General features: G+C 65.6%; 100 protein-coding genes (1 of these 100 running past the window's edge). 25 read left to right on the forward strand and 75 right to left on the reverse strand.

Going from position 1 to position 115343, the window contains the following annotated elements:
* Window positions 1–91 precede the first annotated feature (91 nt).
* Window positions 92–862, reverse strand: coding sequence for a GntR family transcriptional regulator (locus tag Q9R30_RS11080; protein ID WP_104997999.1), 771 nt, complete (start codon window positions 860–862; stop codon window positions 92–94).
* A 164-nt stretch (window positions 863–1026) separates the two neighbouring features.
* Here Q9R30_RS11080 and Q9R30_RS11085 point away from each other — a divergent pair, with 164 nt between their 5' ends.
* Window positions 1027–1320, forward strand: coding sequence for an HPr family phosphocarrier protein (locus Q9R30_RS11085; RefSeq protein ID WP_104998000.1), 294 nt, complete (start codon window positions 1027–1029; stop codon window positions 1318–1320).
* A gap of 77 nt (window positions 1321–1397) precedes the next feature.
* On the opposite strand, the gene Q9R30_RS11090 is transcribed toward Q9R30_RS11085, so the two are convergent.
* The 5 genes from Q9R30_RS11090 to Q9R30_RS11110 form a co-directional block, all read right to left on the reverse strand.
* A complete protein-coding gene (locus Q9R30_RS11090) occupies window positions 1398–1799 on the reverse strand; it encodes a cytochrome c oxidase subunit 4 (RefSeq protein ID WP_013601026.1) in 402 nt (133 codons plus the stop codon).
* Between the two features lie 2 nt (window positions 1800–1801).
* On the reverse strand, window positions 1802–3523 hold the full coding sequence (gene ctaD, locus Q9R30_RS11095) for a cytochrome c oxidase subunit I (RefSeq protein WP_311217616.1): 1722 nt from the start codon (window positions 3521–3523) through the stop codon (window positions 1802–1804).
* Between the two features lie 10 nt (window positions 3524–3533).
* A complete protein-coding gene (gene coxB, locus Q9R30_RS11100) occupies window positions 3534–4406 on the reverse strand; it encodes a cytochrome c oxidase subunit II (protein WP_311217617.1) in 873 nt (290 codons plus the stop codon).
* Between the two features lie 186 nt (window positions 4407–4592).
* Window positions 4593–4982, reverse strand: a complete 390-nt coding sequence (locus Q9R30_RS11105) for an iron-sulfur cluster assembly accessory protein (RefSeq protein WP_066275924.1) — start codon at window positions 4980–4982, stop codon at window positions 4593–4595.
* 174 nt (window positions 4983–5156) lie between these two features.
* Window positions 5157–6629, reverse strand: a complete 1473-nt coding sequence (locus Q9R30_RS11110) for a dipeptidase (RefSeq protein ID WP_311217618.1) — start codon at window positions 6627–6629, stop codon at window positions 5157–5159.
* Between the two features lie 91 nt (window positions 6630–6720).
* Here Q9R30_RS11110 and Q9R30_RS11115 point away from each other — a divergent pair, with 91 nt between their 5' ends.
* A complete protein-coding gene (locus tag Q9R30_RS11115; RefSeq protein ID WP_104998004.1) occupies window positions 6721–7320 on the forward strand; it encodes a DUF3043 domain-containing protein in 600 nt (199 codons plus the stop codon).
* A 76-nt stretch (window positions 7321–7396) separates the two neighbouring features.
* Here Q9R30_RS11115 and Q9R30_RS11120 read toward each other — a convergent pair whose 3' ends face one another.
* Window positions 7397–8467: a quinone-dependent dihydroorotate dehydrogenase gene (locus Q9R30_RS11120; protein WP_311217619.1), complete on the reverse strand. Its 1071-nt coding sequence runs from the start codon at window positions 8465–8467 to the stop codon at window positions 7397–7399.
* Between the two features lie 74 nt (window positions 8468–8541).
* Here Q9R30_RS11120 and Q9R30_RS11125 point away from each other — a divergent pair, with 74 nt between their 5' ends.
* The gene (locus Q9R30_RS11125; protein WP_311217620.1) at window positions 8542–9543 is read left to right on the forward strand and encodes an alpha/beta hydrolase; all 1002 of its coding nucleotides are present in this window, start codon (window positions 8542–8544) and stop codon (window positions 9541–9543) included.
* 85 nt (window positions 9544–9628) lie between these two features.
* Here Q9R30_RS11125 and Q9R30_RS11130 read toward each other — a convergent pair whose 3' ends face one another.
* From Q9R30_RS11130 to leuA, 3 genes are all read right to left on the reverse strand, one after another.
* The gene (locus Q9R30_RS11130; RefSeq protein WP_311217621.1) at window positions 9629–10456 is read right to left on the reverse strand and encodes an isoprenyl transferase; all 828 of its coding nucleotides are present in this window, start codon (window positions 10454–10456) and stop codon (window positions 9629–9631) included.
* A 2-nt stretch (window positions 10457–10458) separates the two neighbouring features.
* Entirely contained in the window at window positions 10459–11211 is a 753-nt protein-coding gene (gene recO / locus Q9R30_RS11135) for a DNA repair protein RecO (protein ID WP_104998008.1), read from the reverse strand.
* A 101-nt stretch (window positions 11212–11312) separates the two neighbouring features.
* The gene (gene leuA / locus Q9R30_RS11140) at window positions 11313–13052 is read right to left on the reverse strand and encodes a 2-isopropylmalate synthase (protein ID WP_311217622.1); all 1740 of its coding nucleotides are present in this window, start codon (window positions 13050–13052) and stop codon (window positions 11313–11315) included.
* Window positions 13053–13304: 252 nt separating this feature from the next.
* On the opposite strand from leuA, the gene Q9R30_RS11145 reads away from it, so the two are divergent.
* Entirely contained in the window at window positions 13305–15257 is a 1953-nt protein-coding gene (locus Q9R30_RS11145; RefSeq protein WP_311217623.1) for a M13-type metalloendopeptidase, read from the forward strand.
* Between the two features lie 87 nt (window positions 15258–15344).
* Here Q9R30_RS11145 and Q9R30_RS11150 read toward each other — a convergent pair whose 3' ends face one another.
* The 5 genes from Q9R30_RS11150 to Q9R30_RS11170 form a co-directional block, all read right to left on the reverse strand.
* Entirely contained in the window at window positions 15345–16793 is a 1449-nt protein-coding gene (locus Q9R30_RS11150; protein ID WP_311217624.1) for an LCP family protein, read from the reverse strand.
* Between the two features lie 218 nt (window positions 16794–17011).
* On the reverse strand, window positions 17012–17971 hold the full coding sequence (gene era / locus Q9R30_RS11155; protein WP_311217625.1) for a GTPase Era: 960 nt from the start codon (window positions 17969–17971) through the stop codon (window positions 17012–17014).
* Window positions 17955–19286 carry a hemolysin family protein gene (locus tag Q9R30_RS11160; protein WP_104998013.1) on the reverse strand — a complete coding sequence of 444 codons (1332 nt, stop codon included), beginning with the start codon at window positions 19284–19286 and terminating at the stop codon, window positions 17955–17957. Before Q9R30_RS11160 ends, era begins: the two co-directional genes overlap by 17 nt.
* A complete protein-coding gene (gene ybeY / locus Q9R30_RS11165; protein WP_104998014.1) occupies window positions 19283–19756 on the reverse strand; it encodes an rRNA maturation RNase YbeY in 474 nt (157 codons plus the stop codon). Before ybeY ends, Q9R30_RS11160 begins: the two co-directional genes overlap by 4 nt.
* Window positions 19753–20841, reverse strand: a complete 1089-nt coding sequence (locus Q9R30_RS11170) for a PhoH family protein (protein ID WP_104999743.1) — start codon at window positions 20839–20841, stop codon at window positions 19753–19755. Before Q9R30_RS11170 ends, ybeY begins: the two co-directional genes overlap by 4 nt.
* A 357-nt stretch (window positions 20842–21198) precedes the next feature.
* Here Q9R30_RS11170 and Q9R30_RS11175 point away from each other — a divergent pair, with 357 nt between their 5' ends.
* A complete protein-coding gene (locus Q9R30_RS11175) occupies window positions 21199–22146 on the forward strand; it encodes a GerMN domain-containing protein (RefSeq protein WP_104999744.1) in 948 nt (315 codons plus the stop codon).
* A 28-nt stretch (window positions 22147–22174) separates the two neighbouring features.
* Here Q9R30_RS11175 and Q9R30_RS11180 read toward each other — a convergent pair whose 3' ends face one another.
* The 3 genes from Q9R30_RS11180 to hrcA form a co-directional block, all read right to left on the reverse strand.
* Window positions 22175–22969, reverse strand: coding sequence for a 16S rRNA (uracil(1498)-N(3))-methyltransferase (locus Q9R30_RS11180; protein WP_104998015.1), 795 nt, complete (start codon window positions 22967–22969; stop codon window positions 22175–22177).
* 2 nt (window positions 22970–22971) lie between these two features.
* Entirely contained in the window at window positions 22972–24099 is a 1128-nt protein-coding gene (gene dnaJ, locus Q9R30_RS11185) for a molecular chaperone DnaJ (protein WP_104998016.1), read from the reverse strand.
* Window positions 24100–24177: 78 nt separating this feature from the next.
* Window positions 24178–25191 carry a heat-inducible transcriptional repressor HrcA gene (hrcA, locus tag Q9R30_RS11190; RefSeq protein WP_311217626.1) on the reverse strand — a complete coding sequence of 338 codons (1014 nt, stop codon included), beginning with the start codon at window positions 25189–25191 and terminating at the stop codon, window positions 24178–24180.
* 176 nt (window positions 25192–25367) lie between these two features.
* Between hrcA and Q9R30_RS11195 the strand changes: the two genes are divergently transcribed.
* The gene (locus Q9R30_RS11195; protein ID WP_311217627.1) at window positions 25368–26222 is read left to right on the forward strand and encodes a DUF3097 domain-containing protein; all 855 of its coding nucleotides are present in this window, start codon (window positions 25368–25370) and stop codon (window positions 26220–26222) included.
* Between the two features lie 149 nt (window positions 26223–26371).
* Window positions 26372–26794: a DUF4870 domain-containing protein gene (locus Q9R30_RS11200; RefSeq protein ID WP_104998019.1), complete on the forward strand. Its 423-nt coding sequence runs from the start codon at window positions 26372–26374 to the stop codon at window positions 26792–26794.
* Window positions 26795–26877: 83 nt separating this feature from the next.
* Here the strand turns inward: Q9R30_RS11200 and hemW are convergent, their stop codons facing one another.
* Both hemW and lepA read right to left on the reverse strand, forming a co-directional pair.
* Window positions 26878–28107 (reverse strand): radical SAM family heme chaperone HemW, encoded by a 1230-nt coding sequence (gene hemW, locus Q9R30_RS11205; RefSeq protein ID WP_311217628.1) that lies wholly within the window; start codon window positions 28105–28107, stop codon window positions 26878–26880.
* A 36-nt stretch (window positions 28108–28143) separates the two neighbouring features.
* The gene (lepA, locus tag Q9R30_RS11210; protein ID WP_311217629.1) at window positions 28144–29997 is read right to left on the reverse strand and encodes a translation elongation factor 4; all 1854 of its coding nucleotides are present in this window, start codon (window positions 29995–29997) and stop codon (window positions 28144–28146) included.
* A 187-nt stretch (window positions 29998–30184) separates the two neighbouring features.
* Here lepA and Q9R30_RS11215 point away from each other — a divergent pair, with 187 nt between their 5' ends.
* Together Q9R30_RS11215 and rpsT are read left to right on the forward strand one after the other, a co-directional pair.
* Window positions 30185–30715: a type II toxin-antitoxin system PemK/MazF family toxin gene (locus Q9R30_RS11215; RefSeq protein ID WP_311217630.1), complete on the forward strand. Its 531-nt coding sequence runs from the start codon at window positions 30185–30187 to the stop codon at window positions 30713–30715.
* A 169-nt stretch (window positions 30716–30884) separates the two neighbouring features.
* Window positions 30885–31145, forward strand: a complete 261-nt coding sequence (rpsT, locus tag Q9R30_RS11220; protein ID WP_056739236.1) for a 30S ribosomal protein S20 — start codon at window positions 30885–30887, stop codon at window positions 31143–31145.
* A gap of 124 nt (window positions 31146–31269) precedes the next feature.
* Here the strand turns inward: rpsT and holA are convergent, their stop codons facing one another.
* The 5 genes from holA to leuS form a co-directional block, all read right to left on the reverse strand.
* Window positions 31270–32286 carry a DNA polymerase III subunit delta gene (gene holA, locus Q9R30_RS11225; RefSeq protein ID WP_311217631.1) on the reverse strand — a complete coding sequence of 339 codons (1017 nt, stop codon included), beginning with the start codon at window positions 32284–32286 and terminating at the stop codon, window positions 31270–31272.
* On the reverse strand, window positions 32220–34127 hold the full coding sequence (locus Q9R30_RS11230; protein WP_311217632.1) for a ComEC/Rec2 family competence protein: 1908 nt from the start codon (window positions 34125–34127) through the stop codon (window positions 32220–32222). The genes holA and Q9R30_RS11230 overlap by 67 nt, the downstream gene beginning before the upstream one ends.
* A 218-nt stretch (window positions 34128–34345) precedes the next feature.
* Window positions 34346–35245 (reverse strand): helix-hairpin-helix domain-containing protein, encoded by a 900-nt coding sequence (locus tag Q9R30_RS11235; RefSeq protein ID WP_311217633.1) that lies wholly within the window; start codon window positions 35243–35245, stop codon window positions 34346–34348.
* 49 nt (window positions 35246–35294) lie between these two features.
* A complete protein-coding gene (locus Q9R30_RS11240) occupies window positions 35295–36293 on the reverse strand; it encodes a DegV family protein (RefSeq protein WP_104998026.1) in 999 nt (332 codons plus the stop codon).
* A gap of 57 nt (window positions 36294–36350) precedes the next feature.
* Window positions 36351–38885 carry a leucine--tRNA ligase gene (leuS, locus tag Q9R30_RS11245; protein WP_311217634.1) on the reverse strand — a complete coding sequence of 845 codons (2535 nt, stop codon included), beginning with the start codon at window positions 38883–38885 and terminating at the stop codon, window positions 36351–36353.
* 567 nt (window positions 38886–39452) lie between these two features.
* Between leuS and Q9R30_RS11250 the strand changes: the two genes are divergently transcribed.
* From Q9R30_RS11250 to Q9R30_RS11265, 4 genes are read left to right on the forward strand one after another with little or no spacing between them, the layout of a single operon-like run.
* Window positions 39453–42596, forward strand: coding sequence for an efflux RND transporter permease subunit (locus tag Q9R30_RS11250; RefSeq protein WP_311217635.1), 3144 nt, complete (start codon window positions 39453–39455; stop codon window positions 42594–42596).
* A complete protein-coding gene (locus Q9R30_RS11255) occupies window positions 42593–43048 on the forward strand; it encodes a hypothetical protein (RefSeq protein ID WP_311217636.1) in 456 nt (151 codons plus the stop codon). The genes Q9R30_RS11250 and Q9R30_RS11255 overlap by 4 nt, the downstream gene beginning before the upstream one ends.
* Window position 43049: 1 nt before the next feature.
* Window positions 43050–46190: an efflux RND transporter permease subunit gene (locus Q9R30_RS11260; RefSeq protein WP_311217637.1), complete on the forward strand. Its 3141-nt coding sequence runs from the start codon at window positions 43050–43052 to the stop codon at window positions 46188–46190.
* A 31-nt stretch (window positions 46191–46221) separates the two neighbouring features.
* Entirely contained in the window at window positions 46222–47118 is an 897-nt protein-coding gene (locus Q9R30_RS11265) for a hypothetical protein (protein WP_104998031.1), read from the forward strand.
* A 103-nt stretch (window positions 47119–47221) separates the two neighbouring features.
* On the opposite strand, the gene glpK is transcribed toward Q9R30_RS11265, so the two are convergent.
* The 3 genes from glpK to Q9R30_RS11280 all read right to left on the reverse strand — a co-directional run bounded on the left by glpK (window position 47222) and on the right by Q9R30_RS11280 (window position 51491).
* Window positions 47222–48736 (reverse strand): glycerol kinase GlpK, encoded by a 1515-nt coding sequence (gene glpK, locus Q9R30_RS11270; RefSeq protein WP_311217638.1) that lies wholly within the window; start codon window positions 48734–48736, stop codon window positions 47222–47224.
* 49 nt (window positions 48737–48785) lie between these two features.
* Window positions 48786–49535, reverse strand: a complete 750-nt coding sequence (locus Q9R30_RS11275; RefSeq protein WP_104998033.1) for an MIP/aquaporin family protein — start codon at window positions 49533–49535, stop codon at window positions 48786–48788.
* Between the two features lie 90 nt (window positions 49536–49625).
* On the reverse strand, window positions 49626–51491 hold the full coding sequence (locus Q9R30_RS11280; protein WP_311217639.1) for a glycerol-3-phosphate dehydrogenase/oxidase: 1866 nt from the start codon (window positions 51489–51491) through the stop codon (window positions 49626–49628).
* An 86-nt stretch (window positions 51492–51577) separates the two neighbouring features.
* Between Q9R30_RS11280 and Q9R30_RS11285 the strand changes: the two genes are divergently transcribed.
* From Q9R30_RS11285 to Q9R30_RS11300, 4 genes are read left to right on the forward strand one after another with little or no spacing between them, the layout of a single operon-like run.
* Window positions 51578–52552, forward strand: a complete 975-nt coding sequence (locus tag Q9R30_RS11285) for a sugar-binding domain-containing protein (RefSeq protein ID WP_234005377.1) — start codon at window positions 51578–51580, stop codon at window positions 52550–52552.
* Between the two features lie 10 nt (window positions 52553–52562).
* Window positions 52563–53432: an aldo/keto reductase gene (locus Q9R30_RS11290; protein ID WP_311217640.1), complete on the forward strand. Its 870-nt coding sequence runs from the start codon at window positions 52563–52565 to the stop codon at window positions 53430–53432.
* A 10-nt stretch (window positions 53433–53442) separates the two neighbouring features.
* Entirely contained in the window at window positions 53443–54369 is a 927-nt protein-coding gene (locus Q9R30_RS11295) for an alpha/beta hydrolase (protein WP_311217641.1), read from the forward strand.
* Entirely contained in the window at window positions 54366–55448 is a 1083-nt protein-coding gene (locus Q9R30_RS11300; RefSeq protein ID WP_104998037.1) for a glycosyltransferase family 1 protein, read from the forward strand. The genes Q9R30_RS11295 and Q9R30_RS11300 overlap by 4 nt, the downstream gene beginning before the upstream one ends.
* 11 nt (window positions 55449–55459) lie before the next feature.
* Here Q9R30_RS11300 and Q9R30_RS11305 read toward each other — a convergent pair whose 3' ends face one another.
* The 13 genes from Q9R30_RS11305 to pyrR form a co-directional block, all read right to left on the reverse strand.
* The gene (locus Q9R30_RS11305; RefSeq protein ID WP_311217670.1) at window positions 55460–57523 is read right to left on the reverse strand and encodes a primosomal protein N'; all 2064 of its coding nucleotides are present in this window, start codon (window positions 57521–57523) and stop codon (window positions 55460–55462) included.
* A gap of 230 nt (window positions 57524–57753) precedes the next feature.
* A complete protein-coding gene (gene metK / locus Q9R30_RS11310) occupies window positions 57754–58989 on the reverse strand; it encodes a methionine adenosyltransferase (protein ID WP_104998039.1) in 1236 nt (411 codons plus the stop codon).
* An 86-nt stretch (window positions 58990–59075) separates the two neighbouring features.
* On the reverse strand, window positions 59076–60317 hold the full coding sequence (coaBC, locus tag Q9R30_RS11315; protein WP_104998040.1) for a bifunctional phosphopantothenoylcysteine decarboxylase/phosphopantothenate--cysteine ligase CoaBC: 1242 nt from the start codon (window positions 60315–60317) through the stop codon (window positions 59076–59078).
* Window positions 60318–60351: 34 nt separating this feature from the next.
* The gene (gene rpoZ / locus Q9R30_RS11320; protein WP_104998041.1) at window positions 60352–60612 is read right to left on the reverse strand and encodes a DNA-directed RNA polymerase subunit omega; all 261 of its coding nucleotides are present in this window, start codon (window positions 60610–60612) and stop codon (window positions 60352–60354) included.
* Window positions 60613–60627: 15 nt separating this feature from the next.
* Window positions 60628–61224: a guanylate kinase gene (gmk, locus tag Q9R30_RS11325; RefSeq protein WP_311217642.1), complete on the reverse strand. Its 597-nt coding sequence runs from the start codon at window positions 61222–61224 to the stop codon at window positions 60628–60630.
* 46 nt (window positions 61225–61270) lie between these two features.
* Window positions 61271–61588 (reverse strand): integration host factor, actinobacterial type, encoded by a 318-nt coding sequence (gene mihF / locus Q9R30_RS11330; protein ID WP_104998043.1) that lies wholly within the window; start codon window positions 61586–61588, stop codon window positions 61271–61273.
* Between the two features lie 111 nt (window positions 61589–61699).
* Window positions 61700–62572 (reverse strand): orotidine-5'-phosphate decarboxylase, encoded by an 873-nt coding sequence (pyrF, locus tag Q9R30_RS11335; protein ID WP_311217643.1) that lies wholly within the window; start codon window positions 62570–62572, stop codon window positions 61700–61702.
* Entirely contained in the window at window positions 62565–65879 is a 3315-nt protein-coding gene (gene carB / locus Q9R30_RS11340) for a carbamoyl-phosphate synthase large subunit (RefSeq protein WP_311217644.1), read from the reverse strand. Before carB ends, pyrF begins: the two co-directional genes overlap by 8 nt.
* Entirely contained in the window at window positions 65879–67186 is a 1308-nt protein-coding gene (carA, locus tag Q9R30_RS11345) for a glutamine-hydrolyzing carbamoyl-phosphate synthase small subunit (protein ID WP_311217645.1), read from the reverse strand. Before carA ends, carB begins: the two co-directional genes overlap by 1 nt.
* The gene (locus Q9R30_RS11350; protein WP_104998047.1) at window positions 67167–67688 is read right to left on the reverse strand and encodes a hypothetical protein; all 522 of its coding nucleotides are present in this window, start codon (window positions 67686–67688) and stop codon (window positions 67167–67169) included. Before Q9R30_RS11350 ends, carA begins: the two co-directional genes overlap by 20 nt.
* A complete protein-coding gene (locus Q9R30_RS11355) occupies window positions 67688–69040 on the reverse strand; it encodes a dihydroorotase (protein ID WP_311217646.1) in 1353 nt (450 codons plus the stop codon). The genes Q9R30_RS11350 and Q9R30_RS11355 overlap by 1 nt, the downstream gene beginning before the upstream one ends.
* Window positions 69040–70065, reverse strand: a complete 1026-nt coding sequence (locus Q9R30_RS11360) for an aspartate carbamoyltransferase catalytic subunit (RefSeq protein ID WP_104998049.1) — start codon at window positions 70063–70065, stop codon at window positions 69040–69042. Before Q9R30_RS11360 ends, Q9R30_RS11355 begins: the two co-directional genes overlap by 1 nt.
* A complete protein-coding gene (pyrR, locus tag Q9R30_RS11365; protein WP_104998050.1) occupies window positions 70062–70649 on the reverse strand; it encodes a bifunctional pyr operon transcriptional regulator/uracil phosphoribosyltransferase PyrR in 588 nt (195 codons plus the stop codon). The genes Q9R30_RS11360 and pyrR overlap by 4 nt, the downstream gene beginning before the upstream one ends.
* Window positions 70650–70838: 189 nt before the next feature.
* On the opposite strand from pyrR, the gene Q9R30_RS11370 reads away from it, so the two are divergent.
* Window positions 70839–72116 carry a PrsW family intramembrane metalloprotease gene (locus Q9R30_RS11370; protein ID WP_104998051.1) on the forward strand — a complete coding sequence of 426 codons (1278 nt, stop codon included), beginning with the start codon at window positions 70839–70841 and terminating at the stop codon, window positions 72114–72116.
* A 12-nt stretch (window positions 72117–72128) separates the two neighbouring features.
* Here the strand turns inward: Q9R30_RS11370 and Q9R30_RS11375 are convergent, their stop codons facing one another.
* From Q9R30_RS11375 to Q9R30_RS11480, 22 genes are all read right to left on the reverse strand, one after another.
* Window positions 72129–72965 carry a triose-phosphate isomerase family protein gene (locus Q9R30_RS11375; RefSeq protein ID WP_104998052.1) on the reverse strand — a complete coding sequence of 279 codons (837 nt, stop codon included), beginning with the start codon at window positions 72963–72965 and terminating at the stop codon, window positions 72129–72131.
* Between the two features lie 9 nt (window positions 72966–72974).
* Entirely contained in the window at window positions 72975–74327 is a 1353-nt protein-coding gene (locus Q9R30_RS11380; RefSeq protein ID WP_104998053.1) for an MFS transporter, read from the reverse strand.
* 155 nt (window positions 74328–74482) lie between these two features.
* Window positions 74483–75250: an SDR family oxidoreductase gene (locus Q9R30_RS11385; RefSeq protein WP_311217647.1), complete on the reverse strand. Its 768-nt coding sequence runs from the start codon at window positions 75248–75250 to the stop codon at window positions 74483–74485.
* Window positions 75251–75278: 28 nt separating this feature from the next.
* Window positions 75279–76271, reverse strand: coding sequence for a 3-hydroxyacyl-CoA dehydrogenase family protein (locus Q9R30_RS11390; protein ID WP_311217648.1), 993 nt, complete (start codon window positions 76269–76271; stop codon window positions 75279–75281).
* A 2-nt stretch (window positions 76272–76273) separates the two neighbouring features.
* The gene (locus tag Q9R30_RS11395; protein ID WP_104998056.1) at window positions 76274–76792 is read right to left on the reverse strand and encodes a ribose-5-phosphate isomerase; all 519 of its coding nucleotides are present in this window, start codon (window positions 76790–76792) and stop codon (window positions 76274–76276) included.
* Window positions 76789–78564 (reverse strand): dihydroxyacetone kinase subunit DhaL, encoded by a 1776-nt coding sequence (dhaL, locus tag Q9R30_RS11400; protein ID WP_311217649.1) that lies wholly within the window; start codon window positions 78562–78564, stop codon window positions 76789–76791. Before dhaL ends, Q9R30_RS11395 begins: the two co-directional genes overlap by 4 nt.
* Window positions 78565–78622: 58 nt before the next feature.
* Window positions 78623–79627: a sugar phosphate isomerase/epimerase family protein gene (locus tag Q9R30_RS11405; protein WP_311217650.1), complete on the reverse strand. Its 1005-nt coding sequence runs from the start codon at window positions 79625–79627 to the stop codon at window positions 78623–78625.
* 163 nt (window positions 79628–79790) lie between these two features.
* Window positions 79791–80519 (reverse strand): GntR family transcriptional regulator, encoded by a 729-nt coding sequence (locus Q9R30_RS11410; protein WP_311217651.1) that lies wholly within the window; start codon window positions 80517–80519, stop codon window positions 79791–79793.
* 116 nt (window positions 80520–80635) lie between these two features.
* Window positions 80636–81046, reverse strand: a complete 411-nt coding sequence (nusB, locus tag Q9R30_RS11415; protein WP_311217652.1) for a transcription antitermination factor NusB — start codon at window positions 81044–81046, stop codon at window positions 80636–80638.
* Complete coding sequence (gene efp / locus Q9R30_RS11420) at window positions 81043–81606, reverse strand: elongation factor P (RefSeq protein ID WP_050054941.1); 564 nt, start codon at window positions 81604–81606, stop codon at window positions 81043–81045. Before efp ends, nusB begins: the two co-directional genes overlap by 4 nt.
* A 203-nt stretch (window positions 81607–81809) precedes the next feature.
* Window positions 81810–82328, reverse strand: a complete 519-nt coding sequence (locus Q9R30_RS11425) for a tetratricopeptide repeat protein (RefSeq protein ID WP_311217653.1) — start codon at window positions 82326–82328, stop codon at window positions 81810–81812.
* Window positions 82328–83419: a 3-dehydroquinate synthase gene (gene aroB / locus Q9R30_RS11430; protein WP_311217654.1), complete on the reverse strand. Its 1092-nt coding sequence runs from the start codon at window positions 83417–83419 to the stop codon at window positions 82328–82330. The genes Q9R30_RS11425 and aroB overlap by 1 nt, the downstream gene beginning before the upstream one ends.
* A complete protein-coding gene (locus Q9R30_RS11435; RefSeq protein ID WP_311217655.1) occupies window positions 83416–83982 on the reverse strand; it encodes a shikimate kinase in 567 nt (188 codons plus the stop codon). The genes aroB and Q9R30_RS11435 overlap by 4 nt, the downstream gene beginning before the upstream one ends.
* The gene (aroC, locus tag Q9R30_RS11440) at window positions 83983–85182 is read right to left on the reverse strand and encodes a chorismate synthase (RefSeq protein WP_311217656.1); all 1200 of its coding nucleotides are present in this window, start codon (window positions 85180–85182) and stop codon (window positions 83983–83985) included.
* A gap of 26 nt (window positions 85183–85208) precedes the next feature.
* Window positions 85209–86069, reverse strand: a complete 861-nt coding sequence (locus Q9R30_RS11445) for a shikimate dehydrogenase (protein ID WP_311217657.1) — start codon at window positions 86067–86069, stop codon at window positions 85209–85211.
* On the reverse strand, window positions 86066–87784 hold the full coding sequence (gene mltG / locus Q9R30_RS11450) for an endolytic transglycosylase MltG (protein ID WP_311217658.1): 1719 nt from the start codon (window positions 87782–87784) through the stop codon (window positions 86066–86068). The genes Q9R30_RS11445 and mltG overlap by 4 nt, the downstream gene beginning before the upstream one ends.
* The gene (gene ruvX / locus Q9R30_RS11455) at window positions 87781–88380 is read right to left on the reverse strand and encodes a Holliday junction resolvase RuvX (protein WP_311217659.1); all 600 of its coding nucleotides are present in this window, start codon (window positions 88378–88380) and stop codon (window positions 87781–87783) included. Before ruvX ends, mltG begins: the two co-directional genes overlap by 4 nt.
* A 7-nt stretch (window positions 88381–88387) precedes the next feature.
* Window positions 88388–91066, reverse strand: coding sequence for an alanine--tRNA ligase (alaS, locus tag Q9R30_RS11460; protein ID WP_104998066.1), 2679 nt, complete (start codon window positions 91064–91066; stop codon window positions 88388–88390).
* A 170-nt stretch (window positions 91067–91236) separates the two neighbouring features.
* Window positions 91237–91479 carry a hypothetical protein gene (locus tag Q9R30_RS11465; RefSeq protein WP_199775235.1) on the reverse strand — a complete coding sequence of 81 codons (243 nt, stop codon included), beginning with the start codon at window positions 91477–91479 and terminating at the stop codon, window positions 91237–91239.
* Between the two features lie 17 nt (window positions 91480–91496).
* Window positions 91497–91871, reverse strand: coding sequence for a DUF948 domain-containing protein (locus Q9R30_RS11470; protein WP_104998067.1), 375 nt, complete (start codon window positions 91869–91871; stop codon window positions 91497–91499).
* Window positions 91872–92018: 147 nt separating this feature from the next.
* Window positions 92019–92645: a 30S ribosomal protein S4 gene (rpsD, locus tag Q9R30_RS11475; protein ID WP_104185938.1), complete on the reverse strand. Its 627-nt coding sequence runs from the start codon at window positions 92643–92645 to the stop codon at window positions 92019–92021.
* Between the two features lie 170 nt (window positions 92646–92815).
* Window positions 92816–94237, reverse strand: a complete 1422-nt coding sequence (locus tag Q9R30_RS11480; protein ID WP_311217660.1) for a replication-associated recombination protein A — start codon at window positions 94235–94237, stop codon at window positions 92816–92818.
* Between the two features lie 69 nt (window positions 94238–94306).
* Between Q9R30_RS11480 and Q9R30_RS11485 the strand changes: the two genes are divergently transcribed.
* Window positions 94307–94975: an acVLRF1 family peptidyl-tRNA hydrolase gene (locus tag Q9R30_RS11485; RefSeq protein WP_311217661.1), complete on the forward strand. Its 669-nt coding sequence runs from the start codon at window positions 94307–94309 to the stop codon at window positions 94973–94975.
* 1 nt (window position 94976) lies between these two features.
* On the opposite strand, the gene Q9R30_RS11490 is transcribed toward Q9R30_RS11485, so the two are convergent.
* Window positions 94977–95717, reverse strand: a complete 741-nt coding sequence (locus Q9R30_RS11490; protein WP_311217671.1) for a GNAT family N-acetyltransferase — start codon at window positions 95715–95717, stop codon at window positions 94977–94979.
* A 115-nt stretch (window positions 95718–95832) separates the two neighbouring features.
* A complete protein-coding gene (gene aspS, locus Q9R30_RS11495) occupies window positions 95833–97611 on the reverse strand; it encodes an aspartate--tRNA ligase (protein WP_104998070.1) in 1779 nt (592 codons plus the stop codon).
* 109 nt (window positions 97612–97720) lie between these two features.
* On the opposite strand from aspS, the gene Q9R30_RS11500 reads away from it, so the two are divergent.
* Window positions 97721–98965, forward strand: a complete 1245-nt coding sequence (locus Q9R30_RS11500) for an APC family permease (protein ID WP_104998071.1) — start codon at window positions 97721–97723, stop codon at window positions 98963–98965.
* Here Q9R30_RS11500 and hisS read toward each other — a convergent pair.
* On the reverse strand, window positions 98962–100332 hold the full coding sequence (gene hisS, locus Q9R30_RS11505) for a histidine--tRNA ligase (protein WP_104998072.1): 1371 nt from the start codon (window positions 100330–100332) through the stop codon (window positions 98962–98964). The genes Q9R30_RS11500 and hisS overlap by 4 nt on opposite strands.
* A gap of 233 nt (window positions 100333–100565) precedes the next feature.
* Between hisS and Q9R30_RS11510 the strand changes: the two genes are divergently transcribed.
* The 3 genes from Q9R30_RS11510 (at window position 100566) to Q9R30_RS11520 (ending at window position 103811) form a co-directional block, all read left to right on the forward strand.
* Window positions 100566–101372, forward strand: coding sequence for a peptidylprolyl isomerase (locus tag Q9R30_RS11510; protein WP_311217662.1), 807 nt, complete (start codon window positions 100566–100568; stop codon window positions 101370–101372).
* A gap of 67 nt (window positions 101373–101439) precedes the next feature.
* On the forward strand, window positions 101440–102987 hold the full coding sequence (locus Q9R30_RS11515; RefSeq protein ID WP_104998074.1) for a DUF349 domain-containing protein: 1548 nt from the start codon (window positions 101440–101442) through the stop codon (window positions 102985–102987).
* A gap of 95 nt (window positions 102988–103082) precedes the next feature.
* Entirely contained in the window at window positions 103083–103811 is a 729-nt protein-coding gene (locus Q9R30_RS11520) for a type IV toxin-antitoxin system AbiEi family antitoxin (RefSeq protein ID WP_311217663.1), read from the forward strand.
* Here the strand turns inward: Q9R30_RS11520 and Q9R30_RS11525 are convergent.
* From Q9R30_RS11525 to pdxT, 9 genes are all read right to left on the reverse strand, one after another.
* Window positions 103692–106085 (reverse strand): bifunctional (p)ppGpp synthetase/guanosine-3',5'-bis(diphosphate) 3'-pyrophosphohydrolase, encoded by a 2394-nt coding sequence (locus tag Q9R30_RS11525; RefSeq protein WP_104998075.1) that lies wholly within the window; start codon window positions 106083–106085, stop codon window positions 103692–103694. The genes Q9R30_RS11520 and Q9R30_RS11525 overlap by 120 nt on opposite strands.
* Before the next feature lie 133 nt (window positions 106086–106218).
* The gene (gene secF, locus Q9R30_RS11530) at window positions 106219–107232 is read right to left on the reverse strand and encodes a protein translocase subunit SecF (protein ID WP_104998076.1); all 1014 of its coding nucleotides are present in this window, start codon (window positions 107230–107232) and stop codon (window positions 106219–106221) included.
* A complete protein-coding gene (gene secD / locus Q9R30_RS11535) occupies window positions 107232–108989 on the reverse strand; it encodes a protein translocase subunit SecD (protein WP_311217664.1) in 1758 nt (585 codons plus the stop codon). Before secD ends, secF begins: the two co-directional genes overlap by 1 nt.
* Window positions 108990–109088: 99 nt before the next feature.
* The gene (yajC, locus tag Q9R30_RS11540) at window positions 109089–109490 is read right to left on the reverse strand and encodes a preprotein translocase subunit YajC (RefSeq protein WP_104998078.1); all 402 of its coding nucleotides are present in this window, start codon (window positions 109488–109490) and stop codon (window positions 109089–109091) included.
* A 214-nt stretch (window positions 109491–109704) separates the two neighbouring features.
* Window positions 109705–110787, reverse strand: a complete 1083-nt coding sequence (ruvB, locus tag Q9R30_RS11545; RefSeq protein WP_104998079.1) for a Holliday junction branch migration DNA helicase RuvB — start codon at window positions 110785–110787, stop codon at window positions 109705–109707.
* The gene (gene ruvA / locus Q9R30_RS11550) at window positions 110780–111424 is read right to left on the reverse strand and encodes a Holliday junction branch migration protein RuvA (protein WP_104998080.1); all 645 of its coding nucleotides are present in this window, start codon (window positions 111422–111424) and stop codon (window positions 110780–110782) included. The genes ruvB and ruvA overlap by 8 nt, the downstream gene beginning before the upstream one ends.
* 90 nt (window positions 111425–111514) lie before the next feature.
* A complete protein-coding gene (ruvC, locus tag Q9R30_RS11555; protein WP_104998081.1) occupies window positions 111515–112093 on the reverse strand; it encodes a crossover junction endodeoxyribonuclease RuvC in 579 nt (192 codons plus the stop codon).
* Window positions 112094–112124: 31 nt separating this feature from the next.
* A complete protein-coding gene (locus tag Q9R30_RS11560; RefSeq protein ID WP_311217665.1) occupies window positions 112125–112880 on the reverse strand; it encodes a YebC/PmpR family DNA-binding transcriptional regulator in 756 nt (251 codons plus the stop codon).
* 3 nt (window positions 112881–112883) lie between these two features.
* On the reverse strand, window positions 112884–113594 hold the full coding sequence (gene pdxT, locus Q9R30_RS11565) for a pyridoxal 5'-phosphate synthase glutaminase subunit PdxT (RefSeq protein ID WP_311217666.1): 711 nt from the start codon (window positions 113592–113594) through the stop codon (window positions 112884–112886).
* Window positions 113595–113683: 89 nt separating this feature from the next.
* On the opposite strand from pdxT, the gene Q9R30_RS11570 reads away from it, so the two are divergent.
* A complete protein-coding gene (locus tag Q9R30_RS11570; RefSeq protein WP_311217667.1) occupies window positions 113684–114976 on the forward strand; it encodes a MurT ligase domain-containing protein in 1293 nt (430 codons plus the stop codon).
* Window positions 114973–115343 carry the start of a glutamine amidotransferase gene (locus Q9R30_RS11575; protein ID WP_311217668.1) on the forward strand. The gene runs 391 nt beyond the window's last position, so the window shows 371 of its 762 coding nt (coding positions 1–371); it begins with the start codon at window positions 114973–114975; its stop codon lies off the right edge, out of view. Before Q9R30_RS11570 ends, Q9R30_RS11575 begins: the two co-directional genes overlap by 4 nt.

Here is a 115343-nt window from a genome sequence, read left to right on the forward strand (position 1 = left end):
ATTTGGACCGGGCCTTCCTGTTTGCCTTTCCGTATGTCCGCAGCACACGGTCTGCACTCCGTGTGCTGCGGACAGCCCGCCAACGGGCGGCTCAGTGGTTGCGTGCCCGGCGTGCCCCCGGGCGCTGCAGCGGCACCCACAGCTTGTACCTGTCTGCGCGGTAGTAGGAGACGGAATAGTCCACCATAGCCCTGGCTACGAAGGCGTGCCGCTGGATTTTCAGGAGCGGCGCTCCCACCTCCACGTTCAGCAACCGGGCGGTGGACGGCGAAGCCGCGGTGGCCTCGATCATGTCCTCGCCCCATTCCATCACCAGCCCAAATTGCTCACTGAGGACGTTGTACAGCGACGTGGGCGGTTCCCCGTCCAGCAGTCCCGGCACCCGGTGCGCAGGAATGAAGTTCTCGTCAACGCTCATGGGTTCACCGTCAGCCAGGAGCAGGCGCCGGAAACGGACCAACGGCGTTCCCTCATCCAACTGCAGTTCACGCGCAAGGAACGCACTGGCGGCAATCTGCTCAAAGCTCAGGACCTTCGCCGCAGGGACCATCCCCCGTCGCTGCATCTCCTCGCTGTAGGACGTCAGCTTGACTTGGAGATCGACCTTTGGCCGGCGGACGAACGTCCCCAGGCCCACCACTCTTTCGATGACTTCTTCGCCTACCAACGCATCAATCGCCTGGCGGACCGTCATGCGGGCAAGGCCGAACCGTTCGGCGAGATCCCGTTCGGAGGGCAGGGCCGATCCGGGCGGGCAGGAGTCCGCAATGTAGGTACGCAGGATCTCGCGCAGCTGTACGTAGATGGCTGTGCCACTGGACCGGTCGATTTTGCCGGTGATGGCTGCCGCACTAGCCGGCATGGGTTGCTTCCCCTGCGTTAAAGTTCACCCTCCAATTTTAGGTCAGGTCTAGACCAGCTTCGTCCACCTTGTCCCGCCGTTTAGCGGCGCAACCTGACAGGCCCTATATTTGTCATGAAAACGCGATTTCGACGGAGGGGGGCCGTCATTATGAAGGAGTCCCTTTGCCAACACATAACGCCGTGGTCAAAGCCTCGGTGGGGCTGCACGCCCGGGCTGCCGCCGTCTTCGTACGGGCCGCTACGCAGACCGGCCTGCCGGTGACCATCTCGAAGGAGGGCAGCTCGAGCGTTGATGCGCGCTCTTTGCTGCAGGTGATGGCGGCGGATTTCCACCAGGGATGCATGGTGGAGCTGGGTATCAGCGACGCGGCCCTCAGCGGCCCGTTGGGGCGCCAGGAGGCCGAAGACGCGTTGCGGGCGCTGGGTGAACTGCTGGAGTCGCAGGGCGCCGCCTAGGACGTGCCGCGAGCAATACGAACGACGTCGGGCCCCACCAAATGGTGGGGCCCGACGTCGTAGTTGGTGAAGAAGCGCTAGTGCGCGTGGTCTCCGCGGCTGTATTCGTACACCCAGCCGATGAGTGCCACGACTGCCAGGCCGGCCGCGATGAACACAATCCAGAAACCGACCGCAAGGCCCAGGAAACCTGTTGCGCACGCGATGCCCAGGACCAGCGGCCACCAGCTCCAAGGGCTGAAGTGTCCCTGCTCGCCCGCGCCTTCGTGGATCTCAGCATCGCTGCGGTCCTCGGGGCGCATGCCGACGCGCTTGCCGGTGAATCCAAGGTAGCCGCCGATCATGCCGGCGAGGCCGCCCACCAGCAGGATGCCAAGGATGCCCACCCACTCGCCCCAGTTGGTCAGGAAGCCGTATACCAGGGACACCGGAACGAAGAAGAAGACTCCGGCACCAAAAATCCAAGATTCAATTTTCATTGTCAGTTGTCCCTCTGGTCGGCATTTCCGAGTACCTGGGCGGCCGGCGCCGGCGACTCAACGGTGTGGACCTGGCGGAGTTCCGGGTGGTGCAGGTCCAGGGCGGGCCGCTCGGAACGGATCCGGGGCAGCGAAGTGAAGTTGTGCCGCGGCGGCGGGCAGGACGTGGCCCATTCCAGTGAGGCGCCGAAGCCCCAGGGATCGTCCACCTGGACCTTTTCACCGCTGCGCCACGTGATGTAGACGTTCCAGAAGAACGGAATCAGGGAGGCGCCCAGCACGAACGAAGCCACGGTGGAGAACTGGTTCATCCAGGTGAAGTTGTCCTCCACCAGGTAGTCCGCGTAACGGCGGGGCATGCCTTCAACGCCCAGCCAGTGCTGGATGAGGAACGTGCCATGGAAGCCCAGGAACAGCAGCCAGAAGTGGATCTTGCCCAGGCGCTCGTTCAGCATCTTCCCGGTGAACTTGGGCCACCAGAAGTAGAACCCGGCGAACATCGCGAACACCACGGTGCCGAACACCACGTAGTGGAAGTGCGCCACCACGAAGTAGGAGTCCGAGACGTGGAAGTCCAGCGGCGGGGACGCCAGGATGATGCCGGTCAGGCCACCGAACAGGAAGGTGACCAGGAAGCCGATGCTCCAGAGCATCGGGGTTTCGAACGTCAGCGAACCGCGCCACATGGTGCCGATCCAGTTGAAGAACTTCACGCCGGTGGGGACCGCGATCAGCATGGTCATGAAGGCGAAGAACGGCAGCAGCACGGATCCGGTGACGTACATGTGGTGTGCCCACACAGTTACGGACAGGGCGGCGATGGCAATGGTGGCGTAGACCAGGCCCTTGTAGCCGAAGATCGGTTTGCGGCTGAAGACCGGGAAGATCTCCGAGACGATGCCGAAGAACGGCAGCGCGATGATGTACACCTCGGGGTGGCCGAAGAACCAGAACAGGTGCTGCCAGAGGACGGCACCGCCGTTTTCGGGATCGAAGATGTGGGCTCCGAAGCGGCGGTCCGCGCCGAGGGCGAAGAGTGCTGCTGCCAGCGGCGGGAACGCCATCAGGACCAGGATGGCCGTCACCAGGGTGTTCCAGGTGAAGATCGGCATCCGCCACATCGTCATGCCGGGGGCGCGCATGCAGATGATGGTGGTGATGAAGTTGACCGCACCCAGGATGGTGCCGAAGCCGGACAGCGCCAGGCCGAACACCCACAGGTCACCGCCGACGCCCGGACTGAAGGTGGTGTTGGACAGCGGCGCGTAGGCGAACCAGCCGAACGACGCCGCGCCCTGCGGGGTGATGAAGCCGGACACCGCAATGGTGGAACCGAAGAGGAAGAACCAGAAGGCCAGCGCGTTCAGCCGCGGGAACGCGACGTCCGGCGCGCCGATCTGCAGCGGCATGATCACGTTCGCGAACCCCGCGAAGAGCGGCGTTGCGAACATCAGCAGCATCACGGTGCCGTGCATGGTGAACAGCTGGTTGTACTGTTCCTTGGTCTGCAGGATCTGCATGCCGGGCTCGAACAGTTCGGCGCGGATCAGCAGCGCCATCACGCCGCCCAGGCAGAAGAATACGAAGGACGCAATCAGGTACATGTACCCGATGGTCTTGTGGTCGGTGGAGGTGATCCAGTTGACGACGATGCGTCCCTTGGACTTCGGAACCACGGGAGCTGCAAGGACTCCGGTGGGTGCGGATTGAGTGTACGTAGCCACGTCGCTCCCCTTACTTAATTTCGTTCACGTTCGGGTTGCGGTCGTACTCGACGCCGAGGAGACCCGTGTTGCCTGCTTCACGCAGCTCGTTCATGTGGGCCTGGAATTCGGATTCCGACACCACCTTGACGCGGAACAGCATTTCGGAGTGGTACTCGCCGCAAAGTTCGGCACACTTGCCGTCGTAGGTGCCCTCTTTGGTGGGGGTGAACCTGATGTAGTTGGTCTTGCCCGGGATCATGTCGCGCTTCTGGAGGAAGGCGGGTACCCAGAAGGAGTGGATGACGTCGCGTGCGTTGAGCTCAAGGTCAACAGACTTGTTGACCGGCAGGTACAGCGTGGGCAGCTTTTCCTTATCGATGGTGTTGCCCGTAAGGTGCGCCTGCACCCCGGCCTCGTGGACATCCTCCTGGATGACGTCGCCGGCCTTGTAGTTGAAGTCCCATGCCCACTGCTTGCCACGGACGTCAACAACGACGTCGGCAGGCCGGGAGCGGTTGTCAATCGCCTGCTGGTCGCGGTCGGTGAAGTAGAAGAACACCACAACCATGAACAGGGGGATGGTCAGGTAAAAGACTTCGAGGGGCAGGTTGAAGCTGGTCTGTCGCGGAAACCCCACCGTGCCCTTGCGGCGGCGGTAAGCAACAAGGCACCAGACGATCAGGCCCCAGGTAATGATGCCCACAACCAGGGCGGCAATCCATGAGTTGACCCAGAGGTCCATGATGCGGTCGGTGTTGCTGGTGGTGCCACGTTCAGTGGGCAGCCACCCTTTCTCTACCTCTGGCGAACATCCGGTCAAAACCAACGCGCCGGCAATTGCCAAGCTTGTGATCGTTGTGATCGTTTTGCGTCGGCTGCCGGTTCGGTTCTGCGAACTCACAGACGGCCCTTCCTACTTGTTGCTGTTGACCGGGCAGCCTTGGCCGCCCCGGGCACACTAAAAGTTTTACTACTCGGTGTAGAGCTTACCGCTCCCCCGGGCGTTTCGCCCACATGTCGGCGCCGTGCCCCCATACCGATATTTTCGGCAGGAGACCCGGCGCCGGCATCGGGCGAAACAACCGGCTTAGTGGAACGAATCCCCACATGCGCAAGAGCCGCCCGCGTTCGGGTTGTCGATGGTGAAGCCCTGCTTGGAGATGGTGTCCTCGAAGTCGATGCTGGCACCGCTGAGGTACGGAACGCTCATCTTGTCCACGACAACCTCGACGCCGTCATAGTCCCGGACTGCGTCACCGTCCAGGAGCCGCTCATCGAAGTAGAGCTGGTAAATCAGTCCGGAGCAGCCGCCGGGCTGCACTGCAACCCGGAGGCGCAGATCCGTACGGCCTTCCTGCTCGAGAAGACTGCGTACCTTGCCCGCTGCGACGTCGGTCAGCTTGACCTCGTGGACGGGCAGTTCGTCACTGGCCGTGCTGGTGGTACCTGTGCTGTTCTCATTGGTTGCGGTGCTCATTTGGCCTACCTTCTTAGGACGGTCTGGCGGCGCCGCACTGGCGGTGCCTGCCCCTACGGTTTCGGTATGGGCTATAGCTACATGCTACGCGGGGCGGAGGTGTAGCTCTAACTCCTGAACGTAACCATGGAAGGCACCCCGTTGTTCCCGGGAACGGCCTGTACGGTGTTCCGATCAGGCCCTGGGGCCGCCATGGGAGCGGTCCTGCAGTCCCTGGTCATTAATCCGGGCCAGGAGCAGGGCCTCGGCGAGGATGGCCTTGCGGAAGTCGCCAAGGTGCAGGGATTCGTTCGCACTGTGCGCCCGGGAGTCCGGATCCTCCACACCGGTCACCAGGATCTGCACGTCCGGATACAGTTCCGTGAGGTCGGCAATAAAGGGAATGGATCCGCCGATCCCTGTTTCCACGGCTTTGACCCCCCAGGCCTCTCCCAGCGCCCACATGGCCAGTGATGCCGCCGGCGACGACGTGTCAGTCAGGAAGGGGTTGCCGCTTTCCCCAGGCGTGAAGGTCACCTTCGCGCCGAAAGGCGCGTTGGCCTCGACATGCCGGCGCACAGCCTCCATGGCTTCGTCCGGGACCTGGCCGGGGGCAAGGCGCAGGCTGAACTTCGCCCGGGCGCGGGGCAACAGGGTGTTCGATGCCGCGTCCACTGAGGGGGCGTCGAATCCGATGATGGACAGGGCCGGTTTGGTCCACAACCGCGAGGCGATGCTGCCCGACCCTGCCAGCCGTACGCCGTCGAGCACTGAAGCATCTGCCCGGTAGTCTTCCTCGGAAAGGTCAACTGTGGCTGTATCCCTTGCCACCAGTCCCTCGATGGCGACATTTCCTTCCTCGTCATGCAGGGTGGCGATGAGGCGCGACAGGAGGGTGGGCGCATCCAGCACCGGTCCCCCGTACATGCCGGAGTGCACAGCGTGGTCGAGGACCTGGACTTCAATGGTTCCGTCCACCAGTCCCCGCAGGCTGGTGGTCAGCGCCGGGACCCCCACCTTCCAGTTGCTGGAATCAGCGACGACGATGACGTCGGCCCGGAGCAGTTCCCGGTTTGCCTCCAGGAATGAGCGGAACGTGGGCGAGCCGGCTTCTTCCTCGCCCTCGAAGAAGAACGTGACGCCGAGCCCCAGCGAGTTCCCGAGCACCTTGCTAACTGCCGCGTATGCAGCCAGGTGCGCCATGATGCCGGCTTTATCGTCCGCGGCGCCCCGGCCGTACAGGCGTCCGTCCTTCTCGACGGCGGTGAACGGTTCAGTGTTCCACAGGCTTTGATCACCCGCGGGCTGGACATCGTGGTGGGCATAGAGGAGGATCGTCGGCTTGCCGTCGGCGGCAGGCCGTTGGGCGACGACGGCGGGCCCTCCCGGGGTGCCGTCAGGCTTGTCGCAGCCAAGGATCTGGACGTTTCCGAGTCCCACGCCGCGGAGCAGTTCCGCTACAGCTTCGGCGCTGCGTTCCAGCGGGGCCCGGTCAAAGCTTGGCCAGGCGATGCCGGGGATGGCGACCAGCTCCTTGAGCCGGGCCAAGGTCTGGTTGAAGGACTGGTCAATGGACGAACGAAGGTCTTCCGTCCAGCTGTTTCGGTCAAGGCCCGGGGATGGAAGGCCATTGTGGTTTTGCGGCGTGCCCGTCGGCGATGAAGTCATGGCAAAACATTACCCGCGTCATATTGACTGCTTGGGGCCACGGTTGGCTTCGGCATGACTTCAGTTTCCCGCCGCAAGGTATTCTGTTCTGGTGTTCGGACGTAAAAAGGAAGCGCCCTCGGCGCAGCAAACAGTAGACCAACAGGCTGCAGAGCCGGGGCGGCCAGAGGGATTGGGCGGCAAGGGGGCCCCAACTCCCACGCGTAAGGCACAGGAGGCGGCCCGCCGGCGGCCACTGGTCCCGGAGGACCGTAAAGCCTCCAAGGCTGCCGAGCGTCAGGCAATCCAGGACCAGCGGCTTAAGATGCGCCAGGCCCTGGACACCGGTGACGAAAGGTTCCTGCCGCTGCGTGACAAGGGTCCCCAGAAACGGTTTGCCCGCGATTATGTTGACGCGCGTTTCAGCCTCGGTGAGTACTTGATGTTCGGCGCCCTCGTGTTCGTCCTGGTGTCGCTGGTGGTTCCGGCGTCCAGTGACTTGATGATCTACGTCCTTGGCGGTTTCTGGGTGATGTTCCTGGCCGTCTTCGTGGACGTGTTCATCCTGTCCCGCCAGCTTCGCAAGCGGCTGACCGCGAAGTTCGGCGAGGTGGAGCGCGGAACCGTGTGGTACGGCTCCATGCGTTCCCTGCAGTTCCGCAAGCTCCGTCTCCCCAAGCCCCAGGTCAAGCGCGGCCAGTACCCGGCCTGACCCCGCGGCTCCCTTCAACAATCAACAAAACCCCGGCGGATTTTCCGCCGGGGTTTTGTGTTGCACCGTTCGCGGCCTAGGTCCGGCGGCTCTTCGCCAGTTCGCGGTTGATCCGGGCAGCCCAGAACGGTCCTTCATAGAGGAAGGCCGTATAGCCCTGGACCAGGGTAGCCCCGGCGTCGAGCCTGTCCTGGACGTCCTGTGCCGTTTCAACGCCGCCCACGGCCACCAAGGTGAGGGCGTCACCGGTGACCTGCTTCAGCCGGCGAAGTACGTCGAGGGAGCGCTGCTTCAGCGGCGCGCCCGAGAGCCCTCCGGCGCCGCATCTTTCCACCTCTTCCGCTGGTGTGGACAGGCCGTCCCTGGCGATGGTGGTGTTGGTGGCGATAATGCCGTCCAGCTTGAGGTCCAGGGCCAGGCGCGCGACGTCGTCGATATCCTCGTCGCTGAGGTCCGGGGCGATCTTCACAAGCAGGGGGACGTGGCGGCCTGCCGACCTGTCCGCTTCCTGGCCCACAGCCGTCAGCAGCGGCCGGAGCGACTCCACGTCCTGCAGCAGCCGCAGGCCGGGAGTATTGGGCGAGCTTACGTTAACCACCAGGTAGTCCGCAGCAGGTGCAAGGCTGCGGGCACTGACGAGGTAATCCTCCACGGCATCGGTAAGCTCCACTGTTTTGGTCTTGCCGATATTGACGCCGATAACGGGGCGAACGCCCCGGTGCCGGCGCTGTAGGGCGGCTCGCGCGGCCTTGAGCCGCGGGGCCACGGCGGTTGCGCCGTCGTTATTGAATCCCATGCGGTTGATGACCGCCCGGTCCTCCACCAGGCGGAAGAGCCGCGGTTTCTCGTTGCCCGGCTGGGCCTGCCCGGTGATGGTACCCACCTCCACGTGGCCGAAGCCAAGCTCCGTCAGGGCCTCGATCCCATGGCCTTCCTTGTCGAAGCCGGCGGCAAGCCCGAAGGGCGACGGAAAGGTTGTTCCAAAAGCCGTGGTCTGGAGTGACGGTGCGGGAGCCGTCAGCTTCGCCAGCAGCTTCCCGGCACCGGAGCGATGCGCCAGCCTGATGCCCTTGAATCCGATCTTGTGGGCGCGCTCCGCGTCCATCCATGAAAAGGCCAGCCTGAAGAATGTGGGATAAACGCGCATGCCTCTAGTTTTCCGTCTATGAGGGCCCAGACCAAAATGAGCGGGGCAAACCTGCACCGGATTAGCATAAGCGCATGGAATGGCAGCAGGACATCCTGGGCGCTGACTTTGAGTCTCATGCCTTCCGCGCCACGGGGCCGGACGGGGTGGAGCGCGCGGCCACCCTGGTCCGGTTCCGCCCCGCACTGGAGAAGTTGCCTCCATTCCCGGGCCGGCGCAGGGCCATCCTGTTCCTGCATGGCTGGAGCGACTATTTCTTCAACGCGGACCTTGCCCGCTTCTGGTCCACGGCGGGTTACGACTTTTACGCACTGGACATGCACAACCACGGCCGGAGCCTGCGTCCGGATCTCCCGGGCGGATACGTCGCCGACCTCATGGATTACGATGCCGAAATAGAAGCTGCGTTCCAGCTGATCTGCCAGGACGGCGCGGACCCCTTGCTCACCCTTATGGGCCATTCGACTGGAGGGCTGGTGGCGGCGCTGTGGGCCAGCCGGCATCCCGGCAGGGTCTCCCGGCTTGTCCTGAACAGCCCGTGGCTGGAAATGCACGGCAGCTCACTGGTGCGGCGTGCGGCGTCCAGGATGGTGGCACCTGTTGCGCGGTTCCGGCCCGAAGCCGTTCTCCGGCTTCCGGAGCGCGGGTTCTACTGGCGGACCATCAGCAGCTCGGCCGAAGGTGAGTGGACCCTGGATGACCGGTACCGTCCCCCGATGGCATTTCCCGTGCGGGCCGGCTGGCTCAATGCCGTGCTGTCCGGGCACTCCAAGGTGGCGCGGGGCCTCAACATACACGTTCCCATCCTTGTCCTGTTGTCCGGCGGCAGCGCCAACGGCCTCTTCTGGTCTGAGGAGATGCGGCGGACGGATGCCGTACTTGACGTCAACATCATTGCCGCGCGTGCCCTGACGCTTGGCCGCACGGTGACGGTGGAACGGATAGACGGCGCCCTTCATGACGTGTTCCTCTCCCCTGCTGCAGTGCGGGCCGACGCCTACGCCCGGTTGGCACGCTGGCTCAGGGCATACGGGGACGATGACCCGGAGCCATCCGAGAGTTCGAAGAGCGGATGAGCGAAGGACACACGGGCTCAGGGGCTACCCCGCCTGAAGGCCGCCGCCTGCCGGACCCGGGTGCGCCGCCGGCCGGGCGTGGACCCTAGGAGCCCGCGGGTGTTGCGGCATCCACCGCCCCGCCGTACCGACGGTCCCGCTGGGCGTACTCCTCCACTGCCGTCCACAGCGTCCGGCGGTCGACGTCGGGCCACAGCGTGTCCATGAAAACGAACTCGGCATAGGCCGACTGCCAAAGCATGAAATTGGACAGCCGCTGCTCGCCCGAACTGCGGAGGAACAGGTCAACGTCCGGCAGGTCCGGCTCGTCGAGGTACTTCTGGATTGTCCGCTCGGTGATGGCACCGGGTTTCAACCTGCCTGCGGCAACCTCGGCGGCGATGGCCGAGACAGCGTCGGTAATTTCAGCCCGGCCGCCGTAATTAACACACATGGTCAACGTGCAGGTGGTGTTGCCTTCCGTGAACTCCTCGGCCTCTTCCAGCTCCCGGATGACCGAGCCCCACAGCCGCGGCCGGCGTCCGGACCAGCGGACGCGCACGCCCCATTCATCGAGCTGGTTTCTTTGCCGGCGCAGCACATCCTTGTTAAATCCCATCAGGAAGCGCACTTCCTCCGGAGACCGGCGCCAGTTTTCCGTGGAAAAGGCGTACACGCTGACATACTCGATGCCGAGTTCTATCGCCCCCGCCATGACGTCCAGCAGCGCCGGCTCCCCTGCCTTGTGCCCTTCTATCCGCGGCAGTCCGCGCTGGTTGGCCCAGCGCCCGTTCCCGTCCATCACGATCGCCACATGGCGTGGAATGAACTCTGCGGGGATGGAGGGCGCCACGGCTCCGGAAGGATGCGGGTACGGGGCAACCACCGGGTGGGTGCGCTTTCTGGACGAGGGGTTCTTTTTGCCGAGGGCCACTGTCAGCTTCGCTCCACATGTTTGAGGGACTTCAGGACTCGTTCAAGATGCCATTGCAGGTACGCCGCCACCAGGCCCGCGGCCTCTTTCCGGTGTGGCGGGAGGGAGCCGTCCGCCGTGGTCCAGTCGCCGGTCAGCAGTGCCGCCAGGAGGACCACGGTTTCCGGCGCCGGCGCCGGCGATCCTGGGGGCCTGCATCCGCTGCAGACCATACCTCCCAGTGGCGCCGAGAAAGCGTTATGGGGGCCGGGGACCCCGCAGCGGGCGCAGTCCGTAAAGCTTGGGGCCCAGCCGCCGGTGGCCAACGCCCGCAGCAGATAGGAGTCGAGGATCAGGCCGGCGGCGTGTTCATCCCTGCTCAGGGCGCCCAGCGCACCCACAAGCAGGTTGTACTGGGCAGTTCCTGCCTCCCCGTCGACGTCGGTCAGTTTCTCCGCCGTCTCGGTCATCGCCGCCGCCACCGTGTACCGGCCGTAATCGGCGGCAATGCTGCCGCCGTAAGCGCCCTTGGCCACCGCCTGGGTGACGATGTCCAGCGTCTTGCCGGAAACAAGCTGCAGGTCCGCCACCATAAAGGGCTCAAGGCGGGCTCCGAACCGGCTGCTGGTGCGCCGGACCCCCTTGGCAACAGCCCGCACCTGGCCGTGGTGCTTGGTCAGGAGGGTGATGATCCGGTCCGCCTCGCCCAGCTTATGGGTGCGCAGTACGACGGCGTCGTCCCGGTATGCGCGGGAGGCGAAAGAGTGTTGGGCCACGCCTCTATCTTCCCATCCTTTGCAGGCACCATTCCGCCGGCCGTCACCGGGCGGGGCTCCGTTGTGCGGCCGGCGGCACCCGGCGGCACAACGGTGCGGTTTCAGGCCTTGGCGTCCCGGATGGCGCGGTTCACGGCAGAAATGACGGCCTTCAGCGACGACATGCTGGTGTTGGCGTCAATGCCCACGCCCCACAGGACCCGTTCCCCCACGGCGCATTCGACGTAGGCGGCAGCCATGGCATTGCCGCCCTCGGAAAGGGCGTGTTCGCTGTAGTCGAGGACCCGGACATCCACGCCGTCTTCGCGCAGGATGCTCAGCAGGGCCGCAATGGGCCCGTTGCCGGTCCCGGTTCGCTGGACCTGCACGCCGTCCACGGTGAGGGAGGCGTGAAGCGTCATGCCGCCGTCGTCATCCGTTTCTGTCTTGACTGCACCCAGGGAGTAGCGTCCCCACTGACCGTCTGCCTTCCCGGAGGGCAGGTACTCATCCTGGAAGACCTGCCACAGCTGGGCGCCGCTTACTTCCCCGCCAACGGTGTCCGTGCGCTTTTGGATCACGCCGGAGAACTCGATCTGGGCGCGGCGCGGCAGGTCCAGGCTGTGCTCGTTCTTGAGCAGGTAGGCCACACCGCCCTTGCCGGACTGCGAGTTGACCCTGATAACGGCCTCGTAGCTGCGGCCCAGGTCCTTGGGGTCCACGGGCAGGTACGGCACCTGCCACGTGAAGTCTTCCACTGCCTTGCCGGCGGCCGCGGCGTCCCGTTCCAACGCCTCGAATCCCTTCTTGATGGCGTCCTGGTGGGAGCCGGAGAACGCCGTAAAAACAAGGTCGCCGCCATAGGGTGAGCGCTCGGGGACGGGGAGCTGGTTGCAGTACTCCACGGTCCGGCGGACGTCGTCGATGTTGGAGAAGTCGATCATGGGGTCGATGCCCTGGACAAACAGGTTCAGTCCGAGGGTCACCAGGTCAACGTTGCCGGTCCGTTCGCCGTTGCCGAAAAGGCAGCCCTCGATCCGGTCGGCGCCAGCCATGTAACCCAGTTCCGCGGCCGCTACGCCGGTGCCGCGGTCGTTGTGGGGGTGCAGGGAGAGGATGATGCCTTCGCGGGGATGCAGGTGGCGGCTCATCCACTCGATGGAGTCGGCGTAAACGTTGGGGGTGGCCATTTCCACAGTGGCGGGCAGGTTGATGATGACCTGGCGGTCCGCGGAGGCTTCGAAAACATCGGCGACGGCGTTGCAGACCCGCACAGCGTATTCCAGTTCCGTGCCGGTAAAGGACTCCGGGGAGTACTCGTAGGTCACGTGCGTGTCCGCGAGGGTTTCCTCGTACTTCTTGCAGAGGCGGGCGCCCTGGAGTGCGATGTCCAGGATGCCGTCCTCATCCTGGTTGAAGACCACCCGGCGCTGCAGGACCGAGGTGGAGTTGTATAGATGGACGATGGCCTGCTTGGCGCCCACCAGGGATTCGTAGGTCCGCTCGATCAGGTGCTCGCGGGCCTGGGTGAGGACCTGGATGGTGACGTCGTCCGGGATGTGGTTGCCTTCAATGAGCTGGCGGACAAAGTCGAAATCCGTCTGGGAAGCAGAGGGGAAACCTACCTCGATCTCCTTGTAGCCCATCCGCACCAGCAGATCGAACATCTTCATTTTGCGGGCAGGGCTCATCGGATCAATCAGGGCCTGGTTGCCGTCACGCAGGTCCACCGCACACCAGCGGGGAGCTTTGGTGATGATCTTGTCCGGCCACGTGCGGTCCGGCAGCTCCACCTTGATCTGGTCCTGGAACGGCGTGTAGCGGTGGGCGGGCATTCCTGAGGGCTTCTGTGCGTTTCGCATTACTATCGGGGCCTTTTCTGTGGTTCTTCGTTGAAAGGGTGGCCGGGCAACACAAACTCCGCAGCGAGGGTGGGCCTTGCGCTAGATCGCGTCTGAGGCCTCGCCGCGGCAGCTAAGAAGAAGGAGCTCTGCACGCACCTTTTGAGGGTAACACGCGTGCGTAAGATGAAAGGGCACTACCGTCCGTAAAGTCCACCATGCAGACGCCGCCGGGTTATCGACCGGGCGCGGCCCTTCATCAAAGGAGTTTCAGTGCCCATATCGGGGATCGACCTGTCCACCATCGACCACACCGTCCGGCCGCAGGATGACCTGTACCAGCACGTCAACGGTGCCTGGCTGAAGGCCGCGGAAATCCCTGACGACCGTCCGCTTGAGGGAGCCTTCACGGCGCTCCGGGACGGTTCAGAGATCGCTGTCCGGGACATCATTGAAGAGGCAGCGGCCAAGGGTGCAGCCGCCAACGGAATCGAGCGGAAGATCGGGGACCTCTACAACAGCTTCATGGACGAGGCCGTTGTTGAAGCGAAGGGCATCGAACCTATCCGGCAGAGGTTGGCGGCCGTGTTCGCCACAACCTCCGTGGCTGAGCTCGTGTCCCTGGCGGGGCGGCTCTTCCGGGCCGACGTTGGCGGGCTCTTCTATATCTACCCGGCCCCTGACGCGGGCAACCCCGACCGGATTCTGCTGTACACCGGGCAGGGCGGACTCGGCCTCCCCGACGAGTCGTACTACCGGGAAGAAAAGTTCGCACCGATGGTTACGGCGTACACAGCCCATGTGAAGACCATGCTTGAGCTGGCCGGGGTTGCGGACGCCGGTGCCGCCGCCGGGCGGGTGGTGGAGCTGGAGACCAAGCTCGCGTCCCACCACTGGGACAATGTCACGCTGAGGGACCCGCAAAAGACATACAACCTGAAGACCGCGGATGAAGCGTCCGCGCTGTTCCCGCTGCTCACCACATGGTTTGAAGCCGCCGGCATCGACGAGGCCAAACGCCAGGAAGTTGTGATGAGCACCCCGCCGTTCTTCGATGGCGCCGCGGCGCTCCTCGAGTCCGAGCCGCTGGCCCACTGGCAGGAATGGCTCGCCCTGCGGGTGGTAAGTGCCGCGGCCCCCTACCTTTCGTCGTCGTTCGTCGATGCCAATTTCGCCTTCTACGGAACCACGCTCAGCGGCACCCCGCGGAACAAGGACCGCTGGAAGCGCGGTGTCGCCGTCGTCGAAGCGGCGCTTGGCGAAGCTGTGGGACAGATCTACGTGGCCCGGCACTTCCCGGAGACCCACAAGGCCCGCATGCAGGCGCTCGTTGCCAACCTGATTGAGGCCTACCGGCAGAGCATCACGGCCGTGGGCTGGATGGGAGAGGCCACGAAGGCGGAAGCGCTGCGGAAACTGGAGGGGTTCCGGGCGAAAATCGGCTACCCGGAGGAATGGATTGATTACTCCGCCGTGGAGATCGACCCGGCTGACCTGCTGGGCAATGTGGAACGTGCACATAATGCCGACGTTGACCGGCACCTTGATGAGGTGGGCAAGCCGGTGGACCGCAACAAGTGGCTCATGACCCCGCAAACGGTCAACGCGTACTACCACCCGATGATGAACGAAATAGTGTTTCCGGCAGCGATCCTGCAGCCCCCGTTCTTCACAGCCGATGCTGACGACGCGGTGAACTACGGCGGCATCGGGGCTGTCATCGGGCACGAGATCGGCCATGGTTTTGATGACCAGGGGTCCCAGTTCGACGGCGGCGGGGCGCTGCGGAACTGGTGGACGGACGAGGACCGGCAGGCTTTCGAAAAGCTCACCGCCAAACTCGTGGCCCAATTCGATGCCCTGTCACCCTCCGCGGCGCCAGGACACAACGTCAACGGCCGGCTCACGCTTGGCGAAAACATTGGCGACCTGGCAGGACTGGCGATCGCCTACAAGGCCTACCGGATCAGCCTTGACGGCAAGGAACCGGATGTCCTTGACGGCCTGACCGGGGAGCAGCGCTTCTTCGCCTCGTGGGCCGCCGGCTGGCGGCAGGTCATTCGGCAGGAGGAGGCCATCCGCCGCCTCGCGACGGACCCGCACTCCCCCAACGAGTTCCGCACCAATGCCATTGCCAGGAACCTCGACGCTTTCCACGAGTCATTCGAGGTTTCCGAACAGGACGGCATGTGGATGCCTCCCGCGGAACGCGTCAGTATCTGGTAATGGAGAGGGAACAGCGGGGCACGCCTTCCGGCAGGCCCCGCTGTTCCTTGTCAGTGACTGGTCCGCTGCACCGGCTGGTCGGGTCGGCTAGCGCTCGACGATGAGCATCGGATTGGCCTGCTGGCAGGATGCATCCTTGGCCGTCTGATTAACGATGTCTTCGGGCAATACCGCAGCCCCGTAGGTGGTGCCGGAGGTGAAGTCGGTACCGAGGTACACCTGGATCCCTGCGATGTTCGGGGCAGGGATCATTTGTTCGGCGGGAATACCCAGCATTGCTGCAACGTCCGCTGCCACATCCGCGAAGTCCAGGCCGTAGTAGACCACTGACTGCGCCACCGCCGTCGCCTCGAACTGACCGGCCTGCGCGAATCCGCCGGAAACCAGGGCCTGCACTATTTCCTGGGCACGGCCCGGGACGCCGCTGCCGTTGGCCACCGTGACAGGCTGCAGGGCTTTGTCGTAGGGCGGGAGCGCAGGTGCGGTTTCCGTGGGGGCCGGGGACGGGGGTGCTGACGTCTCCGTTGGCGCGGGCGACGGAGCGGTTGGATCGGTAAGGTCGACGTCCTGCCGCATTGCGGAGAAGAGCTGGGAACCAGCAGGCTCGGCAATCTGGAGCCTGTTCGGATCCAGCACCGCGGGAGCGGTGGGCACAGCCACGAACGCCACCTTGCTGACATCGATGTCCTTGAGCCGGGACCCTATGGTGAGCAGGCTGGGCACCGAGGCCAGTCCTTCATCGACGGTCAGGTTCTGGGTTACCACGTCGGCGATCTTCAGCATCTTCCCGGGATCCGCGAGCGTACCATCGTCCTTGATCTTGCGGGTCAGGGACGACAGGAACCCTTGCTGGGCCTTGATCCGGCCGAGGTCGCCGCCGTCGGCAAAGGCATGCCGGGTGCGCAAGAACGCGAGGGCCATTTCACCCTGGACAGCCGAGGTGCCGGCCGGCAGCCGCAGGCGTGAGTCAGGATCGTATACGGCGTCGCTGATGCACACCTCCACGCCCCCAACCGCATTCGACAGTTCCTTCACCGCATTGAAGTCAGCCATCATGAAGTGGTCCACCTCGAGGCCAGTGAGCTTGTTGACCGTGTCCACGGCGCAGCCAATGCCTGCTTCGGCCATGGCTTCATTGATCATCACACCGCTGCGGGCCGGATAGACCTTGTTGGTTTTCGGGTCCTTGCACTCCGGGATGTCAACCAGCAGGTCCCGCGGGAAGCTGATGACGCTGACGCGCTTGTTGTCCTCGGAGATGTCCATCAGCATCATGACATCCGACTTGCCGTATCCGTTGGAGTCATCGGCGGTGCCGTACTCGGAGTTCTTACCGTCACGGGTGTCCGAACCGAGAATGAGTATCTGCATTCGTCCGGTGGCATCGCTCACGGATTCGGTGCTGCCGCCGCCTGCATTCAAGGGCGCCTTGGAAATATTGCCCTGCAGGCGCAGGAACCAGAAACCGGCGAAGGCGAGTCCGCCCACAATAGCCACTGACAGGAGGGCCGTGACCACCTTCAGCCAGACAGGCATCCCGCTTGTCGGCCCCAGATGGCGGGCTGCGCCGACGATACCGTCGTCCGCATGGCGGGATACGGGTACAGTCCCGGCGGGACCGTCAAATCCATTGTCGCGTCTGTCGCGGCCTAGCCCCACGTGGTGAACCTTCCTCTAAAAACCAAATCCGGTCCATTTTAGTGGCCAAGACTGGGAAAACGCCCGGCGGCCTCCGCCGGCGCAGCTGAAGCGGCTCAGAAGCCCAGCTTCACCAGCTGTTTCGGGTCCCGCTGCCAGTCCTTCGCCACCTTCACGTGAAGGTCGAGATAGACCCGCGTGCCCAGGAGCGCCTCGATGCCCTTGCGGGCATTAGTGCCCACTTCACGCAGCCGGCTGCCGCCCTTGCCGATGATGATCGCCTTCTGCGAGGGACGCTCAACGTACAGATTGACCCGCACGTCCAGCAGCGGGCTGTCTTCGGGCCGGTCTTCGCGGGGCACGATTTCCTCCACCACCACAGCGAGCGAGTGGGGCAGTTCATCACGGACACCTTCCAGCGCCGCCTCCCGGATCAGTTCCGCGACCATGACCGCCTCGGGCTCGTCCGTCAGTTCACCGTCAGGGTAAAGCGGGGGCGATGGCGGCATGTGGCTGATCAGGACGTCAGCCACGGTGCCCACCTGGAAGCCGTCGGTGGCAGATACGGGAACGATGTCCTTCCAGCCATCCTCCCCCATCACTTCCCTGCCAAGGGCTGCGACAGCCAGGAGCTGTTCCGTCAGGGCCTGGCGGTCCACGAGGTCGGCTTTGGTAACGATGGCGATCACGGGCTTGCGGCCAACCGCGGCGAGCTGGGCGGCAATGAACTTGTCCCCGGGACCGATCTTTTCGTTGGCGGGCAGGCAGAACCCAATCGCATCAACTTCGGCGAGGGTGTCCGCCACGAGATCGTTGAGGCGCTTGCCAAGGAGCGTGCGGGGTCGGTGGAGTCCTGGCGTATCCACGAGGATGAGTTGGGCATCCTCGCGGTGAACGATGCCGCGGATGGTGTGGCGGGTAGTCTGCGGTTTGGCGGACGTAATGGCCACTTTCTTGCCCACCAGCGCGTTCGTCAACGTGGACTTGCCTGCGTTGGGCCGCCCCACCAGGATCGAAAATCCTGCGCGGAAACCGCCGAAATCGTCCTGGCCTTCGGCCTTATTTTTCTTGCTCACGTGAAACTCCCTGCTGGGTTGCTTCCGCCTCGTCGAAGAGATCTTCAAGGTCAGTGTCTTCTTTTGCCAACGGTGCCGCAATAATGTGGCTGACGCGGTTTCGGCGGCCTTCAAGCCGGTCGGCCCGCAGGGACACCCCGTGTACTTTCACGGAGCTCCCCACAATGGGAACGCGGCCCAGGGCCTTGGCGAGCAGGCCGCCGACGGTGTCCACTTCGTCATCGTCAAGCTCAATGCCGAAGAGCTCGCCAAGGTCGTCGATGCCCATGCGCGCGCTGACCCGGTATGAACCGTCACCCAGCTCCACGGCCTCCGCGCTTTCGGTGTCGTACTCGTCCACGATTTCGCCCACGATTTCCTCGATAAGGTCCTCGAGGGTGACCAGGCCTGCCGTTCCGCCGTATTCGTCGATCACGATGGCCACGTGCGTGGACTCTTTCTGCAGCTCACGGAGCAGGTCGCTGACGGGTTTCGACTCCGGTACGTACCGAACGTCGCGGGCGAGCGACTCCACCAGCGGCGGTTCCTCATTGGGCGCCAGCTCATGGATGACGGCGGCGACATCCTTTAGGTAGATGATGCCCAGGATTTGGTCGGTACTGTCGCCGATGACCGGAATCCTGGAATAGCCGGAGCGAAGGAAAAGGGACATGGCCTGGCGCAGGCTCGACCCCGCCTCGATGGTGAGGATGTCGGTCCGGGGCACCATGACGGCGCGGACAAGGGTGTCACCGAAGTCGAAGACGGACTGGATCATCTCAGCCTCCGTGTCCTCGATCATGTCCGATTCGCTGGCGCGCTCCACGAGCTCACGGAATTCCTGCTCGCTGAAGAACGCCTCGTCACCACCTGGGGCTCCGGGCGCCGCCGTGCTTCCAAGCCTCACCAGCCAGCCAGGGATGGGCCCCAGCACCCAGGTGAGGAAACGGATCATTGGCGCGGTGAAGCGGACAACAGCGGCTGCGTGGAGCCGGCCGAGCTGCCGCGGGGAGACACCAACAATGACGAAGCCCAGCAGCGCCATAATCCCGGTGGCCGCGACGCCCGCAAGCCAAACGTTGCTGAGCAGGCTGTAGAGCAGGACGGACACGGCGACGGCGGATGCCATTTCGAACCAGATGCGCCAGAACCGCAGGGCGCGGATGTGCGCCACCGGCTGGCCGAGGATGCGCCGCAGGGCGGTGCCGCGGCTCTTGACCAGGGCTTCTTCGGCGTCATGGCGCGGGATGAAGTTGAACGCGGCCTCCGCCGCGGTCAGCACCGCCGCAACAGCCAGGAAAACCAGGGCCATTGCCGCGAGGAGCAGGGGCGTCACTGGGTGGTCTCGGCAGGCGCTTCTTTGCCCGTGAAGCCGGACAGCAGCTCACGCTGGAGCCCGAACATCTCGGCTTTTTCCTCGGGTTCGGCGTGGTCGTATCCCAGCAGATGCAGGATGCCGTGGGTGGTCAGCAGCAACATCTCGTCCTGGAGGGGGTGGCCGGCGTTTTTGGCCTGCACCCGGGCCACCTGCGGGCAGATGGCAATGTCGCCCAGCATTCCCTGGGGCGTGGGCCGGCCGGGCGTACCCGGGGTCAGCTCGTCCATGGGCACGGACAAAACATCCGTGGAACCTGGCTCGTCCATCAGCTCAATGTGAAGCTTCTCCATAGCCGGCTCGTCCACCAGGAGGATGGACAGTTCAGCCTGCGGATGGATGTAGAGCTGTTCGAAGATATATCGGGACAACGCCACGAGTTCAGCTTCGTCCACCTGGACACCGGACTCGTTGTTGACCTCGATGCTCATGAGCGTTCCCCCCGCTTGCCGGCGCCGGCCGAATGCTTCACCCGGCTGCGCTGCGCCTCATCCCAGATGCTGTAGGCATTGACAATATCCCCCACCAGGCGGTGCCGCACGACGTCCGCGGCGTCCAGCACCGAGAAGCTGACGCCTTCGATGCCTTGCAGGATCTCCTCGACGATGCGGAGCCCGGAGCGGGTGCCGAAGGGCAGGTCAACCTGGGTGACGTCGCCGGTGACAACCATCTTGGAGCCGAAGCCCAGCCGGGTCAGGAACATCTTCATCTGCTCGGGCGTGGTGTTCTGCGCCTCGTCAAGGATGATGAAGGCGTCATTGAGCGTGCGTCCGCGCATGTAGGCCAGCGGAGCCACTTCGATGGTGCCCGCTGCCATCAGCCGGGGGATGGACTCCGGGTCCATCATGTCGTGCAGGGCGTCGTAGAGCGGGCGCAGGTAGGGATCGATCTTGTCGCTCAGGGTTCCAGGCAGGAATCCCAGCCGCTCCCCTGCTTCAACTGCAGGGCGCGTCAGGATGATCCGGCTGACCTCTTTCTGCTGAAGCGCCTGCACTGCCTTTGCCATGGCCAGGTAAGTTTTCCCTGTTCCGGCCGGACCGATGCCGAAGATCACGGTGTTGTCGTCAATGGCGTCGACGTAGGTCTTCTGGTTCAGCGTCTTGGGGCGGATTGTCCTCCCCCGGCTGGAAAGGATGTCGTGGGTCAGAACATCCACGGGGTTCTGCAGTGACTGGGTCCGCAGGAGCGCCACGAGCTGCTGAAGGACAGCCGGACTGATGACCGTGCCGCGGGCCACCAGGCCGCGGACCTCGTCGAGGAGCCGCATGATGCGGGGCACGTCGCTGGCAGGACCAGTGATGGAGAGTTCATTTCCGCGGACATGGAAATTGACGTGCGGGAACTGTTCCTCGATGAAGCGCAGCGCCTCATCGTGGCTGCCCAGGGACTGGACCATTTGGTCGGAGTTGTCGAAAAGGACAACCTCGGTACGGCTGCCGGGCAGGGAATGGGGAAATTCCCCCGCAGCGCCTTCGCCTGTGTTGAGCCGGCGCTTTCCATTCGCTGATTCAGTCATGGTGACGGCCCGCAGGCCCGTGTTCCCCTCAAAGTCCGAAATAATGTCCACCGCAGGGCCGGCCACCGCATCCGGCGCGCCTTGCCCAAGCGGTCCCTCCATCTTACGCCAGTACGGCGGCAACACCGGATGGGGCAAGCAGCCACGGACCGGCCCAAGGTGATCCTTTGGCGCGGGAGGGTGCGTCATTAGGTATCAACTTCATATCGGCCTCATATCGTTCCCGTTGCAGTTGGCCCCGGGGACCACGGCAGGGCCGTTCTGCCCCGCGCCCTGTGCCATGCTGGAAATCAAGCTTCATTGCTGGAATACCGCCGCCCGGAAGCGGCCCATTCGCGAAAGGACAGGCAACCGAACGTGCCGGAATCTGCTGCGCCCCTGAGGGCAGGACGACGCCGGGGCCGTGCGCGCCCTGCGGTCCTCGCGGTGGTCCTGGCAGTGGGCCCGCTCCTGGCTGGGTGCCTGGCCGAGCCGAATCCTGCACCCACCGGCCTCCTGAACTCCGGACCTGCCGCCACCGGCACCGCGCCATCCACCAGCGCCCCGCTTGAAACCACGCAGTCCTCCAACAAGGCGCCGGTGTACTGGATTGGCCGCACCGGCAGCAACGTATTCCTCTACCGGGAGTTCCGGGACGTGCCGGAGCAGGAAAACCCCGTGACGCGTGCCCTCCGGGCGATGATGAAGGATAAGCCGCTTGACCCGGACTTCTTCACCCCCTGGCAGAATCCCAGCAAGCTGGCCACCTCGATTTCCGGCAAAGACGTTATTACGGTGGACGTGTCCGAGGACGCGTTCAACAGCAACCTCGACGCCGACATGGCGGCCCGTGCCGTCCAGCAGCTTGTCTATACGGCCACGGCCGCTGCGGCCAGCTCCGGACTCATCGATTCCGGGCAGCAGATCCGGGTGCGGATCCTGGTGGATGGGCACACGGACTACGTTGCTTTCGACCACGTCCAGCTGGGTGACCTTATGACGAGGGGCGCGGGCATGGTGGCGCCCGTCTGGATCATCGATCCGCAGGAAAATGTGGAAATTGCCGACGGAAGCGTGAAGATCACTGGCCGCAGCACCCTGGCCGGCAGCAAGCTGCGCTGGCAGATCCAGCGGGCGGAGCAGGATGGCAGCAAGGCACCGTTCCTCACCGGTGAAACAACAGCGTCCGCCCAGCCCGGTCAGGGAGGGGTCTTTACGCTGGCCCTCACGCTGCCTGCCGGCGACTACGAGTTGCGCGTGGCCCAGGCCGGCGCGGACGGGCAGCCGGACCAGAACGAGGACTCGCGGGCTTTCAAAGTCCGCTAGCCTGCACCCTGCAGCGTTAGCGCCCTGCTCAACCCGCAGGTTCGGCACTATGCGCCGCCCAGCGGCCCAGGACGTCGCTGGCAAGCACGACGGCGGCGGGGCCGGCGGTGGATGAGCGCAGCACATGGTGCCCCAGCAGGGCCGTGACGGCACCTTTGCCGCACAGCCGGGTTACTTCCCGAGGACTGATTCCGCCTTCCGGCCCAACGATCAGGAGGACTTCGCGGGGCTCCGTTGAGGTTCCGCCGCGCTGCCATGCTTCCAGCACGGTCCGCAAGGGGCGAACCGCGTCTTCATGCAGGATCACGGCAAGCCCTGCAGCCTCCACGAGGGCGGCCAGCGCGGCGGTGTCGACGGCGGGCCGCACCTCGGGAACCCACGCGCGGCGCGCCTGCTTCGCTGCTGCCGTGACCACGGACTGCCATTTGGCGTGGGCTTTCGCGGCCCGGTCGCCTTTCCACCGGACGATGGACCGTTCGGACTGCCAGGGTATGACGGCGTCGATCCCGAGTTCAGTTGCCGTCTCGATGGCAAGTTCGTCGCGGTCGCCCTTCGCCAGTGCCTGTACCAGCACCAGCCTGGTCCCCGGTTGCGGCTCAACAGCAAGGGAAGCACACTCAACACCCAGCCCGGAGGAGGAGGCCGCAACCACCTTTCCGCTCATACGGGTCCCGGCGCCGTCCACGATGTCAACGGACTCGCCGGGGGCAAGCCGCTTCACTGTGACGGCGTGCCGCGCCTCCGGCCCATCCAGGACAAAGACGTCTCCCGCCACCAGTTGGTCAAGGGAACCGGGAGGGGTGAAAAAGACCGGATTGCTCACCGCTACAGGTTACCGAGCCGGTCCCGGAGCTTGGCGAACATGCCCCCGCTGGCTGCAAGCTTGCCCTCGGTGATCTGCTCGCCGCGCATCTTGGCAAGCTGACGCAGGAGGTCCTCCTGCGCGGCGTCGAGTTTGGCTGGAGTCTCGACTTGGAGGTGCACTTTCAGGTCGCCGCGCCCGTACCCGCGAAGGTGGGTCACGCCAAGTCCGCGAAGTGTGATGATCTCGCCGGACTGGGTGCCGGGCTTGACGTCGATTTCCTGCGGTCCGTCGAACGTTTCCAGGCTCACCTCGGTGCCCAGTGCGGCAGCGGTCATGGGAATGTGCAGGGTTGCGTGGAGGTCGTCGTTATCACGGACATAGGTGGCGTCGTTGTTCACGCGGATCTCGACGTAGAGGTCGCCGGCGGGGCCGCCGGCCGGACCTGCTTCGCCCTGGCCGGAGAGCTGGATGCGGGTTCCGGTGGCTACGCCGGCCGGAACCTTGATGGTCAGCGAACGGCGGCTGCGGACGCGTCCCTGGCCGCTGCATTCATTGCAGGGGTCCTTGATGACGGTGCCGAAGCCCTCGCAGGTACCGCACGGGGCGGCGGTCATGACCTGTCCCAGGATGGAGCGCACGGCCCGCTGGACCTGGCCGCTGCCGCCGCAGATGTCGCAGCGTTCCGGATGGGTTCCCGGCCGGCAGCAGGAACCTTCGCAGGTGGGGCACGTGACGGCCGTGTCCACTTCGAGTTTCTTGTTGACGCCGAAGACAGCGTCGCGGAGTTCGATGCGGACACTGATGAGCGCGTCCTGGCCGCGCCTGACGCGGGAAGCCGGGCCGGTTGTTCCGCCGGCGCCGAAGAACGTGTCGAAAATGTCCTGGAACGCGAATCCCTGGCCGGCGTAGCCGCCTCCGCCGAAGCCGTTGTCCGTGCCGTTCTCGTTGCCGGTGGTGTCGTAGACACGGCGCTTCTGCGGGTCCGACAGAACCTCGTAGGCGTGGGTCACGGCCTTGAAGCGGTCCGACGCGTCTTCACCGGGGTTGACGTCCGGGTGAAGGGTGCGCGCCAGTTTGCGGTAGGCCTTCTTGATCTCTTCTCCCGTGGCCTCCGGTGAGACTCCAAGGACGTCGTAGTGGCTGCTCAAAGTTTGTATCTCTTCCTTGTTGTACTGCCTGCAGTTGGACTGCGGAAAATGCTCTGCATGCCCGGGGACGGGAAAACGTCAGGGTCCCAGGATCCGCGAAAGGTAGCGGGCAACGGCCCTGACTGCGGCCATGGTGGTGGGATAATCCATCCTGGTTGGTCCCAGGACACCAATTTTCGCAACGTGGTCCGGTCCGTACCCTGTGGCAACGACGGAGGCCTCGGCCAGGCCGTCGTAGGGATTCTCGCGGCCGATGCTGACGGCCACCCCGCGATGGTCCTGCGCCATTTCGCTTAGCAGGCGCAGCATGACCACCTGTTCCTCAAGCGCTTCCAGGACCGGTCCGATGCTGAGCGGAAAGTCCACGTTGGACCGCGCAAGGTTGGCGGTGCCCGCCATGACCATGCGGTCCTCCCGGCTGCTCTGGGCCAGGCCCTCGAGGCCGACGGCGAGGGCCTGGGCCGCCTGCCTTTGCCCCGGGCCGGCGGTGGCCACCACTGCCGGCAGGGACTGCGCGAGCTGGCTCAGCGGAGTGCCGGCAAGGGAGCCAAGGAACCGTGCCCTCAGGGTGGCGAGGGCGTCGTCCCCCAGGTCCTGGCCGACGTCGATAACGCGCTGTTCCACTTTGCCGCTGTTCGCGATCAGCACCACCAGCACCTTACGCGGTGCGAGGAGGACGAACTCGATATGGCGGACCAGTGCCCGGCTGAGGTGCGGATACTGGACCACGGCAACCTGGTTGGTCAGCTGCGACAACAGGCGGACCGTGCGGTCAAGAACGTCGTCCAGGTCGTCAGACCCTTCCAGCAGCGACTGGATGGCCCTGCGCTCAGCCTGGGACAGGGGTTTGACGGCCGAGATCTGGTCCACGAAGAGCCGGTAACCCTTGTCAGTGGGGATACGCCCGGCGCTGGTGTGCGGAGCGGTGATCAGGCCCTCTTCCTCCAGGGCGGCCATATCGTTCCTGATCGTTGCGCTGGACACACCGAGATGGTGCCGCTCCACCAGGGCCTTGGAACCCACGGGTTCCCGGGAATGGACGTAGTCCTCCACGATTGCACGCAGCACTTCAAGTTTGCGTGGCTCGCTCATACTCCACCTCCATCCAGGGTTCGGGCGGACGCGCCGCCCGCGCTGTGCCACCTCAAGGGTTAGCACTCGACATGCCTCAGTGCTAACAGTCTATTATGACTCCCGCCGTTGCTAGCATTGGTACCGCTCCGGGCGAAAATCCGGACCTGTGACCGAACGCTAGGCGGAGTGAAACCATGCAGTACCAGAACTGGGGCCCACGCGACTTGTCCGCTCCCGCAAAAACTGAACTGCCCGAGGTTCCCGTTGAACGGGGAATGGTGCTTGAGGATGTCCAGTCCGGCTGGGTGGGCGCCGTGACCCGGGTGGAAAAATCCGGCGGCATGCACGTGGTCGCCCTGGAGGACAGGCGCGGAAAATCCCGGTCCTTCCGGCTTGGTTTCGGGTTCCTCCTCGAAGGCCAGGCCATTAAGCTCCTGCCCCCGGCCCCGCGGCAGGCCGCCGGTGCCGTTGCCGGACCCGGCCGGACCGCCTCCGGGTCCGTCCGGGTGGCCGGCCACCGGGCACAGGTGGCCAAGGCCAGCCGCATCTGGGTGGAAGGAAAGCACGACGCCGAACTGGTGGAAAAGGTCTGGGGAGACGACCTGCGCGTGGAAGGCATCGTCGTCGAACCCCTGCACGGCATTGATGACCTGGCGGCGGCAGTTGCAGAGTTCAGGCCGGGACCGGGCAGGCGCCTGGGCGTCCTGGTGGACCACCTGGTGCCGGATTCCAAGGAATCCCGCGTTGCGGACGCCGTCATGGCCTCGCCGGGTGCTGCGGGGAACGTCCTGATTGTGGGCCACCCTTACGTGGACGTGTGGCAGGCCATCCGGCCCGCCGTCCTGGGCATTGAGCAGTGGCCGGTAGTGCCCCGCGGGCAGGACTGGAAGACCGGGATCCTCGCAGCGTTCGGCTGGCCCCATGCCACAAAGGAAGACATCGGGCTTGGCTGGCAGAAACTGCTCGGCGCCGTCCGCTCGTACGCGGACCTGGAAGCTTCCCTGCTGGGCAGGGTCGAGGAAGTCATCGACTTCCTCACCGTGCCCTGAAGGACGGCTCTGCCCGGCGTAAGCATTCCGGGCCGGATATGGGGCCGGTACCAAGTATTCTTGGTATTGCGGATCCTGCAACATTGCAGGCCCGGCACACCCAATAAGCTTTCTTAGCCGGCACCATTGCACTTCAGAAGGAACAGACTGTGGCAGAAAACGCACGCGATCACAGGGACAGCCCGGGCGGCCAGGGCCGTTCGGAGTACCACGGCGTTCCCGCGAATGCGCTGCCCCTGACGGCCAGCGAAGACCGGCAATGGGCCACCATGGCGCACTTCGGGGGCATCCTGGGCTGCGTTCCGTCGCTGCTGATCTACCTGATCTTCCGGGACCGCGGCCCCTTCACGGCGCAGGAATCCAAGGAAGCCCTGAACTTCAGCCTCCCGCCCACCATTGCTGCCCTGGTGGCGAACATCCTGGTGGTCTTCGTCCCCGTGATCGGCAACGTCTTCGCCGTTATTGCCACCCTCATCTGGATTGCGCTCACCTGCTTTTCGGTGGCGGCCGGCATCCATGTCAACCGTGGCCAGCCGCACCGCTATCAGTACAACCTGCGCTGGATCAAGTAACCGTCACGAACAACACGGGGTCACTTCCGTCCCAATCCGGCAAGGATATCGGGCGGGAAGTGGCCCCGCGTTGCTTGGTGCGGTCAGGCCGGCAGGACCCGGCGGACCACCGCGTCTGCCAGCAGCCTGCCTTTGAGGGTGAGGACCAGCCTGCCCCTGAAAGCGGCAGCAGGATCCACCAGGCCGTCCGCGATCAGCCCGGCAACCTCATGCCGTCCTTCCGGGCCCAGCGACGACACTTCGAGGCCGGACTGGAGGCGGGCCTCGAGCATCACACGCTCGACGCCCCGGGTCTCCTGGTCCAGGGTTTCCCTGCCGGCCGCCGGTGACACACCCTGCGCGAGGCGTCCGGCGTAGGCCGTGGGGTGTTTGACGTTCCACCACCGCACGCCGCCCACATGCGAGTGGGCGCCGGGCCCGATCCCCCACCAGTCGTCACCGCGCCAGTAAGCGAGGTTGTGGCGGCACGCCTGCTCCGGCGTGCGGGCCCAGTTGCTGACCTCGTACCAGCCCAGGCCTGCTTTGGTGATGAGGTCGTCGGCGAGCTCGTACTTGTCGGCGTGGTCGTCGTCGTCGATCCCTGGAACTTCGCCACGGCGGATCTGGGCGGCGAGCTTGGTGCCCTCCTCGATGATCAGCGCGTAGGCGCTGATGTGGTCCGGCTGATACGACAGCGCCGTCTCCAGGGAGTACCGCCAGTCGTCCAGGGACTCCCCCGGCGTGCCGTAGATGAGGTCCAGGCTCACAGCCAGTCCGGCGTCCCGGGCCCACTGCACAACCTGCGGGACACGGCTGGGGGTGTGGGTCCGGTCAAGCACTTTGAGGACGTGCGGCACTGCAGACTGCATGCCGAAGGAGACTCGGGTGAAGCCGGCTTCCTTCAGGATGGCAAGTGATTCAGGGGTGACGGAGTCCGGGTTCGCCTCCGTGGTGACCTCGGCGCCGTCCTCGATTCCCCACTCTCCTATGGCGCGCCGCAGGATCAGGGCGAGGTCCCCGGCGGGAAGCAGGGTTGGTGTGCCGCCGCCAAAAAACACCGTGCTGAGCGGGCGCGCAGGAAGCCCTGATTCCGCCAGAACCTTGGCTGCCAGGGACACTTCGGAGGCGGCGGTTGCGGCATAGGCGTCCTGCGAGGCGCCGCCGCCGAGCTCCGTGGCGGTATAGGTGTTGAAGTCGCAGTAGCCGCAGCGGACGGCGCAGAACGGAATGTGGACGTAAAGTCCGAACGCCCGGCCCGCAGCACCGTCGGCTGCCTGCGAAGGCAGGAGACCGTCCGACGGCACCGGGTCGCCGAGGGGAAGAGTGCTAGGCATTGCAGGGGCCTCCGGTGGCGCCGGCCGCTGTGACCACTACTTCTTGGCCTTGTCCTTGGACTCATCCGTGGTGAGCGCGGCGATAAAGGCTTCCTGGGGGACCTCAACGCGTCCCACCATCTTCATGCGCTTCTTGCCTTCCTTCTGCTTCTCGAGCAGTTTGCGCTTACGGGAGATGTCACCGCCGTAGCACTTGGCCAGGACGTCCTTGCGGATGGCGCGGATGCTTTCCCGGGCGATGATCCTGGAGCCGATGGCCGCCTGGATGGGCACCTCGAACTGCTGGCGCGGAATGAGTTCGCGCAGCTTGGTGGTCATCATCACGCCGTAGGCGTAGGCCTTGTCGCGGTGCGTGATGGCGGAGAAGGCATCCACCTGTTCGCCCTGGAGCATGATGTCCACCTTGACGAGGTCCGCCACCTGGTCGCCGTCTGCCTTCCAGTCGAGCGAGCCGTAGCCGCGGGTCTTGGACTTGAGGATGTCGAAGAAGTCGAACACAATCTCGGCGAGCGGCAGGCGGTACCGGATTTCCACCCTGTCCTCGGACAGGTAATCCATTCCTCCCATGACGCCGCGGCGGCTCTGGCACAGCTCCATGATGGCACCGACGAATTCGTTCGGCGCCAGGATGGTGGCCGCCACCATCGGCTCGCGGACCTCGGAGATCTTGCCGGACGGGTATTCGCTGGGGTTGGTCACGTGGACCACCTTCTTGTCCTCCAGCGTCACCTCGTATTCCACATTGGGGGCCGTGGAAATCAGGTCCAGGTTGTATTCGCGTTCGAGCCGCTCGCGGGTGATTTCCAGGTGGAGCAGGCCCAGGAAGCCCACCCGGAACCCGAAACCCAGCGCAGCGGAGGTCTCCGGCTCGTAAACCAGGGCGGCATCGTTGAGCATCAGCTTTTCCAGTGCATCGCGCAGCACCGGGTAGTCCGTCCCGTCCAGCGGGTACAGGCCGGAGAAGACCATCGGCTTGGCATCGGCGTAGCCGGGCAGGGATTCAGCAGCCGGCTTGGCGAGGTTGGTGACGGTATCGCCGACCTTGGACAGCCGGACATCCTTTACCCCGGTGATGAGATATCCCACCTCGCCGACGCCGAGGCCCTCCGAGGGCGTCGGCTCCGGGGAGCTCACGCCAATCTCAAGGAGTTCGTGCGTGGCACGCGTTGACATCATCTGGATGCGTTCGCGGGGGTGCAGCATGCCATCCACCACGCGGACATACGTGACCACGCCGCGGTAGGTGTCGTAGACGGAGTCGAAAATCATTGCGCGGGCCGGGGCATTGGCATCACCTTGGGGAGCCGGCAGGTCGCGGACGATTTTGTCCAGCAGCGCTTCCACGCCCATGCCGGTTTTTCCCGATACCCGCAGCACGTCCTCCGGTTCGCCGCCGATCAGGCTGGCAAGTTCAGCCGCGTACTTCTCAGGCTGCGCCGCCGGAAGGTCGATCTTGTTCAGGACCGGGATGATGGTCAGGTTGTTTTCCATCGCCAGGTAAAGGTTGGCAAGGGTCTGCGCCTCAATGCCCTGTGCCGCATCCACCAGGAGGATTGCTCCCTCGCAGGCCGCCAGGGAACGGGAGACCTCGTAGGTGAAGTCAACGTGTCCGGGGGTGTCGATCATGTTCAGCGCGTAGCTGACGCCATCCAGCTCCCAGGGCATGCGGACGGCCTGGGACTTGATGGTGATGCCACGCTCGCGTTCGATGTCCATCCGGTCCAGGTACTGGGCCTTCATGTCGCGGGACTGGACCACTCCGGTGAACTGCAGCATCCGGTCGGCCAGGGTGGATTTACCGTGGTCAATGTGCGCGATGATGCAGAAATTCCGAATAATGGCCGGATCTGTCGCGGCGGGCACCGGGGCGGTGCGGGCCATGGGAGACACGCAGGGTCCTTACTGTTGGCATTCACTGACGGCTTTGCGCAACCAGGCAGGGCGCGCCGAGGGCACGCTGCGGCCCGACCGCACATTTTCAACCTCCAGTGTCCCACGTCAGGGACCGCGCCGCCGCATCCTGAGCGGAGCTCCTGCCTTCACCCTCCTGCGCCGGGCGCGGCTATAGGCTTGCTGAATGGTTCTCAATCTCCGCTCACTGCAGGATGCCGTCAGGACAGGCCTCCGGGCACTGCGTGACGCCGCCAGGACTTCCGCTGCGCCTGGCCCCGGCTCCTCCCACGGCCGCGCGGCGCCCGCGGCTGGCGACGTCTATCCAGGGGACTTCCAGGGCCGGTTCAGCGTCCGCTACGCACCGAGGCCCGATGGTGAACCGGATCCGGGTGAGGTGGTATGGGCGTGGGTGCCCTACGAAGAGGACCACAGCCAGGGCAAAGACCGCCCAGTGCTTCTAGTTGGACGCAGCGGCAGCTACCTGCTGGGGGTAATGCTCACCAGCAGGGACCGCGTCCCCGAAGCTGCCACCTCACAGGACTATGTCGACCTGGGCGCCGGCGCCTGGGACCGGCAGGGCAGGGCCAGCGAAGCCCGGCTGGACCGGATCGTGCAGCTTCGGCCGGACGGCATCCGGCGGGAGGGTGCTGTCCTGGACCGTGCGCGCTTCGATACCGTGGCGGCCGGACTGCGCAGGCGACACGGCTGGACGTAAACCCGGAAATGGCCAGCCCTGCCGCTGACCTGCTATTCTTTGTAGCTGTGTGTCCGTGCAGGTCGACGGCCACTGATGGTTGGCCGCCATAGGTATCCCCACGCCGCTCAGTCAATGGCCAATCTGAAAGCCCTCTAGACCATTTCCGCATTAAAAAGAGAGTTCACACGTGGCGAATATCAAGTCCCAGAAGAAGCGCATCCTCACCAACGAGAAGGCACGCCTGCGCAACAACGCAGTCAAGTCGGAGCTGAAGACGGCCATCCGCGCCGTCAACACCGCCGTTGAGTCCACGGACAAGGATGCAGCTGCTGCTGCCCTGGTTACTGCCAGCCGCAAGCTGGACAAGGCTGTCAGCAAGGGTGTTCTGCACAAGAACAACGCAGCGAACCGCAAGTCGGCGATCTCCAAGAAGGTCAACGCACTGTAAGGTTTCCAGTTCAACCGAACTGATGGTTGTGGCCGGTCCCGCTCGGGGACCGGCCACACATCTTTAAGCCGCAGACATACGGCCCCGGGGCCGGTGGATGGACCCCAAGACAAGGCAGGAACAGTCAGCGGCCCTGGACGGACATGGCGATCACCGTGACCGCATGCTCCACTGCATACACGGGATCCCGGGAAAGGCCCTTGACCTGCGCATCCGCCTCGGCCGTGGCCTGGATGGACCGGACCAGACCGTCCGGGGTCCACCGGCGGACGTCGCGCTGCGCCTGCTCCACCAGCCAGGGCTGCATGCCCAGTTCCGCGGCGATCTGGGCAGAGGAACCCGACGCCCCGGCAACGCGCGCCACGGTCCGGAGTTTTGCGGCCAGCGCGGCAACAAGCGGAACGGGGTCCGCTCCGGTGGCGAGGGCATGGCGGAGGGTGGACAGGGCCAAAGGAGCGTTGCCGGCCATTGCCGCGTCCGCCACCTTGAAGGCCGTCGCTTCGATGCGCCCACCGTAGTAGCGGTCCACGATGTCTGACGTCACGGTGGTCCCGGCATCGGCGATCAGCTGGCTGCACGCCGCCGCAAGTTCCGAGAGGTTTGCGCCGACAGCGTTGACCAGGGCCTGCACCGCCTCCTGCTCAATACGGCGGCCGCCGGCCTTGAACTCGGCCGTCACGAAAGCCACTTTGTCTGCGTCCTTCTTGAGGGGCTGGCAGTCAACTACGGGCCAGCCGCCCTTCTTGACGGCGTCCAGGAGTTTCTTCCCCCGGACTCCCCCGCCGTGCCGGAGGACCAGGACAGCGTCGGGTTCCGTGTGTTCTACATACCGAAGCGCGTCAGCAAGGAAGGCGTCATTCATGGCTTCGACGGCTTCGACCTCGATGAGCTTACTTTCACCGAAGAGCGACGGGCTGACCTGCATCAGCAGGGTGCCCGGCTCATAGGCAGCCGCATTGATGCGGCTGACCTCCACGTCCGGAGCCGCCGCCCGGACCTGGGCACGGATGCGGTCCATTGCCCTGATGCCCAGGTACTCCTCCGGGCCGCTGACCAGCACCACGGCAGCGGGCGTCACATCCAGCCAGGCGGCTGCATTCGATGCCGGGGAACGGGTTGCTCGCTTCTGCGCAGCGGCCATCGTGGGTTCCTTCCGGAAAGTCTTGTGGAGTATTCCAGCCTGCCACGTCCGGCCGCCCGGTCCAAGCCGGCTGGCGACAGTGGCACCATGGGCCGGCTGGAACCGGGCACTGACCTGAGGCCAGGGCGCCACACGGCACTGCCTTGTCCCGATTCAAGGGCTTCGATCAGGGCTACAATGCGCCGATGGGACGCCAGGACGCATTCGGCGACCCGGCGGGGACGGGACGCCGCCCACAGCGTTCCAAACGTGACGGCTGACAGGAAGAGCATGGTGAGCAGGCCGGCGACGCCCTCCGGCCAAGGAAGTGATGCACCCGGGAGCTGTGAGGTGAACCTTACCGTAGCTGCAATGCCGGCGCTAAAGGTGCCAGCCACGGCGATCAGGGCTGTGGCGGGCCAGGGCGCCGGAATTACCAGGGGCACGGCTGCCGTCCCCAGAAGTGTCACCGGAGCCACCAGGGGTGAAGCAATGACATTTGCCAGCAGCGAGTACGTTGCGAACTGCGGTTGCAGCAGCACTGTCACTGGCCCGCACATCAATTGCGCCGACAATGGGACTGCGACCCCGGCGGCCGCCCAACGCGGAATGGACACCGGCGTCCAGTCGATGATGCGGCGCCCAAGGATAATGATCCCCAGGGTGGCCAGGACGGACAGCAGGAACCCGAAGCTCGACCCCAGCCCCGGGTCGATCAGCAGCAGCGCGATTACGGCCACGCAGAGGAAGCTCAGCCCGCGGCCGGACCGCCCGCCTGCCAGCGAGATTAGTCCAACAGCCCCCATCAGCGCCGCCCGCAGCACGCTGGCATCGGGGCCCACGAGCACCACGAACAGGCCCAGTCCGGTCCCGGCCAGCACAGCAGCCGGCACGCGTGGCAGGCGGAAGCTCCGGCAGGCCAGCAGCAATGCACCGAGGACGAGGCTGCAGTTGGCCCCGCTGACAGCTGTCAGGTGCGTCATGCCTACTCCTTTCATGGCGCTGTCCAGGCCCTCATCCAGCACGCTCGTGTCTCCCGTGACCATGCCGGGAAGCAGGCCCGCTGGATCGGGGGCGAGGAAAGAGGCTGCGGCAACAAACCGTTCCTGCAGTTCTTTGGCGGATCCCTGCAGTAGCGGCGATTCGGTGGGCCGCCCGGGCGGGGATGAAGCAGTGAGGATGCCTGCTTCCTCCCTGCCCGGGTCAGGAGGGCGAAGCTTTCCCGCGGTGCGGACCAGCTGGCCCGGCACAAGGGTTCCCCAGTCCCGGCCGCCCATAACAATAAGGTGGGCACGCGTCCTGAGAAGGACGCCGCCGGTGCTGATGTCCCGCGTCCAGACGGGCACCGACCAACGCTCGGTCGGTCCGGCCTGGCCGGGTGCCGCCAGTGCGCGCGGGGCGCCTGCCACTTCGACCACGGCTACCACCGATTTTCCGGACGCAACCGCCCCCGCGAGCGGACCTTCAGACCTCTGGCTGGAAGCGACGGCCGAGTGCGCTGCCGCGGCGGCAGCCAGGAAGAGTGCTACCGCGCTGGTGGCCAGGAAGCTGCGCCGAACGGGAGTAGGCGCGACTCCCGGTGCCCGTCGGTCGCAGGGCCGGGCGGCGCGGAACAGCAGGAGCAGCCCCAGGGCCACCGCTCCGCAACACACCACTGCCAGGGCTGCGGGCGCCAGCCACAGCCCAGCGACGGACGCAGCCCACACCGTGGCTGCCGGCAGGGTGAGGCGAACGTCGGTGCGGCGGCGCGGGGCCTCAGCGGGAGTGCGGGGGGTCGTCGCTGCACCGCCCTTCACTGCCCGCTGCCAGGCGCCCTCCAGGATCCGGCTCCAATGATCCAGGACACGGTGCCGGAAGGGCATTGCAGCCCCCGGCGTCGGGGGCCGGCAAGGAGCACCGCCGGAACGGACCGCCGGATTTTCACGGGTCCCGGGAAGGCGGGCGCCTGCGTGACGGACGCCCGCAGGGCCGGGTGAAGTAGACGGGCCTTGCACAGCGGACTCCACGTAACGGCTCCAGGGACTCGTTTGGGAGGTCTTCCTGCCACTACCCATCGGGATCACGGCTCACCCGGGCCTTCTCATACCGTCACCAGCGGCAGCAATGCTTCAAGCATCTTGGGTCCCACGCCGTCCACGGCATCCAACTCCTCGACGCTCTTGAAAGCCCCATGCTCCTTGCGCCAGTCCACGATCCGCCGGGCAAGGACGGGGCCCACTTTCGGCAGGGCATCCAACTCCTCCACCCCCGCCGTGTTGAGGTTGATTTTTCCTTCGGCCGCCGTTGCACTGCTGCCGCCATCCTGGCCTGCGCCATCCCGCCCGGCCGCAGGGACCGCCTCCCCTTCCCGCGGAACATGGATCTTCTGGCCGTCCTCCACGGCGAGGGCAAGGTTAAGGCGGTTCAGGTCAGCGCCCGGCGCCCCACCTCCTGCAGCTGCGACGGCCTCGTGCACCCGGCTTCCGGCAGGCAGTTGAACCACGCCCGGCCTTGCCACCGCCCCGGCTACATGGACCACCACCGATCCGGAGGATTCATCGCCGGTGGCGTCCGTGGCAGCTTCAGGACCGCCTCCGCTCTCCCGGTCCCCTGCAGGGGCGCCTTCCGCCACCGGGCTGCCAGGGCTGATGCCGCTGAGGGGCAGGGTCTCCGGACGGCCTGATCCCGTCTGCCACCAGAACCATGCCCCCGCCGCAACAGAAAGGATGCCCAGCAGCAGAGCGAGGCGCGGCCCCAGCCGCCACCGGAGCGCCGGCCCCACCGCAGTGGTGGCGGCAGGATCCACGTCCTGCCGGGAACCGGCGGGCGGGGAATGCGGGGAGGCGCCCGGCGGGTCCCCGGCCGGTCCCCGGTACTCAAAGGGCTCGGGCCCGTGACCGTTCAGGAGCAGGCCGGCGGGTGGCTGCCCGAGGGCGGCCCGCAGGCGTTTACTGGCATGGCGCGCCGAACCACCTGCTTCTCCAGCGTCCCGGCGTGACATAGCTCCACGCTAGGGAAACGTCCGGGCGCGGCAACAGGTCAGGCATGCGTTATGTGGAAAGGCCTGCCGAACGGCTGTCCGTTTCCGTCCGCGCTTCCCCCACGATCACGGCCAGGACGCCCAGGCCGGCGTGGGCTGCGAGGACAGCGGGAAGCGGGCTGGTCTGGGCCGGCGGGCAGCCCGGCAAGGCCAAGGCCAGGCGCGCGGCCAGGTTTTTCGCTTCGTCGGCGTTCCCAAAGTGGTGAACGGCGAGGCTGACGGCCGAAGCCGGCCGGCCGGAAGCATCGGCAACAACGATCTCCTCGAGCCGCGCAACGGCCCTGGCAGCAGACCGCACCTTCTCAAGCGGCACAATCCTGCCGCCATCAACCGCCAGGATCGGCTTGATGGCCAGCATGGTCCCCAACAGAGAAGCGGCTGCACCAATCCGGCCCCCGCGGCGCAGCTGCTCCAGGCTCGGAACATAGAAGTACACCTTCGTCCGCCCCGCCTGGCCAGTCGCGGCAGCGGCAACGGCCGAAGCGTCACCGCCGTCGGCCGCCGCTGCCACTGCCGCCTGGACGGACATGCCCAGAGCCATGCCGACGGTCCGGGAGTCCACAACCTCCACCGGGATGTCCACCCTGGCCGCAGCCAGCCTGGCCGCATCCGCCGTCCCGGACAGGTCACCGGAGATATGGACAGAGACCACCGCCTCGAAGCCCTTGTGCCGGGCAGCACGGTAGGCCTGCTCGAACTGGCCGGGCGAGGGCCGGGAGGTCTTGACGGAGGTCCCGCTGGCCAACGCCAGGGCAATTTTTTCGGAGATCTCGTCTTCACCCTCGCCATAGATCTCTTCCCCCACCATCACGGGCATGGCAATGACGGTCAGGACTCCAGTGCCTTTGAGCTCCGACACCCACTCCGGCGGCAAGGCAGCGGCGGAATCCGTGACCACGGCAGTACGCACGACGGCGTTAGGCCGGGTTCCAGCACCGTCACGCCTGGCGCGCATTCCCGCCAGGCGTGCGCGGATCCATGGCCAGGCTGCGGCGTCGCGGTCGGGCAAAGGGGGCCTCCTGGGGTCACGGCAGGCCGCCGGGGCTGCTCCGGCGGCCTGGCCCGGCTAGGCCGGGACGATGTTGACCAGTTTAGGTGCGCGGACAATCACAGTACGGATGGCGCGGCCGTCCAATGCCCGCTGGACATTCTCCGACGCAAGCGCCAGTTCGCGCAGCTGGTCCTCGGAGACGTTTGGCGAGACTTCCAGCCTGTCCCGGACCTTGCCCTGGACCTGCACCACCGCCGTGACGGTGTCCTGGACCAGCAGGGATTGGTCATGGGCCGGCCATCCCGCATTCGCGACGGAGGCCGGGTGGCCCAGGACGTTCCACATGTCCTCAGCCGTATACGGCGCGAAAAGGCTCAGGATCACCGCGACGGCCTCAGCGGCCTCGCGCACGGCCGGGTCGGCGCCGCCGGCTCCGGAGGCTGCATCTATGGTCTTGCGGGTGGCGTTGACCAGCTCCATCAATTTGGCCACCACCACGTTGAACTTGTTGGCGTCCAGCAGTGCGGCGGCGTCGGCGATGGTCCGGTGTGTGACGGAGCGCAGTGTGCGGTCGCCGGTGGTGACGTCGACGCCGGGTTCGCTCGCCACATCCTGGGCCAGGCGCCACGCCCGCGCGAGGAACTTGGCGGAACCGGAGGGTGAAACGTCAGCCCAGTCCACGTCGTCCTCGGGCGGGGAGGCGAAGATCATGGTGAGGCGGACGGCGTCCACACCGTATTTGTCCAGCTGCTCGCCGAGGTCAACACCATTGCCAAGGGACTTGCTCATGGCTTTGCCGCCGTTAAGCACCTGGCCCTGGTTGAGCAGGGCGCTGAACGGCTCGTCGGCGTCGATCATGCCGAGGTCGTGGATGACCTTGGTGAAGAACCGGGCGTACAGCAGGTGCAGGATGGCGTGCTCAACGCCGCCGACGTACTGGCCCACCGGCATCCAGTCGTTGATTTTCTCCGGGTCGAAGGGGCCCTCCGTATAGTGCGGGGAGACGAAACGCAGGAAGTACCACGACGAGTCCACGAAGGTGTCCATAGTGTCGGTATCCCGCTTGGCCGGGCCATGGCAGGACGGGCAATCGACGTTGACCCACGCTTCGGCGGCAGCCAGCGGAGAGGTGCCCTTCGGCGACAGGTCCTCGCCGCGCAGGTCGGAGGGCAGCGTGACAGGCAGCTGCTCGTCGGGAACCGGGACCTCGCCGCAGGACGGGCAGTGGATGATCGGGATGGGTGTGCCCCAGAACCGCTGGCGGCTGAGCAGCCAGTCCCGCAGGCGGAAGTTCACGAACTTCTCGCCGGTGCCCTGGCGCTCCAGGATAGTGATCGCGGCGGGGATGGCCTCGGCCTTGGGCAGGCCGTCCAGCTCCCCGGAGTTGATCAGGGTGCCCTCGCCCGCGGTAGCCGTGCCGGAAACGGCAGGGTCTTCCTCGCCCGTGTCCAGGACTGCCCGGACGGGCAGGTTGAAGGTACGGGCGAAGTCAAGGTCGCGCTGGTCGTGGGCCGGCACGGCCATGATCGCGCCGGTGCCGTAGTCGGCCAGGACGTAGTCAGCGGCCCAGACGGGCAGCTTCTCCCCGTTCAGCGGGTTGACGGCGTAGCGGCCGGTGAAGACGCCGGTCTTCTCCCGCTCAGTGGACTGGCGTTCAATCTCGGAGAGGGCCTTGACTTGCTCGCGGTATTCGTCCAAGGCAGCGGCGTGTTCCCCGGTGACGAGTTCGACGGCGAGTGGTGCGTCCGCGGCCACCACAAAGAAGGTTGCCCCGTAAAGGGTGTCGGGGCGGGTGGTGAAGACCGTCACCTCCTTGGCGGGCTTGCCGCCGTCGGCCTCGATCACGAAGGTGACGTGGGCACCCTCGGAGCGCCCGATCCAGTTCTTCTGCATGGCCAGGACGCGCTCGGGCCAGTGGCCGCGGAGCTGCTCCATGTCGTCGAGCAGCCGGTCGGCGTATTCGGTGATCTTGAAGTACCACTGGTTGAGGGACTTTTTGGTGACGGTGGTGCCGCAGCGCTCGCAGGCACCGTTGACGACCTGTTCGTTGGCCAGCACCGTTTGGTCCGTGGGGCACCAGTTGACCGGGGAGTCCTTGCGGTATGCCAGCCCGCGCTCGTAGAAGCGCTTGAACAGCCACTGGGTCCAGCGGTAGTACTCGGGATCCGAGGTATGCAGCCGGCGCGACCAGTCGGCCGAGATGGCGTACCGCTTGAAGGATGCGGCCTGGGTGTCGATATTGGCGTAGGTCCACTCGCTGGGGTGGGCGTTGCGCTTGATTGCAGCGTTTTCCGCAGGCAGGCCGAATGAATCCCAGCCGATCGGGTGCAGGACGTCGTAGCCCTTCTGGCGCAGGTAGCGGGCCACTACGTCACCCATGGCGAACGCTTCCGCATGGCCCATGTGGAGGTCGCCCGAAGGGTACGGGAACATGTCCAGGACGTAGCGCCGCTCCCGCGACCCGTCGTCGACAGGCGTGAAGACCTTAAGGTCTTCCCATACCTGCGGCCACTTGGCCTCCATCGCCGTGAAGCTATAGGTGCCCTCCCCGGGCGCCTCCGCCGACTCTGTTGCTGTTGTTCCGGTCTCTGTCTCCGGCTGAACGCCCACTGCTGCCCTCTTCTGTTCTGTTACGGCATCTGTGCTGCCATAACGGCCTGATCCTGCTGCTGCCACCGGAATGCTCCCGGACACACAAAAGCCCCTCACCATGGAGGGGCTGCCGCACGCTATCCGTTGGTCCGGATACCGGGCGGCTGGCTAAGCAGAAGGATCGCACGCATGAAACCACTTTAGCGCACCCGGGAAGCAACGCTGCCGGGTGCCTGCCGGAAATGACGGCCCCCGCCAGGACCCACAGGGTACGAGTCCCCCTACTGCAACGGCCCGCAGGATTACGTGTCCCCCTACTGCCGCCACCCGCGAAACCACGTGCACTCCCTAACCCCCTACAGGCGCGAACTTGCGTGCCTTTCCCTCTTGCCAACAACGGCAGCGCAGGTGCATTGTAATGACCAAGTCTGTGGGGAAACTGACTGGTCTCCGGCGTAGGAGCCTGAAATGTATTCTTGCCATTTACACCCGCAGCAACGTAGCCGCGGGCTGCACCTTTCGTTTTACCCCAGCCGAGAAACCAACAGGTGACATACCATGTTTGGCTGGGTTACCCGGTTCAGCATGCAGTTTCGGATCCTGGTTCTCGCCATCGCAGCGGGCCTCATTACTTTTGGCGTAGTGAATGTTCCACACATGGCTGTGGACACCATGCCGGAGTTCGCCCCAGCACACGTCGAGATCCAAACCGAAGCCCTTGGGCTTTCCGCCGTTGAGGTCGAACAGCTCATCACCGCACCCATGGAGGCCGACCTCCTCAACGGTGTCGCCTGGCTGGACGAGATCCGTTCGAAATCCGTTGCCGGCCTGTCTTCCATCGAGCTCATCTTCGAGCCCGGAACCGACCTCCTGCGTGCGCGCCAGCTGGTCGCGGAACGCATGACCCAGGCGCACGCGCTGCCCAACGTCTCTTCCCCGCCCCTGATCATGCAGCCTATGTCCTCCACCAGCCGCGTCATGATGGTCAAGATGAACTCCAAGGAGCTCTCGGGCATCGACATGTCTGTCCTGGCCCGGTGGAAGATCAAGCCCCGGCTGATCGGTATCCCCGGCGTCGCGAACGTCTCTATCTGGGGCCAGCGCGAACAGCAGCTGCAGGTCGAAGTCAATCCTGCGCAGCTGCGGGACAAAGGCATCACCCTTGAGCAGCTGGTCAAGACCACGGGTAACGCAGTGTGGGTTTCGCCGCTGAGCTTCCTTGAGGCTTCAACGCCGGGAACCGGCGGCTTCGTGGAATCACCGAACCAGCGACTCGGCATCCAGCACGTCCTCCCCATCCGCACCCCGGCAGACCTGGCCAAGGTCAGCGTGGAGGAAGCGGACCCGCCGTTGCTGCTGGGCGACATCGCCCAGGTGAAGGAAGACCATCAACCACTGATCGGCGATGCCGTTGTGGGAGCTGATGCGGGCCTGATGCTGGTGATCGAAAAGTTCCCCAACACCAGCACCGTAGAGGTCACCCGAAATGTCGAAGCGGCTTTGAAAGACATGGAGCCCGGCCTCACGGGAGTCCAACTTGATACGTCCGTCTTCCGTCCCGCAACCGATGTCCAAGACGCGGTCAACAGTCTAGCTCTCGCGTTGCTGATCAGCCTGCTGGTCGCGGTCGCCCTTTTCTGGCTGTTCTTCCGCTCCTGGCGGGTCGCCGTGATAGCGCTTGTGGCCATCGTAACAACGGTCACAACGGCGGCGGTTGTGCTGATCGCCCGAGACGCCACACTCAACGTTGCCATCCTGGTGGGCGTACTGCTCGGCACGTCCGTCATTGTGGGTGACATCGTAGAAGAGCTCCAGGCCCACCGGCGAACGTCGACGGACCGGGGTGCCCTCGAGGGGCAGCCTGCCAGGTCGCTGGCAAACCGCGTCGTCAGGGGTGTGCGCACCCCGCTGTTCCATGCCTCATTGATCATGGTTGTTGTCCTCGCTCCAACGCTCTTCCTCACCAGCGTGGCCGGCGCGTTCTTCACGCCGCTTTTCTGGTCACTGGCCCTTACCCTTGGGGCCGCACTGCTCGTCGGACTGTCCGTGACACCTGTATTGGCTCATTTCCTGCTTCCGGCGAAGACTGCTCCGGCCAGGGAACTTCCCGCTGTCGGACGCGCGAAGGCATACTACGGCCGCACGCTGGACGGGATCGGTCCTCGGAGAGGCCTAGCCGTCGCGGCGATGGTGGTCGTGGGAATGCTTGGGATCGCAGCCGGTTCCCAGCTGACGCTCAACAGGCAACTCGTTCCCACGCTGCCAGACCGGACCCTCCTGGTCCAGTGGGACAGTGCAGCCGGAACATCGAATGACGAAGTCCGCCGCATCGCGGCCCGGGCTTCCGACGAACTACGGGCCCTCCCGGGAGTTTCCGGGGTTGGCGGGCATGTGGGCAGAGCGATCTCCTCCGATCAGGTGGTGGGCAACAGCTCCGCTGAACTCTGGATCTCCATTGATCGGGAGGCAAACTTCGCCGAGACGGAGCGTGCCGTACGGGACGTGGTCCAGGGCTACCCCGGCATTGCGCATAACGTGATGAACTACTCGCAGCAGTCGATGGGCGATGTGCGAACCAGCATGGAGCCGGGTTTCGCGGTCCGGGTTTATGGAACGGAAATGCCGGTGCTGCGCGAAAAGGCGGAGGAGGTCCGCCAGGCCATTCGGAAGGTTGCCGGCGTGAACAACCCCACCGTTGTCACCGCCGACATGACCCCGATTGTCGAGGTAAAGGTCGATCTTGCGGCTGCGGAAAAGCACGGTGTAAAGCCGGGTGACGCAAGGCGCGCCGCCGCGACGCTTATGCAGGGCATCGTTGTAGGAAACCTCTTCGAACAGCAGAAGGTGTTCGAAGTGGTAGTCCGCGGAGCTGTGGGCGTCCGGGACGACCTGACCAGCATCCGGGAACTGCTCTTGGATACGCCTAGCGGCGGCCACGTCCAACTCGGCCAGATTGCCGATGTGCGCATGGTTCCCAACGAAGTTGTCATCCAACATGATGCCACTTCCAGGCGAATCGACGTGGTGGCCGATGTTAGCGGACGACCGCTTGCAGACATCCAGCGGGATATCGAGGCGGCCATCCAGCAGATTCAGTTCCCTGTCGAGTACCACGCCGAGATCCCCACGAAATATGGTGAGCTCCAGGCCGCGGATACCCTGGTGCACGGGCTCGGAGCTGCTGCGGCCCTGGCTGTGCTGCTCCTGCTCCAGACAGCAGTGAGGAGCTGGAAACTGGCTGTCGCCACATTCCTGGCACTTCCCGCCGCGATGTCCGGAGCGGCGGTGGCGGCCTGGTTCGGATCGGCGTCGCTATCCTGGCTGTCGCTGACAGCGTTTGCAGCTGTCCTGGCCATCGCCGCACGCAATGCGGCAATGCTGTCCGCACGCGTCGACGAGATCTGGCGCGGGACTGCCGGAGCGCAGCGCACGGACGTGGTCCTGCAGGCAGCCCGGGACCGGGTATCGCCGGTCCTGAAGTCGGCGGTCATCACGCTCCTCGTGATGATGCCGCCCGCCATCCTGGGCGGCACAGTTGGCCAGGCCTTGATTGCTCCGATGCTGCTGATTATTGGCGGCGGCCTGGTGACCACAACGCTCGTGGGGCTCTTCATCCTCCCGTCGCTCGCCCTCTGGTTCGGTCCACGCACCGAGCCCGAAGAGTGGTCGGAAGTCTACGAATCAGAACATCCAGTCATGTCGATGCCGGAAAAGGTGAAAGTATCATGACCAGCAAAAGCCTCCTTCGGCGCCTGCCAGTCGCAGCTGCTGTCTGCGCCGCACTGTTGTCCTCACTGCCCGCCTGTGCCCAAACCACAGCGCAGGCGGAGTCTTCATCCGAAGCGCCGGCGAAAGTGGAGAAGAATGCCACCACTGGCATCGCACGGATAACACTCAGCCAGCGGGCCATTGATCGGCTTGAACTGCTCACAGATACAGTCAAGCCTGCCCCGGAGGGGGGAGGCATTGTCCTTCCCTACGCTGCCCTGCTTTACGACGCCCACGGGAAGACGTGGGTTTATGCGAACCCCGAGCCGAGGGTGTTTGAGCGCCAGGCTGTCACCGTGTCCAAAGTGGAGGCCGGTGTGGTCACCGCCAGCACGGGTCCCGCGGTCGGGACTCCGGTGGTGACCGTGGCTGCCGCTGAGTTGTTCGGCGCCGAGTTCAACACAGGCAAATGACATGCGCCGGATCGTAGCGGCCAGCCTGAGGTTTAGATCGATCGTCATAGCGTTGGCGGCGGCTCTGATGATGGTTGGCGGGGCGCAGCTCAGCAGCGCATCGGTGGACGTATTCCCCGAATTCGCGCCGCCCAAAGTCGAGGTCCAGACAGCCTGCCTGGGACTGACAGCCGCTGAGGTGGAGGAGCTGGTGTCAGTTCCCCTGGAAGAGGCGTTCAACGGCATTGACGGCCTCGATCACATGCGGTCCAAGTCGGTACCCCAACTCTCATCCATTGTGATGGAGTTCAAGAACGACATGGATCTGCTCACCGCCCGCCAGCTGGTGTCCGAGCGGATGGCGACAGTTATTCCGACCCTGCCCACGTGGGCAGCGCCGCCGGTGATGCTGCAGCCGCTGTCTTCCACCAGCCGGGTGATGAAGATCGGGTTGTCCTCCGACACCAGGTCCCTGATCGAGATGTCGATGATCTCCTACTGGAACATCCGGGCCCATCTGCTCCGCGTCCCGGGAGTGGCGAATGTGGCAATCTGGGGCGAACGCCTCCAGATGCTCCAGGTCCAGGCTGATCCGGCCAGGTTGGCAGCACACAAGGTCAGCCTTGAATCCGTCATGACCACCACGGCCAACGCCCTCGACGCCGGCCTGCTGCAATATTCCCCAGGCGCCGTGATCGGCACCGGCGGATCGCTCGACACACCCAATCAGTCAATCGGAATCACCCATACACAGCCCATCACGTCACCCGCGGAGCTTGCGCAAGTGACACTCGAAGATCGGGAGGGACTGCCCCCGCTCCGGCTGAGTGACGTGGCAAACGTGGTGGAGGACCATCAACAGTTGATTGGGGACGCCGTCATCAACGGCGGCCCGGGGTTGATGCTGATCGTGGAGAAGCTGCCGTGGGGCAACACCCTCGAAGTCACGCGAGGGGTGGAAGAGGCAATGAAGCAGCTCGAACCCGGCCTGACGGGAATCGCTGTGGACACGGCCATCTTCAGGCCGGCGACATTTATCGAGGAATCGCTCGGCAATCTCGGCGTAGCCCTCCTTCTCGGATGCCTGTTGGTCATTCTCGTGCTGAGTGTCTTCCTGTTCCAGTGGCGGACGGCTTTGGTCAGCGTGCTGGCCATCCCCTTGTCATTGATGGCTGCAGCCCTCGTGTTGTATTGGACCGGCGGGACAATCAACACAATGGTGTTGGCGGGGTTGGTGATCGCCGTCGGTGTGGTGGTGGACGACGCCATCATCGACGTCGAGAATATCGTCAGGCGCCTGCGGCACCACCGGGCAACCGGCGGCACCGAAAGCACCGCGAGGGTGGTGGTCAATGCATCCCTGGAAGTCCGCGGACCTATTGTTTACGCCACGCTGATCATTGTGGCGGCCACGGTCCCGATTTTCTTCCTGGACGGGCTGACGGGCGCGTTCTTCCGGCCGCTGGCCACCTCCTACACCCTCGCGGTCATGGCGTCCATGGTCGTGGCGCTCACAGTGACGCCGGCGATGGCATACATCTTCCTCCGAAACGCCAAGCTGGAGGACAAGGATCCGCCTGTTGTCAGGGTCCTGAAGCGCTGGTATGCCAATGCGCTGCGTCCCATCGTCCGACGCCCCGTTCCAGGGTATGTCTCCCTTGGCGTCCTGGGTGTGGTCGGTATCGTGGCGGCACCGCTGCTGGGCCAGTCGTTGCTCCCCTCCTTTAAGGAGCGTGATTTCCTGATGCACTGGCTCACGCAGCCCGGCACGTCCAACGCGGAGGAGGTCCGTGTCAGCGAACTGGCCTGCAGGGAACTCATGACCATCCAAGGCGTGAACAACTGCGGGGCCCACACGGGGCAGGCGTTCAACGCTGATGAGGTGGTGGGCGTCTACTTCGGTGAGAACTGGATCAGCGTTGACCCCGGGGTGGACTATGACAAGACCCTTGCAAAGGTTCAGGAAGTCGTGGACGGCTACCCCGGAATCGTCCGGGATGTCCAGACCTACCTGAAGGAACGCATCCGCGAGGTTTTGACTGGTACTGGTTACGCTGTGGTGGTCCGCGTCTACGGCGACGACCTTGCTACCCTCCGCCAGGAAGCTGACAAGATCAAGGAAATACTGGGGGGCATCGATGGCGCCATCGGCGCGAAGGTTGCCCTTCAGGCCAACATCCCGCAGATCGATGTGGAAGTGAACCTGGAAGCGGCGAACCGCCACGGGCTGAAGCCGGGCGACGTGCGCCGGGCGGCTGCCACCATGGTGGCCGGCGAAGAAGTCGGCGACATCTACCGGGACGGCAAGGCCTACGACGTCCAGGTGTGGAGCCCCCCGGAGGTCCGGACGAGCGTTACGAGCATAGAGAACCTCATACTCGATACGCCCTCCGGGCAAAAGATCAGGCTGGCCGACGTGGCCGCAGTTTCGGTGAAGCCCACGCCCAACGTCATCGAGCGCTCAGAAGGGTCCAGGCGCATCGACGTCAGTGCCAACGTCAAGGAAGGAGACCTGGCGAGGGTAGTGGAGAAGCTCCAGTCTGAGATGGGTTCGGTTCAGTTCCCTGTCGGCTACAGCGCGGTTGTCCTTGGCGAGTATGCCGAGCGGCAGGCAGCATCCCAACGATTGCTCTTCTACTCGTTTGGCGCTGTCATCGTTGTCTACCTTCTCCTGCAAGCAGCCTTCAAGAGCTGGCGGCTGGCAACCCTGGCCATCCTGACCCTGCCGGTGGCGCTCGTGGGCGGAATTATCGCAGCCCATCTTAGCGGTGGAATCCTGTCCCTGGGTTCCCTGGTTGGCTTCCTCACGCTCATGGGGATCGCGGCCCGCAACGGCATCCTGCTCATCAACCACTGCCAGCACCTCGAACAGTTCGAGGGCGTCCCCTTCGGCCCGGAACTGGTGCTTCGCGGGGCTGCCGAGAGGCTGTCGCCGATCCTGATGACGACGCTGGCCACTGCGCTGGCCCTGGTGCCGCTTGTGGTGATGGGCAACATCCCTGGCCACGAGATCGAGCATCCCATGGCAGTGGTGATTCTGGGCGGGCTGGTCACGTCGACGTTGGTCAACCTGTTCATCGTCCCCTCGCTGTACCTGCGTTTCGCCAAGGGCGGCCGCGGCCGGCGCAGCACCCCCGAACTGCAGCCGGCCCCTGCGGCGTAGTCCTTTTTCAACGAGCATGAAAGGCACTGAGATGACGCTCCTAGCACGCCGCCTCGCGGCATGCGGGTCTGTGCTGCTGCTGGCCTTCGGATCGCTGACGGCTATGTCGGCACCGACGGCGGCCGCGCCGGCGTCCGAGGAACTCTGCGGCCCCGGTTCCGCGATCAATTTCGATCGATCGGCCTTCCCGGAATATCCGCGGATCGACAACAAGTGGTTCCCGCTGAAGCCGGGCATGCAGTTCACCACGGTGGGCACCGTGACTTCGGCCGACGGCGTCCACGAACACAAGGTGGTCCACACAGTCACCGGACTGACGAAGGTGATCGACGGCGTCACAACGCGCGTGCTGTGGGACCGCGACTACTCTGACGGCGAACTGGTCGAATCCGAACTGGCCTTCTTCGCCCAGACCCGCGGCGGGGATGTGTGGCTGTTTGGCGAATACCCGGAGGAGTACGAAAACGGCGAGTTCGTAGGTGCCCCAAGCACCTTCATCAGCGGATTGGCCAAGGCCCAGGCCGGCATCGCCATGCAGGCTAAGCCCAAGACCGGCACGGCCTCTTACGTCCAGGCATACGCACCCAAGGTTGATTTCCTCGACTGCGGGACAGTGTTCAAGAAAAACCAGAAAGTCTGCGTCCCCACCGGGTGCTACGACGACGTCCTGGTGATCGACGAATACAACCCCCTGGAACCGCCTGAGGCCGGACACCAGCGGAAGTTCTACTCAGCCGGAACCGGGCTGATTAAGGTCACTGCCGTTGGAGGCCCGGACCAGGAATTCATGGATCTGGTGAAAGTGCGGAAGCTGAACGCCGAGCAGTTCGCGGGCGTCAACGCGCAGGCGCTGGAACTGGACGAACGGGGCTATACGGTCAGCCGGAGCGTCTATGCCAAGACGCCTCGCGCTGAACTCGACGACTGAGGCACCGCAAGTTCCCGGCCGGTGCCTGAAGCCCGGCACAAGGAAGGAGGGCGGCACCCGTGCCGCCCTCCTTCTACGTTGTCCGGTCCCGGGCAGGGGCGCCCTATCGCACGTCCTCGTCCACCCAGTCCATGGATTTGGTAACGGCCTTCTTCCACAGGCGCAACTGGCGGTCCTGCTCGGCCTGGTCCAGCTGCGGTTCCCAACGCTTGTCCTCGGACCAGTTGGCGGAGCACTCCCCCAGGTCCTTCCAGAAGCCGACGGCAAGGCCGGCCGCGTAGGCGGCACCCAGCGCGGTTGTCTCCACTACCTTTGGCCGGATGACGGGGACGCCCAGGATGTCCGCCTGGAACTGCATCAGCGCATCGTTGGCCACCATGCCGCCGTCGACCTTCAACTCGGTCAACGGAACCCCGGAGTCCGCGTTCACTGCGTCCAGGACCTCCCGCGTCTGGAAGGCGGTGGCCTCCAGCGCGGCCCGGGCGATGTGGTTCCTGTTGACGAACCTGGTCAGTCCCACGATGGCGCCGCGGGCATCGGACCGCCAGTACGGTGCGAAGAGGCCGGAGAAGGCCGGGACGATATACACGCCGCCGTTGTCCTTCACGGACGCTGCCAGGGTTTCCACCTCGGGTGCGCTGCTGATCATGCCCAGGTTGTCACGCAGCCACTGGATGAGCGAGCCGGTGACGGCGATCGAACCCTCCAGGGCGTAGTGCGGCGCAGCGTCACCGAGTTTGTAGCCGACCGTGGTCAGCAGCCCGTTCTTGGAGTGGACAATCTCCTCGCCGGTGTTGAAGATCAGGAAGCAGCCCGTGCCGTACGTGTTCTTGGCCTCGCCTGCCTCGAAGGCCGCCTGGCCGAACGTGGCGGCCTGCTGGTCACCGAGGATTCCGGCGACGGGAACCTCCCGCAGGAGCTGGGAGGTGTGCACGGTGCCGTACACCTCCGAGGACGACTTGATCTCCGGCATCATGGTCCGGGGAACACCGAAGATGCCGAGGATCTCCTCATCCCACTGCAGGGTTTCCAGGTCCATGAACAGCGTGCGGGAGGCGTTGGTGACGTCAGTGACGTGGACCCCGCCGTCCACTCCGCCGGTCAGGTTCCACAGGACCCACGAGTCGGTGTTGCCAAAGACCAGGTGGCCGGCTTCAGCCCTTGCCCTTGCGCCGTCAACGTTGTCCAGGATCCACTTGATCTTTGTTCCGGAGAAGTACGTGGCCAGCGGGAGCCCGACTTTTTGCTTGAAGCGGTCCGGCCCGCCATCCTTGGCCAGCCCGTCCACGATGTCCTGGGTGCGGGTATCCTGCCAGACGATGGCGTTGTACACGGCCTCGCCGGTTGTCTTGTCCCACACCACCGCAGTTTCACGCTGGTTGGTGATGCCGACGGCGGCGATATCGTGCCGCGTCAGGTTCGCCTTCGACAGCGCGGAGGCGATGACCTCCCTGGTGTTGTTCCAGATCTCGGCGGGGTTGTGCTCTACCCAGCCGGCCTGCGGGAAAATCTGTTCGTGTTCCATCTGCCCGGAGGATACGATGCTCCCGCTGTGGTCGAAGACAATGGCACGGGTGCTGGTGGTTCCCTGGTCGATGGCGATTACGTACTGGTTCATGGTTGACGTCCTTGTCTGTAATGGAGTTGAGCTGTGGTCGGGTAGCGGGTCAGGAGGCGGCGGTGACGATGATGGGGGCAATCCTGGCGACGATGCCGCCCAGGGCGCCGCCAACCAGCGGGCCTACCACCGGAATCCAGGAATAGCCCCAGTCACTCGAGCCCTTGCCTTTGATGGGAAGCAGGGCATGGGCAATGCGTGGACCGAGGTCGCGGGCAGGGTTGATGGCGTAACCGGTGGGGCCGCCCAGGGAGACGCCGATGCCGACGACGAGGAGCGCGACGGCCAGCGGGCCCAGGCCGGAGGGAGTCCCGCCGAAGGTCAGGATGACGAACACCAGCACGAAGGTGCCGATGATCTCGGTCACCAGGTTCCAGGAAGTGGAGCGGATGGCCGGACCGGTGGAGAAGACGGCGAGCTTGCTGGCGACCTCTTCTTCGGCGTCAAAGTGCTGCTTGTAGGCGAGCCAGCAGACGACGGCTCCGAGGAAGGCGCCGAGCATTTCGCCGCCGAAGTACGTCAGGGTGGAGGCGAAATCCACCGGTACGTCCGGCGCGTATTCAGCCTTTCCATTGATGAGCAGGCCCAAGGTCACGGCAGGATTCAGGTGCGCCCCGGACTTTGCGGCCACGTAGACACCCGCGAAGACAGCGACGCCCCATCCCCAGGTGACCATCAGGAACCCTCCGCTGTTGCCCTTTGTCCCCCTCAGGGCGACGTTGGCGACGACGCCGCAACCCAGCAGGGTCAGCATCGCCGTTCCGAATACTTCGGAAAGGAAAACTATTCCAAGAGACATCTTTGACTCCTTATTTTCTAATGAAGGTCCCTCGCGGGTTGAGGGACCGTGGGGCCGGGGCGGGTTGCCGCCCCGGCCGGCAGCCGGGTCCTAGGCGACCAGGCTGTGGGTTTCTACGCGGTGAGACCGCTCCAGAATGTCTTGGGCGTGCTTGATCTCTGCCGCACGGGCTGCGGCATTCCACCCCAATGGCGCCGACAGCACCTCTGCCACCTCGTTGAGCAGCTCGCCCGTCACCAGGCCCCGGAACGCCAGCGAGGTCCGGCGAATGAGGACGTCCACCAGGTGTCCCACCTGCTCGTGTGCCGCCATGAACTCAAGTTCACGGACGCTCAGTTCGCGGGTGGAGCGCAGAAGCCTGTCAGGTCCGGCGTCGAGGTACTCCATCACAGCTCCAGCACGGGTCCCGTACCTGGTCAGGAGCAGCGCCGTACGGTCGGCGTCACGGCCGGCGGCCATATGCGCCTTGATCCATTTCTGGACCCCTGCCTCATCGGCAGGGAACCCGGCGCCACCGCCGATAGCCAACTGCGCGGTGGAGACTTTACGTTCCATCCCGATCTCGCCCAGGACGTCGTTGGTCATGTGTTCGGCGAGGGCACGGAAGGTTGTCCATTTGCCGCCTACCAGGCTCAAAACCACGGCGCCCTTTCCATTCCCGTCCTGTCCCGTTTCGCGGCGCTCGATGCGGTAGTCGCGCGAAACGAAGCCGGGCTGGGTGGCATCGTGGCGTGGCAGCGGCCGCACTCCGGAGAAGGTGTAGACGATCTGCTCACGGGTGACGGCGATGTCCGGGAACACGTGGCCTATCAGGTCGAAGAAATACTCGATTTCTTCGTCTGTGCAGATGGCGTCCTCCGACATGTCCGCATCCACATCCGTGGTACCCACCAGGACGCGGTCACCCATGGGGTAGATCAGGACGATCCGCCCGTCCGTGTGCTCGAAGAAGATTTCCCTGCCGCGGCAGGCTTCAAGGAGCGCAGGGTGGTCCAGGACGATGTGGGAGCCCTTGGTGCCGCCCATGAACGTGGATGCAGCGCCCATTGCCGCGTTGGTGAGGTCCACCCAGGCGCCCGTGGTGTTCACAATGACGTCTGCAGTGAAGTCGAACTCCTCCCCCGTCAGTTCGTCCCGCAGCCGCACGGTGCTCCCCCGGCCGGTGCCCGGATTGGGCTGTCCGGTGACGGACTGCAGCGAGACGTAGTTGCTGGCACGGGCGGTGCTGCCTTGCCCGTTGCCTTCACCTGTTGCCGCCCGCCCGGCCTTCTCCCCGTCCTGGAGTACGTCAAGCGTGAGCCGCTCCGGGTTGTGCACGGAAGCGTCGAAGTACGTCGCCGTGTATTTCACGTCGGGCCGGAGGCTCGGCAGCTCGGCAAGGGCTCGCTGGCGGCTACGGAACTGGTGCCGCGGGACGGCGCCGCCATCCCGGGAAAAGGAGTCGTACAGGCTCAGGCCGAGCTTGATGAGGAAGGCACCCCGCTCCTTCGGTTTGCCGTGCTGCTTGTGCGTCAGGAAGCGAAGCGGTGCCGCCAGGACACCGGAGAAGGTGCTAAAGATTGGGATGGTGGTCTGCAGCGGTTTAACGTAATGCGGGGCGATGCGAAGCAACCGGTTGCGTTCCACCACCGATTCCCGGACCAGGCGGAACTCGCCGTTTTCCAGGTAGCGGATGCCGCCATGGATCATGTGGGAGGAGGCGCCGCTGGCCCCCTGGCAGTAGTCGCCGCGTTCCACGAGGGCGACGTCCACGCCCTGCAGCGCGAGGTCGCGGAAAGTTCCCACGCCGTTGATGCCGCCCCCCACCACCAGGACCTTGGCGTGTGGACGGCGCCTGAGGTGGTGCACTGAAGTGCGCTCAACTCCTGGCTTCGGCGCTGAAGCAATAGGTAGGACGTTAAAATCCTTGGGTCCCAAAACAACTCCCTTGGGGCTTTGTGTGGCGCGGCATCGCATGTTTGAGCCGCCGTTTCATGACTATTCTTTGAAGTAATGGAAAATGGAGTCAAGCACTATGCACAAACGTGCAGATGGGAGTACTGATGGCCACCTCGCGCCACTCTGACGCACTGCGGGCTGCACAAATGTATTACCTGCAGGACCTCACCATGGACGCCATAGCCCGGGAGCTGGGGACGTCGCGCTCCACGGTCTCCCGCCTCTTGTCCTCGGCCCGCGAATCCGGCCTGGTGCAGATCCAGATCCGCAATCCCCTGGATACGGGCCCAGAACTGGAGGGTAGGATCCGCCGCCGGTACGGCGTGGATGTCCACGTGGTTCCGGTCCTGGAGATACTCAACGAGGCGGAAACACTGGACCGGGTGGCAATGCAGGCAGCACGAACCATCGGACCGCTGGTGGATTCAAATGCGATCATCGGAGTGGCCTGGGGATCCACCCTGAGCGCCGTCAGCCGCCACCTCACGCGCAAGATCACCCATGACAGCGTCATCGTGCAATTGAACGGCGCCGGCAACATGCACACCACGGGCATCACGTATGCCAGCGACATCATGCGGCGGTTCGGAAGCGCCTACGGGGCCAGGGTTGAACAGTTTCCGGTGCCGGCCTTCTTTGACCACGCAGCCACCAAAATTGCCATGTGGAATGAACGCAGCGTGCAACGGATCCTCGAACTCCAGGCGAAGATGAGCATCGCGATTTTCGGCGTGGGCTCCGTGGACGCCGACTATCCCAGCCACGTCTATGCCGGCGGATACCTGGACGAGGCGGACCTCAACACCTTGGCAACTTCGGATGTTGTGGGAGACGTAGCGACCGTTTTCTTCCGTAGCGACGGCTCCTCCGACGGGATCGTCCTCAACGAACGGTCCACCGGACCCGCACTCTCGCAGTTGCGGCAAGTCCGACGGAGGATCTGTGTAGTGTCCGGCGCTTCCAAGATCAACGGGCTCCGCGGTGCCCTGGCGGCGGGCCTGGCCACGGACCTGATCCTCGACGAGGCCACCGCGCGCCGCCTGGTGGATTTTGAAGGCCTCGCCGCCGCTGGTGGGTAGAGTCGTGGCTATGAGAACTTCACCGCGGCTCAGCCTGAACAACGGCGTGCTGATCCACCAACTCGGATACGGACTCTACAAGGTCCCGGCCGCCGACGCGGAAGGCCTCGTCGCCACTGCGCTCGCAGCCGGATACCGCCACTTCGACACGGCGGCGATGTACGGGAACGAAACCGGAGTGGCCCGGGGCATCAGCTCCCAACTGGGCGGTGACGCGGGCAGCGGCGGCTCGGGCGAGCTGTTCCCGGCTCTGTCCCGGCAAGACATTTTCGTCACCACGAAGGTGTGGAACAGCGACCACGGCTACGACGCCACGCTGCGAGCCTTTGATGAGTCCATGGTCAATCTCGGGCTTGACTACGTGGACATGTACCTCATCCACTGGCCTTGTGCCGCCCGCGGCCTGTTTCCGGACACGTACCGTGCACTGGAAACCCTTTACCGGGAAGGAAAAGTCCGTGCCATCGGCGTCAGCAATTTCCAGCCCGCCCACCTTGACCGGCTGCTGCAGACAGCGGAAGTGGTCCCTGCCGTCAACCAGATAGAACTGCATCCGTGGCTGCAGCAGGAAGAACTCCGGACACTGCATGATGGACTGGGTATCCGGACCGAAGCGTGGAGCCCCCTGGGGCGCGGCCAGGTCCTCGCCGACCCCGTTGTCCACGCCTGCGCCTCCGAACATGGCAGAACCCCCGCCCAGGTGATCCTCCGTTGGCATATCCAGCTGGGAAATATTGCCATCCCCAAGGCAAGCTCGGAGGGGCGGATCCGGGAAAACCTGGACATCTTCGACTTCGAGCTCTCCGCCCGGGACATGGCGGCGCTCGCCGGGCTGGACCGGGGTTACCGGACCGGTTCCCACCCGGACACCGTTACCTGAGGCAGGAGACATGACTACAGCCCAGCCCGGGTCCGCTGCGCCCGCCTACTTCAGCGCCGACCTGGCCGCACGCACGTCCGCCTCCACCCTGGAGCTCGACGGCGGCAAGGTTGCCTATTGGACCTACGAACCGCTGCTGGCCAGCCCGGAAACACGCACCATCCTGGTCATCCATGGCTTCCGCGGAGACCATCACGGACTGCTGCGGGTTGCAGACCAGCTTCCCGAGATGCGGATCATCATGCCGGACCTGCCCGCATTTGGTGATTCCGCGGCGTTCCGGTCCGGCGGGCATTCCGTGGAGCGCTACGGCCTGTTCATTACGGAATTCATGGCAGCACTGGGCCTGGGCCCGGACACGGTCCTGCTGGGCCACTCGTTCGGCTCCATCATTGCGGCGCACTTCGTAGCCGATCACCCCGGAGCCGTGGACCCGCTGATCCTGATCAACCCCATCGCGGCACCGGCGCTGGCGGGGCCAAAGGGTGTGATGACCAGGCTGGCCGTCCTGTACTACCGCCTTTCGGCCCGCCTCCCCCGGCCGGCGGGACTGGCCCTGCTGCGGAATCCGCTGATTGTCCGGGTGATGAGTGAAACCATGGCCAAGACCGGCGATAAGGACCTCCGCCGTTTCATCCACGGCCAGCACCACGCCTACTTCAGCGCTTTCGCCAGCCGGGAGAGCCTCCTCGAATCGTTCACGGCGTCAGTCAGCAGCCATGTGGCGGAAGTAGCCGGCCGGCTGACCCTGCCAGTGCTGCTGATCGCGGGGGAAAAGGACGAGATCGCCGTCCTGGCCGACCAACACCGCCTGGCTGCGCTGCTGCCGAACGGAGAGCTCCAGGTGATTCCCGGCGTCGGGCATTTGATCCACTATGAAACACCTGGACCGGCAGCCACTTTCATCCGCAGCTTCCTTAAGGACCATCCCGCGTGAAGATTGTCATTGACGCACGATATACCCGGACAGACCACCACGACGGCATCAGCCGCTACGGCGCCAGCCTGATCGCCGCCACGGCCAAAATCGCCGACGTATCCATGCTGGTCTCCGACGTCCGGCAACTAGCCCTTCTCCCCGACGTTCCCTACACCCTCATCGGCAGCCCGCTCTCGCCGTCGGAACTGTTTGTTGCGCGAACCATCAACAAGCTCGGCGCCGACGTGGTGGTGTGCCCCATGCAGACGATGGGAACGTGGGGCCGCAAGTACGGACTGGTCCTGACCCTCCATGACCTCATCTACTATGAACACCCGGCCCCGCCAGGCTTCCTCCCCGCGCCGGTGCGGCTGCTGTGGCGGCTGTACCACAAGGCATTCTGGCCGCAGCGGCTTCTCCTCAACCGCGCCGACACCGTGGCCACGATCAGCAAAACCACTGCAGCGCTGATCGCAAAGTACCGGCTGACGCGCCGTCCGGTGCGGATCATCAGCAACGCCCCCCAGCCGGGCCAGGATCACATGCCCCCGCGCGCTGAGGCCGGGGCCGAACGCTCACTCGTCTACATGGGGTCCTTCATGCCCTACAAGAATGTGGAAACCATGGTGGCGGGGATGGCCTCACTTCCCGGCTACACGCTTCACCTGCTCAGCCGGATTACCCCCGAGCGCCGCGCCGAACTGGAGAAGCTCGTCCCGCCCGGAGCCCGGGTGGTGTTCCACAACGGCGTCAGCGACGAGGAATACCACGCGCTCCTTCGCACCGCCTCGGCGCTGGTAAGCCTGTCCAGGGCTGAAGGCTACGGGCTCCCCTTGGTGGAAGCGATGTCCCTGGGCACCCCCGTGATTGCCAGCGACATCCCTATTTTCCGGGAAGTTGGCGGAGACGCCGCGCTGTATGTTGATCCTGCATCCCCGGAGCAGTTTGCCGCCGCGGTGCACACCCTCCAGGACAACGTCCGCTGGCAGGACATATCACGGCGTTCCGCAAGCCGTGCCCGTGAGTTCAGCTGGGATGAATCGGCGCGCCAACTGGTGGATGTCGCACACGAAATCATGGTGCGGCGCCGGCGCTAGCGAACTGCCTGCTAGAGCACGTCAACGCCGTCCAGCCGGAGCTGGAAAGGTTCAGCGGATCGCTTCGCCGCTGCAGCCGCCCGGGCGACCCGCAGCACGCGGGTCACGGTGGCTGCCTGGCCATACGGGAAAAAGAGCAGGGTGCGCACATCCTCCACCGAGCGGCGGGAGGAGGGCGGCCCGTGGAGCACCACGGGTGCCGGCCCGGCGGTCCGAAGGGCGATTCCCGCGGAGCCAAGCTCCGCCACCACGGCGGCTGTGTACTGCTCGACGGCGGCCCTCGGCCCTGTAGCCGACGCGATGCGGACCGCCGGGGGAAGCTGCAGCTCCGACCGCAGGGAGAGTTCCCTGTGCGCATATCCGGCAGGATCCCAGCGAAGCAGGGCGCCGACTGCCGCCGTGTCCGCGGCCGTGACCACCACCACGCCGCCGTCCTGGGCAGGTCGGACCAGTACAGCGGCGTTGAACCACCGCCGGACAGTGTCCTCGCCGGCCCGCAAAGTTTCGCGCCGCAGCAAGGAATCGCCGTCCAGCAGCAACGCAGCAGCGTATCCGCCCGGGGCCACCGGTTCGGCTCCCACAGTCGCGACCACCAGTGCCTTGCCCGGACCGACTGCCGCTTTTACATGGTCGCCGGAAGATGTAATGACGGTTTTCCCCGGGAAGGCGCGGCCGAGTTCCTCGGCGGTCCTGATGGCCCCGGTGGCTCCCTTGCGCAGCCGCCGGCCTCCGCAGTGCCCGCAATGCCAGTCCGGCGCTGGCGTGGAGCACCACCGGCACTGGGGCATGGCTGAAGTACCGCTGGCGCCCGCAACCGCCAACGGTCCCTGGCAGGTGCCGCAGCGCGCCGGCTCACGGCAGGTTTCACAGGCCAAGGACGGCGCATAACCCGCCCGGGCAACCTGGACAAGGACCGGTCCGCGTTCCAGCCCTTCCTTGGCTGCACGCCAGGCAGCGCCCGGAAGGCGGGCGATCCTCGCAAGCGGGTCCCGCTCCTGTTCAAAGCTGTCCGCCGTATTCACCACCCGCGGAACCGTCCGCCGAACCTCGGGGCGGTCCGCCTCTACGGCCAGCGCCCAGCCTGCTTCCACCAGCCGCTGGCTTTCGGTGCTGCGGGCATGCCCTGCAAGGAGGCAGGCGGTGCCTTCCTGCTCAGCGCGCAGGAGCAGGACCTCGCGGGCGTGCGCGTAAGGGGCGCGTTGCTCGATGTGGAGGTCGTCGCCGTCGTCCCAACAGGCCACCAGGCCCAGGTCCTTGACGGGCGCAAAGGCTGCTGACCTGGTACCGATGGCCACCCGCGCGGTCCCGGCCAAAAGATTCAGGAAGCTCCGGTACCGCGGGGTGGGACCGTCGTCGGCCGTCAACCGTGCTACCGCGTTCTCCGGCACCAGGGTCCGTAAGGCATCCTCAAGCCGGTCGAGGTCGCGGTAGTCCGGGACCACCACCACAGCGCCCCGGCCCGCGGCGTAGGCAGCGGCGACCGCCTCCGCCAGCAGGTCCGGCCACCCCCCTGCACCAAATCCCTTAAGCGGGTTCAGCACCGCACGGGGGGAGCCGCCGCCGGCAAGGTGGCGCAGGAACGGCAGTCCGTTGCGGTAGGAGGCCCAGGCACTCGCCGCAAACCGGTCCGTCCCGGACCCGGAAGGCTGATCCGAACCCGCGGCAGCTCCTGCGGTATCAACCGGCTGCGCAGCATCAACCGGGTCCGCGGCACCATTTTGCTCGGTGGCAGCGAACTCCTTTTCCAGCCGGGCCACGCGGGGCGGGACAGCGACGCGAAGGACGTCGCTGACTGTTCCCGCGTAGCGCGCCGCCACTGATGTGGCGAGTTCCCTGACAGCGGGCGTGAGGACAGGCACCGGGGAGACGATTTTCGCCAGCGGCACCAGGGTGTGTCCGGCGTCGGACTCCGCCACGCGCTCCATGATGAACCCGTTAAGGTCCTGGCCGTTGAATTTGACCTTGACCCGGACCCCCGGCTTGGCGGATTCGTCGAGGGCCTCCGGAACCCCATAGTCGAAAAGCCTGTCCAGGTGCGGAAGGGAGGATTCCACCAGCACCTTGGCCACGGGCATGTTCTTTGACAGCTGCGGTCCTGACGGCCGGGGCGCGGAAGGAAACCCCTGCAGGAGGGTAGGCTGCACGCCACCCGGGACGTCCAGGAAAGGCTTGAGGGTCCTGTCAGTAGCGATGGCAGTTACCTCCGTTCAGCTCCCGGGTGGACATGACCAGCCAACCACACGGCAGCGACATTCCGCCGAAGGCATGGTGCCCAGGCAAAAGGCCCGGGGCGTCCCACCGGGGCTTAGGCGTTGAAAAACGCCTTCAAATCATCAACTCGGTCCAGCCGCTCCCAGGTAAAGTCCGGCTCGTCGCGGCCAAAATGGCCGTGTGCCGCCGTCTTGGCATAGATGGGGCGCTTCAGGTCCAGAGCATCGATGATGGCGCGGGGGCGCAGGTCGAAAATCTCCGCGATGGCGGCACTGATCCGGGCAGGATCAACGGTTTCGGTACCGAAGGTTTCCACGTAGGTGCCAACCGGACGGGCCTGGCCAATGGCGTACGCAATCTGGATCTCGGCGCGTTTGGCGAGTCCTGCCGCCACCACGTTCTTGGCAACCCACCGCATGGCGTAGGCAGCCGAACGGTCCACCTTGGACGGGTCCTTGCCGGAGAAGGCGCCGCCGCCGTGCCGGGCCATGCCGCCATACGTGTCAACGATGATCTTGCGGCCGGTGAGGCCGGCGTCGCCCACGGGTCCGCCAATGACGAACTCACCGGCCGGGTTGAGGATATTGCGCACCCGGGACAGGTCCAGGTTGGCGCCTGCGAGGACCGGTTCGATGACGATCGACGCGAGGTCGGCCCGGAGCTGGTTCAGGCTTGCACCTTCGGCGTGCTGGCTTGAGATAACCACGGTTTCCACCGAGACCGGAACGTCTTTGTCGTATCCGACAGTCACCTGGGTCTTGCCGTCCGGACGCAGGTAGGCCAACTGGCCCGACTTGCGCACTTCGGTGAGGCGCTCGGACAACCGGTGTGCCAGCCAGATGGGCAGGGGCATGTAGGAGGGGGTTTCGTCGCTGGCGTAGCCGAACATGAGGCCCTGGTCGCCGGCGCCCTGAAGGTCGTAATCGTCTTCCTGGCGCCCTTCACGGGCCTCCAGCGAGTTGAACACGCCGCCGGCGATGTCGTTGGACTGCTGGCCGATGGACACGGACACGCCGCAGCGGGCGCCGTCGAATCCGTTGGCCGAGGAGTCATAGCCGATGCCCAGGATGGTTTCGCGCACGATCTGGGGAATCTCCACGTAGGCATCGGTGGTGACTTCGCCAGCAACGTGGACCAGGCCTGTGGTGGCCATCGTCTCCACCGCCACCCGGGATTCGGGGTCGGCGGCCAGCAGTGCGTCCAGGATGGCGTCACTGATCTGGTCGCAGATCTTGTCCGGGTGTCCCTCGGTAACCGACTCGGAAGTGAAGAGCCTGAGCGCGGGAGGCATGGCCCCGGAAGTCTGGGGAAGGTGCAGCGGTAAAGTCACTCAACTACCTTACTGGTTGGAATACGCCCGCCCCGCAGGAGACGCCGGGAGATGTCTCCGTGCTAAGCGAACGTGGGCTGAAACACTCAGGCGCGGGGCGAAACGGCATTCAGTTCAAAGGCTATCCGGCTGATGATGGCCGCCGATACCTCGGTCTTGGTTCCGGACGCCTCCTGTGGTTCGGAGCCGGAGCGGGCCAGGATGACAACCGAATTGGTGTCCTGGCCAAACACTTTGTCCGTCCCCACATGGTTGACCACCAGCAGGTCGCAGCCCTTGCGCTGCAGCTTCGCTTCGGCGTGCGCCAGGACATCGCCGTCGCTGTCTCCGGTTTCCGCGGCGAAGCCGACAATCAGCTGGTGTCCCTCCCCCCGGGCGGTGCTGTTGCGCAGTTCCACGAGCTCCTGCAGGATGTCCGGGTTGCGGACCAGCGCGATGACCGGATCGGCATGGCCGTCACGCTTCTTGATCTTGGTGTCCGAGACCTCCGCGGGGCGGAAGTCCGCCACTGCCGCGGACATGATAACGACGTCGGAAACAGCTGCCGCTGCCAGCGCCGCCTCCCGCAATTGCAGGGCGGTCTCCACCTGGACAACCTCGACGCCTGCCGGCGGCGGGACTTCCATATGGGCTGCGAGCAGCCGGACGGTTGCTCCTGCATTCCGGGCGGCTACGGCCAGGGCGACGCCCTGCTTGCCCGAGGACCTGTTGCCGAGGAACCGCACCGGGTCCAGCGGCTCACGGGTGCCGCCCGCGCTGATGGTGACGGTGCGGCCGGCCAGCGGGAGCTGGAAGTCCTGCTGGCCCTCCACCAGTGCCATGGCTGCGGCAAAGATGGCTTCCGGCTCGGGGAGCCGGCCGGGGCCTGAATCGGCGCCCGTGAGCCGTCCGGTGGCCGGCTCCAGGACCGCGGCCCCGCGCCCGCGGAGGGTTTCGACGTTGGCGCGGGTTGCCGCGTGCTGCCACATTTCGGTGTGCATTGCGGGGGCGAACAGCACCGGTCCGTGAGCCATCAGCAGTGTGTTGGTCAGGAGGTCTCCGGCCTGTCCGGTGGCAGCCTTCGCCAGGAGGTCTGCCGTGGCCGGAGCGACGACCACGAGGTCCGCCTCGTGGCCGAGGCGCACGTGGTTGACCTGGTGGACGTCGTCGAAGACGCTGTTGCTGACCGGATTCCCGGACAGTGCCTCCCAGGTGGCGGTGCCCACAAACCGTGTGGATGCCTCCGTGGGAATCACGGTCACGTTGTGCCCGGCTTCAGTAAAAAGCCGGAGGAGCGACGCCACCTTGTAGGCGGCAATCCCTCCCCCGACTCCGAGGACTATGCGCACGTGACCTCCGTCAACAGCACGTCAGGCGGCAGTTTTAGTCCGCAGGCTGGATCGGCGTGGAGACCAGCTTGCCTTCGTTGATCTCGCGGAGCGCGATCGAGAGGGACTTCTCGTTCAGCTTGGTGTCAACCAGCGGGCCGACGTACTCGAAAAGGCCCTCGTGCAGCTGGGCGTAGTAAGCGTTGATCTGACGAGCACGCTTGGCACCGAAGATCACCAGGCCGTACTTGGAATCTGCCGCTTCGAGCAGCGAGTCGATCGGCGGGTTGATGATGCCTTCAAGGTTCGTGGACACGAATTCTCCAAAGTTCTAGCGGGTTGACGGTTCCGGCAAACCGTGCGGATGCGGGGTCAGCCCCATGAGTGAAACTAGCTCGTCCGCTGCCCGGCGAACGTCGTCATTGATGACGGTATGGTCGAACTCCGGTTCAGCAGCAAGTTCCAGTTTAGCGGTTTCCAGGCGCCGCTGCTGTTCCTCGGGGGTTTCGGTGCCCCGGCCCACCAGGCGGCGGACCATTTCGTCCCAGCTGGGCGGGGCAAGGAACACGAACTGGGCGTCCGGGACAGCGGCCTTCACCTGCCGCGCACCCTGCAGGTCGATTTCCAGGAGCACGGACCGGCCCTCGGCGATGGCCTGGTTCACCGTGCTCTTCAGGGTCCCATAGGTGTTTTGGCCGTGGACCACTGCCCATTCCAGGAGTTCGCCCTCGGCGATGAGTTTTTCGAACTCTTCCTTGGACTTGAAAAAGTAGTGGACCCCGTCCTGCTCGCCGGGGCGGGGTGCACGGGTGGTGGCGGATACCGACAGCCAGACCTCGGGATAGTTGTCCCGGATATAGGTGGACACGGTGCCTTTGCCAACAGCCGTCGGACCAGCGAGGACTGTCAGTCCGGGTTTCTTGCTCACGTATTCCTTTGCCGGGGTTTGGGGTAAAGCGGGCTTACGGCCCGCCCTAATTCTCGTCTATAAAATCTACCAGCGCCCGGCGCTGGTGAACGCCCAGGCCACGGACCCTGCGGGAAGCGGCGATTCCCAACTGGCCCATGATCGCCGCGGCGCGGACCTTTCCGATGCCCGGAAGTGCCTCCAGCAGTTCGGAAACCCTCATCCGCGCCAGTGCATCGTCCTGCTGCGCGGAGTCGATGATGTCCGCGCAGGACCTCTTGCCGTTCTTCAGGCTTTCCTTGGCCGCCGCGCGGGTGGCCCTGGCTGCTGCTGCCTTGTTCAGGGCGTCAGCCCGTTCCGACGCGGATAACGGTCGCAGGACCATGTGGGCACCCCCGGATTCGGCGGACTGTGTCCAAGGGCGGCCGCCCTTGGACCTGTCCTGAAACTACCCTTTGGTGCTGCCCGAATCAATGCATCCGGTGAAAACACGCCGCTATTCGCTGCGTAGGCCGTCCAGTGTCCGCTGCGCGGCGTCCCGCAGGCTGCCCAGGTCCGGCCCGGCGGACAGGATGTCCCGGCTCGATGTTCCGAGGACCTGCGGATAGGCGGTACCGAAGGTGGCGCGGAGGTCGGCAGGCGTGGCTCCCTGCGCCCCGAGGCCCGGCGCCAAGAGCGGGCCTCGAACCGCAGCCAGGTCCAGCTCCAGTTCGGCGAGGGCCGAGCCCACGGTTGCACCCACCACCAGGCCCACAGAACCCAGGCTCCCGGGGTAGCGCCGGTTTTCCGCCGCGGCAGCTTCCACAATCCGGCGTGCCACCGAATCCGCTCCCCCGACATGCTGAACGGAGGGGCCTTCGGGGTTGGACGTCAGTGCAAGGACGAAGACGCCGCGGCCGGTCTCCGCAGCCAGGTCCAGGGCTGGCCGCAGCGACTCAAAGCCGAGGTACGGGCTCAGTGTCACAGAATCGGCCGCCAGCGGGGATCCGTCCCGGAGCCAGGCGTCGGCATAGGCCGCCATGGTGGAACCGATGTCTCCGCGCTTGGCATCCGCGATGGTGAGCACCGACTCATCGCGCGCTTCGGCAAGGAGTTCCTCCAGCACGGCCATCCCGGCGGAGCCGTGGCGCTCGTACAGCGCCACCTGCGGCTTGATGGCGGCAGCGAGCGAACCCACGGCCTCCAAAACCGTCAGCGAAAACCGCCTCAGCCCGTCGGCGTCGTCGTCCAGCCCCCAGGCCTTCAAGAGCGCTGGGTGCGGATCGATGCCGACGCAGAGCGGACCCCGGGCGGCCATGGCTGCGCCAAGCCGGGAGCCGAAGGGCTCCCGGCCCTGCACTTCAGCGGACGCTGGTGCCTGCTCAGGCACGCTGAAGCGCCGCCTTCTGGGACTCCGCCAGGGCAGCAGCGTGCTCCTGCAGGCTGGTGACGGACCATTCGTAGGTCCGCATGGCCTCGATGGCCTGCACCGCGGCGTTGAATTCGGCCACCGTGGTGATGCAGGGGATGCCGATGGATGTGGCCGCCGCACGGAGTTCGTAGCCGTCGCTGCGGGCCTCGCCGCCGGACGGTGTGTTGAAGACCATGTCGATCTCACCCGCGATCACGAGGTCGGCGATGGTGCCTTCGCCCTCGGCGCTGCTGCCTTCTGCGACCTTGCGGACCGGCGTGGCCTGGATGCCGTTGCGGCGCAGGACGTCGGCAGTGCCGCCAGTGGAGACGATCTCGAAACCGAGGTCGGAGAGGCGCTTGACGCCCATGATCACCGAGCGCTTGTCCCGGTTGGCCACGGAGACAAAGATCTTGCCTTCGGTGGGCAGTGCGTTGTTGGCGGCGGCCTGGCTCTTCGCGAAGGCGGTGTCAAAGTGCTTGTCGATGCCCATCACCTCGCCGGTGGAGCGCATTTCCGGGCCGAGCAGCGAGTCCACAACCTTGCCTTCCAGCGTACGGAAGCGGCTGAACGGCAGGACTGCCTCCTTGACGGAGACGGGGGCATCCAGGGGCAGGGTGGATCCGTCACCGGTCTCGGGCAGCATCTTATAGGCGCTGCGGAGCTGGTTGATGGTCACGCCGGTGCCGATCAGGGCGGCGGCCTTGGCCATCTGCACTCCAGTGGCCTTGGAGACGAACGGCACGGTGCGGGAAGCACGCGGGTTGGCTTCCAGGACGTACAGGACATCCGAGGCGAGGGCGAACTGGATGTTGATCAGGCCGCGGACGCCTACGCCTTCGGCGATGGCGCGGGTTGCCGTGCGGACCCGTTCAAGGACATTGGTGCCCAGGGTGATGGGCGGCAGGACGCAGGCGGAGTCGCCGGAGTGGATGCCGGCTTCCTCGATGTGCTCCATGATGCCGCCCACATAGATGTCCGTGCCGTCGAAGAGTGCGTCGACGTCGATTTCGACGGCGTCCTCCAGGAAGCGGTCGATCAGCACCGGGTGGTCCGGGGTGATTTCGGTGGCGTTGGCGATGTAGCGGGACAGGTTGGGTTCGTCGTAGACGATCTCCATGCCGCGGCCGCCCAGCACGTAGGACGGGCGGACCAGGACCGGGTAGCCGATCTCGTCGGCGATCTTCTTGGCGTCCTCGAAGGAGACGGCCGTGCCGTTCTTCGGGGCAATCAGGCCCGCCTTGTCCAGGACCCGGGAGAAGGCGCCGCGGTGCTCGGCGAGGTCGATGGCCTCCGGGGAGGTGCCAAGGATGGGGACGCCGGCGTCGGCCAGCTGCTGCGCCAGCTTGAGGGGGGTCTGGCCCCCGAGCTGGACGAAGACGCCCATCACGCCGCCGGTACGTTCCTCGGCAGCGATGACCTCCAGCACGTCCTCGAGCGTGAGCGGCTCGAAGTACAGGCGGGTGGAGATGTCGTAGTCGGTGGAGACGGTTTCCGGGTTGCAGTTGACCATGACGGTCTCGTAGCCGGCCTTGCGCAGCGCCATGGAGGCGTGGACGCAGGAGTAGTCGAACTCGATGCCCTGGCCGATGCGGTTGGGCCCGGAGCCGAGGATCAGGATGGACGGCTTGGAGTGCAGCGCAACCTCGTCCTCCTCGTCGTAGGCAGAGTAGTGGTAGGGCGTGTATGCGGCGAACTCGGCGGCGCAGGTGTCCACGGTCTTGTAGACGGGGCGGATACCCAGGGCCTGGCGCACTCCGCGGACCACGGCCTCCGAATTGTGGGTGAGGGAGCCGATTTGCTCGTCGGAGAAGCCGTGGCGCTTAGCCCGCTTGAGCATGTCAGCCGTCAGCGCACCGGCCTGGCCGATCTCGCGGGAGATCTCGTTGAGGAGCTGGAGCTGGTCGAGGAACCAGGGGTCGATCTTGGTGGCCTCGAAGAGCTGCTCCACGGTAGCACCGCCCAGGAGGGCGCGCTGCACCTGGTGCAGCCGCTCCGTCGTCGGGCGCTTTGCCTTTTCGATGAGCTCGGCGACTTCCCATTCCGGGACCGAGCTGAAGTCCAGCTGCGAGCCCTTCTGCTCCAGGGAGCGGAGCGCCTTCTGCAGGGCTTCGGTGAAGTTGCGGCCCATGGCCATGGCCTCGCCCACGGACTTCATGGTGGTGGTGAGGGTGTTGTCCGCCGCCGGGAACTTCTCGAACGCGAACCGCGGGACCTTGACCACTACGTAGTCGAGCGTGGGCTCGAAGGACGCCGGGGTCTTCTGGGTGATGTCGTTGGGGATCTCATCCAGCGTGTAGCCCAGGGAAAGCTTGGTGGCGATCTTGGCAATCGCAAACCCCGTGGCCTTGGACGCCAGCGCCGAGGACCGGGACACCCGGGGGTTCATCTCGATGACCACCACGCGGCCGGTGGCGGGGTCGATGGCGAACTGGATGTTGCAGCCGCCTGTGTCCACGCCCACTTCGCGGATGACGGCGATGGAGATGTCGCGCAGCCGCTGGTATTCACGGTCCGTGAGGGTGAGGGCCGGCGCCACCGTGATGGAGTCGCCGGTGTGGACTCCTACGGGGTCGAAGTTTTCAATGGAGCAGACCACCACGACGTTGTCGTTCTTGTCGCGCATCATCTCGAGCTCGTATTCCTTCCAGCCGAGGATGCTCTCTTCGAGCAGCACCTCGCTGGTGGGGCTGTACTGAAGGCCCTGGCCCACGATGCGGCGGAGGTCTTCCTCATTGTAGGCAAGGCCTGAGCCCAGGCCGCCCATGGTGAAGGACGGTCGGACCACCATCGGGTAACCGAGGTCGTCCGCGGCCTTCAGGGCCTCATCCATGCTGTGGATGATGTGGCTGCGGGCGGACTCGGCGCCGCAGCGCTCCACGACGCCCTTGAACTTCTCGCGGTCCTCGCCAAGCTCGATGGCGGCGATGTTCGCGCCGATCAGTTCCACGTTGTACTTCTCCAGCACACCGTTCTTGTCCAGCGCGATGGCGGTGTTCAGCGCGGTCTGCCCGCCGAGCGTGGGCAGCACGGCGTCGGGGCGTTCCTTGGCGATGATCTTCTCCACCACCTCGGGGGTGATGGGCTCGATGTAGGTGGCATCGGCGAACTCGGGGTCCGTCATGATGGTGGCCGGGTTGGAGTTGACCAGGATGACCCGCAGGCCTTCCTCCTTCAGGACGCGCAGCGCCTGCGTGCCGGAGTAGTCGAACTCGGCGGCCTGGCCGATGACGATCGGGCCGGAACCAATGACGAGGACGCTCTTGAGATCTGTACGTTTCGGCATTACTTCTTGTCCTCAGTCTTGTTGTCGTCGTTGTGACCGGCACCAGCAGCGGTACCGGCAGCGGGGTGGGCGGAGTCCACCGGTTCCTTCGACAGGTTGGCGGTCCTGCCGTCCCGGGTGCCCTCCATCAGTTCAATGAAGCGGTCAAAGAGGTAGGCGGCGTCGTGGGGTCCAGCGGCTGCTTCCGGGTGGTACTGGACGGAGAAGGCGGGGATGTCCAGGCAGGCGAGGCCTTCCACCACATCGTCGTTCAGGCTGACGTGGCTGACCTCAACGCGGCCGTAACGTGCCTCCGGCGCCTGCGTGGCGCCGTCGAGCGGTGCATCAACGGCAAAGCCGTGGTTCTGGGAGGTGATCTCCACCTTGCCGGTGCGGCGGTCCAGGACGGGCTGGTTGATGCCGCGGTGGCCGTACTTGAGCTTGTAGGTGCCGAAGCCGAGCGCGCGGCCCAGGATCTGGTTCCCGAAGCAGATGCCGAAGTAGGGCAGCTTTTCGTCCAGGACGGAGCGGAGGAGCTTGACCTGGGCGTCGGCCGTGGCGGGGTCGCCGGGGCCGTTGGACATAAAGAAACCGTCGGGGTTGACGGCCTTGACGTCTGCCAGGGTGGCGGTGGCCGGAAGCACGTGCACGCGGACGCCGCGCTCGGCGAACCGGACCGGGGTCATGGCCTTGATGCCAAGGTCGATGGCGGCGATGCTGAAGCGGGGTTCGCCGTCCCAGCCGTGGTCCCTGGGTTCCACCACGTAGGCTTCGTCGATACTGACTTCCTCGGCCAGCCGGGCGCCTTCCATCGGGGCGCTGGCCAGTACGGCGTCGAGCAGTTCCTTGTCCGTGGCCTCGGCGGCCTCGCCGGAGAAGATGCCGGCGCGCATGGTCTTGTGTTCGCGCAGGTGGCGGGTGATGGCGCGGGTGTCCACGCCCTGGATGCCGACGATGCCCTGCGCCACCAGCTCCTCGTCCAGCGAACGCTCGGAGCGCCAGTTGGAGGGACGGCGGGCGGCATCCCGGACGACATAGCCGGCCACCCAGATGCGGCGGGACTCGGCGTCCTCATTGTTCACGCCGGTGTTGCCGATGTGCGGTGCGGTCTGCACCACGAGCTGGCGGGCGTAGGAGGGGTCCGTAATGGTCTCCTGGTAGCCGGTCATGCCGGTGGCGAAGACTGCTTCGCCCAGCGCGGTTCCGGTGGCGCCGTAGCTGCTTCCGCGGAAGATGCGGCCGTCTTCGAGCACCAGCGCAGCGGAAGCGGAAACTGGGGCGGTTACTGCGGTGTTTGTCGTCACTGTCTTACTTTCCACTATTGGCATCAGCCGCGGGGGCCGAAGAGATCAATTCCTGAAGTGCTGCGATGAGCACGATCCTGTCCTCTGCGCGCCTGGTCCGGAAGCCGGTGTCCAGCACGTGGCTGCCGTGCTCCCATGCAAGGACCAGGAGGCCGTCCTTCTCCACGAACTTTCCGGCCATCCCGCTGTCCAGCCGCACGCCGGCCAGGGACGCCGCCGGGATGTAGAGCGCCGGAGCGCCGGAACGGTCAAAGAGGACGCCGTGCCTGTAGACCTCCAGCGTGGCATTGGTGCGGATGCCCAGCGCATGCACGGCGATCCGGTCCAGCCAGTCACCGGCGGTGGTGGACGCTACGTACTGGCCCTCGGCGGCGGCGAACGGCTCCCCCGGCGCCTCCGGCACCACAGGCAACTGTTCGACGTCGGACTGGCGTCGGAGGCGGTTCCGCCAGCCCATCCAGATGAGGGCGAATGCTATGGCGATCAGGCCCAGCGTAATGAGCAGCGATAGTAGCTTGGTGTCCATCAGGCTGCGCCTGCTGTTGTGGCCAACCCGTACGGGTATGGCGTGTTGAGCTCGCCGTTGAGGACGGTGGGGTGGCCCTTGAAGAACGTCGCCACCACCTTGCCGGGCAGTTCCATGCCCTTGAACGGTGAGTTCCGTCCCATAGTGGCCATCTTGGCAGGCTCCACGGTCCAGCGCGCGGCCGGGTCCACCAGCGTGATGTTGGCGGGCTCCCCTGCTTCCAGCGGCCGGCCCTGATCCTCGAGGCGGCCGATCGCCGCAGCCGCCGTGGAGGTCACCCTGGCGAAATCCGCCCAGGTGATCAGGCCGGTTTCGATCATGGTGTGCTGGACCACGGACAGGGCAGTTTCCAGTCCGGTCATTCCCATGGCCGCCTGCGCCCACTCGCATTCCTTGTGCTCACTGGGGTGGGGCGCGTGGTCCGTGCCGACGACGTCGATGGTGCCGTCGGCGAGGCCGGCGCGCAGGGCCTGGACGTCGGCGTCGGTCCGCAGCGGCGGGTTCACCTTGTAGACGGGGTCGTAGCTGCGGACCAGGTCGTCGGTCAGGAGCAGGTGGTGCGGGGTGACCTCGGCAGTGACGTTGATGCCGCGTTCCTTGGCCCAGCGGATGATTTCCACCGAACCGGCGGTGGAGACGTGGCACACGTGGAGCCGGGACCCAACGTGCCGGGCCAGCAGGACGTCGCGGGCAATGATGCTCTCCTCCGCCACCGCGGGCCAGCCTGCCAGCCCCAGCACGGCGGACACCTCGCCCTCGTTCATCTGGGCGCCGGCGGTCAGGCGGGGTTCCTGCGCGTGCTGGGCCACCACGCCGTCGAACGCCTTGACGTATTCCAGCGCACGGCGCATGAGGACGGGATCGTGGACGCAGATGCCGTCGTCGGAGAACATCCGGACCCTGGCGCGGGAATCGGCCATGGCGCCCAGCTCGGCAAGCTGTTCCCCGGCCAGGCCCACGGTGACGGCGCCGACGGGCCGGACGTCCACCCAGCCGGCCGTTTGGCCGAGGGTGTAGACCTGTTCCACCACGCCGGCAGTATCTGCCACGGGAGTACTGTTGGCCATCGCATGGACCGCGGTGTAGCCGCCCAGCGCGGCGGCCCGGGTTCCGGTCTCCACGGTTTCGGCGTCCTCGCGGCCGGGTTCGCGGAGGTGGGTGTGGACGTCCACCATGCCGGGCAGGGCCACCAGGCCGGCGGCGTCGATCACCGTGGCGCCCGTGGCCCGGTCATCGGCGGCAAGGCCGGTGCCGGTTTCGGCGATGAGCCCGTCGCGGATCAGCAGGTCCGTCGCTTCGCCGCCCAGGATCGAGGCGCCGCGGATCAGGTAGGTTCCGGTGTTGGCTGCCATCAGTTGCTCTCCTTGGTGGAATGGGTGCCGGCATACGCCAGGGCGGGGGTGGCGGCTGGTCCGCGGGTGTCCCCGGAGAGCAGCAGGTAGAGTGCGGCCATGCGCACCGAGACGCCGTTGCGGACCTGGGCCAGCACGGTGGAACGCGGTGAATCAGCGGCTGCCGCCGAAATTTCCAGGCCCCGGTTCATGGGGCCGGGGTGCATGATGATGGTGTCCTTCATGCCCAAGGTGTCCAGCGCCCGCAGGCGGTTGTCATCAAAACCCCAGCGGCGGGAGTACTCGCGGGTGCTGGGGAAGAAGGATGCGTTCATGCGTTCACCCTGGACGCGGAGCATCATGACGGCGTCAACGCCCTGTTCGAGGGTTTCGTCCAGGTTGTAGCTGACTTTGCAGGGCCACTTTTCGACGCCGATGGGCAGCAGGGTGGGCGGCGCCACGAGGGTGACGTCGGCACCGAGGGTGCGCAGGAGCCAGACGTTGGAGCGCGCCACCCGCGAGTGCAGGACGTCGCCGGCGATGGCCACCCTCATGCCCTTGAGGTCAGCCCCTTCGGAGCCGGTGCCGGCCAGGCGGGCCCAGTGCCGGCGCATGGTGAAAGCATCCAGCAGTGCCTGGGTGGGGTGTTCGTGGGTGCCGTCCCCGGCGTTGATGACGGCGGCGTCGATCCAGTCAGTTGCGGCCAGGCGGTGCGGCGCACCGGAGGCCCAGTGGCGGATCACGACGGCGTCCGCGCCCATGGCGGAGAGCGTCTGGGCGGTGTCCTTCAGGGACTCCCCCTTTGACACCGAGGATCCTTTGGCGGCGAAGTTGATGACGTCCGCCGAGAGCCGCTTGGCGGCGGCCTCGAAGGAGATCCGGGTGCGGGTGGAATCTTCGAAGAAGAGGTTCACTACGGTACGGCCGCGAAGGGCCGGGAGCTTTTTGACCTCGCGGTCGCCCACGGCAGCCATTTCCTCGGCGGTATCGAGGATACGGATGGCATTGGCGAGGCTGAGGTCCCCGGTGGAGAGCAGGTGCTTCATGAGCGGCCCTCGATAACTACTTCGTTGACGGGCGCGCCGCCGGGGGCGGTGTCGGTTTCCTCAAGCCGGACCCTGACCTTTTCCGCAGATGACGTGGGCAGGTTCTTGCCGACGTGGTCCGCCCGGATGGGAAGCTCCCGGTGGCCCCGGTCGATCAGGACGGCGAGCCGGACGATGCGGGGGCGGCCGAGGTCCACGAGGGCGTCCAGGGCGGCGCGGATGGTGCGGCCGGAGTAGAGGACGTCGTCGATCAGGACCACCACCTTGTTGTCGATGCCGGTGCGCGGCAGCTTGGTGGGGTACGGCGGCCGGGTGCCCTGGTGGGAGAGGTCGTCACGGAACATGGTGACGTCCAGCTGGCCGACGATGGCCGCTGCGTCCACGGTGGGATCCGCGGCGGCGATTTTCCCGGCGAGCCGGACAGCGAGCGGGTAACCGCGGCGCGGGATGCCCAGCAGGACGAGGTCCTGGGATCCCTTGTTGGCCTCAAGGATCTCATGGGCGATACGAGTGAGGGCCCGGTCAATGTCCGCCTGGCTGAGGACAACCCTGGCTGGAACCGGTGCGCTGGTGACGTAAGTCAACGCTCGTCTCCCCTTTCCCCGCCTCACGGGACGGAATTAAAAAAGGATCATGTGCGCCTCAAAATTACCACAGCGGCCTCCCTGGACGTGCGTCGGGAGGACGCGGTGATGGTCACACTTAGGCTGCCTATTGCGGCCGGCCCGGCTTGATCTTAGGTGTCCCGGCGACTCGCACCTAGGCTTTTCGGTATGTCGATGCATCCGAGCACCCCTGCGTCCGGCCGGCCCGAAGACCCATGGGAACGGGGAACCGCGCCGCTGCCCGCCGAGGCCAACCCCAGCTGGATGGGGCACGTGCAGCCGGGGAACTACCGTCCGGCGCCCGGGCACCAGGGGGCGCCGGTTGGAACTGTGGTGCCGCCGCAGGTCCAGGGAACCATGGTGAAGGCGGGCAGGTCCCGCAGCGGACTGCTGGGTCTGACCGTGGGCGTCAGTGCCCTGGCCCTCCTGAGTCTTTTCCTGGTGGTGCCGTTCCTGCTGTCCAGCACGGGGCCGGCCGGGTTCGTGGTGGGGTTCCTGGCATCATTGATCCCCTTGTCCGTGGTGCTCCTGGCCGTGCACATCATCGACAAGTGGGAGCCCGAGCCAAAGCGGCTGCTGTACTTCGCCTTCACGTGGGGCGCCGCGGTATCCATTGCCGTAACGCTGCTCATCCAGCCGTTCTTTGTCCTGACGTACGAGTTTTCGGACGCGGCGGACCTCCGGACCTACATGGCCACCGTGCAGGCTCCGATTGTGGAGGAGTTCGCTAAATCCCTGGGGCTGCTGATGCTGCTCCTGCTGGCGAGGAAACACTTTGACGGGCCGGTGGACGGCGTGGTCTTCGCGTTCACCATCGCCGGAGGTTTCGCCTTCACGGAGAACATCCTGTACTTCGGCAGGGCCATCGCGGAGTCGGCCGATCCCGCGGGCGAGTTCGCCCAGGTCTTCTTCCTCCGCGGGGTCATGTCGCCCTTTGCGCACGCGATCTTCACGGGCACCACCGGGCTGGTCATGGGGTTCGCCGCCCGGCGCTGGCATACCGGCGCCTCGGTGGCCGCTTTCCTGGTGGGGCTGCTGCCTGCCATGTTCCTGCACAACCGCTGGAACAGCATGGGCCAGGGCTTCCTGGTGGACTACGTCCTGGTCCAGGTGCCCATCTTCTTCCTTGCCCTGGGCGGCATCATCCTGCTGCGCGTCGCGGAGAAAAGGCTGACCCGGCAGCGGCTGCTCGAGTACTCAGCGGCAGGCTGGTTTACTCCGGCCGAGGTGGAGCTCCTGGCCACCGCGGGCGGACGGCGGACGGCATTGAACTGGGCCGGCAGCTATGGCAGGAAACGGCAGATGAAGGAGTTCCTGAAGGCCGCCACGCATCTGGCAAACACCCGGCAGCGCATCCTGAGCGGCCGCGATGTCCAGCTGCACCAGGCTGAGGAGCGGCAGCAGCTGCAGCGCATCCTGGCCCTGCGGGCCGCCGTCGCCGGCTGACGCCCCGCCCGCTCACCTGACCGGGTACGCGGACGCCTTCGGTATCAGTGCCAGCGCCTCGTCCAGTACCTTCCCGAAGTTGCCGGGATCGTGGGCAAAGCGGCCCAGGAAGAGTCCCGATGCCCCGTGGAGCAGGGGAAGGAGTCCCGGCTTCGCCGAGCCGCCATAGATGATTGGCACGCTTCCCGGCGTCCCGCCCTGTCCGGAGGCTTCCCCTTCCAGCAGCATGCGCAATGAACGCAGAACTGCGGAGATGTATCCTGCCCCGGCCGGTTCTGCCGCCCCGATGGCCCAGACAGGTTCGTAAGCGACGATGAGCCGCGAGGCCAGGGCCCAGTCTCCGCCCACGGCATCGTGGATCTGTCGGTGGACAAAGGTGGCGGCAGCCGTTGGCCCGGTTGTCCCGTCCTGTGCTTCCTCCCCCACGCACAGCAGGGGTGTGATGCCGGCGTCGTCTGCCGCCCGGACCTTGCGTGCGATCATCGCGTTGTCCTCGCCGAAATGGCGCCGCCGTTCGGCGTGCCCGATTTCCACCAGGCCGACCCCCAGCTCCCCCAACAGGGACGGAGCCACTTCCCCCGTCCAGGGCCCGTCCTCCCAGCCGCAGTTCTGCGCGCCGAGGCGGACCGGCGATCCTTCAAGGATCCGGTTGGCGGCGGGCAGTACCGGGAAGGTGGGGACCACAAACGGGACCACCCGTCCGGCCGCCAGGGCCGGACGGATGTCCACTTCATGCCGGATGCCGGCGAGCCACTCAAGGGAGTCGGCGTACCCCAGGTACATTTTGGTGCTGACGCCGACGTACACCGGTTCAGTGTCCTGGCGGTCATTTGTGCTGCAGTCAGGCATGGGCGGCAATCACTTGTGGTCGAGCAGATCGTCCGCCTTGTTGCGGAACCGCTTGGTGGCGTACATCATGACGGCGGCAACGAACGGCAGGACGCCCAGGGCGTAGACCCCCATGGTGCCGGTTTCCGATGCCGTGACCTGGTTGACCGTGGTGCGCAGGATCGGGGCCACAAAGCCGCCCAGGTTTCCCAGCGAGTTGATCAGGCCGATGCCCGCCGCGGCTGCCGTTCCGGTGAGGAAGGCCGTGGGGTAGGACCAGGCGATGGGGCCGATGGACAGGAAGCTGCACACTGCCAGGGTGATGAAAATGATGCCCAGGGCCGGAACATGGTTGGCGCCTGCCCAGGCAGAGCCGAAGATGCACAGGCCGGTGGAGAGGAACAGGCCGGTGCCCCAGACCCGGCGGCGGACTATGGTGTTGGCGGCTCTGCCGATGAGGTAGCACGCGAAGATGCCGAAGAACCAGGGGATCGCTGCCAGCAGGCCCACCATCAGGCCGACCTTCTGGCCGGTCAGCTGGGACACCTGCTGCGGCAGGTAGAACGTCACGCCATACACAGCCACCTGGAGGCAGAAGTAGATGGCCGTAAAGTACCAGACCTTGCGGTTCTTCATGGCGGCGACAACGCCGCGGGGGCCGGTTTCTTCCTTGACGGTGTCCTCCAGCGCCATGACATCCAGCAGGGCCTGCTTTTCGCCTGGGTTCAGGAATTTGGCGTCCTGCGGGCTGTTGATCAGGAAGAAGTAGGCGGCGATGCCGGCCACAACGGCGAGCATGCCTTCCACGAAGAACATGACCTGCCAGCCGGCAACGCCGGGAACCTGGTCGCCGATGTTGATCAGCCAGCCGGACAGCGGGGCACCCATCATCTGCGAAAACGGCTGCGCCAGGTAGAAGATGGCGAACATCTTCACGCGCACCTTGTTGGGGAACCAGGCCGCGAGGAACATGATGACGCCCGGGAACAGGCCCGCTTCGGTCACACCCAGCAGGAAGCGCAGGATGATGAAGGATGTCTCGCCCTGAACGAAGGCGAAGCAGGCGGACACGATGCCCCAGGTGATGGCGATGCGGGCCAGCCATACCTTTGCGCCGAACTTTGTCAGGAGCAGGTTGCTGGGAATTTCGAACAGAGCGTAGCCGATAAAGAAGATACCGGCGCCAAGGGCGTAGGCACCTGCGGTGACCCCGCGGTCCACCCCGAGCGCTGCCTCGGCGAAGCCCACGTTGGTCCGGTCGAGGAACGCAACAATGTACAGGATGACGAGCATCGGCATGAGCCGGAAGGAGGCCTTGGAGATCGCCGATTTAAGGACCGGCGAATCCAGGAGCTCCTTGGTGGATGCTGCTGTTAGGGACATCGAAAACTCCTCTTTGAGTATGTGAGAAATGGGTGCGCGGTGATGCTCGAGTTACAGCGGGAAGGCGATGAGAACCACGCCCACCAGGCAGGCGAGCACGCCGATTGCCAGGTAGATCCGTCGTTCCTTGGTCCAGGCGCCCATGGGGTCCTTTCCTAGTGCATGTAGAGCCCGCCGTCCACATTCAGCGTCTGGCCGGAGATGTACCCGGCGTCCTCGCTGATGAGGAAGGCGATGGCGGCCGCGACGTCGCGGGTGGATCCCACCCGGTTGACCACCAGGTCGCGGGTGAGTTCTTCCTTGCGTTCCTCGCTAAGGGTGCCGCCCATGATGTCGGTGTCGATCGGGCCCGGGGAGACGGCGTTGACGGTGATGTCGTACTCCCCCAGTTCGCGGGCGGTGGAGCGGGTCAGTCCGATCACACCGGCCTTGGCCACCGAGTAGGGCGTTTTGGAGAACGTTCCGCCGCCCCGCTGGGCGGACACCGAAGAGATGTTGACGATCCGCCCGATCCGGTTCTTGGCCATGGACTCCGCCACGCGGCGGGTGGCGTAGTGGACGCCGTTCAGGTTGATGTTCAGCACGCGGTCCCACTCGGCCGCGTCAAGGTCCAGGTACGGTACCGGGGAGCTGACGCCGGCAATGTTGGCCAGGGCCACCACCTGCGGCAGCTCGGCTTCGATCGAGTCTATGGCGGCGCGGACGGAGCCTTCGTCAGCCACGTTGGCACCGGCGCCGTGGGCCTGCACGCCGTACCGGGACGCTGATTCCTTGGCCGTCGCCTTGCAAAGCGCGTCGTCGAGGTCAATGATGCCGATGTTCCAGCCCTGGGCCGCAAGGTAGTTGGCGGTGGCCCGGCCGATACCGCGCTCGGAGACGGCCCCGGTGACGATGGCCGTGCGTTGTGAGGGAAAAGTACCCATGCTTGCTCCTGTGAGTAGGAAGGGATGGTCAGCTGATGGGTGCCGGGCCGAGCTCATCAAGCAGTTTCTGCATGGCCACGTACGCTTTGTTGCGGTATGCGATGAGTTCGGGCGTGCGCTCGGCAGGGACATTGAGGAAGCCGGCGCCGGTCTTGGTGCCGAGCTTCCCGGCCTCCACCAGGTCGCTGAGGATTTTCGGCGTGGCAAACCTCTCCGGGAAGTCGGTCTGCAGGGACTTGTAGCAGAAGTTGTAGACATCCAGCCCGGCCATGTCCGCAATGGCGAAGGGCCCAAAGAACGGCAGCCGGAAACCAAAGGTGGTGCGGACCAGTGTGTCAACGTCGTCCGCCGTCGCAATCCCCTGCTCCACCAGCTGGGCAGCCTCATGGAACAGTGCATACTGCAGGCGGTTGAGCACGAAGCCGGTGACGTCCTTGACCACGGCTGTCTGCTTGCCGGCGGCGTGGACCAGGTCGCGTGCAGCACCAACGGTGGAGGCGGCGGTGCCTGCATGGGGAATGATTTCCACACCGGGGATGAACGGCGACGGGTTGGAGAAGTGCACGCCGAGGAAGCGTTCCGGGTTGATGACCGGCCCGGACAGTTCGGCGATGGAAATGGTGGAGGTGTTGGAACCGATGATGGCGTCCGGCCTTGCCGCTGCGCTGATGCGTGCCAGCGTCTGGTGCTTGATGGCGATGACCTCGGGGACGGCCTCTTCGATGAAGTCAGCGTCCGCTACGGCTTCCTCGATGTCCTTCGCGGCCCAGAGGTTCTGCTTCAGGATCTCGGTGCTGCCGGCGGGGAAAAGGCCATCGGCCACGAACTGGTCCGATTCGGCCAGCAGGCGGTCGTAGTTGCCCTGCGCCACTTCGGCGGACACGTCCGCCAGTGCAACACGCGCTCCTCCCAGCGCCAGGACCTGGGCGATGCCGCCGCCCATGTAGCCGGAGCCGACGACGGCGATCTTCCGTGCGCTGCTGGCATTAGTTGCAGTTGGGGTGCTTGCTGGTTCGGTCATGGTCAGATTGCCTTCGTGTAGTCGGGCTCGTAGGAGCAGATGGCGTCCACCTTGGCGGCGGAGGCTGAAGTCTCATCGAAGCGGTAGTCGAGCCATTCGCCCACCAGCTTCTTGGCCAGTTCGAGGCCGATGACGCGCTGGCCCATGGTGAGGACCTGGGCGTTGTTGCTCAGGACCGAGCGTTCCACCGAATAGCCGTCGTGGGCCGTAACCGCACGTATGCCCGGGACTTTGTTGGCCGCGATGGCCACCCCCAGGCCGGTACCGCAGATCAGCAGGGCGCGGTCTGCCTCACCCTCTGCCACTTTCCGGGCGGCGTCCACGGCAACGTGCGGGTACGCGGTCGAGTCATTCGCGCCTACGCCAATGTCGACGACGGACGCCACTCGGCTGTCTGCCTCGAGCAGCGCCTTCAGGGCATTCTTGTATTCGACGCCGGCTTCATCGTTGCCAACGACAATGCGCCATCCTGCTGCCGCGCCCTGTCCTGGATTCGGTCCTGTGTTCTGTCCTGCGCTCATTCTTTTGCTCCATTTCCGGCCGCGGAAGCGGCCAGGGAATCAGTCAGCGTGCTATCGGCCGTGCCGGATTCGGCATAGCGTGAGATCCGGGCTGCGATGAGCCCGAAGGAAACGGCGCCCGGATCGGGATGCCCCAGGCTCTTCTCCGCAAGGGGCCGGGCACGGCCCTTGAGCGGCCGGAGGGAAGCAGTGGCGTCCGCCGCCTCCTGTGCAGCAGCAGCCGCCGCTGCAAGCGCCCCCTTCACCTGCGTGCCGCCGTCGAACGCTGCCCGGAAAGCCTCCTCGTAGGGAAGCAGCGCGTCCACCATGGTCTTGTCCCCCGGTTCAGCCCTGCCCAGTTCGGTGACGGCATCGACGAACGCGGTCACGGCGGCGGCGGCGTCGTCACCGCCGTACGAATCCTTGTTGCCTAGCGCCAGCCCGGCAGCAATCACGGCCGACCCCCACAACGCACCGGAGGTGCCGCCGGCGCGTTCACTCCAGGCCTCCCCCGCCGCCGCCAGCACGCGCTCGACGGAAGCTCCGGCGGCCGCTGATTCAGTGGCAGCCGCCGCTGCCGCGTCCACGCCGCGGCGCATGCCGATGCCGTGGTCGCCGTCGCCGGCAATGGCGTCCAGCCTGCCAAGTTCCTCTTCATGTTCGACGACGACGGCCTGCACTTGGGCGAGCAGGTCGGCTGCCAGCCGGCCCACGGCCGCCGCAGCGGCCGTCGCCTCTTCCACGTCGCCGGCTGCCTCATCCTCGGCTCCGGCGAAGTGCCGGCGGGCACGCGGTGCGAGGTTTCCCTTCCGGAAAGCGGGGGTGTCGGCAGGCGCGGCCCAGTACCGCTCCAGCTCGTCGTCCAGCCAGAGCAGGGTGAGGGAGAGCCCGGACATGTCCAGGCTCGTGACCAGTTCGCCGCACTCGGGCTCCACAACGGTGAGGCCGGCGGCAGTGAGGAGTTTCTCGATCTTGCCGTAGAGCAGGAACAGTTCCTCGTATTTCACGGTGCCCAGGCCGTTGACGATGGCAACTACGCGGTTTCCCGCGTCGTCGGGTTTGTCGACGAGCAGCCTGGAGACAAGGAGTTCTGCGAGCTCGGACGCCGTGGGCATGGGGTGCTCAGAGATGCCCGGTTCGCCGTGGATCCCCAGGCCCAGCGACATCTGGCCCGCGGGAACGTGGAACAGCGGCTCCCCGGCGCCCGGAAGCGTGCAGCCATCAAAGGCCACGCCGAGGGACCGGGTGCGGTGGTTGGTCCGGATGGCAAGCCGTTCGACGGCGTCAAGGTCCAGGCCCGCTTCGGCTGCGGCGCCGGCGATCTTGAAGACCGTGAGGTCGCCGGCTATGCCGCGGCGTTTGCCGATCTGGTCCAGCGGCGCACTGGCGATGTCGTCGGTGACGAGGACGGTGCGGGTCTCGATGCCCTCGGCGTTAAGGCGGAGCTGGGCCTGCCCGAAGTGGAGCACGTCCCCCGCGTAGTTGCCGTAGCTCAGCAGGACGCCGCCGCCGGCGCTGGCAGCCTTGGCCACCCGGTAAACCTGCCCGGCGGCAGGAGACGCGAACATGTTGCCGCACGCGGCGCCGGCGGCGAGGCCCGGTCCCACCAGTCCGGCAAAGGCCGGGTAGTGGCCGGAGCCGCCACCCACCACCAGGGCGACCTGGCCGGCGGGCATCTCGGTGGAACGGACCACACCGCCGTCCACCCTGGCCACGTACGCGCGGTTGGCTGCGGCAAAGCCGTCCAGTGCCTCATCCGCGAAGTCTGCGGGGTTGTCGAAGATCTGGGTCATGGTTTCCTCATTGAAATCCGTAGGAGAGTGTTGCCGTGGGCATGAAAGCCGGATGCAATCAGGCGCTGGTGAGCGCCACTGCGGACGGCTGCTGGCGTCCTTGGGCCACCTGGCTCGTGCCCAGCGCGTATCCGTGGGTCTTGGGGAGGACGTGGCGGCGAAGGTAAGCCTGGTTGCTGGCGGTTACGCTCAGTCCGTCGCCGCCGTAGTGCTCGGTGCAAAGGATGCCCTGGAAGCCCACGGACAGGGCGACCTTGAAGGCCTCGCGGTAGTTGATGAGACCGCTCTCCATGGGTGCCGGCATGGTGACGTACATGTCGCGGGCCTCGTCTTCGTCCCGGATGTAGTTCTTCATGTGCCAGTAGTTGGAGTACGGCAGGGTCTTGGCCACCATCTCGCGCCAGTCCTCGATGGGGCGGTGCAGCCGGATAAGGTTGCCGAGGTCAGGGTTGAGGCCAACGTTGTCGAGGCCGATGTCCTGGACCAGCTTCACGGAGGAGTCGGCGGTGCCCAGGTATGTGTCCTCGTACATTTCCAGGGACAGCAGCACGCCCACCTCGGCGGCGTGGCGGCCCAGTTCACGGAGGCGGGTCACCGCGTTGTTCCACGCTTCCTTGTTGCCTTCAGGGTCCTTGTAGCCTTCCACCGTCCAGAACCACAGGTGCTTCTGCTGCTCCGCCGTGATGGCCTGGTGGAGGCCGAAGGAGACAACCTCGCAGCCCAGCTCTGCTGCGGCGTCAATGGTGCGGTGGCTGTAGGCCAGGTTTTCTTCCCACTTGCCTTCTTCGATGACGCTGCGGCGGATGGCCGAGATCACCGGCACGCCGATCCCCACCGTGTCCGCGGTCTGCTTAAACTCGGCCAGGCGCCCCTGGCTCAGATCGCCCGGGCGAACCCAGCTGTCCGTGAGGTCCGCGTTGGCGAAGCCGGCCTCCTTTACCTCGGACAGGACGTCGGCCCAGACGGAGGCCTCGGCGTCGTTCACGTGGACACCCTCGGCGTCCGTTCCCGGAAATTGCAGCAGTGCCGCGGTGATGGGCCAGTTGTCGGCTGTGTACGCCATGGTGTAGCTCCCTTGCTAGATCCTCTTTCCTATAGGATTTATTATTGCAGCGGTGTTGTCAAGGTCACACAGACGCGGGGGCAACCCAACTAAGTAGCGCCAAGTGTCGTTTTGGGGGTTCAAAACGACACTTGGCGCTACCCAGTTGGGTCGGGGGGCTGGTTCAGCCTGCCGGGGCGTCAGCCATGGCCCGCGCACGGACCTGCCTGATGTGCGCGGCCATTGCAGCCTCGGCCTTGCCGGGATCGCCCGATAACAGGGCCTTCAGCACCGCCTGGTGTTCGGCTATTGCGCTGTCGGCGTCGGTAATTCCCACTCCCCCGAAGAGCCTGAACCGCTGGATCTGGCCGCCGAGGGACGCATAGGCGGCTTCCATGAACTGGTTTCCGGTGTGCTGGGCGATGAGCTGGTGAAAGCGCTCGTCGGCTTCCAGGTAGTCCTTGTACTCGGCGAAGGACGGGCCCCGTGGAGCGGCCTTCAGGTCCTCCACCGCCTTTTCCAGCTCGGCGAGGCCCTTCCGGCCGATCCGTTCGCAGGCGAGCTTGGCGTTTACGGGCTCGATAGCCAGCCGGGCCTCCATGAGTTCGGCAAAGTCCTCCCTTGTGAACACCGGAGCCACCCGGTACCCCTTGAGGGCCACCCTCCGGACCATGCCCGTGTGCTCCAGCCGCGCCAGTGCCTCGCGGACCGGCGTGGGCGAAACGTCAAGGTCCCGGGCGGTACCGTCGATGCTGACCACGGCTCCCGGCGCCAGCCGGCCGTCCATAAGGGACGCCAGCAGTTCCGCATAGACGTGGTCGGCGAGCACCTGCCGGCTGACAGCGCGGCCCGGCCGCCGGACCGTCACTGTGTCCTGCGGCCGGGGCCCGTTGTCCTTTGGGGCTTTCTGCATGCTCAGATCCTATAGGGTTCAAACGACGCGGGACCTGCCAACAAGCCGCGGTCCCACGGGTAGGCAGGCATCGAAAAGCCCCGTCCAGGCGTGCCGGACGGGGCTTGTCGGTTTGGTTATGCGAGCAGGGAAGGCTTCAGCTGCTGAAGGCGGCCCAGGAGTCCGTTGATGAACTGGGGCGATTCGTCAGTGGAAAGTGTCTTGGCCAGCGCCACCGCTTCGCTCACCGCCACCCCGTCCGGAATATCGTCGTTGTACAGGAGTTCCCAGGTGCCGATGCGCAAGATGATGCGGTCTACCGACGGCATCCGCTCGAGGCTCCAGCCCTGGGAGTACGTCTCCAGGAACTCGTCGATGGCGGTTTGCTGGGACAGCACACCCTCAACGATTTCGATGGTGTACGGGTTGATTACCTGGTCAGTCTTTTCCCGCCGGGAGCGGATCACGTCAAAAGCGGAAACCGAGCGCTGCTCAGCTTCAAAAAGAACGTCCAGTGCCCTGTTACGGGCTTTACCGCGTGCGCTCACTCAGTGACCCGGCCCAGGTAGCTGCCATCGCGGGTGTCCACCTTGACCTTGGTGTTGTTTTCGATGAACAGCGGAACCTGGATCTCGTACCCGGTTTCCAGGGTTGCGGGCTTGGTGCCTGCGGAGGAGCGGTCACCCTGCAGGCCCGGCTCGGTGTAGGTGATTTCCAGCACGACGCTCGGCGGCAGTTCGATGTACAGCGGGGTGCCCTCGTGGATGGCGATGTTGACCATCTGGTTCTCGAGCATGAAGTTGGTGGCGTCGCCCACCGTGGCGCCGGAGACAGTGATCTGGTCGTAGTCCGAGGTGTCCATGAACACGAAATCGGCGCCGTCCTGGTACAGGTACTGGTAGTCACGGCGGTCAACCGTTGCGGTCTCGATCTTGAGCCCGGCGTTGAACGTCTTGTCCACGACCTTGCCGGACATCACGTTGCGCATCTTGGTGCGAACGAACGCACCGCCCTTGCCCGGCTTGACGTGCTGGAATTCGATAATGTTCCAGAGCTGGCCCTCAAGCTTCAGGACCGTTCCGTTCTTGATGTCGTTAGTGGTTGCCACTGTTTCCTCTGGTTTCTCTGTCTGGTCGCGTTGTCAGACGTTGTATGCCGGGCAGGCAGCCTCAACGGACTGCCGGCGCGTGTTTGTCAAAAATCGGGTGGTTAAAAATTCAAGAACCATTCTACCGGGTAAATCGATGGCGCTTTCCGGCCGGGGCTTCGGGCAGCTGCTGGAGGGCAACAACACAGGAACCGCTGCCGGTGTCAGCAGGCCAGGTCCAGGACATCCCGGGCACGCTGCAACGCCACGGTGGACGAGTAGATCTGGGCCGCGTCGGCGGACTGCGCCACCCGCAGGTCGAGTGCGCGAGCGAACGATTCAACAGCTGCGGACATCTGGCCGGCACTGTACTGGGTCTTTCCCAGGAACTGCCACACGAGGGCCTCCCGCGGCGACCCCTGTACTTCGGCCAGGAGCTGGCGGAAGAGCTCCACGGCACGGTCCAAGCGGTTTGAAACCCGCAGCACCTCAGCCTCGAAGGTGCGCAGCCGGAAGGATTCGGGGTCCTTGAACCGGGCTTCGGCCAGCAGTTCGGCGGCCTCGGAGGCGTGTCCTTCCACCAGGAGGACGAAAATATGGTCTGCCGGATCGGTGGATACCGCCAGCGCCTCCCTGCAGGCGTCCTCGTTCACAATCTCCGGCAGCAGCGATTCCGGGTTGATCCGGATACCCGGGAAACCGGCCTCGGGCCAGTCTGCTGTTCCTTGCATGTCCCCCTGCATCAGGAAGCAATTTCCTGGTACGCGGCGAACAGCAGGGAGGTGTCCGGGACGTCGAGGATTCCTGGTTTTGCCACGCCGTCCAAAACAACAAAGCGCAGCAGGTCGCCGCGGGACTTCTTGTCGCGCCGCATCCCGTCAAGGAGGGCTTGCCACCGGTCCCGCCGGTAAGTAACCGGAAGCCCCAGGCTCTCAAGGACGTTCCGGTGCCGGTCGGCGTCGGCATCGCTGAGGCGGCCCACGCTGCGGGCCAGCTCGGCGGCAAACATCATGCCAACGGAAACAGCGGCGCCGTGACGCCACGAGTAGCGTTCGACGAGCTCGATGGCATGCCCGAGGGTGTGCCCGTAGTTCAGGATTTCCCGCAAACCGGATTCCTTGAGGTCCTCGGAAACCACCTTGGCCTTGACGGCGATGGCCCGTTCGATCAGCTCCCGGAGGACCTCCGACTGCGGATCCACCACAGCGGCCGGGTCCTTTTCCACGAGGTCGAGGATGGCGGGATCGGCGATGAAACCGCACTTGATGACTTCCGCCATCCCGGAAACCATCTCGTTGCGGGGCAGCGTGTTGAGGGTGTCCAGATCCGCCAGCACGCCCGCCGGAGGATGAAAGGCGCCCACGAGGTTCTTGCCTTCGGCCGTGTTGATGCCGGTCTTCCCGCCCACCGAGGCGTCCACCATGGCGAGCAGGCTGGTGGGCATGTGGATGACCTTGACGCCGCGCAGCCAGGTGGCGGCAACGAATCCGGCGACATCCGTGACTGCGCCTCCGCCGACGGCGACGATGGCGTCGGACCGGGTGAAGTCGTTCTGCCCCAGGACCTGCCAGCAGAAGGCAGCCACCTGGATGTGCTTGCCCTCTTCGGCGTCCGGGATTTCCGCGGTCAGGGAGGTGAAACCTGCCGCGGCCAGCTCGTCGCGGACCGTGTCACCGGTGAGCCGCAAGGCACGCGGATGGATGACCAGCACACGCCGCACCCGCTCCCCCAGCAGGCCCGGAAGGTCACCCAGCAGCCCCCGCCCCACGACGACGTCGTAATTCTCGGCGGCGGAACTGCCTGTGACACTGATGACTGTTGATTCGGTGTTCACTTTTCAACTTCCTGTTTGGCAGCTGCGTAGTCCCGCAGTGCTGCTTCGAGCCGCGCGCCCAGCTCGGAAACCGAGCCGTGGCGCACGTCCAGGGTGATGTCAGCCAGCCGCTCATAGACTGGCTTGCGGGTGGCGAACATGGCGGTCCAGCGGCCCATGGCGTCCCCGGCAAGCAGCGGGCGCCCGGAGTTCCGGGCGATGCGGCCGGCCACCGTTTGCGCGTCGCATTCGAGGTACACCACGGTGCAGCGGCTGATCAGCTGCTGAGTGCCGGAGTCCAGCACCGCGCCGCCGCCGAGGGAGATCACTGCGACGGTTCCGTCCGCCGCTTCCACGACGTCGGCTACCGTCCGTGCTTCGATCTCACGGAACGCATGTTCACCGCGCCCGGCAAATATATCCGAAATGGATCCATGGCCGGCCACGATCACGGCGTCGGTGTCCACGAAAGGGACGCCGAGCTGATGGGCAAGCTGCTGCCCGATGGCCGACTTGCCGACCGCCATGGGTCCGATCAGGACAATGGGCCGGCCTGAGGGTCCGGTTTTGCTGCGGTGGGGCACTTATTGGCCGATCGAGTCCAGGGACGCCGGAATGCTGTCCAGGTACCCCTTGATGTTGCGTGCGGTCTCCGCGACGGAGTCCCCGCCGAACTTTTCGGTGACGGCCTCGGCGAGGACCAGGGCCACCATTGCCTCTGCCACCACGCCGGCAGCCGGAACCGCGCAGACGTCCGAACGCTGGTGGTGTGCCTTTGCAGGCTCCCCCGTGCTGACGTCGATGGTCTTGAGGGCGCGCGGCACCGTGGCAATGGGCTTCATGGCGGCCCGGACGCGCAGGACGTCTCCGATGCTCATGCCGCCTTCGATGCCCCCGGCACGGTTGCTGGCGCGGACAATGCGGCCGTCAGCCTCCCGCACGATTTCGTCATGGGCGGCGGAGCCGCGGCGCGCCGCTGTCTGGAAGCCGTCGCCGACCTCCACGCCCTTGATGGCCTGGATGCCCATCAGGGCGGCCGCAAGGCGGGAATCGAGGCGCCGGTCCCAGTGCACGTAGCTGCCCAGTCCTGGCGGGAGGCCGTAGGCGAGGACTTCCACCACGCCGCCAAGGGTTTCGCCCTCCTTGTGGGCGGCGTCCACCTCGGCGACCATCGCATCCGAGGTTTCGCGGTCGAAGCAGCGGAGCGGGTCGGCGTCGAGCGCAATGACGTCTGCGGGCACCGGAAGGGGACGCCCCTCCGGGACTGCGACAGTGGCGATGCTGACTGTGTGGCTGACCAGCTCGATGCCGAGGTGCTTGAGGAACTGTGCCGCAACGGTGCCCATGGCAACGCGGGTTGCGGTCTCGCGCGCGCTGGCCCGTTCCAGGACGGGGCGTGCCTCGGCGAAGCCGTACTTCTGCATTCCGGTGAAATCCGCATGGCCGGGACGGGGGCGGGTCAGCGGCGCGTTGCGTGCCTGGTCAGCGAGCAGTTCCGGGTCCACGGGATCCGCCGACATGATCTGTTCCCACTTGGGCCACTCAGTGTTGCCCACCTGGACGGCCACCGGGCCGCCCTGCGTGAGGCCATGGCGGACACCGCCAAGGATGGTCACTACGTCCTGCTCGAACTTCATGCGTGCGCCGCGGCCGTAGCCCAGGCGGCGGCGGGCCAGTGAATCAGCGATGTGCCCGCTGGTGATCTCCACACCGGCGGGGACGCCCTCAATAATTCCCATCAGGGCCGGACCATGGGATTCACCGGCAGTCAACCAACGCAACATATATTCCATCCTGCCACGTATGGCGGTCACAACGCCCGTCGGGGAAGGCCGACTGCGTCACACATCACATCTATGACAGATGCGTTAACTTCCTTATCCAGGCGGCTGAACAGGCGCACCTGTTCGACTGCCTGGTACAGGAGCATTTCCAGGCCGGGCACCACGGTTCCGCCGCCTGCCTGCCACACCGAAGCGATCAGGCTGGGCCAAGGATCGTACGCGACGTCCAGCAAGACGCCGGGCATGGCCGTCTTCAGGGCGGCCATTTCCGCTGCGATTCCGTCCGCCGCACGCGGCGGGAGGGTGGAAATTACGACGTCGGCCTCCGCTGCCGGGCGGGCAGCCCCGGCAAGGCTCCGGATCACCAGGGCAACGTCCAGGCTCTCAGCTGCGGCGCAAACCTCTGCGGTCCGGGACGTGTCCCGGACGAAGACCTCGGCCCGGTTGGCTCCCAGCTCCTTGAGCGCGGCGACGGCTGACGCTGCAGTCCCCCCGCCGCCCAGCACAACAGCCGACGGCGCGGTTCCCGTGCCTGCGTGCCGCAGCGCGTTCACGATCCCGGCCACATCCGTATTGGAGCCGATGGCGCGGATACTGCTGCCGTGTTCCTCGAAGGAAACGGTGTTCACTACCCCCAGGATCCCGGCGACGCCGCGGACCTCGTCCACCTGTCCGAGCATCGCCGTCTTCAAGGGCATCGTGACGGACAGGCCGCGCCAGCCCGGCTGGTCGCGGATCTGCCGCATCAGCGACGGCAGCAACTGCTCAGTGACGTCAATCGCCGTGTAGCTGATGCCGACGCCCAGCCGGCCGTAGGCAGCGAGATGCAGTGCCGGCGACTTCGAGTGGCTGATCGGGTGGCCCAGGACGGCTGCCCGAAGGCTCATGTGCAGCGTCCGGCGTTCGCCGCGCACCAGGCGTTGTACTGCTCGACGTATCCGTTGTGCTCGGCCAGCGTCTTGGAGAACTTGGTCTCTTTGGTGTCCAGGTTGATGGTGACCCAATACAGGTAGTCGTTGGTCTTGGGCCTGGCCGCAGCATCAATGGCTGTCTTTCCCGGAGAACCGATGGGTCCCGGGGGAAGTCCGGGATTCGCGTAGGTGTTATACGGGTTGGACTTGTCCTGGCGCTGTTCGTCCGTGAAGTTGTAGCTCTTGGTGCCCAGGCCGTAGGTCACCGCCGAGTCCACCTGGAGGAAACCGTTGGTCTGGTCATTGGGCTTGAGCCGGTTGTAGATGGCCCCGGCGACGTCGCCATACTCCGCCTGGCCGCCTTCAGCCTGCACGATGCTGGCCACGATCACGGCCTCGTACTGCTTGGCCGGGTCCGTGATGCCCTGCGACACAAGTTCGTCGGTTGTGATCTTGACCAGGGCCTTGAGGATGTCCTTTGCCGGTGTACCAAGGGGGAAACGGTGTTCACCCGGAGCCAGGTAACCCTCAAGGTTTTTTGCGGTGGCCGGCAGCCCGAACTGGGCCGGCTGGTTGCTGAGCGCCTGCAGGTCCTGGATGGATATTCCAGAGCCTTGCGAGATCGCCTGCAGGGACTCCCCCACGCGCAGGCCTGCACTGAGGGCGAAGTAGATGACCTTGGTTTGGTCCTTGCCCAGCAGGACGTTCACGGCATCCGAGTTCTTCATCTCGGTCTTGAACGTATACTCCCCTGGGGAAAGTGTTCCCCCGGATGCGCTGAAGCTCTGGAGGAACGTGTCGGCGTTCGCAACCACCCGTTCGCTTTCCAGCTTTGAGGCAACGGAGCGCGTGCCTTCCCCGTTCTCGACTGTCACTACGACTTCGCCCGTCCCCGGACCGGGATAGTCCGCGGGCTTGTCGTTGCCAAGCAGCGGCTTCAGGAACTGTGCGCCCACTGCCACGGCCGTGACGAAAACTGCAAGGGTCAGGAACAGCGCCAGCAGCCGCCGGCGGCGGCGCACCTTCTTGGACGGTTTGGCCACTACGGTTGCCGCCGACGGGGCGGGAAGGAATTCGTGATGGCGCGCACCGTCGTCGTGCCCCTCCGCATAGGGTGCTTCAGCGTAGTGCTCGTGGTCGTAGTGGCCATCGGCATAGTGCTCTCCGTGGGACGCTGCACGGTAGTCGGCCCCATCCGCGTAGTGGGGCTCGTCGTAATATGTTCCCGCTGTGTGCTGGTGCGCTCCGCCACCCGAAACTCCCGAGTAGGCGGGCGTATCGTAGGCATGCAGCCCATCGGGCTGGCCGGATTCTGTGGGGTAGGCATCCCCGTGACGGTGCACCTGAGGCTGCACATCTTCCTGGTGTGTGTCCTGGATCGACGGCGGAGTGAGGGGGGCAGCCGGAACGGGGTGTTCCTCCGGTGTCTCCCGCGGTGCAGTTTCTTCGCGCAATGCCTCGTCCTGACGCAGGGGGTGTGGTTCCGGGGCCACGGGAGGGTCCTGGGCCATGGGAGGTTCCGATGGCTGCGGCGGAATGTCGTGACCGGTCTCGTACGCCTGCTCAGGAACCGCGTCCTGGCCTCCGGTGTTAAAGGTCTTTTCCCGTGCCCGGAGTTCCTTGCGGGTGAGCGGTCTTGCTGCTCCGACGTCCAGGGGGCTGGAAGCGTCGTCAATGTTGGCAGGGCTCACTGTTGCCTTCCATTATCTGAAGATCGGGCCGTATCGCCGGGGGTGGTGGGCACAGTGTCATCCTGCCCGCTGCCTCCCAGGTCCACGGAAGGGGGTGGCGGAGTCACGCGTGAGCCGACGTCCGCTCCCCTGGCTTTCTGCATGTCGATGGCGTGCTGAAGGATACCTGCCGCCGCGACCTGATCAACTACTTTACGGTGATTCCTGCTGCTCATGCCAGCTTCATGGAGGTTGCGGTGCGCAGTCACGCTGCTCAAACGTTCGTCCACGAGGTTCACCGGCACCGCCACAGCACGGGCTGCAAGCTCGCCGGCCAGCAGTTGGGCATAGTCCACGGCCATCTTGGCTGATGCCCGTTCCTCACCCTTCAGGGTGCGGGGCAGACCGACGATCACCTGGACGGCGCCGAGTTCCTCCACCAGGTTCGCGATGACCCTGACGTCGGAGTTTTTCCTGGCGTTGCGGTCCAATGTCTTGAAGGGCGTGGCCAGGATCGAGTCGCGGTCGCAGATGGCAACCCCCACCCGGACCGTGCCGACGTCCACCCCCAGTTTGATGCCCTGGGGGTAGGCGCCGGCAGCTGCAGGACTGGTCATTGGAGTGTTAGCGCCGCGTAATGGCGTCAACAACCGCGGCCAGGGCCTGGCCGACCTTGCCGGCGTCGGTGCCGCCGCCCTGGGCGACGTCGTCCTTGCCGCCGCCGCCGCCGCCGAGGACACCTGCGGCAAGGCGGACCAGCGCACCGGCCTTGACCCCGGCCTCCCTGGCGGCCTCATTGGTGGCCACCAGGATCATGGGACGGTCGTTGGCAACGCCGGCAACTGCCACGGTTGCCGGTGCCGAGCCGAGACGGTTGCGCAGGTCCAGCGCCAGGCCGCGAAGATCGTCGGCGCCACTGACCTGGCCGGCGTCATGGGCGATGACGCTCACGCCTGCCGCGTCCTTGGCGCTGCCGGCCAGCTGTGCAGCCGAGGCGGCCAACTGCTCCTTGCGGAGGCGGTCCAGCTCCTTCTCCGTGGCCTTGAGCTTGGCCAGGGTGGCGGAAATCCGGTCGGCCAGCTGGCCAGAGGGCACTTTGAGGAGCTCGGTCAGCTCGGTCACCAGCGCGCGTTCGGCGGCAAGGTGCCGGAAGGCGTCCATACCCACGAAGGCCTCCACGCGGCGGTTTCCGGACCCCACGGACTGCTCACCCAGCAGCGAAAGGCTTCCGATCAGGGAGGTGTTGGGCACGTGGGTGCCGCCGCACAGCTCGCGGGACCATGCGCCGTCGATCTCCACCACGCGCACTTCGCTGCCATAGTTTTCACCGAACAGCGCCATGGCGCCGAGGGCCTTGGCCTCCGCCAGGCCCATCACCTTGGTCTCCACCCGGAAGTTGTTCCGGATGGCCAGGTTGGAGACTTCCTCGATCTCGGACCGGGTTGCCGTGCTCAGCCCCTCGCCCCAGGCGAAGTCGAAGCGCAGGTAGCCGGCCTTGTTGAAGGAACCGCGCTGCGTGGCTTCAGGGCCGAGGATCTGGTGGAGTGCGGCGTGCACGATGTGCGTGCCGGTGTGGGCCTGTTCGGCGGCGTGCCGGCGTTCACGGTCGACGGCGGCGCGGACCAGCGAGTCCGACCCGATTTCGCCCTCGCGGACGATCGCCTTGTGCACGCTCAGGCCTTTAAGGGGCCGCTGGACGTCGAGGACCTCGACGACGAAGCCGTCACCGGTGATGAGGCCGGTGTCTGCGGCCTGGCCGCCTGCTTCCGCGTAGAACGGGGTCTCGGAGAGCACCAGCTCGATTTCGTCACCCGTGGAGGCCTGCTGGACCGGGCGGCCTCCCGTGAGGATGCCGCGGACCCGGGATTCGCCGTCGAGCTCCGTGTAGCCGGTGAAGACCGTCTCACCCTGGGCCAGGATGTCCTGGAACGCGCTGAGGTCTGCGTGGCCGCCCTTCTTGCCCTTGGCATCCGCCTGGGCGCGCTTGCGCTGTTCCTGCATGAGGCTGCGGAACGCCGCCTCATCCACTTTGAGCCCGGCCTCTTCTGCCATTTCCAGGGTCAGGTCGATAGGGAACCCGTAGGTGTCGTGCAGGGTGAAGGCGTCCTCGCCGGACAGCGGCTTGTCGGCGGCCTTGGACACCTTCACTGCATCCTCGAGCCGGGCAGTGCCGGAAGCGATGGTGCGCAGGAAGGCCTTCTCCTCCGCGTAGGCGATGCGGCTGATCCTGGCGAAGTCGGTCTCAACCACGGGGTAGACGCCCTTCATGGCGTCGCGGGAGGCGGGCAGCAGCTCGGGCAGGCAGGCCTGTTCCACGCCGAGGAGGCGCATGGAGCGGACGGCACGGCGGATGAGCCGGCGCAGGACGTAGCCGCGGCCCTCGTTGGAGGGGGTCACGCCGTCGGAGATGAGCATCAGCGCCGAGCGGATGTGGTCTGCGACCACGCGCATGCGCACGTCGTCCGTGTGGTGCGGGTCGTCGTCGGACTCGGCGGACGTGTACTCCCTGCCGGAGAGTTCGGCGGCCTTGTCGATCACGGGGCGGACCTGGTCCGTCTCGTACATGTTCTCGACGCCCTGCAGGATCATGGCCAGGCGCTCCATGCCCAGGCCGGTATCGATATTGCGCTTGGGCAGCTCCCCCACGACGTCGAAGTCTTCCTTCGAACGCACATTTTCGATCTGGTACTGCATGAACACGAGGTTCCAGATCTCGATGTAGCGGGTTTCGTCCGCCAGTGGCCCGCCCTCGACGCCGTATGCGGGGCCGCGGTCGTAGTAGATTTCGGAGCAGGGGCCGGCAGGGCCGGGCTGGCCGGTGTGCCAGTAGTTGTCCGCCTTGCCCATTTTCTGGATGCGCTCGGCGGGGACGCCGGTGTTCTTCAGCCATAGTTCCTTGGCTTCGTCGTCCTCCTCGTAGACCGTCACCCACAGGCGCTCAGGCGCCAGGCCATAGCCGCCGTCGTCAACGCTCTTGGTGAGCAGTTCCCAGGCGAACTTGATGGCGTCTTCCTTGAAGTAATCACCGAAGGAGAAGTTGCCGCACATCTGGAAGAAGGTTCCGTGGCGGGCAGTCTTGCCCACTTCCTCGATATCGCCGGTGCGGATGCACTTCTGCACGCTGACGGCGCGTGAGTAGGGTGCTTCCTCCCTGGCCGTCAGGTAGGGAATGAACGGCACCATGCCGGCAACCGTGAACAGCAGCGAGGGGTCGCTGGAAACCAACGATGCGGAGGGAACCGCGGTGTGGCCCTTGCTGACAAAAAAGTCCACCCAGCGCTTTGTGATCTCCTGCGACTTCATGAGCTGTTACGTACCCTTCTTGCTCCGCGCGCTGTCCGGCGCGGAGGTTCTTTCGCGTGGCGGTTCCCGTAGGTATACGGTTCCCGCCGGTGTTGTTATAACGTTTGGCGCCGCCGCATCGTGCGGTCGGCAGGCAGCAGGCCAGCGTGGTGCAGGCCCGCCAGGTGTGGTCAGCGGCGGACCAGGTCTTCCGATTCGACGCCGAGCGCGGCCCGGAGGTCGGTCTCGCGCTCACGCATCCCGGCGCGGACGGCGTCGGCGAAGTCGTAGACGCCGTCTGCGAGCCGGTTTACCGCGCGGTTGAGGCCCTCCGGGCCAAGCGTGGACTGCATGCTGGCCTGCACTTCGGTCACCTTGCGGAAGGCGATCACTCCGATGGCTACGCCAATTCCCATCCAGACAAGTCGTTTCATTTTTAGTTCTCCGGAATTCAGCGGCTGCGGCGGCCGGCAGCGGGTTTCTTGCGGTTGGCGAACGCGGTGCGGACACCGTAGCTGAAAGCTGCCACCTTGATGAGCGGGGATCCGACGGTGGCGGCCACAAGCGAGGACAGCGCCGACAGGTTGGCGGAGGCGTCCGAAACGTTGGACGAGATGCCGTCCACTTTCTTCAGCTGCTGGTTGGTGGTGGACACGGTGGCCGTGACTTCGTCCATCAGGGGCGTGGCGCCGTCGCTCAGGGACCGGATGGCCGTGCGCACTTCGTCAAGCACTTTGCCCAGCTTCACGATGGGCACCGCGAGCAGCAGCACCAGGAGCGCAAACACCCCGGCAGCGATCAGGCCGGCAATATCGCCACCAGACATAGACGTTTCATCTCCTCGAAATTCCGTGGTTCATGTCATCAGCGGATGCGTCAGCAAAACGTGTTTCCGCGGATGTCCCCCAAGTACCTTACATACAAAGAAGCCCGCGGCGCTTGCCACGGGCTTCTTTGGATACGCAGCTGGGATTTAGCGTGCGTAGAATTCGACGACGAGCTGCTCTTCGCAGGTCACGGGGACCTCGGAGCGCTTGGGGCGGCGGACCAGGCGGGCCTGCAGGGCCTCCAGCTTGACGTCCAGGTAGGCCGGGACGGCGGGCAGGACGTCGCGGTGGGCACCGGCTGCTGCAACCTGGAGCGGAACCATGGTTTCGCTGCGGGTGTGGACGTGGACCAGCTGGCCCTCGCCGACGCGGAACGACGGGCGGTCAACGCGGACGCCGTCAACCATGATGTGGCGGTGCACAACAAGCTGGCGGGCCTGGGCGATGGTGCGGGCGAAACCGGCACGCAGGACCAGGGCGTCAAGGCGCATTTCGAGCAGTTCGATGAGGTTTTCACCGGTCAGGCCCTTGGTGCGGCGGGCTTCTTCGAAGGCACGGGTCATCTGTGCTTCGCGGATGCCGTACTGGGCGCGCAGGCGCTGCTTTTCGCGGAGGCGTACGGCGTAGTCGGAGTCCTGCTTCTTGCGGGCACGGCCATGCTCACCGGGGCCGTACGGGCGGCGCTCCATGTACTTGGCGGCCTTGGGGGTCAGAGCGATGCCGAGGGACCGCGAGAGGCGGGCCTGACGGCGAGCACGAGTGTTGTTAGCCACTTGTGTCCTTCCAATATCTGCGGTGTGTCAGTGTTACTGGCCTCCACGATGGAGAGCATCGGCCAACCGCTGCCTTTTGCTACTGGGCACAGGGCATAACCAACTCGAAGTAATTCGGGGGGATTGTGCGTCCGTGCCTTGCCAGACAAACATCTATCCTACCACGGCGGTTACTTGCCCCGGACGATCTTCCGCAGCCGCTCCAGGCGCACCGCAATGTCCCGCTCCGCTCCATTGGCCGTGGGCTGGTAGTAGTCCCTCCCCACGAGGTCGTCCGGGGGATACTGCTGGGTGGCTACTCCGTGCGGGGCGTCGTGGGCGTACGTGTACCCCAGGCCATGGCCAAGCTGCTTGGAACCCGGGTAGTGCGCGTCCCGCAGGTGCGCGGGGATGCCGTTTCCCAGGCCTGCCCGGACGTCGGCGATGGCCTTGTTGACGCCCATGTAGGCGGCATTGGACTTGGGGGCGGTTGCCAGGTGCACCACGGCCTCGGCAAGGATGATGCGGCCCTCCGGCATTCCGATCAGCTGCACGGCCTGGGCCGCTGCCACGGCTGTCTGCAGGGCAGTGGGATCGGCCATTCCCACATCCTCGGCCGCGGAAATCACGATCCTCCGGGCAATGAAGCGCGGGTCCTCCCCCGCCTCCAGCATGCGTGCCAGGTAGTGGAGGGCGGCGTCCACGTCAGAACCGCGGATGGACTTGATGAAGGCGCTGATGACGTCGTAGTGCTGGTCGCCGGCACGGTCATACCGGACGGCGGCAACGTCCAGGGCACGCTCGGTATGTTTGAGTTCGACGGCGGCAGGCCCCTCCCCCGCATCGTCCGCATCCCCGAACGCAACGCCGGCTGCCGCTTCCAGTGCCGTCAAGGCACGGCGGGCATCACCCCCGGACAGCCTTACGAGGTGGTCCAGTGCTTCCTCAGTGAGGTCCACTTTCCCGTTCAGGCCGCGAGGATCTGCAACGGCGCGCTGGATGAGTCCTTCGATGTCCGCGTCGGTGAGTGGCTTCAGGGTCAGCAGCAGGGAACGGGACAAGAGCGGCGAAACCACCGAAAACGAGGGGTTCTCGGTGGTGGCCGCCACCAGGACCACCCAGCGGTTTTCCACCCCGGGTAGCAGGGCATCCTGCTGGGCTTTGTTGAAGCGGTGGATCTCGTCGAGGAAGAGCACGGTGGTGGTCTTGTACAGGTCCCGGGCGGTGAGGGCATCGTCCATCACCCGCCGCACGTCCTTGACGCCTGCGGTGATGGCGGAAAGTTCCACGAACTTCCGGCCCGGTCCCCTGGCAATCACATGGGCAAGGGTGGTCTTGCCGGTTCCGGGAGGGCCCCAGAGAATGAGCGACGTGGGTCCTGCCGGGCCGGCTGTATCGGCTCCCGCACCGGCAGCGAGCTGGCGCAGGGGTGACCCCTGACCCAGCAGGTGTTGCTGGCCCACCACCTCATCAAGGGTGCGGGGACGCATCCGGACGGCAAGCGGGCCGCGCGGGGAAGCGCCTCCTCCCCCGGCAGCCCGCCCGGCGGCAGGAGCAGCACTGCCGCCGTCGTCGTCATCATTGCCGGGCCCATGCCCGAAGAGATCTTCCACATAGATAGGCTACTTCCAGTTCACCTCCCGGTTTCGCCGGAAGTTACGCCAGCTAGCGAAGGGTTGCCCATGTCCGTGCACTCCACCGGCGCAGCCGGGCCGCCGTCCGTGCGGACCGCTTTTGTCCCCGGCGACCGGCTGGCCGGATGGGCAGGGCGGTTCGGTGCGGCGCACGGCGGATATGTGCTGAGCGATGACGACGACGGGTTGCGGCTGATTGCCGCGGACGGCGCCGAAGCATTACTGCAGCCGCCGTGGCCGGTTGACGGCCGGCCCGGCCGTGGGACGGATGCCCTTGAGCGGCTCGCCTCCCTCGCGTCACAGCCGCGCAGGCTTGGCCTCCTGCTGGTCCGCCGTGGAGGATACGGCGTAGCGGTGGTGGGTGAGGGCGTGGTCCTGGCCTCCAAAGTGGGCAGCACCTATGTGCAGTCCCGGACCGCCGCGGGCGGCCAGTCGCAGCAGCGGTTCGCACGCCGGCGGGGCAACCAGGCGGACGCACTGGTGGGTGTTGTGGCCGAGCATGCCGGACGGGTGTTCAGCAGCGCGTCCTTTGAATACGTGGTTCCCGGGGGCGACAGGGCGTTGGCGGGCCTCGTCCTTGAGCACCCTGCCCTGAAGGACTATGCAAAGTTGCCGCGGCTGGCCGCCCTTGATGTTCCGGATCCCAAGGCTGCGGTGCTTCAGAAGGCGGCGGCGGACGCGTGCGCGGTCCGGATCCAGGTGACAGACCCTTCCTGAGTCAGCAGCCCGTAAGTGCGCGCCGTGGCCGCTGCTGGCGGTAAAGATAGCGGCCGGTTTCCTCGAATCCGGCCTGCTGGTAGAGCTGGCGGGCGGCGGAGTTGGCCGCCGTGACCAGCAACCAGAAGTTTTCCAGGTTGCGGGCAGTTCCTTCGGCAAGAAGCGCCCGGAGCACCATCGTCGCATAGCCGCGGCGGCGTGCCGATGGGGAGGTGGCCATGCAATAGATTCCTCCGGTGCCGTGCACCATGGCGAGGCGGCCGACGGCGGCGGGGACGCCATCGTCGTCCCTCACGAGGGCATACAGCGACAGGCAGCCTGTGAGGATGGTGCGCGCCGTCTCCCGCTCGGCCGCCCCGCCGCGGCCGTCCACGCTCCACCAGAGGCGCAGCCACTCCTCGTCCGGACCGTCCGAAACCTCTACCGGAGCGGTCCCGGAAATTTGGAGGCCATTCCCGGAAGTCCGGGACATGATCAGGGTTTCCGACTGCCGGGTGAATCCTTCGGCGTCCAGGACGTGGTGCAGCCGGGCGCTGGCGGGGGTGTCCGTCATCTGGAAAATGAGCGGCAACCGCCGCTCCCGGTACCACTGCGCCGCCTCGCGCAAAGCCGCCAAGGGCTCCACGGCAGTGTTCCTGGGCCACACCGAGTTCGCCCGCTGGGTGACGCCGGCCGCAGCACGGAGCACCCACTCCCCCGTGTCCCGGCGATGAACGGCAGGCCAGGCAGCATCCATGAGCATTTCGAAAGCGCCGGCCTGCTGACCGGGGAGGCTGTGCACCACTGGGATTCCTCTTCGGATAAGCCTGAAGGCCCTCCCGTCCGGGAGAGCCTTCAGGTCAAACGGGCTAAAAGACTTACTTGCCCCCTGCCGGCTTGGACTCCGGCTTGAAGTCCACACCGGCTTCCTTGCGCTGCTGGGGCGTGATCGGGGCGGGGGCCGCGGTCAGGGGATCGTAACCGTTGCCGGTCTTGGGGAAGGCAATAACGTCGCGGATGGACTCAACCCCTGCCAGCAGTGCAACCACGCGGTCCCAGCCAAACGCGATGCCGCCGTGCGGAGGGGCACCGTACTTGAAGCCTTCCAGGAGGAAGCCAAACTTGGTCTGGGCATCTTCCCTGTCGAGGCCCATCAGCTCGAATACCCGTTCCTGGACATCGCGCTCGTGGATACGGATGGATCCGCCGCCGATTTCGTGGCCGTTGCAGACGATGTCGTAGGCGTAGGACAGCGCTGATTCCGGGTCCTTGTCAAAGGTTTCCAGGAACTCGGGCTTGGGCGATGTGAAGGCGTGGTGGACGGCAGTCCACTTGCCGGCGCCGACGGCCACGTCACCGGAAGCCACGGCCGCTGCTGCGGGTTCGAACATGGGTGCGTCAACCACCCAGCAGAAGGCCCAGGCGCTGGGGTCGATCAGGCCGGTACGGTGTCCGATTTCCACGCGTGCTGCGCCGAGCAGTGCCCGTGCCGCAGGCTTCTCGCCGGCGGCGAAGAAGATGCAGTCGCCGGGCTTGGCGCCTACTGCATCCGCCAGGCCGGCGCGCTCGGTGTCGGTCAGGTTCTTGGCCACCGGACCGGCGAGTTCACCGTCTTCCTTGAACAGGACATAGGCAAGGCCCTTGTGGCCGCGCTGCTTGGCGAATTCCTGCCAGCCGTCCAAGGTCCGGCGCGGCTGGGAGGCGCCGCCGGGCATCACGACGGCACCAACGTAAGGCGCCTTGAACACACCAAAGTTGGTGTCCTTGAAGAATTCCGTGAGCTCGGTGAGCTCCACCCCGAAGCGGAGGTCGGGCTTATCCGAGCCGTACCGGGCCATGGCGTCCGCGTAGGTGATCCGCTGGATGGGCGTGGGGATCTCGACGTCGATCAGCTTCCACAGCGCCTTGAGGATGTTTTCGCCGAGGGCAATGATGTCGTCCTGATCCACGAAGCTCGCTTCGATGTCCAGCTGGGTGAACTCCGGCTGCCGGTCGGCGCGGAAGTCCTCATCGCGGTAGCAGCGGGCAATCTGGTAGTACTTCTCAAAGCCGCCCACCTGCAGGAGCTGCTTGAACAGCTGCGGGGACTGCGGAAGGGCGTACCAGGAACCCGGTGCCAGGCGCGCCGGGACCACGAAGTCGCGGGCGCCCTCGGGGGTTGACCGGGTGAGGGTGGGGGTTTCAACCTCCACGAAGCCGTCCTTGTGCAGCAAGTCGCGGGCCACCCGGTTCGCCTCGGAACGCAGCCGGAGGTTTCGGGCGGGACCGGGCCGGCGCAGGTCCAGGTAGCGGTGCTTCAGGCGCGCTTCCTCGCCCACTTCAACGTGCTCATCGATCTGGAACGGCAGCGGCTCGGAGGTGTTGAGGATAACCACCTTGTCCGCCATGACCTCGATCTCGCCGGTGGCCAGGGCGGGGTTCTCGTTGCCCTCGGGGCGCTTGGAGACGGTGCCGGTGACCTGCAGGACATACTCGTTGCGCAGGCCGTGGAAGACTTCTTCCTCGCGGACCACGACCTGGGCCACGCCGGAAGCATCGCGCAGGTCCACGAAGGCCACACCACCGTGATCACGACGGCGGCCCACCCAGCCGGCCAGGGTTACGGTTTGTCCAATGTGCTCGGAACGAAGGGATCCGAGGTCATGTGTGCGCAGCACAGCACGCCTTTCTGCGGGGTTACAGCGGGAAGTCGATCGGGAAGTTCAATAGGATCGTTGCAGGAACGATTCCGTTCGAGTTTACCCGCTGCCAAGGGACTGTCACCGCATGAGCGCACACCAGCAACTTCAACGCAGGCTCGGCACATTCGACGCAACTGCCATCGGGCTCGGCTCGATGCTGGGCGCCGGAGTGTTCGTGGTCTTCGCGCCGGCGGCGGCGCTGGCCGGCCAGCTGCTGGCCTTGTCGGTGGTCATCGCCGGGGCCGTTGCGTACTGCAACGCCGTGGCGTCAGCCGCCCTCGCCGCCAAGCACCCCACCAGCGGCGGGACGTATGTCTATGGGCGCAAGCAGCTGGGTGAGTGGCCGGGATTCCTGGCCGGCTGGGGCTTTGTGACCGGCAAGACTGCGTCCTGCGCCGCCATGGCCCTGACCTTCGGCAGCTACATCTCACCGCAGTACGCCGTGCCGGTGGCCGTGGCCGCCGTTGTTGCCCTGACCGGCGTGAACCTGCTGGGCATCACAAGGACGGCGCTGCTCACCAGGATCCTGCTGTGCGTGGTTTTGGCCACCCTCAGCTTCGTGGCTGTAGCAGCAGCCGTCGGGCCGCACCCCGATGCGGGACCGGCCGGGTCCGCGGACCTGGCCTCCCCGGCAGGGGTGCTGCCCGCGGCGGGCCTGATGTTTTTCGCCTTTGCGGGCTACGCCCGGATTGCCACCCTCGGCGAGGAGGTCAAGGATCCCGCCCGCGCCATACCGCGTGCCATCCTCGCGGCCCTCGCGGGTGCCTTCGCCATCTACCTCACCCTGTCCCTGCTCCTGCTGAACCACCTTCCCGGCGGGCAGCTCGCTGCCACCACGACGCCGCTGCTCGACGCCGTGCTGCAGTCCGGGCTGGCGGCGGGGGCTCCCGCCGTCCAGGCAGGAGCCGCGGCGGCCTGCCTGGGCGCGCTCCTGGCACTCATTACCGGCGTCGGGCGCACCACGCTGGCCATGGCCAGGGAACGCGACCTGCCGGTGCTTCTTGCTCGGGTGGGGGGAAAGCACACCGTGCCGTACGCCGCAGAACTCGCCGTCGCCGCCGTCGTCATCCTGCTGCTTGTCACCACGGACGTTATGACGGTGGTGGGCTTCTCCAGCTTTGGCGTACTGATCTACTACGCTGTGGCGAACGCATCGGCGTACACATTGCCGGCGCACCCGGCATATGCGCCGAAGTGGCTGAACGCTGTCGGCTTCCTTGCCTGCCTGTTGCTGGCCTTTACCCTGCCGCCGGTCCCGGTACTGACCATGGCCGGGGTACTGGCGCTTGGCGTGGCCGGGCGTTGGCTGGTGCTTCGGCTGCGCCGCTAAACTGCCGCGGCGGCCTCTGCCGCCGTCAGCACCTGTACTGCCAGGTCTTCCGACGGCGGCGTCCAGGTCTCCGGGGCGGCCACCACCTGTTCGCCGGTGCGGATGTCCTTGACCTGGTGCGTGCCGTCGTCGTCCGTGAACCAGACAAAGGGGATGCCGCGGCGGTCCGCGAACTTGATCTGCTTGCCGAACTTTTCCGCTTTGGCTGCCACTTCGGTTGGAATGCCCCGGCTGCGCAGCTGGGCGGCCACGTCCTGGGCGGCATCCCAGCTGTCATCGTGGGTGAGGGCCACCAGCACCGCGGTGGGAACCGAACGTGACGCCCTCGCCAGGTCCTGGCTCAAGATGCGGGACACCAGGCGGGTGACTCCGATCGAGAGTCCCACGCCCGGGAACTTCCGGTTCCCCTTCGAGGCCAGGGCGTCATAGCGGCCACCGGAGCAAATGGAGCCGAGCTGTTCATGGCCCACCAGGACGGTCTCCACAACCGTGCCCGTGTAGTAGTCCAGGCCGCGGGCGATGCTGAGGTCAGCCACCACCTTGCCGGGGGCACGCTGGACAGCCGCCTCGATCACCTGTTCGAGCTCACTCAGCCCTTCGGTGAGGAGTTCGTTGCTGACTCCCAGCGCCTGGACCTGCGCCACGAACGAGGTGTCCTCGGTGCGGATCCCAGCCAACTGCAGGGCCTTCTGCGCCTGGTCGTCGGTGGCGCCCAGTTCAGTCTTCAGCAGTTCGGCAACCTTCGCGGCGCCGATCTTTTCGAGTTTGTCGATGCTCCGCAGCACCCCTGCGGTGTCATCCAGGCCGATTCCACGGTAAAAGCCCTCGGCGAGCTTCCTGTTGTTGATGCGGAGCCGGAAGTCAGGGATGGGGAGGGCGCTGAGCGCCTCGGCGATCACCAGCGCGATCTCGACGTCGTAGCGGAACGGCAGGTCGCCGTCGCCCACCACGTCAATGTCCGCCTGGGTGAATTCGCGGGCGCGACCCTCCTGGGGGCGCTCGCCGCGCCACACCTTCTGGATCTGGTACCGGCGGAAGGGGAAGGCAAGGTAGCCGGCGTTTTCGACGACGTAACGGGCAAACGGAACGGTGAGGTCGAAGTGCAGGGCAAGGGCGTGCGGATCGGCCTTGCCCTCCTTAACGGGGCTGGCGCTCTCATCATCCTGGAGCCGGCTGAGCCCGTAGACTTCCTTGTCGATTTCCCCCTTGCGAAGCAACTGACCCACCGTCTCCACAGCCCGGGTCTCAATGGATGAAAACCCGTGCAGTTCAAAAACCCGGCGCAGCGTATCCAGCACATGGAGCTCCACCAGCCGCTCCTCGGGAAGCCACTCGGGGAATCCGGACAGGGAGGCGGTGCGTGCCATGGTGGAGTTTCTCCTCTTGGTGAACGGTTGCCGGGACCTGCGCGGCAATCGGCCCGAAACGGGCTTGCGACGGCGGCAGTCCAGCCAGTCATGCATAAACTATGTGCGGCAGTCAGTTTATGCGTCATCCGCCGGCATCTCTAATGCAGCGGAGCGGCAGTGCCTGGCCGCCCAACAACTGCTGACGCGGCCCCAAAGCCGCGCCTGCAGCAGCCCGACTAAAAGGAGGACCCTTGGCGGCCAATTCACGCAGTGCCCGCGAAACCAAACGGCGCATTCAGCAGATGGAAGCCAAGCGTGCCCTGCGGCGGGACCAGGAGGGCCGGCGCAAGCGTGACAACGTGATCGCCGCCGGTGCCGCAGCAGCCGCAGTGGTCCTCGCCGTCGTACTCCAACTCACTGCCTTCGCCGGCAACCCGACCGAAGATGAATTTGCCGCCGCGCAGGCGGAACTCACCAACCCGCCGGCCACCGCAAGCGCATCGGCCCAGGCGACAAATGGTCCAAACATCCCCGCTGCCGACACAGCCGCAGGCAAGACCTTCACCGGCGAACTCGTGCTCAACGGAAGCCCGCTCGGCGTGGAACTGGATGGAACCAACGCGCCGCAGGCCGCCGCCGTTTTCAAGTCCCTCAGCGACGAGGGCTACTACAACGGAAAGAACTGCCACCGGCTGACCACCGGTGAGGCATTCGGCGTCCTGCAATGCGGCTCGTCCACGGGGGACGGGCAGGGAGACCCGAGTTACACATGGGGGCCGCTCGAAAACACGCCGGCGGACAACAGCTATCCGGCAGGAACCATCGCCGTGGCACGGACTGGCAACAACGCCTACGGAAACGGAACCCAGTTCTTCATTGTCTACAAGGACACCGTGATCCCGGCAGACAGTGCAGGGGGTTACACGGTGGTCGGAAAAGTGACATCGGGACTGGACGTTGTGTCCAGGGTGGCTGCTGCGGGGATCACCCCGGGCGCCAGCGTCACAGACGGCGCACCCGTTGAACCAGTCACGATAGACTCTTTTTCTCTGAAGTAGGAAGCCCGGCCGGCGCGGCCGCGGTGCAGTACGTGAGTATTTCCCTCCAAGCGAAAGACTTTTAGCGGTGACAGACAGTCAGAAATCCGACGAAACAGCAACAGACCTGACCGAAGCGGCGGCCCCCGCGGCTGACGGTGAGGCCACTGAAGCAGCCGGCACCCCCTCTGCGGAGGCAACCGAAACCGCTGCCGCTGCAGAAGAACCAGCAGCCGAGGCTCCGGCGGCTGAAGCTGCTTCCGCCCCCGCACCTGCGCCTTCGCCGAGGTCAGTAGCGCCGTCTCCGGCCGCGTTCGCTTCCCGTCCCAAGCCTGCTGCCGCGGCACCGGCCGCAGCAGCGGTACCGGCGGTACCGGCCACCTCCCTGGCGGAAGCCTCAAAGTGGGGTCGGGTTGAAGGCGACGGGCACGTCTTCCTGACGATTGACGGCAGCGAGCACGCCGTTGGGCAGTACCCGGGCGTGAGCGACGACGAAGCCCTCGCCTACTTCGCGCGGAAATACGACGACGTCGTGGCCCAGATCGTGCTGCTGGAACAGCGCGTCAGCTCCAAGGCCCCCAGCACTGACATGCAGAAGACCGTGACGCACCTGCGGGAGCAGCTCGCGGAGCGAAACATGGTGGGCGACCTGCGTTCCGCGGAAGCCCGGCTGGACAAGCTCTCCGAACAGATAGTGGAGCTGGAGAAGGCCGAGAAGGCAGAGCACGACGCCGTCCGCGCTTCTGAGCTGGCGGCCCGCGAGGCTATCGTTGCGGAGGCCGAGCAGATCTCCGGCCAGGACCCGGCACAGACACAGTGGAAGACCTCCAGCGCCAGGATGAACGAACTCTTTGAGAGCTGGAAAGCGGCCCAGAAGAGCGGTGTACGCCTGGGCCGCAGCAACGAGGATGCCCTGTGGAAGAGGTTCCGCGCCGCCCGCACGGTTTTCGACCGCCACCGCCGCGCCTACTTCTCCCAGCTGGACAGCAACAATTCCGCTGCCAAGTCGGCGAAGGAAAAGCTGATCGCTGAAGCTGAAGCGCTGTCCAGCTCCACCGACTGGGGTTTCGCCGCCGGCGAGTACCGCAGGCTGATGGATCAGTGGAAGGCGTCACCGCGCGCCAGCCGCAAGGACGATGACGCGCTGTGGGCCCGGTTCCGTGCGGCGCAGGATGTGTTTTTCACGAACCGCCAGGCTGCCAATGACGAAATCGACCAGGAATACGCCGCCAACCTCACCGTCAAGGAAGCGCTCCTGGCAGAGGCCAATGCCATCCTTCCGGTGAAGGACCTCGCCGCGGCGAAGAAGGCACTCCAGTCCGTCCGTGACCGGTGGGAAGAAGCGGGCAAGGTTCCGCGGGCCGATATGGGTCGCATCGAGGCTGGCCTGCGCAAGGTTGAAGACGCCGTCCGCAACGCCGAGGACGAACAATGGCAGCGCTCCAACCCGGAGCGTAAGGCGCGGACCAACAGCGCCCTCTCCCAGCTGGAATCCGCCATCGCCGGCCTGCAGGACGATCTCGCCAAGGCGGAGAAGACCGGCGACCAGCGCAAGATCAAGACGGCCCGGGAAGCCCTCGAAGCACGCCAGGCATGGCTGGACCAGATCCAGCGCTCGGCCAGCGAGCTTTCCTGATGCATCTGCCCTAGGCCAGCAGGCCCGGTTCCGGTTATCCACATAGCCGGAACCGGGCCTGTGCCGGTTAACGGCACCCCGTGCAGGATGGACGAATGGTGATTCCACCGGCTCCTCCGGGCCCCAAACATGCAGCTGCGGCGGACGCTGCGGCGCCCCGTTTTCCGGAACTCTATTGCCCGGACATGCCCTTCGCCTGGCCCGAGCTGCAGTCCCTCGCGGCGGACGGCCTCCTGAGCAGGATCCACCACCGCGGCTATACCCTTCCAGGGCTCCCGGCGTCTCCGCAGCTGCGTGCACGGGCGGCGGCCGGGGCAGTACCCGCCTCGGTCCGCCAGAGGGTGGTTGCGGGCCGCATGACGGCCGCCTGGATCTACGGCTGCGCCAGTGAGCCGGACAGGCTGGCCCTCCTTGTGGATGCAAAGCGGAGGGTCTCCAGCCTCCGGACCACAAGGGGGTGCACCCTGCATGAGGTGAGGCTCGGGCCCTTTGATGTTGTCAGCTTCGGTGGCCTGATGGTCTCAAGCCCGTTGCGGACCGCCCTGGACATCGCCCTGCACGTGGACGCCGAGCGCGCCGTCCCCACCCTGGAAAGACTGCTGGCGCGTCCCCAGAACGACGTCCGCCTGCGCCTGCTGGTCCTTGCAATAGAAGCCACGCCGCGGGTGCCGCACAAAAAGGCTGCCTTGGAAAAACTCGCTGCACTAGCTCCGGCGCTTGTTCCCGGTGGTCCGGTAAACGTCAAACACCCCGTCGATCCTGCGGACTGCACTGAGGACGTGGCTCAGGTACTTGGGGTCCCCCATCTCGAAGGCAAACTTTGAGATGGCCACCCTGTCCGTGGAGGTGTGCACACTGGCTGCCAGGATGTTCACGTGGTTCTCGGACAGGACACGCGTGACATCGGACAGCAGGGATTTACGGTCCAGTGCCTCCACCTGGATCTCCACCAGGAACACGCTGGACTGCGTCGGGGCCCAGTCCACGTCCACAATCCTGTCCGGCTGGTCCTTCAGGTCGGAGATGTTAGTGCAGTCGGTCCTGTGTACAGAGACTCCCGAGCCCCGGGTCACGAAACCGAGAATGGGATCCGGCGGGACCGGCGTGCAGCAGCGGGCCAGCTTCACCCAGACGTCGCCTACGCCACGGACCACCACGCCCGAGTCGGAGAAGCGGGCCTTGGTGACCTGAGTGGGAATGCTGACTTCGGCGATGTCGTCGTCGGTGCTTTCATTGCCGCCGAGGCTCTCGACCAGCTTCTCCATGACCGACTGCGCGGACGTGTGGCCGTCACCGACGCCGGCGTAAAGGCCGGAGATGTCAACGTACTTGAATTCCTCCGCCACCGCTGCGAGGGCCTCGTGGGTCATCAGCCGCTGCAGGGGAAGGTTCTGCTTCCGCATTGCACGGGTGAGCAGTTCCTTGCCGCGATCAATGGCTTCTTCGCGGCGTTCCTTGCTGAACCACTGCCGGATCTTGTTCCGGGCCCTGGCGCTCTTGACGAAATGCTGCCAGTCCTGGCTCGGCCCTGCCCCCTCAGCCTTCGAGGTGAAGATCTCAACCCAGTCACCGTGGTTCAGTTCACTGTTGAGCGGAACCAGCTTGCCGTTGACCCTGGCACCGATGGTCCGGTGGCCCACCTCAGTGTGCACGGCGTAGGCAAAGTCCACGGGAGTGGATCCCGCAGGCAAGGCCATGACCTCGCCCTTGGGCGTGAAGACAAAGACCTCCCGGGCGTTGATTTCGAAGCGAAGCGAGTCAAGGAACTCGCCGGGATCGGACGTTTCCTGCTGCCAGTCAACCAGGGAACGCAGCCAACCCATGTCCCCGTCGCGGGGGCTGCCCGGGCCAACGGCCGTGCGGTTGGGCTGGTCCTTGTACTTCCAGTGCGCAGCAACGCCGTATTCAGCCCGGCGGTGCATTTCGTGGGTGCGGATCTGGATTTCCACCGGTTTGCCGCCGGGCCCGATCACCGTGGTGTGCAGTGACTGGTACATGTTGAACTTGGGCATCGCGATGTAGTCCTTGAACCTGCCGGGCAGCGGGTTCCAGCGCGAATGCATGGTGCCCAGCGCGGCGTAACAGTCCCTGACCGAGTCCACCAGCACCCGGACACCCATGAGGTCGTTGATGTCGTCGAAGTCCTTATCGCGGACGATCATCTTCTGGTAGATGGAGTAGTAATGCTTCGGACGTCCCGTAATGGTCGCCTTGATCTTCGCGGCGCGCAGGTCTTCGGTGATCTGGTCCCGGATGACGCTCAGGCTCTTCTCACGCTCGGGGGTCCGGTCCCCCACCATGCGGACAATTTCTTCGTACACCTTGGGATACAGCGCCGCGAAGGAAAGATCCTCCAGTTCCCACTTGATGGTGTTCATGCCCAGCCGGTGCGCCAGCGGGGCAAAGATCTCGAGGGTTTCGCGGGCCTTGCGGGCTGAGGATTCGGCCGACACGAAGCGCCAGGTCCGCGCGTTGTGCAGCCGGTCAGCGAGTTTGATCATCAGCACGCGGATGTCCTTGGCCATCGCCACAACCATCTTGCGGACGGTTTCAGACTGCGCTGCCTCACCGAAGCTGACTTTGTCCAGCTTGGTCACGCCGTCCACCAGCATGGCCACCTCGGGCCCGAAGTCCCGCTTGAGGTCGGCGAGGGTATAGGGCGTGTCCTCCACCGTGTCATGCAGCAGGGCGGCGGCAAGCGTTGTGCCGCCCAGGCCCAGTTCGGCGAGGATGGTGGCCACGGCCACCGGATGCGTGATGTAAGGATCGCCGCTCTTGCGCTTCTGCCCGCGGTGGCTCTGCTCAGCGACGTCGAAGGCCCGCTGGATGAGATCGAAGTCCTCTTTGGGGTTGTTGGCCCGGACGGTCCTCAACAGCGGTTCAAGAATGGGTGAGTACGTGGCCGTGCTGCGTCCCGTCAGCCGGGCGAGCCTGGAGCGGGTGCGCTCCCTGCGGCCGGGGAATGTGGGACGGGACCCGGAGTTGTCGACCGGAACGAGCGGCCCGGGGCGCGCGGAGGCGGCCACCCCGGTCTGCATGCCGGGGGCAGGACTTTTGTCTCCTTGTGCCGTTGGCGCCGACGCCGAACGTTCTTCCAATGAAGTACCCCTCACCACCGTTTTAATTACTTCAGTCTATTCCCCGCGGCGGTGACTTTTATAACCGGCCCCTTAAACGCCGACGGGCCGGACAACGCCAGGTTCCTGGCGCGGTCCGGCCCCCGGTAAATAGTCAGGCCTGGGCGGGCTCCGCAGTGGCGCTCCGCCCTGCGGCGGCACGCCTCTGCTCAACGCGCTTTGCCTGCCTGACGAGCTCAGGCTCATTTTGGCGCAGCCAGGCGTACATGGGGGCCGCCACGAAGATCGTGGCCGCCGTGCCGATGAGGATTCCGACGAACAGCGCGAGGGAAAGGTCGCGCAGGGTACCGGCGCCCAACAGTCCCGCACCGATGAAGAGAATGGCCCCCACGGGGAGGATTGCCACCATCATGGTGTTGATTGAGCGGACCAGGGTCTGGTTGACGGCAAGGTTGACCTCCTCGGCGAACGTCCGGCGGGTCGAGGCGTCCAGGTCCGCGGTGTTCTCGCGGATCTTGTCGAACACCACCACCGTGTCGTAGAGGGAGTAGCTGAGGACGGTCAGGAAACCGATGATGGCCGAAGGCGTAACCTCGAAGTCGCTGAGGGCGTAGACGCCGGCGGTGATGAACATCGTCACCGCCATGCCGGCAATCGCCGAGAGCGACATCTTCCACGTGCGGAAGTACAGGGCCATCAGCACGGCCGCAAGGAGCACGAAGATCACAAGGCCGATCAGCGCCTGCTTGGTGACATCGGCGCCCCAGGTGGGACCGACGAACGTGGACGTCACCTCGTTCTCGGTGACACCGTACGCGCTGGTAAGTCCTTCCTTGATGCGAAGCGTCTCATCATCGGTGAGTTTGTCCGTCTGGATCCGCATGGTGGTGCCGGCCACGTTCGCCACGCGGGGGACGCTGCCGGGCACCACATCGGTGACGGCCTTCTCCCCTACGGCCGCATCCGTGGTCTGCACGTTGGAGACCGTGAACTCCGATCCGCCGCGGAACTCGATGCCAAGGTTGAAGCCGCCCTTCGCCACCGGAATGATGATGGACAGGGCAACAGCCACCGCCGCAATAATGAACCAGAGTTTCTTGGCGCCGACGAAGTTGTAGGAGCGTTTCCCGGTGTACAGCTCGTTGCCGAAGTTGGCGAAGCCTGACATTACTTGTTCTCCTTCGCTGCGGACTTCGAGGAGCCCGCAAGCTGCTCCTGCTTCTCCGCCAGTCGGCGTTCCGCAATGGTCATCCTGCGTTCGGCTTCCGCTGCCGCGCCCGCGTTCTTGGCGCGGACCACGGCGGGCTTGTCGTCCGGCGTACGGACGCGTCCGGCACCGCGGTAGAGCGGGACGGCACCAAGGCGCTTGGGATCGAGGCCGGACAGCGGGTGGCCCTCGCCGAAGAACCTGGTGCGGGCCAGGAGCTGCAGCGTGGGGTGGGTGAACATGAACACCACGATGAGGTCGGCGATGGCCGTCAGTCCGAGGGTGAACGCGAACCCGCGCACGTTGCCCACGGCCACGAAGTACAGGACCAGGGCTGCCAGCAGGTTGACCGCCTTGGAGGCCAAGACTGTCCGCTTGGCCCGCTTCCAGCCGTTTTCGACGGCGGAAACCAGGCCGCGGCCTTCACGCAGCTCATCCCTGATCCGCTCGAAGTAGACGATGAACGAGTCAGCCGTTTGGCCGATGGCCACGATGATGCCCGCCACGCCGGCCAGGGACAGTCGGTAGTTCTCCGTCCACCCCAGGATGGCGATGGCGAGGTACGTCAGGACGCCGGCCACCACCAGTGACGCGATGGTCACGAAGCCCAGCGCCCGGTACTGGAACAGGGAATAGACCACCACGAGCAGAAGGCCGATAATGCCCGCGAGGAGGCCCATCCGCAACTGTTCCCCGCCCAGGGTGGCGGAAATCTGCTGCTCGCTTTGGATTTCGAAACTGATGGGCAGGGCGCCGAACCGGAGTTGGTCGGACAGGGCCTTGGCGCTTTGTTCGGTGAACCCGCCCGTGATCTGGGGGCGTCCGTCGGTGATGACAGCAAGGGACCGGGGCGCGGAAATGACCTGGTCATCGAGCACAATGGCGAACTGGGCTTTGGGGTCGTTGCCGGCATCACCACCGGCGGCCACGTAGAACTGGTTCAGGCGTTCGGTGACCTCTTTGAACTTGGCTGTTCCCTCGTCGTCGAACTGGATGTTGACTGCCCAGTCGTTCGTGACGGCACCCTGCGCACCCTGCTGGAGCTGGAAGGAGGACGTGACGATGTTGCTGCCCTTAACCTCCACCGGGCCGAGGATGTACTTGATGGCAGGGGTGGCGTCGGTGGCAGGCTCGCATGTCACCAGCGGCTTGGCCGGGTCCGAGCGTTCCTGCTTGTCCTGGGCAGGGTTGTCGCAGTCCAGCGTCTCGAACTGGCGGTAGACCTCGGGGGTGATCCAGTTGGTGTCACTGCTGTTGGCAGGCTCCGCCGTCGGCTTTGGCAACTGGTCCTCAGGCGCCCTCTGCTCCTCCGGGACCGGCGCACCTGCACCGGCGAGCAGGACCGGGCGGAAGTTCATGTCCGCGGAGGCCTGGATCAGGTCACGGGTCTGGCTTGAGGGGGTGCCGGGAAGGCTGACCACCACGTTGCGCCCGGACTGGGTGCTGATCTCAGCCTCGGCAACACCTGAACCGTCAACGCGCTGGCGGATGATCGCCACGGCCTGGTTGAGCTGTTCCTCGTTGATGTCCGAGCCGCCCTCGACCTTCGGCGCCAGGATCATCTGGGTACCGCCTTCGAGGTCCAAGGCCAGTTTGGGTGCCCAGCTTGCCTGTCCGGCAAGGGTGCCTCCAGCCAGGATGGCAGTGAGGGCGGCGAGGATTATACCAAGCCAGACCAGGACCCGGAGGCCTGGTTTCTTGGGGCCGGTTCGTGCCATTGTCGATCTTTCTCTTATTCACGGAGGAACCGCCGGTGCCTGCCATGCTTGCACCGGCGGTGGTCCGCAGCGGTAGAGGTTGTAAGGAAGCGGCGGGGACTAGCTGTCCTTCTTGCCCTCATCGTTGAGGCGCTTCGGGGTTTCGTCGAGTGTTTCCGCCGTCGCAGCGGTGCTGCCGCCCTCGGACGCCGTCAGGGAGGAGGCATCGTCCGGCACGGCCGGGGAAGCAACCTCGGGCTCGGCTGCCACTGCGGGTTCCACGATCTTGGTGACGGCCTGGCGGTGCACGGTGGCGAGGTTGCCCGGCGACAGTTCCAGGGTGACCTTGTTGTCCTCGTCATCGATGGCCACGATGCGGCCGAACAGGCCGAAGCTGGTCATGACGTCCACGCCCGGGCCGAATTTCGACTGGAGCTCCGCCTGCTGCTGCTGCGTCTTCTTGTTGCGGCGGAACATCATGAAGATGAAGACGCCGAGCATGACGAACAGGAGAATTGACATTGGATCCAAGGGGAATTCCGTCCTTTATTTACATAGCTGATTTTCCAGCAACGTCGGCTTCGCTCCGGCCGGGGCAGGACAGTATGGCAGGCAAAAGCCTGTCGGGTTCCCTTCCCCGGCGGCGCAGGAGGCCGGCGGCCGCCCACGAAACAAAGACCCGAACGTGCCGGGCGTCATCCCAGTCTAAAGGGAAAAGCTGAACGCAGCCTGCCTATTAGGCTTCCGGGGCCCAACCGCCCGCGGGTTCGGCGTCCCCGGCCGGTTCGAACAGGTCCAGCTGCTCCTGCGCGAAGACTCCTGACGGAACGGCATAGCCGAGGTGCGTCCAGGCAGGAGCCATGGCTATCCTGCCGCGGGGGGTCCGGCCCAGGAGTCCTTCCCGTACCAGGAAGGGCTCTGCCACCGTTTCGACGGTTTCGGTCTCTTCACCGACGGCGATCGCCAGCGTGGACAGCCCAACCGGCCCGCCGCCGAACTTGGTGATGAGTGCTTCAAGGACGGCGCGGTCAAGCCGGTCCAGGCCCTTCTTGTCCACCTCGTACATGTCCAGGGCAGCGGACGCGGACCGCGCGTCGATCTGCTCAATGCCGTGGACCAGGGCCCAGTCGCGCACCCGCCGCAGCAGCCTGTTGGCAATGCGGGGGGTGCCGCGGGAGCGTCCTGCAATTTCGCTGAAACCGGCGGAATTGACTTTGAGGTCCAGCAGGCCGGCAGAGCGGCGCAGCACGAGTTCGAGTTCCGGGACGGAGTAGAACTCCAGGTGGCCGGTGAACCCGAACCGGTCGCGCAGGGGCCCGGGCAGCAGGCCGGCGCGGGTGGTGGCACCCACCAGGGTGAAGGGCGGCAGCTCAAGCGGAATCGCGGTTGCGCCCGCCCCCTTGCCCACCACGATGTCCACCCGGAAATCCTCCATGGCCATGTACAGCATCTCTTCCGCCGGCCGGGACATGCGGTGGATCTCGTCCAGGAACAGGACCTCGCCCTCGGAGAGGGAGGACAGAATGGCGGCGAGGTCTCCAGCGTGCTGGATGGCGGGACCGCTGCTGATCCGCAGCGGGGCGTTCATTTCGGAAGCAACAATCATGGCGAGGGTCGTTTTGCCCAGGCCCGGCGGGCCGGAAAACAGCACGTGGTCCGCGCTGCGGCCACGCATCCGTGAGGCCTGCAGCACCAGGGAGAGCTGTTTCCGTACCCGGTGCTGGCCCACGAAATCATCGAGGTTCTTGGGCCTGAGCGCTGCCTCAATGGCCCGCTCCTCGGGTTCCTCGCCCGCGGCCACGAGGGACGGTTCAGCCACGGCTGCCTACCCGGTTGCCGGCGCGCGCACCGTCCTGGCCCAGCCACCGGAGGGTAGTGCGCAGGATCTCCGGCACGTTGCCGCGGAAGGAGACCTCGGGCTCGTCAGCCAGGGCTTTGTCGATGCTTGCCGACGCGTCCTTTTCGGACCATCCCAGGCTTGTCATCGCCGCTACCACCTGCGGTTTCCAGGCGGCCTCGGCTGCCGTGGATCCCGCGGCGGTACCCGCGGTGCCGTGCGGCACCAGTTTTCCGGCCAGCTCCAGCACGATCCGGCCGGCCACCTTGGGACCGATGCCGGGCACCTTGGTGAAGGTCTTGCTGTCCCCCGTGTGTGCGGCCACCCGGATGGCCTCCGGTTCGTGCACGGCCAGGACAGCCAGCGCCAGCCGGGGGCCAACCCCGCTCACGCTAAGGAGGACATCGAAGACCTCACGCTCGTCGTCGGACGCGAAACCGAAGAGGGTGAGCGAATCCTCCCGCACAATCAGCGAGGTGAAGAGCCGGCCCTCTTCCCCGGTGCGCAGCCGGCTCAGGGTTTGCGGGGTGGCGTTGACGCTCATGCCCGCACCGTTGAGGTCAATGACAGCCGTGGAAAGACCCACGTGCGCTACCGTCCCGCGTAGGAAACTGATCAAGGCCGGGCTCCTGGTGTATTGCCGGGCTCCAGGGAGCAGGACCGGCTATCCGAACATATCTACGAATACCCTAGCAAGCCGCCAGGGCAATCAGCGTGCGCGGCGCGCCTTTGCTTCCGCCTCGGCCCATGCCCGCTGGGCGGGAGTCAGGGATGAACTGCCGGGACCGGTTGTGGCAACGGCCGCGCCGCTGCCCGCCCGCCAGGCATGGGTGATGGCCAGTGCCAGGGCGTCGGCAGCGTCCGCAGGCCGCGGCGGTGCGTCGAGGCGGAGGATTTTGGTGACGAGCTTGGTCACCGCATCCTTGTTGGAGGAACCACTGCCGGTAACGGCTGCCTTGACCTCCGACGGCGTATGCAGGGCCACCGGAATCCCCCGCCGGGCGGCGGCCGCGATGACCACCCCGGACGCCTGGGCCACGCCCATCACAGTGCTGACGTTCAGCTGGGAGAAGACGCGCTCGACGGCGAGCACCTGCGGTTCGTACCGGTCCAGCCACTCGTCGATCGAGGAGGCGATGACCAGGAGCCGCTGGTCGAGGGTTTCGTCGGGCGAGGTGCCCACGACACCCACCGCAACCATGGTGGCCCGCCGGTTCCGTTCCACGTCCACCACGCCGATCCCGCATCGGGTCAGGCCCGGGTCCACCCCGAGGACGCGGAGCGTCACGGGTGGGCGGGCGCGGCTGGCGGGCGCGGCGTCACTCTGATTCCAGGGCGGCCTGGACGTCGTCGCTGATGTCGGCGTTGCTGTACACGTTCTGGACGTCGTCGAGGTCTTCCAGTGCGTCAACGAGCTTCATGAACTTTTTGGCTGCTTCCAGGTCCAGCGGGACTTCCATGGACGGAACGAACTCGGCCTCATCGGTGTCGTACTCGATGCCGGCGTCCTTGAGGGCGTCGCGGACGGCCTGGAGGTCCTTGGGGTCCGAGTGGATCTCGAAAGTCTCGCCGTTGTCCTTGACTTCCTCGGCACCGGCATCAAGGACCGCCATGAGGACGTCGTCCTCGGTGAGGTCCTTCTTTGGCAGGGTGACCACGCCCTTGCGGCTGAAGAGGTAGCTGACCGAGCCCGGATCGGCAATGGTGCCGCCGTTGCGGGAGATGGCAAGGCGAACCTCGGAAGCGGCGCGGTTCTTGTTGTCCGTGAGGCACTCGATCAGCAGGGCGGAACCCTGCGGGCCGCGGCATTCGTACATGATCTCGGTGTAATCGACCACTTCACCGGTGAGCCCGGCGCCGCGCTTGATGGCGCGGTCGATGTTGTCGGCCGGAACAGAGGTCTTCTTGGCTTTGGTGACGGCGAGTTCCAGGCCGGGGTTGCCGGAGAGGTCCGGCCCGCCCATGCGGGCAGCAACCTCAATGTTCTTGATCAGCTTGGCAAAGGACTTGGCGCGCCGGCTATCGAGGATGGCCTTCTTGTGCTTGGTCGTTGCCCATTTGGAGTGGCCTGACATGCTTTACGCTTCTCCTCTGATCATGCGGATAAAAAGTTCGTGTACGCGTTTCTCCCCAGTCACTTCCGGGTGGAAGGAGGTGGCCAGCAGGTGGCCGGAACGCACTGCAACAATTCTAGCCGTCCCGGGCAGCGGGACCGCGTGGGACGCGTGCTCCGGGTCGGCCGGCTCAACCTGGGCAAGGATTTCGACGCCGGCGCCCACCCTCTCCACCCAGGGCCCCCGGATGAACACGGCGTGAACGGGCGGGACGCCGTCTTCCGTTGCGCTGAACTCAAGGCCCTTGAAATCCAGGTCCGTCTCGAAGGACTCGCGCTGCCGTCCGAAGGCGTTGCGGCGGACCGTGATGTCCAGGCCACCAAAGGTCTGCTGGGGAGCCCCGGCCAGGTCCGTCGCGGGATCGGCAATGTCAGAGGCCAGCAGGATCATGCCGGCACAGGAGCCGTAGACAGGCAGGCCTTCGCGGATGCGTTCGCGCAGCGGCCCGGCAAGGTCGAAGGCGCGCGCCAGCTTGTCAATGGCAGTGGACTCGCCGCCCGGAATCACCAGCCCGTCCAACCCGTCCAGTTCCATTGGACGGCGGACGCCCACAGCCTGGGCACCCGTCAGTTCGATCGCGCGGAGGTGCTCGCGGAAGTCGCCCTGGAGCGCCAGCACACCGATCCGAAGGCCGGCGCCCGGGCGCGCAGAATCAGCTGAAAGGGAATTTTCCATCCATCCAGCATAAGCGCCCGCGCCATGCCGCCTGGCGCACAGCAGGCCCGGGCGGAGGTTGCATGCCGTTGCTGGGATATATTCAAAACATGCTCTACTTCAGTGTTCCGCTCGGCAAGCTGGTCCGCAGGGTGTCCCGGCTCCGGGGCGGCGGGTCCGCCCTGCCCGGGCTGGTGGTTGAAAAAATCGACCCCGGCTTCATGCGGCGGACGCTCACCACGCTCCCCCACGGCGTCGCCGTTGTCAGCGGCACCAACGGCAAGACAACCACCACCAAAATGGTGGTGGAGCTGCTGGAAAGCCAGGGCCTGAAGGTCTTCACCAACCGCACCGGCAGCAACTTCACCCGCGGCGTGGCTGCAGCACTCCTGGGCGAGGTGGACTGGCGCGGCCGGCTCGACGCCGACGTCGCGGTCCTGGAACTTGATGAAGCCCACGCCGTGCACTTCGTGAACAGCGTGCCGCCCCGCTACTGCCTGCTGCTGAACGTCCTCCGGGACCAGCTGGACCGGTTTGGCGAGATCGACAAGACTGCCCAGCTGCTTCAGCACATCGCGGCCAAGACCACCGGAACCGTGGTGCTCAACCGCGAGGATCCCAGGGTTGCCCGGATCGCCGAAACGCTGACCGGCCAGGACGTCAGATACTTTGGCCTGGACGATTCCCTGCTCAGCACCTTCCCCAACGACGACGACATGCGGGCCGCTCCCGGAAGTCCCGCCCCGGCGGGCCTGCCGGAGAAGCCCGCTGCCGACGTCGTACTTCGCAAGGTGGGCGCAGACACGGCTGAATTCGAGTACGACGGCGTTACGGTCACCACAGGCATGAAGCTTCGGGGCGTCTACAACATCTTTAACGCGGCCGCGGCGCTGACGCTCGCGCGGAGCATCTGCGGCAGCGGCGCCGCCACGGCCAACCACGAAACCTTGCTGGAGGCGCTGTCCCACGTGGCACCGGCGTTCGGACGCGGGGAAAGCCTCACCGTGGACGGCCAGCCCTTGGACCTGGTCCTGGTCAAGAACCCGAGCGGCTTCCGGCTCGGCCTGAAGTCCTTCCCGGCAGGCGGCTACGCCACCATGATCGCCATCAATGACAACTATGCGGACGGCCGGGATATGTCCTGGTTGTGGGACGTTGAGTTCGATTCCCTGCGGGAAGGCGGGGTGGACCAGCTGACGGGGTCCCGCGCCTACGACATGGCCCTCCGGCTGCAATACGACGATGTCCCCGTCGGCAGTGTGCAGACGGACATTGCGCCGGCCCTTGCCGCCTTCATCCGGGAAGCCCGGGGGAAGCCGAAGCGCATCTTCTGCACCTACACCGCCATGCTTGCCATCCGGCGTGAACTGTCCAAAATCACCACCGTGGAGGTCGTCTCTTGAGCCAGGCAGGTGCGGACGCCGCACGGGAGAACTCCGGAAGCAAAGGCACCATCTGCGTGGTGCAGCTCTACCCGCGGGACATGAACATCTACGGCGACTGGGGCAATGCCCTGGTCCTCCAGCAGCGGATCAGGTGGCACGGCTACACCCCGGAGCTGGTCGAGTACAACGTGGGGGATCCCTTCCCCGACGTTGTGGACATCATCGTGGGCGGCGGCGGGCAGGACAGCGGCCAGCTGGTCATCCAGGACGACCTGCAGTCGCGGGCCGGAGTCCTGGGGGACCTCGCTGAGGACGGCGCACCGATGCTGGTGATTTGCGGGCTGTACCAGCTCTTCGGACGCTTCTTCAAGACGCGCACGGGGGC

This window comes from Arthrobacter sp. AB6, from assembly GCF_031844545.1.
Taxonomy (GTDB): Bacteria; Actinomycetota; Actinomycetes; order Actinomycetales; family Micrococcaceae; genus Arthrobacter.

Bases quoted from the DNA above. Each gene is read 5' to 3' on its own strand.
- Q9R30_RS11080 (WP_104997999.1), bottom strand. From the start codon at position 862: ATGCCGGCTAGTGCGGCAGCCATCACCGGCAAAATCGACCGGTCCAGT.
- Q9R30_RS11090 (WP_013601026.1), bottom strand. From the start codon at position 1,799: ATGAAAATTGAATCTTGGATTTTTGGTGCCGGAGTCTTCTTCTTCGTT.
- Q9R30_RS11105 (WP_066275924.1), bottom strand. From the start codon at position 4,982: ATGAGCACCGCAACCAATGAGAACAGCACAGGTACCACCAGCACGGCC.
- Q9R30_RS11110 (WP_311217618.1), bottom strand. From the start codon at position 6,629: ATGACTTCATCGCCGACGGGCACGCCGCAAAACCACAATGGCCTTCCA.
- Q9R30_RS11120 (WP_311217619.1), bottom strand. From the start codon at position 8,467: ATGCGCGTTTATCCCACATTCTTCAGGCTGGCCTTTTCATGGATGGAC.
- Q9R30_RS11125 (WP_311217620.1), top strand. From the start codon at position 8,542: ATGGAATGGCAGCAGGACATCCTGGGCGCTGACTTTGAGTCTCATGCC.
- leuA (WP_311217622.1), bottom strand. From the start codon at position 13,052: ATGCGAAACGCACAGAAGCCCTCAGGAATGCCCGCCCACCGCTACACG.
- Q9R30_RS11150 (WP_311217624.1), bottom strand. From the start codon at position 16,793: ATGCCTGTCTGGCTGAAGGTGGTCACGGCCCTCCTGTCAGTGGCTATT.
- ybeY (WP_104998014.1), bottom strand. From the start codon at position 19,756: ATGAGCATCGAGGTCAACAACGAGTCCGGTGTCCAGGTGGACGAAGCT.
- Q9R30_RS11170 (WP_104999743.1), bottom strand. From the start codon at position 20,841: ATGACTGAATCAGCGAATGGAAAGCGCCGGCTCAACACAGGCGAAGGC.
- hrcA (WP_311217626.1), bottom strand. From the start codon at position 25,191: ATGAGCGAGCCACGCAAACTTGAAGTGCTGCGTGCAATCGTGGAGGAC.
- Q9R30_RS11195 (WP_311217627.1), top strand. From the start codon at position 25,368: ATGCAGTACCAGAACTGGGGCCCACGCGACTTGTCCGCTCCCGCAAAA.
- hemW (WP_311217628.1), bottom strand. From the start codon at position 28,107: ATGCCTAGCACTCTTCCCCTCGGCGACCCGGTGCCGTCGGACGGTCTC.
- Q9R30_RS11215 (WP_311217630.1), top strand. From the start codon at position 30,185: ATGGTTCTCAATCTCCGCTCACTGCAGGATGCCGTCAGGACAGGCCTC.
- holA (WP_311217631.1), bottom strand. From the start codon at position 32,286: ATGGCCGCTGCGCAGAAGCGAGCAACCCGTTCCCCGGCATCGAATGCA.
- Q9R30_RS11230 (WP_311217632.1), bottom strand. From the start codon at position 34,127: ATGCCCTTCCGGCACCGTGTCCTGGATCATTGGAGCCGGATCCTGGAG.
- Q9R30_RS11235 (WP_311217633.1), bottom strand. From the start codon at position 35,245: ATGTCACGCCGGGACGCTGGAGAAGCAGGTGGTTCGGCGCGCCATGCC.
- Q9R30_RS11250 (WP_311217635.1), top strand. From the start codon at position 39,453: ATGCAGTTTCGGATCCTGGTTCTCGCCATCGCAGCGGGCCTCATTACT.
- Q9R30_RS11255 (WP_311217636.1), top strand. From the start codon at position 42,593: ATGACCAGCAAAAGCCTCCTTCGGCGCCTGCCAGTCGCAGCTGCTGTC.
- Q9R30_RS11260 (WP_311217637.1), top strand. From the start codon at position 43,050: ATGCGCCGGATCGTAGCGGCCAGCCTGAGGTTTAGATCGATCGTCATA.
- Q9R30_RS11265 (WP_104998031.1), top strand. From the start codon at position 46,222: ATGACGCTCCTAGCACGCCGCCTCGCGGCATGCGGGTCTGTGCTGCTG.
- glpK (WP_311217638.1), bottom strand. From the start codon at position 48,736: ATGAACCAGTACGTAATCGCCATCGACCAGGGAACCACCAGCACCCGT.
- Q9R30_RS11275 (WP_104998033.1), bottom strand. From the start codon at position 49,535: ATGTCTCTTGGAATAGTTTTCCTTTCCGAAGTATTCGGAACGGCGATG.
- Q9R30_RS11280 (WP_311217639.1), bottom strand. From the start codon at position 51,491: ATGCGATGCCGCGCCACACAAAGCCCCAAGGGAGTTGTTTTGGGACCC.
- Q9R30_RS11285 (WP_234005377.1), top strand. From the start codon at position 51,578: ATGGCCACCTCGCGCCACTCTGACGCACTGCGGGCTGCACAAATGTAT.
- Q9R30_RS11290 (WP_311217640.1), top strand. From the start codon at position 52,563: ATGAGAACTTCACCGCGGCTCAGCCTGAACAACGGCGTGCTGATCCAC.
- Q9R30_RS11295 (WP_311217641.1), top strand. From the start codon at position 53,443: ATGACTACAGCCCAGCCCGGGTCCGCTGCGCCCGCCTACTTCAGCGCC.
- Q9R30_RS11305 (WP_311217670.1), bottom strand. From the start codon at position 57,523: ATGCCCGTGGCCAAGGTGCTGGTGGAATCCTCCCTTCCGCACCTGGAC.
- mihF (WP_104998043.1), bottom strand. From the start codon at position 61,588: ATGGTCCTGCGACCGTTATCCGCGTCGGAACGGGCTGACGCCCTGAAC.
- carB (WP_311217644.1), bottom strand. From the start codon at position 65,879: ATGCCGAAACGTACAGATCTCAAGAGCGTCCTCGTCATTGGTTCCGGC.
- carA (WP_311217645.1), bottom strand. From the start codon at position 67,186: ATGCCAATAGTGGAAAGTAAGACAGTGACGACAAACACCGCAGTAACC.
- Q9R30_RS11350 (WP_104998047.1), bottom strand. From the start codon at position 67,688: ATGGACACCAAGCTACTATCGCTGCTCATTACGCTGGGCCTGATCGCC.
- Q9R30_RS11355 (WP_311217646.1), bottom strand. From the start codon at position 69,040: ATGGCAGCCAACACCGGAACCTACCTGATCCGCGGCGCCTCGATCCTG.
- Q9R30_RS11360 (WP_104998049.1), bottom strand. From the start codon at position 70,065: ATGAAGCACCTGCTCTCCACCGGGGACCTCAGCCTCGCCAATGCCATC.
- Q9R30_RS11370 (WP_104998051.1), top strand. From the start codon at position 70,839: ATGTCGATGCATCCGAGCACCCCTGCGTCCGGCCGGCCCGAAGACCCA.
- Q9R30_RS11375 (WP_104998052.1), bottom strand. From the start codon at position 72,965: ATGCCTGACTGCAGCACAAATGACCGCCAGGACACTGAACCGGTGTAC.
- Q9R30_RS11380 (WP_104998053.1), bottom strand. From the start codon at position 74,327: ATGTCCCTAACAGCAGCATCCACCAAGGAGCTCCTGGATTCGCCGGTC.
- Q9R30_RS11385 (WP_311217647.1), bottom strand. From the start codon at position 75,250: ATGGGTACTTTTCCCTCACAACGCACGGCCATCGTCACCGGGGCCGTC.
- Q9R30_RS11390 (WP_311217648.1), bottom strand. From the start codon at position 76,271: ATGACCGAACCAGCAAGCACCCCAACTGCAACTAATGCCAGCAGCGCA.
- Q9R30_RS11395 (WP_104998056.1), bottom strand. From the start codon at position 76,792: ATGAGCGCAGGACAGAACACAGGACCGAATCCAGGACAGGGCGCGGCA.
- dhaL (WP_311217649.1), bottom strand. From the start codon at position 78,564: ATGACCCAGATCTTCGACAACCCCGCAGACTTCGCGGATGAGGCACTG.
- Q9R30_RS11405 (WP_311217650.1), bottom strand. From the start codon at position 79,627: ATGGCGTACACAGCCGACAACTGGCCCATCACCGCGGCACTGCTGCAA.
- Q9R30_RS11410 (WP_311217651.1), bottom strand. From the start codon at position 80,519: ATGCAGAAAGCCCCAAAGGACAACGGGCCCCGGCCGCAGGACACAGTG.
- Q9R30_RS11425 (WP_311217653.1), bottom strand. From the start codon at position 82,328: ATGCAGGGGGACATGCAAGGAACAGCAGACTGGCCCGAGGCCGGTTTC.
- aroC (WP_311217656.1), bottom strand. From the start codon at position 85,182: ATGTTGCGTTGGTTGACTGCCGGTGAATCCCATGGTCCGGCCCTGATG.
- Q9R30_RS11445 (WP_311217657.1), bottom strand. From the start codon at position 86,069: ATGAGCCTTCGGGCAGCCGTCCTGGGCCACCCGATCAGCCACTCGAAG.
- ruvX (WP_311217659.1), bottom strand. From the start codon at position 88,380: ATGACCAGTCCTGCAGCTGCCGGCGCCTACCCCCAGGGCATCAAACTG.
- alaS (WP_104998066.1), bottom strand. From the start codon at position 91,066: ATGAAGTCGCAGGAGATCACAAAGCGCTGGGTGGACTTTTTTGTCAGC.
- Q9R30_RS11465 (WP_199775235.1), bottom strand. From the start codon at position 91,479: ATGAAACGACTTGTCTGGATGGGAATTGGCGTAGCCATCGGAGTGATC.
- Q9R30_RS11470 (WP_104998067.1), bottom strand. From the start codon at position 91,871: ATGTCTGGTGGCGATATTGCCGGCCTGATCGCTGCCGGGGTGTTTGCG.
- Q9R30_RS11485 (WP_311217661.1), top strand. From the start codon at position 94,307: ATGTCCGTGCACTCCACCGGCGCAGCCGGGCCGCCGTCCGTGCGGACC.
- Q9R30_RS11490 (WP_311217671.1), bottom strand. From the start codon at position 95,717: ATGCTCATGGATGCTGCCTGGCCTGCCGTTCATCGCCGGGACACGGGG.
- Q9R30_RS11500 (WP_104998071.1), top strand. From the start codon at position 97,721: ATGAGCGCACACCAGCAACTTCAACGCAGGCTCGGCACATTCGACGCA.
- hisS (WP_104998072.1), bottom strand. From the start codon at position 100,332: ATGGCACGCACCGCCTCCCTGTCCGGATTCCCCGAGTGGCTTCCCGAG.
- Q9R30_RS11520 (WP_311217663.1), top strand. From the start codon at position 103,083: ATGGTGATTCCACCGGCTCCTCCGGGCCCCAAACATGCAGCTGCGGCG.
- secF (WP_104998076.1), bottom strand. From the start codon at position 107,232: ATGTCAGGCTTCGCCAACTTCGGCAACGAGCTGTACACCGGGAAACGC.
- secD (WP_311217664.1), bottom strand. From the start codon at position 108,989: ATGGCACGAACCGGCCCCAAGAAACCAGGCCTCCGGGTCCTGGTCTGG.
- yajC (WP_104998078.1), bottom strand. From the start codon at position 109,490: ATGTCAATTCTCCTGTTCGTCATGCTCGGCGTCTTCATCTTCATGATG.
- Q9R30_RS11560 (WP_311217665.1), bottom strand. From the start codon at position 112,880: ATGTCAGGCCACTCCAAATGGGCAACGACCAAGCACAAGAAGGCCATC.
- pdxT (WP_311217666.1), bottom strand. From the start codon at position 113,594: ATGGAAAATTCCCTTTCAGCTGATTCTGCGCGCCCGGGCGCCGGCCTT.
- Q9R30_RS11570 (WP_311217667.1), top strand. From the start codon at position 113,684: ATGCTCTACTTCAGTGTTCCGCTCGGCAAGCTGGTCCGCAGGGTGTCC.